Annotated in this window: 115 protein-coding genes and 1 pseudogene (2 of these 116 running past the window's edge); 47 read left to right on the top strand and 69 right to left on the bottom strand. The window is 63.3% G+C overall.

What is annotated here, in order from left to right; all coding sequences use genetic code 11:
- The 6 genes from tsaD to CIT31_RS20445 all read left to right on the top strand — a co-directional run.
- Positions 1 to 952: the 3' portion of a tRNA (adenosine(37)-N6)-threonylcarbamoyltransferase complex transferase subunit TsaD gene (gene tsaD / locus CIT31_RS20470; protein WP_206073395.1), read on the top strand. The gene continues 134 nt to the left of window position 1, outside the view; 952 of the gene's 1,086 nt are visible here — the last part of the coding sequence; the start codon falls outside the window, past its left edge; the stop codon is at positions 950 to 952.
- Entirely contained in the window at positions 949 to 1,959 is a 1,011-nt protein-coding gene (locus tag CIT31_RS20465; RefSeq protein WP_095520100.1) for an NAD(P)H-dependent glycerol-3-phosphate dehydrogenase, read from the top strand. Before tsaD ends, CIT31_RS20465 begins: the two co-directional genes overlap by 4 nt.
- Before the next feature lie 24 nt (positions 1,960 to 1,983).
- Positions 1,984 to 2,280 carry a YciI-like protein gene (locus tag CIT31_RS20460; RefSeq protein ID WP_065007224.1) on the top strand — a complete coding sequence of 99 codons (297 nt, stop codon included), beginning with the start codon at positions 1,984 to 1,986 and terminating at the stop codon, positions 2,278 to 2,280.
- A gap of 27 nt (positions 2,281 to 2,307) precedes the next feature.
- Entirely contained in the window at positions 2,308 to 2,733 is a 426-nt protein-coding gene (locus CIT31_RS20455; protein WP_095520099.1) for an EVE domain-containing protein, read from the top strand.
- Between the two features lie 53 nt (positions 2,734 to 2,786).
- Positions 2,787 to 3,386: a class I SAM-dependent methyltransferase gene (locus tag CIT31_RS20450; RefSeq protein ID WP_206073394.1), complete on the top strand. Its 600-nt coding sequence runs from the start codon at positions 2,787 to 2,789 to the stop codon at positions 3,384 to 3,386.
- Positions 3,387 to 3,495: 109 nt separating this feature from the next.
- The gene (locus CIT31_RS20445) at positions 3,496 to 3,918 is read left to right on the top strand and encodes a DUF1761 domain-containing protein (protein ID WP_095520098.1); all 423 of its coding nucleotides are present in this window, start codon (positions 3,496 to 3,498) and stop codon (positions 3,916 to 3,918) included.
- Positions 3,919 to 3,970: 52 nt separating this feature from the next.
- Here CIT31_RS20445 and gcvA read toward each other — a convergent pair whose 3' ends face one another.
- A complete protein-coding gene (gene gcvA, locus CIT31_RS20440) occupies positions 3,971 to 4,912 on the bottom strand; it encodes a transcriptional regulator GcvA (RefSeq protein ID WP_029349297.1) in 942 nt (313 codons plus the stop codon).
- 165 nt (positions 4,913 to 5,077) lie between these two features.
- Here gcvA and CIT31_RS20435 point away from each other — a divergent pair, with 165 nt between their 5' ends.
- Positions 5,078 to 5,314 (top strand): hypothetical protein, encoded by a 237-nt coding sequence (locus tag CIT31_RS20435; protein WP_029349299.1) that lies wholly within the window; start codon positions 5,078 to 5,080, stop codon positions 5,312 to 5,314.
- A 113-nt stretch (positions 5,315 to 5,427) separates the two neighbouring features.
- Here CIT31_RS20435 and CIT31_RS20430 read toward each other — a convergent pair whose 3' ends face one another.
- Positions 5,428 to 6,024: a L,D-transpeptidase family protein gene (locus CIT31_RS20430; protein ID WP_095520097.1), complete on the bottom strand. Its 597-nt coding sequence runs from the start codon at positions 6,022 to 6,024 to the stop codon at positions 5,428 to 5,430.
- A gap of 84 nt (positions 6,025 to 6,108) precedes the next feature.
- On the opposite strand from CIT31_RS20430, the gene CIT31_RS20425 reads away from it, so the two are divergent.
- Both CIT31_RS20425 and CIT31_RS20420 read left to right on the top strand, forming a co-directional pair.
- On the top strand, positions 6,109 to 6,792 hold the full coding sequence (locus CIT31_RS20425) for a response regulator transcription factor (RefSeq protein ID WP_029349304.1): 684 nt from the start codon (positions 6,109 to 6,111) through the stop codon (positions 6,790 to 6,792).
- Positions 6,793 to 7,026: 234 nt separating this feature from the next.
- The gene (locus CIT31_RS20420) at positions 7,027 to 7,482 is read left to right on the top strand and encodes a cyclic nucleotide-binding domain-containing protein (RefSeq protein ID WP_095520096.1); all 456 of its coding nucleotides are present in this window, start codon (positions 7,027 to 7,029) and stop codon (positions 7,480 to 7,482) included.
- A gap of 209 nt (positions 7,483 to 7,691) precedes the next feature.
- On the opposite strand, the gene CIT31_RS20415 is transcribed toward CIT31_RS20420, so the two are convergent.
- The 6 genes from CIT31_RS20415 to tesB form a co-directional block, all read right to left on the bottom strand.
- Positions 7,692 to 8,498, bottom strand: coding sequence for an exodeoxyribonuclease III (locus CIT31_RS20415; RefSeq protein WP_065007232.1), 807 nt, complete (start codon positions 8,496 to 8,498; stop codon positions 7,692 to 7,694).
- A 381-nt stretch (positions 8,499 to 8,879) separates the two neighbouring features.
- Positions 8,880 to 9,563, bottom strand: a complete 684-nt coding sequence (locus tag CIT31_RS20410) for an outer-membrane lipoprotein carrier protein LolA (protein ID WP_095520095.1) — start codon at positions 9,561 to 9,563, stop codon at positions 8,880 to 8,882.
- Between the two features lie 167 nt (positions 9,564 to 9,730).
- A complete protein-coding gene (locus CIT31_RS20405) occupies positions 9,731 to 12,385 on the bottom strand; it encodes an FtsK/SpoIIIE family DNA translocase (RefSeq protein WP_095520094.1) in 2,655 nt (884 codons plus the stop codon).
- A 274-nt stretch (positions 12,386 to 12,659) separates the two neighbouring features.
- Entirely contained in the window at positions 12,660 to 14,087 is a 1,428-nt protein-coding gene (locus CIT31_RS20400) for an ammonium transporter (protein ID WP_065007235.1), read from the bottom strand.
- Between the two features lie 31 nt (positions 14,088 to 14,118).
- Positions 14,119 to 14,457 carry a P-II family nitrogen regulator gene (locus CIT31_RS20395; RefSeq protein WP_023800571.1) on the bottom strand — a complete coding sequence of 113 codons (339 nt, stop codon included), beginning with the start codon at positions 14,455 to 14,457 and terminating at the stop codon, positions 14,119 to 14,121.
- A 219-nt stretch (positions 14,458 to 14,676) separates the two neighbouring features.
- The gene (gene tesB / locus CIT31_RS20390) at positions 14,677 to 15,552 is read right to left on the bottom strand and encodes an acyl-CoA thioesterase II (protein WP_029349314.1); all 876 of its coding nucleotides are present in this window, start codon (positions 15,550 to 15,552) and stop codon (positions 14,677 to 14,679) included.
- A gap of 95 nt (positions 15,553 to 15,647) precedes the next feature.
- Between tesB and CIT31_RS20385 the strand changes: the two genes are divergently transcribed.
- Entirely contained in the window at positions 15,648 to 16,910 is a 1,263-nt protein-coding gene (locus CIT31_RS20385) for a ubiquinone biosynthesis hydroxylase (RefSeq protein WP_095520185.1), read from the top strand.
- Between the two features lie 43 nt (positions 16,911 to 16,953).
- Here the strand turns inward: CIT31_RS20385 and CIT31_RS20380 are convergent, their stop codons facing one another.
- From CIT31_RS20380 to CIT31_RS35265, 3 genes are read right to left on the bottom strand one after another with little or no spacing between them, the layout of a single operon-like run.
- Complete coding sequence (locus CIT31_RS20380) at positions 16,954 to 17,571, bottom strand: hypothetical protein (RefSeq protein ID WP_245316406.1); 618 nt, start codon at positions 17,569 to 17,571, stop codon at positions 16,954 to 16,956.
- A 13-nt stretch (positions 17,572 to 17,584) separates the two neighbouring features.
- A complete protein-coding gene (locus CIT31_RS20375) occupies positions 17,585 to 17,941 on the bottom strand; it encodes a YciI family protein (RefSeq protein ID WP_095520092.1) in 357 nt (118 codons plus the stop codon).
- A 3-nt stretch (positions 17,942 to 17,944) separates the two neighbouring features.
- Entirely contained in the window at positions 17,945 to 18,349 is a 405-nt protein-coding gene (locus CIT31_RS35265; RefSeq protein ID WP_245316405.1) for a hypothetical protein, read from the bottom strand.
- Here CIT31_RS35265 and CIT31_RS20365 point away from each other — a divergent pair.
- Positions 18,348 to 18,773 carry an OsmC family protein gene (locus tag CIT31_RS20365; protein WP_065007239.1) on the top strand — a complete coding sequence of 142 codons (426 nt, stop codon included), beginning with the start codon at positions 18,348 to 18,350 and terminating at the stop codon, positions 18,771 to 18,773. The two genes, CIT31_RS35265 and CIT31_RS20365, sit on opposite strands and share 2 nt — an antisense overlap.
- Before the next feature lie 45 nt (positions 18,774 to 18,818).
- On the opposite strand, the gene CIT31_RS20360 is transcribed toward CIT31_RS20365, so the two are convergent.
- The 6 genes from CIT31_RS20360 to CIT31_RS20335 all read right to left on the bottom strand — a co-directional run bounded on the left by CIT31_RS20360 (position 18,819) and on the right by CIT31_RS20335 (position 23,793).
- Complete coding sequence (locus tag CIT31_RS20360) at positions 18,819 to 19,460, bottom strand: YceH family protein (RefSeq protein WP_095520091.1); 642 nt, start codon at positions 19,458 to 19,460, stop codon at positions 18,819 to 18,821.
- 49 nt (positions 19,461 to 19,509) lie between these two features.
- Positions 19,510 to 20,289 (bottom strand): succinate dehydrogenase iron-sulfur subunit, encoded by a 780-nt coding sequence (locus CIT31_RS20355; RefSeq protein WP_095520090.1) that lies wholly within the window; start codon positions 20,287 to 20,289, stop codon positions 19,510 to 19,512.
- A gap of 64 nt (positions 20,290 to 20,353) precedes the next feature.
- On the bottom strand, positions 20,354 to 22,192 hold the full coding sequence (gene sdhA / locus CIT31_RS20350; RefSeq protein WP_095520089.1) for a succinate dehydrogenase flavoprotein subunit: 1,839 nt from the start codon (positions 22,190 to 22,192) through the stop codon (positions 20,354 to 20,356).
- A 5-nt stretch (positions 22,193 to 22,197) separates the two neighbouring features.
- Positions 22,198 to 22,572: a succinate dehydrogenase, hydrophobic membrane anchor protein gene (sdhD, locus tag CIT31_RS20345; RefSeq protein WP_425350627.1), complete on the bottom strand. Its 375-nt coding sequence runs from the start codon at positions 22,570 to 22,572 to the stop codon at positions 22,198 to 22,200.
- 23 nt (positions 22,573 to 22,595) lie between these two features.
- Positions 22,596 to 23,015 carry a succinate dehydrogenase, cytochrome b556 subunit gene (gene sdhC, locus CIT31_RS20340; protein ID WP_065007244.1) on the bottom strand — a complete coding sequence of 140 codons (420 nt, stop codon included), beginning with the start codon at positions 23,013 to 23,015 and terminating at the stop codon, positions 22,596 to 22,598.
- A gap of 466 nt (positions 23,016 to 23,481) precedes the next feature.
- Positions 23,482 to 23,793, bottom strand: a complete 312-nt coding sequence (locus tag CIT31_RS20335) for a hypothetical protein (protein ID WP_342586942.1) — start codon at positions 23,791 to 23,793, stop codon at positions 23,482 to 23,484.
- 259 nt (positions 23,794 to 24,052) lie between these two features.
- Between CIT31_RS20335 and CIT31_RS20330 the strand changes: the two genes are divergently transcribed.
- A complete protein-coding gene (locus CIT31_RS20330) occupies positions 24,053 to 24,403 on the top strand; it encodes a hypothetical protein (RefSeq protein WP_095520183.1) in 351 nt (116 codons plus the stop codon).
- Here CIT31_RS20330 and CIT31_RS20325 read toward each other — a convergent pair.
- Entirely contained in the window at positions 24,387 to 25,610 is a 1,224-nt protein-coding gene (locus tag CIT31_RS20325; protein WP_095520087.1) for a GGDEF domain-containing protein, read from the bottom strand. The two genes, CIT31_RS20330 and CIT31_RS20325, sit on opposite strands and share 17 nt — an antisense overlap.
- Before the next feature lie 52 nt (positions 25,611 to 25,662).
- Complete coding sequence (locus tag CIT31_RS20320) at positions 25,663 to 26,883, bottom strand: GGDEF domain-containing protein (RefSeq protein WP_095520086.1); 1,221 nt, start codon at positions 26,881 to 26,883, stop codon at positions 25,663 to 25,665.
- Between the two features lie 164 nt (positions 26,884 to 27,047).
- Here CIT31_RS20320 and CIT31_RS20315 point away from each other — a divergent pair, with 164 nt between their 5' ends.
- Positions 27,048 to 27,359, top strand: coding sequence for a hypothetical protein (locus CIT31_RS20315; RefSeq protein WP_029349343.1), 312 nt, complete (start codon positions 27,048 to 27,050; stop codon positions 27,357 to 27,359).
- A 68-nt stretch (positions 27,360 to 27,427) separates the two neighbouring features.
- Here the strand turns inward: CIT31_RS20315 and leuC are convergent, their stop codons facing one another.
- From leuC to rplS, 5 genes are all read right to left on the bottom strand, one after another.
- The gene (gene leuC / locus CIT31_RS20310; protein ID WP_029349344.1) at positions 27,428 to 28,837 is read right to left on the bottom strand and encodes a 3-isopropylmalate dehydratase large subunit; all 1,410 of its coding nucleotides are present in this window, start codon (positions 28,835 to 28,837) and stop codon (positions 27,428 to 27,430) included.
- Between the two features lie 295 nt (positions 28,838 to 29,132).
- Positions 29,133 to 29,768 carry a class I SAM-dependent DNA methyltransferase gene (locus tag CIT31_RS20300; protein WP_095520085.1) on the bottom strand — a complete coding sequence of 212 codons (636 nt, stop codon included), beginning with the start codon at positions 29,766 to 29,768 and terminating at the stop codon, positions 29,133 to 29,135.
- Positions 29,769 to 29,812: 44 nt separating this feature from the next.
- Positions 29,813 to 30,628, bottom strand: coding sequence for an amino acid ABC transporter permease (locus tag CIT31_RS20295; RefSeq protein ID WP_065007251.1), 816 nt, complete (start codon positions 30,626 to 30,628; stop codon positions 29,813 to 29,815).
- A 269-nt stretch (positions 30,629 to 30,897) separates the two neighbouring features.
- Entirely contained in the window at positions 30,898 to 31,695 is a 798-nt protein-coding gene (locus tag CIT31_RS20285; protein ID WP_095520084.1) for a transporter substrate-binding domain-containing protein, read from the bottom strand.
- 263 nt (positions 31,696 to 31,958) lie between these two features.
- Positions 31,959 to 32,498, bottom strand: coding sequence for a 50S ribosomal protein L19 (gene rplS, locus CIT31_RS20280; protein ID WP_095520083.1), 540 nt, complete (start codon positions 32,496 to 32,498; stop codon positions 31,959 to 31,961).
- Between the two features lie 318 nt (positions 32,499 to 32,816).
- On the opposite strand from rplS, the gene CIT31_RS20270 reads away from it, so the two are divergent.
- Complete coding sequence (locus tag CIT31_RS20270) at positions 32,817 to 33,569, top strand: sulfite exporter TauE/SafE family protein (RefSeq protein WP_095520081.1); 753 nt, start codon at positions 32,817 to 32,819, stop codon at positions 33,567 to 33,569.
- Here the strand turns inward: CIT31_RS20270 and trmD are convergent.
- Positions 33,551 to 34,249, bottom strand: coding sequence for a tRNA (guanosine(37)-N1)-methyltransferase TrmD (trmD, locus tag CIT31_RS20265; protein ID WP_095520080.1), 699 nt, complete (start codon positions 34,247 to 34,249; stop codon positions 33,551 to 33,553). The genes CIT31_RS20270 and trmD overlap by 19 nt on opposite strands.
- Complete coding sequence (gene rimM / locus CIT31_RS20260; protein WP_095520079.1) at positions 34,246 to 34,845, bottom strand: ribosome maturation factor RimM; 600 nt, start codon at positions 34,843 to 34,845, stop codon at positions 34,246 to 34,248. The genes trmD and rimM overlap by 4 nt, the downstream gene beginning before the upstream one ends.
- 128 nt (positions 34,846 to 34,973) lie before the next feature.
- Between rimM and CIT31_RS20255 the strand changes: the two genes are divergently transcribed.
- Positions 34,974 to 35,912, top strand: coding sequence for a tyrosine recombinase XerC (locus CIT31_RS20255; RefSeq protein ID WP_095520078.1), 939 nt, complete (start codon positions 34,974 to 34,976; stop codon positions 35,910 to 35,912).
- A 115-nt stretch (positions 35,913 to 36,027) separates the two neighbouring features.
- Positions 36,028 to 37,095: a TraB/GumN family protein gene (locus CIT31_RS20250; protein ID WP_095520181.1), complete on the top strand. Its 1,068-nt coding sequence runs from the start codon at positions 36,028 to 36,030 to the stop codon at positions 37,093 to 37,095.
- Between the two features lie 688 nt (positions 37,096 to 37,783).
- On the opposite strand, the gene lpdA is transcribed toward CIT31_RS20250, so the two are convergent.
- From lpdA to mdh, 9 genes are all read right to left on the bottom strand, one after another.
- Complete coding sequence (lpdA, locus tag CIT31_RS20240) at positions 37,784 to 39,190, bottom strand: dihydrolipoyl dehydrogenase (protein WP_095520179.1); 1,407 nt, start codon at positions 39,188 to 39,190, stop codon at positions 37,784 to 37,786.
- Between the two features lie 24 nt (positions 39,191 to 39,214).
- Positions 39,215 to 39,970: an SDR family oxidoreductase gene (locus CIT31_RS20235; protein ID WP_029349369.1), complete on the bottom strand. Its 756-nt coding sequence runs from the start codon at positions 39,968 to 39,970 to the stop codon at positions 39,215 to 39,217.
- Positions 39,967 to 40,479, bottom strand: coding sequence for a hypothetical protein (locus CIT31_RS20230; protein ID WP_245316403.1), 513 nt, complete (start codon positions 40,477 to 40,479; stop codon positions 39,967 to 39,969). The genes CIT31_RS20235 and CIT31_RS20230 overlap by 4 nt, the downstream gene beginning before the upstream one ends.
- A gap of 41 nt (positions 40,480 to 40,520) precedes the next feature.
- Positions 40,521 to 41,822, bottom strand: a complete 1,302-nt coding sequence (gene odhB / locus CIT31_RS20225) for a 2-oxoglutarate dehydrogenase complex dihydrolipoyllysine-residue succinyltransferase (protein WP_029349373.1) — start codon at positions 41,820 to 41,822, stop codon at positions 40,521 to 40,523.
- 50 nt (positions 41,823 to 41,872) lie between these two features.
- The gene (locus CIT31_RS20220) at positions 41,873 to 44,860 is read right to left on the bottom strand and encodes a 2-oxoglutarate dehydrogenase E1 component (RefSeq protein ID WP_095520077.1); all 2,988 of its coding nucleotides are present in this window, start codon (positions 44,858 to 44,860) and stop codon (positions 41,873 to 41,875) included.
- 148 nt (positions 44,861 to 45,008) lie between these two features.
- Entirely contained in the window at positions 45,009 to 45,911 is a 903-nt protein-coding gene (gene sucD / locus CIT31_RS20215) for a succinate--CoA ligase subunit alpha (RefSeq protein ID WP_095520076.1), read from the bottom strand.
- Positions 45,912 to 45,960: 49 nt separating this feature from the next.
- Entirely contained in the window at positions 45,961 to 46,335 is a 375-nt protein-coding gene (locus tag CIT31_RS20210) for a cupin domain-containing protein (RefSeq protein ID WP_095520075.1), read from the bottom strand.
- A gap of 4 nt (positions 46,336 to 46,339) precedes the next feature.
- Positions 46,340 to 47,533 carry an ADP-forming succinate--CoA ligase subunit beta gene (sucC, locus tag CIT31_RS20205; protein ID WP_095520074.1) on the bottom strand — a complete coding sequence of 398 codons (1,194 nt, stop codon included), beginning with the start codon at positions 47,531 to 47,533 and terminating at the stop codon, positions 46,340 to 46,342.
- A 31-nt stretch (positions 47,534 to 47,564) separates the two neighbouring features.
- Entirely contained in the window at positions 47,565 to 48,533 is a 969-nt protein-coding gene (mdh, locus tag CIT31_RS20200; protein WP_095520073.1) for a malate dehydrogenase, read from the bottom strand.
- Positions 48,534 to 48,772: 239 nt separating this feature from the next.
- Between mdh and CIT31_RS20195 the strand changes: the two genes are divergently transcribed.
- Positions 48,773 to 49,180: a GNAT family N-acetyltransferase gene (locus CIT31_RS20195; protein ID WP_245316402.1), complete on the top strand. Its 408-nt coding sequence runs from the start codon at positions 48,773 to 48,775 to the stop codon at positions 49,178 to 49,180.
- A gap of 120 nt (positions 49,181 to 49,300) precedes the next feature.
- Here the strand turns inward: CIT31_RS20195 and zapE are convergent, their stop codons facing one another.
- Complete coding sequence (gene zapE, locus CIT31_RS20190; RefSeq protein ID WP_095520072.1) at positions 49,301 to 50,503, bottom strand: cell division protein ZapE; 1,203 nt, start codon at positions 50,501 to 50,503, stop codon at positions 49,301 to 49,303.
- 143 nt (positions 50,504 to 50,646) lie between these two features.
- On the bottom strand, positions 50,647 to 51,186 hold the full coding sequence (locus CIT31_RS20185; RefSeq protein WP_095520071.1) for an AprI/Inh family metalloprotease inhibitor: 540 nt from the start codon (positions 51,184 to 51,186) through the stop codon (positions 50,647 to 50,649).
- Positions 51,187 to 51,476: 290 nt separating this feature from the next.
- Between CIT31_RS20185 and CIT31_RS20180 the strand changes: the two genes are divergently transcribed.
- From CIT31_RS20180 to CIT31_RS20150, 7 genes are all read left to right on the top strand, one after another.
- The gene (locus CIT31_RS20180; protein WP_095520177.1) at positions 51,477 to 52,487 is read left to right on the top strand and encodes an MBL fold metallo-hydrolase; all 1,011 of its coding nucleotides are present in this window, start codon (positions 51,477 to 51,479) and stop codon (positions 52,485 to 52,487) included.
- A 100-nt stretch (positions 52,488 to 52,587) separates the two neighbouring features.
- Positions 52,588 to 52,749 carry a DUF1328 family protein gene (locus tag CIT31_RS20175; RefSeq protein WP_040987840.1) on the top strand — a complete coding sequence of 54 codons (162 nt, stop codon included), beginning with the start codon at positions 52,588 to 52,590 and terminating at the stop codon, positions 52,747 to 52,749.
- 174 nt (positions 52,750 to 52,923) lie between these two features.
- Positions 52,924 to 53,808 carry a diaminopimelate epimerase gene (gene dapF / locus CIT31_RS20170; protein ID WP_095520070.1) on the top strand — a complete coding sequence of 295 codons (885 nt, stop codon included), beginning with the start codon at positions 52,924 to 52,926 and terminating at the stop codon, positions 53,806 to 53,808.
- A complete protein-coding gene (mtaB, locus tag CIT31_RS20165; protein WP_095520176.1) occupies positions 53,808 to 55,145 on the top strand; it encodes a tRNA (N(6)-L-threonylcarbamoyladenosine(37)-C(2))-methylthiotransferase MtaB in 1,338 nt (445 codons plus the stop codon). Before dapF ends, mtaB begins: the two co-directional genes overlap by 1 nt.
- Before the next feature lie 11 nt (positions 55,146 to 55,156).
- Positions 55,157 to 57,109: a signal recognition particle-docking protein FtsY gene (gene ftsY / locus CIT31_RS20160; RefSeq protein ID WP_210199811.1), complete on the top strand. Its 1,953-nt coding sequence runs from the start codon at positions 55,157 to 55,159 to the stop codon at positions 57,107 to 57,109.
- 62 nt (positions 57,110 to 57,171) lie between these two features.
- Positions 57,172 to 57,846 carry a septation protein A gene (locus CIT31_RS20155; protein WP_095520069.1) on the top strand — a complete coding sequence of 225 codons (675 nt, stop codon included), beginning with the start codon at positions 57,172 to 57,174 and terminating at the stop codon, positions 57,844 to 57,846.
- 16 nt (positions 57,847 to 57,862) lie between these two features.
- The gene (locus CIT31_RS20150; protein ID WP_095520068.1) at positions 57,863 to 58,483 is read left to right on the top strand and encodes a pyridoxamine 5'-phosphate oxidase family protein; all 621 of its coding nucleotides are present in this window, start codon (positions 57,863 to 57,865) and stop codon (positions 58,481 to 58,483) included.
- Between the two features lie 69 nt (positions 58,484 to 58,552).
- Here the strand turns inward: CIT31_RS20150 and CIT31_RS20145 are convergent, their stop codons facing one another.
- A complete protein-coding gene (locus tag CIT31_RS20145; protein ID WP_095520067.1) occupies positions 58,553 to 59,470 on the bottom strand; it encodes an SMP-30/gluconolactonase/LRE family protein in 918 nt (305 codons plus the stop codon).
- 295 nt (positions 59,471 to 59,765) lie between these two features.
- Between CIT31_RS20145 and CIT31_RS20140 the strand changes: the two genes are divergently transcribed.
- Positions 59,766 to 59,933: a hypothetical protein gene (locus CIT31_RS20140; RefSeq protein ID WP_084646772.1), complete on the top strand. Its 168-nt coding sequence runs from the start codon at positions 59,766 to 59,768 to the stop codon at positions 59,931 to 59,933.
- Positions 59,934 to 60,025: 92 nt separating this feature from the next.
- Here CIT31_RS20140 and CIT31_RS20135 read toward each other — a convergent pair whose 3' ends face one another.
- The 6 genes from CIT31_RS20135 to ccmA form a co-directional block, all read right to left on the bottom strand.
- On the bottom strand, positions 60,026 to 61,072 hold the full coding sequence (locus CIT31_RS20135) for a DUF2332 domain-containing protein (RefSeq protein ID WP_095520066.1): 1,047 nt from the start codon (positions 61,070 to 61,072) through the stop codon (positions 60,026 to 60,028).
- Between the two features lie 15 nt (positions 61,073 to 61,087).
- Positions 61,088 to 61,666 carry a DsbE family thiol:disulfide interchange protein gene (locus CIT31_RS20130; protein ID WP_095520065.1) on the bottom strand — a complete coding sequence of 193 codons (579 nt, stop codon included), beginning with the start codon at positions 61,664 to 61,666 and terminating at the stop codon, positions 61,088 to 61,090.
- Positions 61,663 to 61,830, bottom strand: coding sequence for a heme exporter protein CcmD (gene ccmD, locus CIT31_RS20125; protein ID WP_029349414.1), 168 nt, complete (start codon positions 61,828 to 61,830; stop codon positions 61,663 to 61,665). The genes CIT31_RS20130 and ccmD overlap by 4 nt, the downstream gene beginning before the upstream one ends.
- Before the next feature lie 107 nt (positions 61,831 to 61,937).
- Positions 61,938 to 62,252: an Imm50 family immunity protein gene (locus tag CIT31_RS36105; protein ID WP_095520064.1), complete on the bottom strand. Its 315-nt coding sequence runs from the start codon at positions 62,250 to 62,252 to the stop codon at positions 61,938 to 61,940.
- A 62-nt stretch (positions 62,253 to 62,314) separates the two neighbouring features.
- Positions 62,315 to 62,980 (bottom strand): heme exporter protein CcmB, encoded by a 666-nt coding sequence (ccmB, locus tag CIT31_RS20115; RefSeq protein WP_095520063.1) that lies wholly within the window; start codon positions 62,978 to 62,980, stop codon positions 62,315 to 62,317.
- 52 nt (positions 62,981 to 63,032) lie between these two features.
- Positions 63,033 to 63,641: a heme ABC exporter ATP-binding protein CcmA gene (gene ccmA, locus CIT31_RS20110; RefSeq protein WP_095520062.1), complete on the bottom strand. Its 609-nt coding sequence runs from the start codon at positions 63,639 to 63,641 to the stop codon at positions 63,033 to 63,035.
- A 285-nt stretch (positions 63,642 to 63,926) separates the two neighbouring features.
- On the opposite strand from ccmA, the gene acnA reads away from it, so the two are divergent.
- Positions 63,927 to 66,617, top strand: a complete 2,691-nt coding sequence (gene acnA / locus CIT31_RS20105; protein WP_029349423.1) for an aconitate hydratase AcnA — start codon at positions 63,927 to 63,929, stop codon at positions 66,615 to 66,617.
- Positions 66,618 to 66,744: 127 nt separating this feature from the next.
- Here acnA and CIT31_RS20100 read toward each other — a convergent pair whose 3' ends face one another.
- A complete protein-coding gene (locus CIT31_RS20100; protein WP_095520061.1) occupies positions 66,745 to 67,410 on the bottom strand; it encodes a ceramidase domain-containing protein in 666 nt (221 codons plus the stop codon).
- A gap of 178 nt (positions 67,411 to 67,588) precedes the next feature.
- Between CIT31_RS20100 and CIT31_RS20095 the strand changes: the two genes are divergently transcribed.
- Positions 67,589 to 68,398 (top strand): DUF1223 domain-containing protein, encoded by an 810-nt coding sequence (locus tag CIT31_RS20095; protein WP_095520060.1) that lies wholly within the window; start codon positions 67,589 to 67,591, stop codon positions 68,396 to 68,398.
- A gap of 494 nt (positions 68,399 to 68,892) precedes the next feature.
- Positions 68,893 to 69,276 (top strand): DUF2794 domain-containing protein, encoded by a 384-nt coding sequence (locus CIT31_RS20090; RefSeq protein ID WP_095520059.1) that lies wholly within the window; start codon positions 68,893 to 68,895, stop codon positions 69,274 to 69,276.
- Here the strand turns inward: CIT31_RS20090 and CIT31_RS20085 are convergent, their stop codons facing one another.
- From CIT31_RS20085 to CIT31_RS20070, 4 genes are all read right to left on the bottom strand, one after another.
- Positions 69,277 to 69,849, bottom strand: a complete 573-nt coding sequence (locus tag CIT31_RS20085; RefSeq protein WP_095520058.1) for a GNAT family N-acetyltransferase — start codon at positions 69,847 to 69,849, stop codon at positions 69,277 to 69,279.
- A 153-nt stretch (positions 69,850 to 70,002) separates the two neighbouring features.
- Entirely contained in the window at positions 70,003 to 70,782 is a 780-nt protein-coding gene (locus CIT31_RS20080; RefSeq protein ID WP_095520057.1) for a Bax inhibitor-1/YccA family protein, read from the bottom strand.
- 240 nt (positions 70,783 to 71,022) lie between these two features.
- Positions 71,023 to 73,572 carry an ABC transporter permease gene (locus tag CIT31_RS20075; protein ID WP_095520056.1) on the bottom strand — a complete coding sequence of 850 codons (2,550 nt, stop codon included), beginning with the start codon at positions 73,570 to 73,572 and terminating at the stop codon, positions 71,023 to 71,025.
- Positions 73,572 to 74,282, bottom strand: coding sequence for an ABC transporter ATP-binding protein (locus CIT31_RS20070; protein ID WP_095520055.1), 711 nt, complete (start codon positions 74,280 to 74,282; stop codon positions 73,572 to 73,574). The genes CIT31_RS20075 and CIT31_RS20070 overlap by 1 nt, the downstream gene beginning before the upstream one ends.
- 85 nt (positions 74,283 to 74,367) lie before the next feature.
- On the opposite strand from CIT31_RS20070, the gene CIT31_RS20065 reads away from it, so the two are divergent.
- Positions 74,368 to 75,012 (top strand): arylesterase, encoded by a 645-nt coding sequence (locus tag CIT31_RS20065; protein WP_095520054.1) that lies wholly within the window; start codon positions 74,368 to 74,370, stop codon positions 75,010 to 75,012.
- Positions 75,013 to 75,142: 130 nt separating this feature from the next.
- On the top strand, positions 75,143 to 75,739 hold the full coding sequence (gene thpR, locus CIT31_RS20060) for an RNA 2',3'-cyclic phosphodiesterase (RefSeq protein ID WP_095520053.1): 597 nt from the start codon (positions 75,143 to 75,145) through the stop codon (positions 75,737 to 75,739).
- Here thpR and CIT31_RS20055 read toward each other — a convergent pair.
- Entirely contained in the window at positions 75,643 to 76,161 is a 519-nt protein-coding gene (locus CIT31_RS20055; RefSeq protein ID WP_095520052.1) for a low molecular weight protein-tyrosine-phosphatase, read from the bottom strand. The genes thpR and CIT31_RS20055 overlap by 97 nt on opposite strands.
- A 52-nt stretch (positions 76,162 to 76,213) precedes the next feature.
- Between CIT31_RS20055 and CIT31_RS20050 the strand changes: the two are divergent.
- The 5 genes and pseudogenes from CIT31_RS20050 (at position 76,214) to CIT31_RS20030 (ending at position 79,675) form a co-directional block, all read left to right on the top strand.
- A pseudogene (locus CIT31_RS20050) lies at positions 76,214 to 76,510 on the top strand (4a-hydroxytetrahydrobiopterin dehydratase).
- Positions 76,511 to 76,662: 152 nt separating this feature from the next.
- On the top strand, positions 76,663 to 77,025 hold the full coding sequence (locus tag CIT31_RS20045; RefSeq protein WP_095520051.1) for a YkvA family protein: 363 nt from the start codon (positions 76,663 to 76,665) through the stop codon (positions 77,023 to 77,025).
- 235 nt (positions 77,026 to 77,260) lie between these two features.
- Positions 77,261 to 77,764 (top strand): invasion associated locus B family protein, encoded by a 504-nt coding sequence (locus CIT31_RS20040; protein ID WP_095520174.1) that lies wholly within the window; start codon positions 77,261 to 77,263, stop codon positions 77,762 to 77,764.
- A 199-nt stretch (positions 77,765 to 77,963) separates the two neighbouring features.
- Positions 77,964 to 79,199: a dual-specificity RNA methyltransferase RlmN gene (gene rlmN, locus CIT31_RS20035; RefSeq protein ID WP_095520050.1), complete on the top strand. Its 1,236-nt coding sequence runs from the start codon at positions 77,964 to 77,966 to the stop codon at positions 79,197 to 79,199.
- Positions 79,196 to 79,675, top strand: a complete 480-nt coding sequence (locus CIT31_RS20030) for a hypothetical protein (protein ID WP_095520049.1) — start codon at positions 79,196 to 79,198, stop codon at positions 79,673 to 79,675. The genes rlmN and CIT31_RS20030 overlap by 4 nt, the downstream gene beginning before the upstream one ends.
- On the opposite strand, the gene CIT31_RS20025 is transcribed toward CIT31_RS20030, so the two are convergent.
- Positions 79,647 to 80,288, bottom strand: coding sequence for a LysE family translocator (locus CIT31_RS20025; RefSeq protein ID WP_029349456.1), 642 nt, complete (start codon positions 80,286 to 80,288; stop codon positions 79,647 to 79,649). The genes CIT31_RS20030 and CIT31_RS20025 overlap by 29 nt on opposite strands.
- A 178-nt stretch (positions 80,289 to 80,466) precedes the next feature.
- On the opposite strand from CIT31_RS20025, the gene CIT31_RS20020 reads away from it, so the two are divergent.
- The 3 genes from CIT31_RS20020 to leuB all read left to right on the top strand — a co-directional run bounded on the left by CIT31_RS20020 (position 80,467) and on the right by leuB (position 83,846).
- Entirely contained in the window at positions 80,467 to 81,690 is a 1,224-nt protein-coding gene (locus CIT31_RS20020) for an argininosuccinate synthase (RefSeq protein WP_095520048.1), read from the top strand.
- Between the two features lie 400 nt (positions 81,691 to 82,090).
- Positions 82,091 to 82,474, top strand: a complete 384-nt coding sequence (locus CIT31_RS20015; RefSeq protein ID WP_065007293.1) for a RidA family protein — start codon at positions 82,091 to 82,093, stop codon at positions 82,472 to 82,474.
- A gap of 268 nt (positions 82,475 to 82,742) precedes the next feature.
- Entirely contained in the window at positions 82,743 to 83,846 is a 1,104-nt protein-coding gene (gene leuB / locus CIT31_RS20010; protein ID WP_095520047.1) for a 3-isopropylmalate dehydrogenase, read from the top strand.
- Between the two features lie 421 nt (positions 83,847 to 84,267).
- Here the strand turns inward: leuB and CIT31_RS20000 are convergent, their stop codons facing one another.
- Both CIT31_RS20000 and CIT31_RS19995 read right to left on the bottom strand, forming a co-directional pair.
- Complete coding sequence (locus CIT31_RS20000; protein WP_095520046.1) at positions 84,268 to 84,966, bottom strand: DUF805 domain-containing protein; 699 nt, start codon at positions 84,964 to 84,966, stop codon at positions 84,268 to 84,270.
- Between the two features lie 274 nt (positions 84,967 to 85,240).
- Entirely contained in the window at positions 85,241 to 87,082 is a 1,842-nt protein-coding gene (locus CIT31_RS19995; RefSeq protein ID WP_095520045.1) for a DEAD/DEAH box helicase, read from the bottom strand.
- Positions 87,083 to 87,519: 437 nt separating this feature from the next.
- Between CIT31_RS19995 and CIT31_RS19990 the strand changes: the two genes are divergently transcribed.
- A complete protein-coding gene (locus tag CIT31_RS19990) occupies positions 87,520 to 88,554 on the top strand; it encodes an aspartate-semialdehyde dehydrogenase (RefSeq protein WP_029349467.1) in 1,035 nt (344 codons plus the stop codon).
- Between the two features lie 309 nt (positions 88,555 to 88,863).
- Here CIT31_RS19990 and CIT31_RS19985 read toward each other — a convergent pair whose 3' ends face one another.
- Entirely contained in the window at positions 88,864 to 89,271 is a 408-nt protein-coding gene (locus CIT31_RS19985) for an ACT domain-containing protein (protein WP_095520173.1), read from the bottom strand.
- Positions 89,272 to 89,401: 130 nt separating this feature from the next.
- Here CIT31_RS19985 and CIT31_RS19980 point away from each other — a divergent pair, with 130 nt between their 5' ends.
- The 3 genes from CIT31_RS19980 (at position 89,402) to CIT31_RS19970 (ending at position 91,293) form a co-directional block, all read left to right on the top strand.
- Entirely contained in the window at positions 89,402 to 90,334 is a 933-nt protein-coding gene (locus CIT31_RS19980; protein ID WP_245316400.1) for a bestrophin family protein, read from the top strand.
- A 130-nt stretch (positions 90,335 to 90,464) separates the two neighbouring features.
- Positions 90,465 to 90,875 carry a DoxX family protein gene (locus tag CIT31_RS19975; protein WP_095520044.1) on the top strand — a complete coding sequence of 137 codons (411 nt, stop codon included), beginning with the start codon at positions 90,465 to 90,467 and terminating at the stop codon, positions 90,873 to 90,875.
- A 154-nt stretch (positions 90,876 to 91,029) separates the two neighbouring features.
- Positions 91,030 to 91,293, top strand: a complete 264-nt coding sequence (locus CIT31_RS19970; RefSeq protein WP_095520043.1) for a YMGG-like glycine zipper-containing protein — start codon at positions 91,030 to 91,032, stop codon at positions 91,291 to 91,293.
- Positions 91,294 to 91,372: 79 nt separating this feature from the next.
- Here CIT31_RS19970 and rpsP read toward each other — a convergent pair whose 3' ends face one another.
- The 7 genes from rpsP to CIT31_RS19935 form a co-directional block, all read right to left on the bottom strand.
- Positions 91,373 to 91,774: a 30S ribosomal protein S16 gene (gene rpsP / locus CIT31_RS19965; protein WP_095520042.1), complete on the bottom strand. Its 402-nt coding sequence runs from the start codon at positions 91,772 to 91,774 to the stop codon at positions 91,373 to 91,375.
- Positions 91,775 to 91,863: 89 nt separating this feature from the next.
- Entirely contained in the window at positions 91,864 to 92,190 is a 327-nt protein-coding gene (locus tag CIT31_RS19960) for a chorismate mutase (RefSeq protein ID WP_095520041.1), read from the bottom strand.
- 7 nt (positions 92,191 to 92,197) lie between these two features.
- Positions 92,198 to 93,817: a signal recognition particle protein gene (ffh, locus tag CIT31_RS19955; RefSeq protein ID WP_095520040.1), complete on the bottom strand. Its 1,620-nt coding sequence runs from the start codon at positions 93,815 to 93,817 to the stop codon at positions 92,198 to 92,200.
- Between the two features lie 308 nt (positions 93,818 to 94,125).
- On the bottom strand, positions 94,126 to 95,091 hold the full coding sequence (locus CIT31_RS19950; RefSeq protein WP_095520039.1) for a CPBP family intramembrane glutamic endopeptidase: 966 nt from the start codon (positions 95,089 to 95,091) through the stop codon (positions 94,126 to 94,128).
- A 202-nt stretch (positions 95,092 to 95,293) separates the two neighbouring features.
- Positions 95,294 to 95,893, bottom strand: a complete 600-nt coding sequence (locus CIT31_RS19945) for a DUF1236 domain-containing protein (protein WP_095520038.1) — start codon at positions 95,891 to 95,893, stop codon at positions 95,294 to 95,296.
- Between the two features lie 63 nt (positions 95,894 to 95,956).
- On the bottom strand, positions 95,957 to 97,048 hold the full coding sequence (locus tag CIT31_RS19940) for a zinc-binding metallopeptidase family protein (protein ID WP_095520037.1): 1,092 nt from the start codon (positions 97,046 to 97,048) through the stop codon (positions 95,957 to 95,959).
- Positions 97,049 to 97,148: 100 nt separating this feature from the next.
- Complete coding sequence (locus tag CIT31_RS19935) at positions 97,149 to 98,396, bottom strand: flavin monoamine oxidase family protein (protein WP_095520036.1); 1,248 nt, start codon at positions 98,394 to 98,396, stop codon at positions 97,149 to 97,151.
- A gap of 266 nt (positions 98,397 to 98,662) precedes the next feature.
- Between CIT31_RS19935 and CIT31_RS19930 the strand changes: the two genes are divergently transcribed.
- Positions 98,663 to 99,457 (top strand): lytic murein transglycosylase, encoded by a 795-nt coding sequence (locus CIT31_RS19930; RefSeq protein ID WP_095520035.1) that lies wholly within the window; start codon positions 98,663 to 98,665, stop codon positions 99,455 to 99,457.
- Positions 99,458 to 99,574: 117 nt separating this feature from the next.
- On the opposite strand, the gene CIT31_RS19925 is transcribed toward CIT31_RS19930, so the two are convergent.
- Positions 99,575 to 100,501 (bottom strand): hypothetical protein, encoded by a 927-nt coding sequence (locus CIT31_RS19925; RefSeq protein ID WP_095520034.1) that lies wholly within the window; start codon positions 100,499 to 100,501, stop codon positions 99,575 to 99,577.
- A 61-nt stretch (positions 100,502 to 100,562) separates the two neighbouring features.
- Entirely contained in the window at positions 100,563 to 101,168 is a 606-nt protein-coding gene (gene leuD, locus CIT31_RS19920) for a 3-isopropylmalate dehydratase small subunit (RefSeq protein ID WP_065007311.1), read from the bottom strand.
- A 154-nt stretch (positions 101,169 to 101,322) separates the two neighbouring features.
- On the opposite strand from leuD, the gene CIT31_RS19915 reads away from it, so the two are divergent.
- Complete coding sequence (locus tag CIT31_RS19915; RefSeq protein WP_095520172.1) at positions 101,323 to 101,748, top strand: GNAT family N-acetyltransferase; 426 nt, start codon at positions 101,323 to 101,325, stop codon at positions 101,746 to 101,748.
- Positions 101,749 to 101,906: 158 nt separating this feature from the next.
- A complete protein-coding gene (locus tag CIT31_RS19910; protein ID WP_342586941.1) occupies positions 101,907 to 102,695 on the top strand; it encodes a DUF72 domain-containing protein in 789 nt (262 codons plus the stop codon).
- On the opposite strand, the gene CIT31_RS19905 is transcribed toward CIT31_RS19910, so the two are convergent.
- The 4 genes from CIT31_RS19905 to CIT31_RS19890 all read right to left on the bottom strand — a co-directional run bounded on the left by CIT31_RS19905 (position 102,614) and on the right by CIT31_RS19890 (position 107,652).
- Positions 102,614 to 103,780: an NAD(P)/FAD-dependent oxidoreductase gene (locus tag CIT31_RS19905; protein ID WP_095520032.1), complete on the bottom strand. Its 1,167-nt coding sequence runs from the start codon at positions 103,778 to 103,780 to the stop codon at positions 102,614 to 102,616. The two genes, CIT31_RS19910 and CIT31_RS19905, sit on opposite strands and share 82 nt — an antisense overlap.
- A gap of 63 nt (positions 103,781 to 103,843) precedes the next feature.
- Positions 103,844 to 105,346: an ATP-binding protein gene (locus CIT31_RS19900; protein ID WP_165778515.1), complete on the bottom strand. Its 1,503-nt coding sequence runs from the start codon at positions 105,344 to 105,346 to the stop codon at positions 103,844 to 103,846.
- 59 nt (positions 105,347 to 105,405) lie between these two features.
- Entirely contained in the window at positions 105,406 to 106,101 is a 696-nt protein-coding gene (locus CIT31_RS19895; protein ID WP_095520031.1) for a response regulator transcription factor, read from the bottom strand.
- Between the two features lie 3 nt (positions 106,102 to 106,104).
- A complete protein-coding gene (locus CIT31_RS19890; protein WP_095520030.1) occupies positions 106,105 to 107,652 on the bottom strand; it encodes a DUF4153 domain-containing protein in 1,548 nt (515 codons plus the stop codon).
- 298 nt (positions 107,653 to 107,950) lie between these two features.
- Between CIT31_RS19890 and CIT31_RS19880 the strand changes: the two genes are divergently transcribed.
- Positions 107,951 to 108,844: an HpcH/HpaI aldolase/citrate lyase family protein gene (locus tag CIT31_RS19880; protein ID WP_095520028.1), complete on the top strand. Its 894-nt coding sequence runs from the start codon at positions 107,951 to 107,953 to the stop codon at positions 108,842 to 108,844.
- Positions 108,845 to 108,870: 26 nt separating this feature from the next.
- Positions 108,871 to 109,077, top strand: coding sequence for a DUF1737 domain-containing protein (locus CIT31_RS19875; RefSeq protein ID WP_095520027.1), 207 nt, complete (start codon positions 108,871 to 108,873; stop codon positions 109,075 to 109,077).
- Positions 109,078 to 109,151: 74 nt separating this feature from the next.
- Here the strand turns inward: CIT31_RS19875 and CIT31_RS33890 are convergent, their stop codons facing one another.
- A complete protein-coding gene (locus CIT31_RS33890) occupies positions 109,152 to 109,514 on the bottom strand; it encodes a hypothetical protein (RefSeq protein ID WP_133116192.1) in 363 nt (120 codons plus the stop codon).
- 7 nt (positions 109,515 to 109,521) lie between these two features.
- Positions 109,522 to 109,770, bottom strand: the 3' portion of a protein-coding gene (locus CIT31_RS19870; RefSeq protein WP_095520170.1) for a metallopeptidase family protein. 174 nt of this gene lie beyond the right edge of the window; the window shows 249 of its 423 coding nt (coding positions 175-423); its start codon lies off the right edge, out of view — the gene reads right to left on this strand; it ends in the stop codon at positions 109,522 to 109,524.

Raw genomic sequence — 109,770 nt, 5'->3', positions numbered from 1 at the left:
CGTCGTGCCGGAAATCGCCGCGCGTGCCCATGTCGAGGCGCTGGACGGCATCATCGAGGCAGCGCTCGCCGATTCGAGCGTCGATCTCGCCGACATCGACGCGATCGCTGCGACCGCCGGGCCCGGCCTGGTCGGCGGGCTGATCGTCGGGCTGATGACGGCCAAGGCGATCGCCGCCGCGGCGAACAAGCCGCTGATCGCCATCAACCATCTCGAAGGCCACGCGCTGACCGCGCGGCTGACCGACGGGCTCGATTTTCCCTACCTGTTGCTGCTGGTGTCCGGCGGCCACACGCAGATCGTCGCGGTGCGTGACGTTGGCGACTATCAGCGCTGGGCGACAACCATCGACGATGCGCTCGGCGAAGCCTTCGACAAGACCGCCAAGATGCTCGGCCTGCCCTACCCTGGCGGGCCGAATGTCGAGAAGGCGGCGGCGACCGGCGACGTCGCACGCTTCGCCTTCCCGCGGCCGATGAAGGGATCTGCGCAGCCCGATTTCTCCTTTTCCGGGCTGAAGACCGCCGTGCGTCAGGCAGCAACGGCCATTGCCCCGCTGAGCGACCAGGACGTCGCCGACATCTGCGCCTCGTTCCAGGCGGCGGTGGCGGATGCGCTGGACGATCGTGTTTCGAGGGCGCTGAACCGATTCCGTCAGGAGTTTCCAGGCGAGATGGAGCCTGCGCTCGTCGTCGCCGGCGGCGTCGCTGCCAACCGGACGATCAAGGCGACACTCGAAGCCCTATGCGAGAAAGCCGGCTTTGCTTTCGTCGCACCGCCGCTCAAACTCTGCACCGACAATGCGGCGATGATCGCCTGGGCCGGCATCGAACGGCTGCGCGTCGGCATCGCGGGTGAGAACGCCGCCGATTTCGTGCCGCGCTCGCGCTGGCCGCTGGACAGTATCTCTGCCCCGATGGTCGGCTCGGGCCGGCGCGGAGCCAAGGCATGACCGGTAGCGGGCACAAGGCGCCAAGCGGTTGGCGCATTGCCGTGCTCGGCGGCGGTGCCTGGGGCACGGCGCTGGCGCTGGCCATGCTGCGAGCCGGTCATTTCGTCCGCCTCTATGCGCGCGACCCGGAGACCGTCGCCGCGATCGACCGTGGCGAAAATCCGCGCTATCTGCCGGGCATCGCGCTCCAGGCCGGCATCGTGGCAACGAGCGACATCGAGGCCGCGCTCGACGGCGCCGACTGCGTTCTGGCGGTGGCGCCGGCGCAGTCGCTTCGCGCCATGCTGGCCACCGCGAAAACCCATATGCCGAAAGGCGTCCCGCTGGTTCTCTGCGCCAAGGGCATCGAGCGCGACACCGGCGCGCTGCTGTCGGCCATCGCTAGAGAGATCCTGCCTGAAAATCCGGTCGCCGCCCTGTCCGGCCCAAGCTTCGCCACCGACGTCGCCAGGGGCCTACCGACGGCCGTGGTGGTCGCCGCCCGCGACGAGGATCTGGCGGCCGACCTGGCCGCCCGCTTCTCGGCGCAAAACCTGCGCTGCTATTCGAGCGACGATCTCATCGGGGTCGAGATCGGCGGCGCGCTGAAGAACGTCTTCGCCATTGCCGCCGGTGCCGTCACCGGCGCCGCGCTCGGCGCCAGCGCCCAGGCCGCCATGGTGACCCGCGGCTTCGTCGAATTGCGCCGCATCGGTGCTGCCTTCGGCGCCAGGCCGGAAACGCTGATGGGACTTTCCGGCCTCGGCGATCTTTTGCTCACCTGCTCGTCCGCCCAGTCGCGCAATTTCGCCTACGGGCTGGCGCTGGGACAAGGCAAGCCACTTGCCGGCCTGCCATTGGCCGAAGGCGTGCCGACGGCGGCGATCGCCGCCCGCATTGCCGCCGAGCGCAAGATCGATGCGCCGATCATCACCGCCGTTGCCGCCATACTGGACGGCACGATCACCATCCGCCAGGCTGTCGCGGCGCTGATGACAAGGCCGCTGAAGACTGAAACCGACGTGTAATTTCGAACAATCCGGAGATGGAAGATGCTGTTTGCGTTGATTTGCAAGGACAAGCCTGGAAGCCTGCAGGTGCGGCTCGATACCCGGCCCGAGCATGTTGCCTTCCTGGAAGGATTGAACGGCGAGAAGAAGCTGGCCTTCGCCGGTCCGTTCCTCGAGGCCGACGGCAAGCCGAACGGCAGCCTCGTCGTGGTCGAGGCGCCCGATCTGGCCGCGGCACAAGCGCTGTCGGCGGCAGACCCCTATGCCAAGGCCGGGCTGTTCGAAAGCGTCGAAATCCGGCAATGGAATTGGACCTTCAACAAGCCGGCGGCTGCCTGATCGCCAGCTGCCAGGAGGAGCAAAAAAATGAACTACTGGCTGTTCAAATCTGAACCCTCGGTCTTCTCCTTCGAGGACCTCAAGGCGAAGGGCAAAGCCGGCACGCAATGGGACGGCGTGCGCAATTATGCGGCGCGCAACAATATGAAGGCGATGCAGATCGGCGACCTCGGCTTCTTCTACCACTCCAATGACGGGCTCGATGTGGTCGGCATCGCCGAGATCTGCGCGCTGGCTCATCAGGACACGACTACCGACGATCCGCGCTGGGAATGCGTCGATATCCGCGCCGTAAAGGATATGCCGAAGCCGGTGACGCTTGAACAGGTCAAGGCCAATCCCAAGCTTGCCGAGATGGCACTGGTCCGGCTCGGACGGCTTTCCGTGCAGCCGGTGACGCCGGCCGAATGGAAAGAGGTCTGCCGCATGGGCGGCCTGACGCCGGCTCCGTGACGGCGCTGACGCCGAACAGCGCGAAAAGCTTCATCCTCGACAACACAGCGCTGATGGCGCCGCCGCATGTGCCGGAGATCCTGTTGCATCTGGCCGACGAAGCGCATGATCTGTGGCAGCGGACCGAGGACGAACTGGCCGAAATCGGCCTGCCGCCGCCTTTTTGGGCCTTCGCCTGGGCCGGCGGCCAAGGCCTTGCCCGCTACATCCTCGACAATCCGTCCGATGTGCAGGGCAAGCGCGTGCTCGACTTTGCCTCCGGTTCCGGCCTTGTCGCCATTGCCGCGGCGAAGGCCGGCGCGGCAGAGGTGATCGCCGCCGACATCGACCCGTTCTGCGCGACCGCGATCCGCCTCAACGCCGAGGCCAATGATGTCGGGATAAAGTTCCTCGGCTCGGACTGCATCGGAGCCGATGCGGGCTGGGATGTGGTTCTGGCCGGCGACGTCTTCTACGACAAATCCTTCGCCGACCGGCTGATGCCATGGTTCGCGACGCTGAAGGCGCGCGGCGCCGACATTATCGTCGGCGATCCCGGCCGTTCCTATATGCCGCAAGCAGGACTGGAGCCGCTTGCCGTCTATGAAGTGGCGGTAACCCGGGCGCTGGAAGACGCCCTGGTCAAGCGCACGACCGTCTGGCGGTTTGCTTGACGGCATCGCCGAACGGGCGTTCCATCACGCAACGATTTTGAGAGTACGCATATCGTTGTCCCAAAACCGCTGGGCACTTTTGGGCGACATGCTTCCGGGGAGGGAAATCATGGATTTTTCAGCAGTGAACTGGCTGGCGGTGATCGTCGCTGCCGTGGTGGCGTGGTTGTTCGGGGCTGCCTGGTACATGGGTCTGAGCAAGCCGTGGCTCAAGGCCGCCAGGCTTGATCCGGCGACCATGAGTAAATCGCCGCTGCCCTTCGTCATCAGCTTCATTGCGGAACTTGTCATGGCGCTCGTAATGTCCCTGATTATCGGAGCGATGACCGGTGGCGAACCGAGCCTCGTTGCCGGGCTCGTCTTCGGCTTCGTTCTCTGGTTCGGATTCGTCGCCACGACGTTATCCGTCAATCATCGCTACGAAGGGTTCGGCTGGGACCTGACCATCATAGACTGCGGTCACTGGCTCGGCGTGCTGCTTATCATCGGCGCGGTGATCGGCTGGTTCGGCGCAGGGGAAGTCGCGGGCTGATCCTGCCGCCACGAAATAGGTCGACGACCGCCGGCTGATCACGCAGAGCGACCTAAAGCTCATCCAAGCGTTGGTCCGGCTGCGGGTTGTGAACTTCGTTCAGGAGCCAATCCCTGAACGCCTCGATCCTCGCGTCGTTGGCCGATCCGATGGGGTAGACCAGATGATAGGCGAAGTCGGGCGGAACCCTGATGCCAAGTTCGAATGGCCGGATCAGCCGGCCCTCGGAAAGATCGTTTGCCACCATGGCAAAATCGGCGAGCGCGACGGCATTGCCGTCGAGCGCGGCCTGAACGGCGTCGGTCGAGGTGCCGAACACGATCGTCCGGCTGTCGTCGAAATCGTCGACGCCGGCCGCCGCCATCCACATGCGCCAATTCGGCCACGTCACGCCTTGTCGCGCCCACTCGATATGAGCGAGCGTGTGATGGAAGAGATCGCGTGGCTCGCGCAGCGGCGGGCCGGAGGCCAGCAGGCTGGGGCTGCACACAGGGATGATGATGTTGTCGAACAGCCGGTGGGTGCAGAGGCCCGGATATTTCCCCGCGCCGAATCGGATGCCGACATCGACGTCGTCCAGGTCGAAATCGCGCAATTCAGAGGCAATGTCGAAGCGGAGCTCGATGCCCGGCCGCTGCTTGCGAAAGTCATCGACGCGCCGCATTAGCCATTTTGTCGCGAACTGCGCGTCGAGGGTCACTTTCAGCAGCGCCGTTCCGCGCGCCATCTTGTGCGCCCGTGAGACGGCCCGGCCAAGCAGATCGAGCGCGTCGGTCGACGCCTCGAACAGCACCGCGCCCGCCTCCGTCAGCCGGATCGTGCGGCTGGTGCGCGTGAATAGCACGATGCCGAGCTGATCCTCGATTTCCTTGATCTGGTGGCTGACCGCAGCCGGCGTCAGGCCGAGCTCATCTGCGGCGCGGGTGAAATTGAGGTGCCGGGCCGCCGCCTCCAGCGTCCTCAGTGCACGGGTTCCCGGCAGCAGGCGAGCCATCACAGTAGGACGAGGAGAGGCCGGTCGATCATTTTCAAATCATCAAATAAAACTTGAAGATGCTGAGAAAACTACTCGTTTCTCATTTTATTTTCAATCCGGCATGATCGGACCATCGAAATAACATAAAACCGTATTTGACATCCGAATGAAGTGGATTGTGCCATGTCCCACATAGTTATGACTCCTGCAATCGCCCGGTCGGCCTGGCTGCGTGCGACGCTTGACTGGTTTCGCCATGCGAAAGTTGCGGTCAATCTCCCGCATCAGAACGTCGACGATCTTGCGGACCGCCAATTGCGCGATATCGGCGCCGAACGCAAGGATGTCGCGCGCGTGATGGACCGGGAACTCGGCCGGTTGGGTCTGCTCGACATCGGCTGGCAGAGGCCGCGGACGTAGGGCAGTAGGGCAGTAGGGCAGCTAAAAGGTAAGCGGCGCGCCCGCGCGATCCTACTGACCCTTTCCTATTCCCCTATTCCCCTATTCCCCTATTCCCCTATTCCCCTATTCCCCTACCTCACCACCTTCATCACCGTGCGATCCGACAGCAGCGGCAGCAGCCGTGCCATCGTGCGCGCCGTCACCGCGACGCAGCCTTGCGTCGGCGTGAAGCCGGGGCGCGCCAGATGAAAGAAGATGGCGCTGCCGCGCCCGCGGCGACGCGGCGAAATGTTCCAGTCGAGCACCAGGCAGGCATCATAGAGCCGGTCGGTGCGCAGCATCCGCTCGTGGCTGGCGCCATAGGGAATCCTGACCGGACGGTTGTAGTTGCGGTCATCAGGCACTTCGCACCAGCCGAGATCCGGACCGATCGGCGCCATCGCCAGCCGGGTTTTGCGGCTTCCGGAAAAATGATCGTTACGAAAGTATCCCGACAGGATCCGCATCGAACCAAGCGGCGTGGCGCCGTCGCCTTCGCGCTTGCCGGCCGATATGCCGCCGCGTCCCAGCGCACATGAAAACACCAGCTTGCCAGCCTGCAGAAGCCCCTGGCTGGCGTGGCCAGGCCTGGCGCGCACGGTGAGAACACGAAGCCCTTTTCGCAAAAATGCGCTCGCCTCATTGCACGCGCGTTTTTTCTTGTATGATCGTGCCACGGAACAAATCATTGTGATCGGCTGTTGTGTCGGTCAGCTTCCGCATAAACAGGCAGCGGTCAACTGAATTTTCTTTTCAAAACAACGGATTGATCCATGACTTCACGCACCATTCTGATCGTCGATGACGATGACGACCTGCGCGGCACGCTTGTCGAGCAATTGTCTCTCTATGAGGAATTCGACGTCCTGCAGGAATCAACCGCCGCCAAAGGTGTCGCCACGGCCCGCGGCGGCCTCATCGATCTGCTCATCATGGATGTCGGCCTCCCCGATATGGATGGCCGCGAGGCAGTGAAGATACTGCGCAAGGGCGGCTATAAGTCGCCCATCATCATGCTGACGGGACACGACACCGATTCCGACACGATTCTCGGCCTCGAAGCCGGCGCCAACGACTATGTGACCAAACCGTTCCGCTTCGCGGTTCTCCTGGCCCGCATCCGTGCCCAGCTTCGCCAGCATGAGCAGAGCGAAGACGCCACCTTTTCGGTCGGCCCCTACACTTTCAAGCCCAGCCAGAAGCTTCTGATCGACCAGCGCGGCGCCAAGGTGCGGCTGACCGAAAAGGAAGCCTCGATCATCAAGTATCTCTACCGCGCCGACCAGAAGGTGGTGACGCGCGACGTGCTGCTCGAGGAAGTCTGGGGCTACAATTCCGGCGTTACCACGCACACGCTGGAAACCCACGTCTATCGGCTGCGCCAGAAGATCGAGCGCGATCCTTCTAACGCAGAAATTCTTGTGACAGAAAGCGGCGGCTACAAGCTGGTTCCTTAAACATTTAATCATTCAATCAGCGGTCGGGGCAGGGGCCGCTTTCGGGTACGATCCTGAGACTGGAGGTGGTTCTGGATCGAACTCGCTGACGCATCGGACCAAAAATCGGAATATTTTTTTTTCGAAAGCACGGTGCGTCGATTTCAAAGCGTTTAGCGCGTCCTTTGCGCGTTCAAAGGGATGCTCGGCGCTGGTAAGGGAGGGATTGGACTGGCCGTTCGGGGACCTAGCTAGATGGCGTTGGATGAGGACATCCGCATCCTGTCCGCCGTGAGGCTCTTCGAGGGCTTCACGGAGGAACAGTTGCGTCTGCTCGCCTTTGGCGCGGAAACCACCAAGCTGCAGGCCGACCACAAGCTTTACCGCGAGGACGACGAGGCCGATTGCGCCTATATCGTCGTCAGCGGGCGCATCGTGCTGTATCGCGAGCAGGATGGCGCCCGCGTCCCGATAGGCACGGCCGGTCCCGGTACGATGCTGAGCGAACTGGCGCTGATCGCCGACACCAACCGGCTGACCAGCGCATCCGCCCAAATCGATTCGGAAGTGCTGCGGCTCAGCCGCAAGATGTTCCACCGCATCCTGGAGGAATATCCGGATATCGCGGTCCATCTGCACCAGCGCATCTCCGAGGATTTTCTGGCAATGATCCGCCGCATCGAGGAGCTGGCGCCGCGTTTCGAGAACTGAACCCGGATTTCAACTCGCTGTCGCAACCAATGACCCGTGAAAGCCATCGAATCAGGGCGGCAAGGCTGAGGTGTATCGAGATTCAGATCAGGCCGAGCCGAGACTGGTGGGATCCGAGAACCGGAGCGGAGCGTACTTTTGGGTACGTGAGCACCGGAAGCGCAGGAAACCACCATTCGCAGGCCGGCCTGATCTGAATATCGATACACCTAATCCAGGTCGAACCGCGCTATGACCGGCACATGATCCGACGGCCGTTCCCAGCCGCGCGCCGGCCGCAGGATCTCGTAGCCGGCAAAGCTCGGCACCAGGTTTGGCGACGACCAGACATGGTCGAGCCGCCGGCCGCGATCCGACGCTTCCCAATCCTGCGCGCGATAGCTCCACCAGGTGTAGAGCTTCTGCTCATAAGGCACGTTGAGCCGCATCAGGTCGACCCAGTCGCCGGCGAGCCGCATCGCCTCGAAATTTTCCGTCTCGACCGGCGTATGGCTGACCACCTTCAGGAGCTGCTTGTGCGACCAGACATCGTGCTCGAGCGGCGCGATGTTGAGGTCGCCGACCAGGATCGAACCGGACACTTCGTCGTGCTCGGCGCGGATGGCGTTCATTTCGGCGACGAAATCGAGCTTGTGCTTGAACTTGCGGTTGATGATCGGATCGGGCTCGTCGCCGCCGGCCGGGACGTAGAAATTGTGCAGCAGGATCGCCTTTCCGCCGGCCCGCACGGTGACCGACAGATGCCGGCAGTCCTCGATCTCGCAGAAGCGGCGCTTTTCGACAATCGCGATCGGCCGGCGCGCCACCGTCGCCACGCCGTGATAGCCCTTCTGGCCGTGGAAGGCGATATGCTCGTAGCCGAGCTTGCGAAAGGCCTTCTCGGGAAACAGTTCGTCGGGAACTTTGGTTTCCTGCAGGCAGAGCACGTCCGGTGCCTGTTCGACAAGCAGGCGTTCGACGATCGGCATGCGCAAGCGGACGGAATTGATGTTCCAGGTGGCGATGGAAAAGGGCATACGGAGAGTCCGGACGGCACGGGACCGCAGGAACCTAGTTAGCTCCGACGGGCTGGTGCTTTTTTGGCAAGGCAGTTCCGGAAACTACTGCCAGCCATACGCTGCAAAAACAAGCCGGGCGCAATCATTGACCCTCGCGCCGCCCCTCATTCCCCTGCCGGGCATTTCTCCCCGGAGAAAGACGCTGGCTCCAGCCGCGGCGCCTTTCTTTCAACCATGGTGGATGGCGAAATCGTCGATTACAGCGTCCTTCTCCCCGTTTACGGGGAGAAGATGGCGGTAGCCAGATGAGGGGCAGCGCTGACGTCCAGAAAGGCTTCCCACGACGAAACGCAGGAAACTACCGTTCGCAGGCCGGCATTATCTGAACATCACCATGCCTCAGCGCGACTTGGTGTTCAGCTCGCGGTTCGCCGTATAGTCGATGGCAAAGGTGTCGGGGGCGAAGCTCACGCCTTCCCTGACGTTGAAGATCATCACCGTCGTGTCCTTGCCTTGCGCATCGGTGATCGTCCATTGGCGCAATTCGTAGGTTTTCGGATCGAACATCATAGTGATCTTCGAACTGCCGAACACCGATTTGTCGGCGAGTTGAATGGTGGTGACGTCGTTTTCTTCCTTGACGCTTTTGACGCGGCCGCCGGAGAGGTCGATCTTGGTGTCGAGCAGCAGCTTGAGCGGCGTTTTCGACAGTGGGTAGAGATCGGAGGTTTTCAGCCGCTTGTTGAGGATGACCACCGACTTGCCGTCGGAAATCACCCTGAAATTCGACGTCCCGTCATAGTTGAACCGAATCTTGCCCGGCCGTTCCAGAAAGAACTTGCCGCCGGTCTGCTCGCCCTTGGGTCCGAACTGCACGAATTCGCCGGTCATCGATTTGACCGAGGAAAAATGGTCGGCGATCTTCTGCGCGGTGGGTGGCACCGCCGCTTGCGCCGACGCCAGCAACTGGACCCCGGGCACGACGTTGATGGCCGCAGCACCTGCCAGGACCAGGCCGAGGCCAATCAGCTGGCGGCGGGTCGGGGCAAAATCGCTGGTCGTAGCGAAAGAGGAGTTTTTCATGCCGGTCACTCTCGTCTGGTTTATCTGTTGTCGCAGTGTTTGGCCCCCCAGTTGGGCTTAAGTTTGGCGGCCTAACAGCGCTTGGTCGTTGCAAACGCGCCAGAAGGGTCATAGTTGCCGCCGTCGACCTTGCAGCCGGGCAAATCCCATGGTTCTTGCCGGTCGGATCAGAACTTGTCGTCCTCCGTCGGCACCAGAATCTCGCGTTTTCCGGCATGGTTGGCCGGGCCGACAATACCTTCCTTCTCCATCTTCTCGATGATCGAGGCGGCGCGGTTGTAGCCGATGCCGAGCCGGCGCTGGATGTAGCTGGTCGAGGCCTTGCCGTCGCGCAGCACCACCGCAACCGCCTGGTCGTAGGGATCGTCCGAATCCTCGAAATTGCCGCCGCCACCACCCGAGCCACCCTTGCCCGACGGCTCGTCGTCATCCTCATCGTCATCCTCGGTAATCGCATCGAGATATTCCGGCACGCCCTGCAGCTTCAGATGCGCGACGATCTTCTCGACCTCGTCATCGGAAACGAAGGGGCCGTGTACGCGCTGGATGCGGCCGCCGCCGGCCATGTAGAGCATGTCGCCCATTCCAAGCAGCTGTTCGGCGCCCTGCTCGCCCAGGATGGTGCGGCTGTCGATCTTCGACGTCACCTGGAAGGAGATGCGGGTCGGGAAGTTGGCCTTGATCGTGCCGGTGATGACGTCGACCGACGGCCGCTGCGTCGCCATGATGACGTGGATGCCGGCGGCGCGCGCCATCTGCGCAAGGCGCTGCACCGCGCCTTCGATGTCCTTGCCAGCGACCATCATCAAATCGGCCATCTCGTCGATGATGACGACGATGTAGGGCATCGGCTCGAGATCGAGGTTTTCGGTCTCGTAGATCGCTTCGCCGGTCTGGCGGTCGAAGCCGGTCTGCACGGTGCGCGAGATTTTCTCGCCTTTCTTCTCCGCCTGCTGCACCCGCGCGTTGAAACCGTCGATGTTGCGGACGCCGACCTTTGACATTTTGCGGTAGCGGTCCTCCATCTCGCGCACGGTCCATTTCAGCGCCACCACCGCCTTCTTCGGATCGGTGACAACAGGCGTCAAAAGATGCGGGATGCCGTCATAGACAGAGAGCTCCAGCATTTTCGGGTCGATCATGATTAGCCGGCAGTCCTGCGGCGTCAGCCGGTAGAGCAGTGACAGGATCATAGTGTTGATGGCGACCGACTTGCCCGAACCGGTGGTGCCGGCGACCAGCACGTGCGGCATCTTGGCGATGTCGACGATGACCGCCTCGCCATTGATGGTCTTGCCGAGCGCCAGCGCCAGCTTGGCCTTGGTGGTCTCGAAATCGCGGCTGGCCATGATTTCCCTGAGATAGACGGTCTCGCGCTTGGCGTTCGGCAGCTCAATGCCGATGGCGTTGCGGCCCGGCACCACGGCGACGCGGCAGGCGATCGCGCTCATCGAGCGGGCGATGTCGTCGGACAGGCCGATGACCCGCGACGATTTGATGCCGGGCGCCGGCTCCAGCTCATAAAGCGTGACGACGGGGCCCGGGCGGACATGGATGATCTCGCCCTTGACGCCGAAATCCTCCAGCACGCCCTCGAGCAGGCGGGCATTCTGCTCCAGCGCGTCCTTGGACAGGCTGGCATCGCGCACGACGTTCTTCGGCTCGGACAGGAAATGCAGTGACGGCATTTCGAATTGTTCGGAGCCGATCAGCGAGGTCTGGGCTTCGCGCTGGACACGGGCGCCCGGAACGGGCCGGGGCGCCGGCGCCGCGACGCGGGTGGCCGCGTCGGAGCGGAACGGCTGCACCTTCGCATTGGGCGCAGTGCTGCGCTGGCCCACGGGCTCCGGCGCAAAATCCATGTCGTCGTCATCGTCAAAAACATCGGCGTCGTCGGGATCGAGCGAGGCGCTGCGGTCGTTGACCATGGCGGCGAAGAATTCCGGCTCGACGCGGGCCCGGCCATCGGCACTCATCCGCGATTCGGCAAATTCGGCCGATTCGACCCGCTCGGCAGCGCGCCGCCAGGCGCTGGCGCGCGGTTCCATCTCTGGTTCGAAGTCATCGTGCTCCCGGCGGCGCGCGGCACGGCGGCGGAGATACGCGCGCAACGACAGCCACCAGTGCGTGATCGCGCCAAGCGCCAGAATGCCCTCGTCGCCCTCGTCCTCATCATTGTCGAAAAGCAGTTCGTCCTGGTCCCGGGGATCGGGCGCAGCCGGTTGCTCCAGGACCGCGAAACCGTTCTGGCGTGCAATCAGCGCCGAGCCGTAGGCAAACAGCCATAGTGCCGGCGCGGCGAGAAGCACGGCGAGCACGCTGGCGATGAGACCGGTCGGGTAGCCGCCGACTACCAAGCCGGGAATCTTGAGCACCATGTCGCCGAACACGCCGCCGAGACCGGTCGGCAGCGGCCAGGTCTTGGGGGGCACCACGCAGCCGGCGATGGCCGCGGCAAGCACCGCGTAGCCAAACCAGGCGAGCCCGCGCTTCGGCAGCCTGTCGACGCCGCGCGCCGAAAACAGCAGAAATCCCCAGACCACCGCCGGCACCAGCGCCGCGACGGCAGCAAGGCCGAAGAACTGCATGGCAAGGTCGGAGAAGACAGCGCCCACATAGCCCATGGCGTTGCTGACGATATTATCGGTGGCGTGGGAGAAGCTTGGGTCGGCGACGTTCCAGGTGGCGAGGCTGGCGATACCGAAGGCGACCAGCGCAAACAGGCCGGCACCGACCAGCCGGCCGACCTGACGCCGCGCGAACGCCCGGATGCCGTACCCCGTATCGGCCAGCGCGAGCGGTGCTGAAGCCCCTGAACGCATGCTCTTCCCCGTCTGTCGTTGCCTGGCCGATAGCGTGCGCGCAGCTCGGCAGATTCGGGCACCAGACTATCGGCGGGAAGGTTAAGGCAGCATTAACTATAAGGGGTTGGGGGAAGTATCTTGCGGCGAGTATCTGGCCTGGCCGTCTGCGCGCAAAAAAGAGGCCCGGAACGGGTCCGGGCCTCAATGCGTGAGCCCTTGTAGGAGCGTCACGACGGGATGGGAGGATGCAGGGCGGCCGAGGCCGCCCAGACAAGACTTACGGGTGCAAGGCTTACGGGTGATAGGCCGCTTCGCCATGCGCGGTGAGGTCGAGCCCTTCACGCTCTGCATCGGCTGTCGGACGCAAGCCTACGATCATATCGACGATCTTGTAGAGGATGGCGCTGCCGATGCCCGACCACAGGACGGTTACCAGGACACCCTTGAACTGCGACCACAGCTGGGTCGCCGTGCCGGCATAGCCGGCGGCGAAGTCGGCTGTCGAATAATCGACGATGCCAGCGCCGCCGAGGGCGGGGTTGACCAGGATGCCGGTGCCGAGCGCGCCGATGATGCCGCCGACGCAGTGGATGCCGAAGACATCGAGGCTGTCGTCGTAGCCGAACTTGTTCTTCACGACCGAGACGAAGAAGTAGCAGACGCAGGTGGCGACGATGCCGAGCACGATGGCGCCCATCGGTCCGGCAAAGCCTGCAGCGGGTGTGACGGCGACAAGGCCGGTAACCGCGCCCGAAACCGCGCCAAGCATCGACGCTTTGCCGCGCAGCAGCGTTTCGAGCACGATCCAGGTCACTGCCGCCGCCGCCGTGGCGACGAAGGTGTTGACCATGGCCAGCACCGCGTAGGCGTTGGCTTCGAGGTTCGAACCGGCGTTGAAGCCGAACCAGCCGACCCACAGTAGCGAAGCGCCGACCATGGTCAGCGTCATCGAGTGCGGCGCCATGATGTCCTTGTTGTAGCCGATGCGCTTGCCGATCATCAGCGCGCCGACAAGGCCGGCGATGCCCGCATTGATGTGAACGACCGTGCCGCCGGCGAAGTCGATGGCGCCGAAGCCGAAGATGAGCCCCGACGGGTCGCTATAAGCGCTCGGGCCGCCCCAGAACCAGACCATATGCGCGATCGGAAAGTAGACGAATGTGACCCACAGGATGGTGAAAAGGATCACGGCCGAAAACTTGACGCGTTCGGCGAAGGCGCCGACGATCAGGGCGGGCGTGATGCAGGCGAAGCTCATCTGGAAGATGACGAACACCAGTTCAGGAATGGCGACGCCCTTGGTGAAGGTTTCCGACACCGTCGTCACGTCGACACCGGCAAGAAACATCTTGGAAAGGCCGCCGACGAAGGCATTGCCGGGGGTGAAGGCAAGGCTGTAGCCGTAGAAAACCCAGACGATCATGACCACGCTGGTGATGGTGAAGACCTGCATCAGCACCGACAGCATATTTTTGGCGCGAACCAGACCGCCGTAGAAAAGGGCAAGCCCGGGAATGGTCATCAACAGCACCAGGATGGTGGAAATCATCATCCAGGTCGTGTCGCCCTTGTCGACGGTGAAGGCCGGCGCCGCTGGCGCTGCCGGTGCGGCCGGAGCCGCTTCCTGCGCGAATGCGGCGACCGTGCCCAGTGCTGCGATAGCGAGCGAGCCCAGCAGCGCGGTGCGCGCCGCCGACTTCAAGGTAGAAGGAATATTCATTGAACTCTCCATTGGAATACGTGTCCGCAGCTCAAAGCGCGTCGGTGTCTGTTTCGCCGGTGCGAATGCGCACCGCCTGGTCGATGCCGAAAACGAAGATCTTGCCGTCGCCGATCTGACCGGTCTTGGCCGCCGCGGTGATGGCTTCGACGGCCTTGTCGACCATGTCCAGGCCGACCGCGACTTCGATCTTGATCTTCGGCAGGAAGCTGACCGCGTATTCCGCCCCGCGATAGATTTCCGTGTGTCCCTTCTGACGCCCGTAGCCTTTGACTTCGGTGACGGTCAGGCCCTGGATGCCGACTGCGGTGAGCGCTTCGCGCACCTCGTCGAGCTTGAACGGCTTGATGATTGCCATCACGATTTTCATAAGGTTTCACCCTTTGCTGTTGCGGTCCCCCGCGTTTGTACGACGTCGCCGATCCCCATGAGAGCCGGAGAGTGCCCGCTAGGATTCAAGCTCCGTGCCAGTTGCCGAAGCAGGGTGTTAACCTGTTGTTAAATAAGGGATTGGGGAAGGTTTGTCGGCTGACTGTGCATAGTCGCGACAACGCAGTTGATTAAAAAATAGGCAATTTTGCAAAAATGCCTATTCGGCGGGCGGCCGCTTCAGCCTGATCAGGCCCTCCTGGGCAACCGAGGCGATCAACGTGCCGTCGCGGGCAAACAGCGACCCACGAGTGAACCCCCGCGACCCTTGCGTCGACGGGCTGTCCTGCGTGTAGAGCATCCAGTCGTCGAGCGGATGGCTGCGGTGGAACCACATGGCGTGGTCGAGGCTCGCCGCCTGGATGTCGCTATCGAAAATGGCGCGGCCATGCGCAAAGGTCGAGGTATCGAGCAGCGTCATGTCGGAGAGATAGGCAAGCACTGCAGCCTGTGTGGCGCGATCGGCCGGAACCGGGCCGGTCGTGCGGATCCAGATGTTCTGCTTCGGCTCCAGCTTTTCCCGGCTGGTGTAATGCTCAAGCATCACCGGTTTCATCTCGATCGGCCGGTCACGCTCCCAGTAGCGCCTGATGCCGTCGGGCACGGCCTCGCCGAACTTGCCAATCAGTTCGCGCTGCGACAGCAATGTGTCGGGCGCCGGCACGTCCTGCGGCATCGGCACCTGATGCTCGAGCCCGGCCTCATCCTGCTGGAACGAGGCTTCCAGCGAAAAGATCGCCTGGCCGTGCTGGACAGCCACGACACGGCGCGTGGTGAAGGAGCCGCCGTCGCGGATGCGGTCGACCTGGTAGATGATCGGCACCTTGGTGTCGCCGGGCCGCATGAAATAGCCGTGCAGCGAATGTACGTGGCGTTCGGGCTCCACCGTTCGCTGGGCGGCGACCAGCGCCTGGGCGATGGTCTGGCCGCCGAATACGCGCTGCCAGTCAAGTTTGGGGCTGCGACCACGGTACAGGTTGTGTTCCAGCTGCTCGAGGTCGAGAATGCCGAGAAGCTCGTCCATGGCCGCCGTCATGTTTCGCGCCCTCGCCGCAAAGTGTTATGGCGGTTTCCGACAGGAATGGCGGGCAGTCAAGGCCGGAAGGGAATTTGGCCGGAAAGGAATTTGCCATGGTGGATCGCAAGGAGGATGCAAAAAACCGAACCGCGCTCGACATTCTGGTCGCCGGCGCCGGCTATGTCGGGCTTGCCGCCGCCGTATCGCTGAAACAGGCGCGACCGAGCCTGGAGGTCGCTGTCGTCGACGCCGCGCCCGCCGGCGTCTGGCAAAAGGACGGCCGCGCCTCGGCCATCGCCGCTGCCGCTTGCCGCATGCTCGACCAGCTCGGCGTCTGGGCCGAAATCGCGCCCGAAGCGCAGGCGATCACCGAAATGATCGTCACCGATTCGCGCGCTTCCGATCCGGTGCGCCCGGTGTTTCTCACCTTCGATGGCGAGGTCGCGCCCGGCGAAGCCTTTGCGCATATGGTCGCCAACCGGGATTTGAACGGCGCCTTGCGCCGGCGCGCTGAAAAACTAGGCATCGACATCATCGAAGGCGTCGCCGTCAGTGCCTTCGACGTGAACGGCGCCGGCATCACCGTGCATCTTGTCGACGGCGCAACGCTGAAGGCGCGGCTGCTGGTCGCCGCCGACGGCGTGAACTCGAAGCTGCGCGACATGGCCGGCATCAGGACGGTGAAATGGCAGTACGGCCAGTCCGGCATCGTCTGCACCGTGGCGCATGAACGGCCGCACAATGGCCGCGCCGAAGAGCATTTTCTGCCAGCCGGCCCCTTTGCCACGCTGCCGCTCAAGCCGGACAAGGACGGGACCAACCGCTCGTCGATCGTCTGGGTCGAGCGGTCGGAAGATGCCGAAAAACTGGTCGACGGCGACGACCTCGTCTTCGAGCACGAGCTCGAACAGCGGTTTGGCCTGAAGCTCGGCGAAATCCGCGTCGCCGACAAGCCGCGCGCCTGGCCGCTCGGCCTGACGCTTGCCCGCGCCTTCGTCGCGCCGCGCATTGCGCTCGCCGGCGACGCCGCCCACGGCATCCACCCGATCGCCGGCCAGGGCCTCAATCTCGGCTTCAAGGATGTGGCAGCACTGGCTGAAGTGGTGGTCGAGGCCGACCGGCTCGGCCAGGATATCGGTGCGCTCGACGTGCTCGAACGCTATCAGCAGTGGCGGCGCTTCGACACGCTGCAGATGGGCATCACCACCGATGTCCTGAACCGGCTGTTTTCCAACGACATCAGCCCGTTGCGCGCCGTCCGCGACATCGGCCTAGGCCTGGTCGAACGCATGCCGCGGCTGAAGGATTTCTTCATCCGCCAGGCGTCCGGTCTGTCCGGCGACACGCCGAAGCTGCTCAAGGGTGAGGCGATCTGAGCCCGGAAGGGCAGCAAACCAATATTGAGCCAGGCAATTTCGTTCAATTGACCTCGAAGCCCAGCTTCTGCCGCAGCCGCAGTATCCGCTGGTCGGATATCTTCAGGGGTTGCTCGCCAGCCTGCGCCGCGCGGTTCACCATCTGCAGCAAATCGTTTCGCTCAGTCACATCCAGACGTTCGCGCAGGAACGGCGCCAGCTTGTCGATGACAACAGTGGCATCGTCGATCTGTGACGCCGCCCATTCGGCGTAGACCACGGCCTCATCGGTCTTCTTGTCGTCCGCAATCTCTGAGAGCATCGACCGAATCGCGGCTTCGCGCTGCGGCAGGACAGGGCCGTTCTCGGAAACGATGGCGGTGATCAGCGTCGCGGCCGCCACGACCGGATCGTCGATCGCCGTCAGCGGTGAGAGCGCCGCCTGCTTGCGCAGTCTCTTGCGGCGAATGTTCCCTTGCACACGGCCGACGACGTCCGCGACCTCGCGCGCCGCATCGTTCATGGCCTTCATCCGATACCACCAGAACGCCGCCGCTCCCAACAGCCCAATTGCAGCAATCAGTATATGCATGCCCGTGATCCCCAAACCGCAGCGACGATAGGAGAAGTGCTGCCTCGCTTCAACACGCAAAAGTTGCGCCCGCAGAAGAAACTGACGCAAAACAGAATAATCTCTAGGACCCCGGCACATTGTAGATCGCCCTGACCTCGATCGTGCCGATTTCGGCCAGAGGGATGCCGCCGGCAATCTCCATCGCCTCGTCGATATCCCCGGCCTCGATCATGACGAAGCCGAGCAATTGCTCCTTGGTCTCGGCGAAAGGGCCGTCGGTGACCAGCCGCCTGCCCTTGCGCCGGCGCACGCATTTCGCGGTATTCACCGATTGCAGCGCCTGCGCGATGATCAGCCGGCCGCTATGCTCCACCGATTTGTCATAAGCCAGCGAGTCGGCGTCGAGCTTGGCCAACCTCTCCGGGCTCATTGCATAAAGGTCCTTTTCCTCACCGTAGACCAGGCAAACATATTTCATCTCTCATCTTCCTTGTTGGGACGAACCGTTGGCAACCGAGGTCCCAGCCGGGCTTTTGACCGCCGCATGATCGACAAGGGAAACCGCAATCCCGATGATGGCGACCGCCGCAAGCAGTCGACCGAAACCGGAAGGTGACCGATGCAACCAGTCGGCTTCTTGTTCAGCCGCCTTTCGGCCGGTGTCTCTCCAGTGGGCAGAAAACAAATCATTCATGTGATCCTCCATCCGGCCACGAAACCCGTGGCCGCCCGCAGGACGGCCGAGGCAGATGGAAGTCGACATTTTTGCACGCGGATTTTTTGCGTCGCCATTGGCGCGAAAGCACGGGTGGCCTTCGTGCCCGCACGCGCTATAGTCGATCAGACGCCGATCACGGCTCAGCCACCGCATCAAGGAGGAATTCATGGACCGCACCGCAAACGCCGTCTGGAAAGGCAATCTGAAAGAGGGCAAGGGCACGCTCGACACGCAGAGCGGGACTCTGAAAGGCACGCCTTACTCGTTCAAGATGCGCTTCGAGGACGAGAGCGGCAAATCCGGCACCAATCCGGAGGAACTGATCGCAGCGGCGCATGCCGGTTGCTTTGCCATGCAGCTTTCGCATGTCCTGGCCGAGAACGGCACCCCCGCCACCGAACTCGACGCCAAGGCCGTGGTGACGCTGATTCCGGGCACCGGCATCACCGGCAGCGCGCTCACGCTGGTCGGCAAAGTGCCAGGCATCGATGCCGCGAAATTCCAGGAGCTGGCTGAACAGGCCAAGGCCGGGTGTCCGGTCTCGAAGGCGCTCGGCGCGATAAAAGTGTCACTCGACGCCAAGCTCGGCTGAGCGGCCGAACCTCGCGAACCGGCAGCGCAATGGACCGGCGGGGCGCTACTGTCCCTCGCCGGTCAGCGCGTTGATGCGTGCGCGCAGCTGTCCGACCTCTTCCTCGAGAGCTTGCACGCGTGCTTCGAGATCCGAGGCCGGCGAAGGTGATTGCAGGGGCGTTCCAGCCACCACCGGCGTCTGCACCGGCCCGCTCAAGAGATGCACATAGCGGTCCTCACGCTGGCCGGGTCCACGATCGATCTGCTGCACGAGCGGCGGCTTGCGGCCGATCAACAGGTCGAGATTGCTGCGAAGCTCGTCGATGGAGGGCAAACGCGCCATACGCTCGCCCCGCGCCAGCAATCCATAGGCGGTCTGCGGACCGCGCAGCAACAGCAGCCCAAGCAGCGCAATCTGCGCTGAGGTCAGCGAAAAGCGCTGCGCGACGACATGCTCGTAGCGCTCGACGCGCGAAGCAAAGACCTGCCTGACCAAGCCCTTGTGCTCAAGCTGGCCAAGCGCTCGTCTTACCTCGACAAGCTCGACCGACATCACCGGCTCGCGCGCCGTCTTCTGGTTGGCGGCGGCAAGTGCCGCATTGAGCGTCAGCGGGTAGATATCGGGCGTCAGTTCCTTCTTTTCGATCAGGCAACCGAGCACGCGCGCTTCGACGGGAGAAAGGATGGGCAGTTCGGTGTCGGTCATAGGTCGGCTATCCTTTTTAGGCTGGATCGCGACATGCGCCGCCGAAGCTCTACACCCTTCTCTCCACCATCATCTTCTTGATCTCGGCGATCGCCTTGGCCGGATTGAGCCCCTTGGGGCAGGTCTGGGCGCAGTTCATGATGGTGTGGCAGCGATAGAGCCGGAACGGGTCTTCGAGGTTGTCGAGCCGTTCGCCCGTGGCCTCGTCCCGGGAATCGATCAGCCAGCGATAGGCCTGAAGCAGCGTCGCCGGCCCAAGATAGCGGTCGCCGTTCCACCAATAGCTCGGGCAAGAGGTCGAGCAGCAGGCGCATAATATGCATTCATAAAGCCCGTCGAGCTTTTCGCGGTCCTCATGGCTCTGCAGCCATTCGTTGGCCGGCTCGGGCGACACCGTCTTCAGCCATGGCTCGATCGAGGCGTGCTGGGCGTAGAAATTGGTGAGATCGGGCACCAGATCCTTGACCACCGGCATATGCGGCAGCGGATAGACCTTGATCGCGCCGGAAATGTCATCGCAGCCCTTGGTGCAGGCGAGCGTGTTCGAGCCGTCGATATTCATGGCGCAGGAGCCGCAGATGCCCTCGCGGCAGGAGCGGCGCAGCGTCAGCGTCGGGTCGATCTTGTTCTTGATGTAGAGCAGCGCATCAAGCACCATCGGCCCGCAATCGTCCATGTCAACGAAATAGGTATCCATGCGCGGGTTCTCGTCATCGTCCGGCGACCAGCGGTAGATGCGGTACTCGCGCAGATTGGTCGCGCCCTCCGGTTTCGGCCAGGTTTTCCCGGCCTTGATCTTCGAGTTTTTCGGAAGCGTGAGTTCGACCATTACCTCAGGTCCTTTCGGATGACGAGCTTCAGCCCGGACCAAGTCCCGTTCACGGCGGCCATCGTCAATACACTCTCGCCTTGGGAGCGATCTTGGCCAGGTTGATGCCGCCGTCTGCTTCGCTAAGCAGCGGCTCGGTGTGCACCGGCCGGTAGCTGAGCGACACCTCGCCGTCTTCGCTGAGCCGGGCCAGCGTATGCTTGCGCCAGGCCAGATCATCACGAGCCGAAAAATCTTCCCGCGCATGCGCGCCGCGGCTCTCCTTGCGCGCCTCGGCGCCGTAGACGGTGGTGATGGCGTTGGCCATCAGATTTTCCAGCTCAAGCGTCTCGACCAGGTCGGAGTTCCAGATCATCGAGCGGTCGAACACTTTTACGTCCTTGAGCTCGGCCCAGATCTGCGAAATGCGCTTGCAGCCGCTTTCCAGCGATTCCTGCGTGCGGAACACCGCCGCATCGTCCTGCATCGCCTTCTGCATCTTTTCACGCAAAACAGCCGTCGGCGTCGAGCCGTTGGCGTGACGCAGCCGGTCGAAGCGGTCCATAATCTTCTCGACCGCGGCTTCGTTGGGCGACGGGATCGCGGCGTTGCGGTCGATCACCTGGCCTGCCCGGATCGCCGCAGCGCGGCCGAACACCACCAGATCGATCAGCGAGTTGGAGCCCAGCCGGTTGGCGCCATGCACCGAGGCGCAGCCAGCCTCGCCGACCGCCATCAGCCCTGGCGACACCTGGTCCGGGTTCAAGGCGGTGGGGTTGAGCACCTCGCCCCAGTAATTGGTCGGCACGCCGCCCATATTGTAGTGGACCGTCGGCAGCACCGGGATCGGCTCCTTGGTCAGGTCGACGCCGGCAAAGATTTTTGCCGATTCCGAAATCCCCGGAAGTCTCTCGTGCAAAACGGCCGGATCGAGGTGGTCGAGGTGGAGAAAAATATGGTCCTTGTTCTTGCCGACCCCGCGTCCCTCGCGAATCTCCAGCGTCATGCAGCGCGAGACCACGTCGCGCGAGGCAAGGTCCTTGGCCGACGGCGCGTAGCGCTCCATGAAGCGCTCGCCTTCGGAGTTGACGAGATAGCCGCCCTCGCCGCGCGCGCCCTCGGTGATCAGGCAGCCGGCGCCGTAGATGCCGGTCGGGTGGAACTGCACGAACTCCATGTCCTGCAGCGGCAGCCCGGCCCGCGCTGCCATGCCGCCGCCGTCGCCGGTGCAGGTGTGCGCCGAGGTCGCCGAGAAATAGGCGCGGCCATAACCGCCTGTCGCCAGCACCACCATTTTTGCCGAGAAGCGGTGGATGCTGCCGTCGTCGAGGTTCCAGGCGACGACGCCGGTGCAGGTGCCGTCCGGCTCCATGATCAGGTCGAGCGCGAAATACTCGATGAAGAACTGGGCGTTGTTCTTCAGCGACTGGCCGTAGAGCGTATGCAGGATGGCGTGGCCGGTGCGGTCGGCCGCCGCACAGGTGCGCTGCACCGGCGGGCCGTCGCCGAAATTCATCATGTGGCCGCCGAACGGCCGCTGGTAGATCTTGCCTTCTTCAGTGCGCGAGAACGGCACGCCGTAATGCTCAAGCTCGTAGACGGCGGCAGGTGCTTCGCGCACCAGATATTCCATGGCGTCGACATCGCCGAGCCAGTCCGACCCCTTGACGGTGTCGTACATGTGCCACTGCCAGGAATCGGGGCCCATATTGGACAGCGAGGCGGCGATGCCGCCTTGAGCGGCGACCGTATGCGACCGCGTCGGGAAAACCTTGGTGATGCAGGCGGTGCGCAGTCCCTGTTCGGCCATGCCGAGCGTGGCGCGCAGGCCGGCGCCGCCGGCGCCGACGACCACCACGTCGAACTTGTGGTCGACGTAGCTATAGGCGGACGCCGTGTTGGCGTTTTTCGCGTCCTTGGCCAAAATTTTCAGCCTCCAAATGCCAGTTTGAGCAGGGCGAAGATCGAGGCGACGCCGACCACCACGGGAAAGAATGTGTTGAGTGCGAGCAGCGCCAGCCTCATGCCCTCGCCATGTACATAGTCCTCGATGATCGCCTGCATGCCGAGGCGCATATGGTAGAGCCCGGACAAGAGCACCAGGGCCAGGATCAGCGCCACGAACGGGTTGGCAAGTGCGGCGCGCACTTCCGCGTAGCCGGCGCCGTTCAACGCGATCAGGAAGCCCACGAAGAACAGGATCAGCGGGATGTTGGCGATCGCCGTCAGGCGCTGGCGCCAGAAATGCTCCGTGCCCTCGCGGGCGGAGCCGAGGCCGCGGACCTTCGCCAGCGGCGTGCGCATGTCGGTGTTGCGGTGGCTCACGATCAGGCTCCCCGTGCCATGTAGCCGGCGATCCAGATCAGCAGCGTCAGCACGATCGAGCCGGCCAGCGTCGCCCAGGCGATCCTGGAGGCCGTGTCCTTTTCAAGACCGGCCCCGGTATCCCAGATCAGATGGCGCACGCCGCCCAGCATGTGGTGCATCAGCGCCCAGGTATAGAAGAACAGCACCAGCCGTCCCAGCCACGAGCCGAAGGCCCAGTTGACGGCATCGAAGGTGGATTGCGAGCTCGCCGCCGCCATCAGCCACAGCGCGACCAGTAGCGTGCCGAAATAAAGCGCCCCACCGGTGATGCGATGGATGATCGACATCGTCATCGTGATCGGCGGTCGATAGACGGTCAGATGCGGCGAAAGCGGCCGTTCACGTCTGGCAAATTCGCGGGTGGCTGGTGATTTGCTCATGGCTCCCCCAGTTCGGCGTCTCTGGAGCCCCAGGGGAAATGCGGCGTTACCGCTTCCGGTTGCGACTTCGGACAGCCGGTTTCTAATGCGCTTTTTGCACCGCGTCAAAGCCGGAAAATCGTTTCGAAAACGTAATTTAGTCTGACAAATGGGCGGTGTTTCGCTTCAATCGATTAGGGCGCGAGCCAAAGCCGGCGCAATGTTCGCTGCAGTGCGGCATATCTGCCCGATGTGTTGAGATTCACGTCAGGCCGCGCCGAAAATGGTGGATGCCGAGAACCGGAGCGGAGCGTACATTTCGGTACGTGAGCCCGCGCATGATTCCCGAAATCGAATTCGTTTCGGAAAGGTTATGCGCAAAATTAAAGTTCTACAGCGTCCTTTGCGCGCCTAAGAGGCAGCGCTGTAGGGAAGCGCAGGGATCCACCATTGCAGGCCGGCATCACCTGGTTATCGACACACCCGGTCAGCGGGTGCAGGTCAGCGGCGTCTTCCCGCCCTTCATCACCAGCGCGTCGCGCCCGTCGATCACGATTGCGTCATGCGCCGCGCCGAAGCGGCTGCTTTGATTGGCGGGCGAGGCCGGCAGGTCCTCGCTGGCGCCGTCCGGGCCAAGCACGCGCACCGAAGTGCCGAGGTTTTCGATGGTGATCCTTGTGCCATCAGCGCAAGTGTAAGTGGCGGTGCGCGGCTGTGGTGAATCGGTCGCGGTGGCCGGCGCATTGGTCTGCGAGACGCAGGCAACGGTGATCAGCAATGGAACATGGACAAGCGTCACCCGAAACGTCCGGCTTAACGCCATATGCTGCTGCCTCTCTACGCGTCAATCCAGCCGCGATGCGTGGCCAAGATCACCCGCGCCGGCCGCGATGGTGCGGGCAAGCATGGCCGAAAGATGGCCGCAGGCTTCCAAGGCGCCGGATATTAACCATGTTTGCCGAGATCTGGCTGCCAGCAGGCCTGGCCTCTTAACAAAGGTTAATAAAAGGTTAATTTATGATTCGAGGAAGACTCGCCTCTGACAAATGGGGGACGCCATGCATTCGAATTCAGGCAGATCGCGCCTTACGGCGATCATCCTGGTGGCGGTGGCCATCGGCCTCGCAGCACCGGCACTCGCCGGGACGCGCGACCGGGTCTACGCCGATTCTTTTGGCAATCTCGTCATCGAAAGCGCCGCCGGCTACAAGCGCATCCTCGTTGGCGAGGGCAGCCTAGCCAAGGAACTGTCGGACTACACCGGCGCCGGCCAGCCCAAAATCTATGAAAACGACGCGGATGACGTCAGCAGCCGCGACTGCTACAGGCCGCCGGTTTTCGTGAAGGGCCGCAGTTATATGTATGGGCTTTCCGACGGCGAGATGCCGGAACTCAGCCCCTGCCGCTGATCTTCGGCCCGGCGTTGGCAACAGCCGTCTGCCGGGCGGCGATTGATCCTATCGAGATGCGCACGCAATCGCGTCCGCTGCCCTTCGCCTGATAGAGCGCTTCGTCGGCGCCCCGCAGCAGGTCGGAAAACCCTTCGGCCGGGTGAAGTTCGGCAACGCCGAAGCTGGCGGTGCAACGATGGTCCGCCGGCAGACAGTCGATCGGCAAGGCCCCGAAAGCGCTGCGCGTCCCTTCGGCGAAGAGCCGCGCGGCGGCGAGGTTGGTCCCCGGCAGGATGATGGCGAATTCCTCACCACCAATGCGACCGGCGACGTGATGATCGGCGGCCGCATCACGCAGGAAGCCGGCAAAGGCTTCGATGACCCGGTCGCCGGACGCGTGGCCGAAACTGTCGTTGATGCTCTTGAAATGATCGAGGTCGGCGATGACCAGGGCGACCGGAATACCCTTGCGCACGGCGTCACGCATCGCCAGCTCGGCATGACGTTCGAAGCCGCCGCGGTTGAGCAACCTCGATAGCGTGTCCGTCTCCGACTTCGACGTCGCCTCGGCGAGCACGTCGCGGACCAGGATGACCAGAATGAGAAGCGCGATTGTCAGGCCGAACACCGTGCCGAGCGATTGCGACACCAGAGCGTAGTTGCTCTGCAGATAGGCCTGCGGATTGACACCCCAGCCGCCCATTGCATGGGCGATGAACGGCTTGCTCACGAATTGCAGGGCGCTGGCCGTCAGAACGGCCATCAACGCATGGTCGAGCCAGTCGCGTCTTTGCCTGGACGACCAGACGATGCCGACGCCGACGAACTGCATGGCCGCATAGGGAAGCTGGTAGGCCATCATGCGGGCAAGCGACTGGCGCGGCAGGTCCTGTACGAAATACACGGCCACGGTGGCGACAAAAAGGAAGACGAGCATCGGCGCCCAGCGCGGCGCCACGCCGTATTTATGGGCAAGCCCGCCATTGAAGGCGATGGTGGCGCCCAGGAAAACGGCGAAACCCGCGACAACTGCCGGTCGCGCATTGTCGAAGATCGGAATGCTGAACTCGATGGCGAAATAGGCCATCCCGAGCAGATAACCGAAGACCAGCCAGCGCGCCGGCGCGCGCGCCACATCGTTGAACGAGATGGTCATGAAGGCAGCCGCCAACAGGCCAGCGACGAGCAAGTTGATTGCAAGGATGAACTCTGCGCCGCCGCCCATGTGGTTTTTCGCACTCCCTGCGCCAGCAAATCATGAACGGGCGAAAAAGACGTTAACGTCGGCTTGGAGCGGGATGTTCAGCGGCTTTGAGCGGTTCCACAACGAGCACCGTTTCCGACCGTTCATGGGATAGCTGCACGCTGTCGCGGCCGTTCCTCTTGGCTTTGTAAAGCGCCTCGTCGGCGCAGCGCATCAGCGGCTCCAGCCCTTCCTCGCCGGTGCGGGCCGCCACGCCGAAGCTCGCCGTCACTCTTGTACCGTGCGGAAGCCCGTCGATGCTGCCCGCCGAATAGAGCGTGCGAATGGCTTCGGCAAACAGCCTTGCCGCGCCAAGGTCGCTCAGCGGCAAAAGCACGGCGAACTCCTCGCCACCGATGCGGCCGGCGACGCCGCTGGTGCCGGCAGCCGATAGAAGCTTGGCGGCGAAGTCGGCGATCACGCGATCGCCCGCGGCATGCCCGTGCAGATCGTTGAGCGCCTTGAAATGATCGAGGTCGGCGAGCACCAGCGCGACCGGCAGTTTGGCGGTGGCGCAGTGCTGCAGGAGCAGCGTGGCGCGCTCCTCGAAACCGCGGCGGTTGAGCAGGCCCGACAGCGGGTCGGTGTACGCCTCGGCCTTCAGCGCTTTCATCACGTCGAGTGCAGCCGCGCAAAACAGGCAAAGCGCGATGAGCAAAGACAGCAGCGCATGCGACAGCAGCGCCGTTGTCCAGTAGGACGAGGCATAGAACCCGTCATAGCTTTGGTAAGGTCCATGCGCGATGACGATTACGAGGGTGCGCACGAAGAAGTTCAACCCGGAAAGCAGCGACAGCACGAACAGGATCATTTCCGTCGGGCCCTTGTCGCGCACCACGCGCAGTTCGGCGGCGACAACCAGACTGAGGCCGCCGAAAGCGAAATTCATCACCAGGATTCGCCAGGTGAGATCCGGCTGGAAGAACATGAACCAGCAAAAAGCGGCCAGGCCGCCGCTCGCCAGGACGCCGATCGCGACAAAGGGCACGCGCCGTTCATAACGCGTCACGATCGCGCCAGCGAGACCACAGGCGGCGATGGTGAAGCAGAGGTTGGAGAGTAGCTTGGTCGGCGCCATGCCGATGGGCAGCGTGAAATACTGCAACAGGAAACCGGCCGCCGAAAGCCAGTAGCTGGCGGCGAGCACGGCCAGATAGGGACGGTGACGCTGATAGAACCACAGCACGAGAAACACCGTGCCGAGCGCAAGCGCGATCGTCGGGTTGAGCAACCCTATCAGCAGACCGGTGTCCAAGGGACCGTGACCCCCCACGCTTCCGTCAGGCAAGACCTTAGAGCGGAAGCCCGAACAAGCGGTTAAGCAAAGTCGACTATGCGCAAGGTCGCCGATGAAGCTGCTGTACGGAACTTGAAACCGCGGCCGGCGTTTTCCGGCAGCAGCCAAGAGGAGACGCTTTCATGGCCGATACGATCATGCTGACCGACCACGACGCAATTCGTTCATGGGCCGCGGCGCGCGCTGGGTTTCCGGCAATCGTCGACGTGTCGCCCGAAGCAGGGACCCAAGCCCTGCTGAGGCTGGTCTTCGGCCAACACGCCTATCAGGACCAGGATCAGGCCGAACGCCCGACCAACGCGGGCGGCTACGAACTGGTTGAATGGGACGAGTGGTTCAAGCTGTTCGACGAACGCCAACTGGCGCTGGTGGTCGCCGCAGAGCAACCCGGCCGGCGTGAGCAATTCCATGAACTCGTCAGGCGCCCGGCGTGAAAAGAGCCCGAACCGTATCGCGGTTCGGGCTCTGGTATGCACTCATATGCGGACAGTGGCAGCCTGAGTTATTTCCACTCGCGGATGTCGACGAAATGGCCGGCGATCGCCGCTGCCGCCGCCATGGCCGGCGACACCAGATGGGTGCGGCCCTTGAAGCCCTGACGGCCCTCGAAATTGCGGTTCGAGGTCGAGGCGCAGCGCTCATGCGGCTTCAGCCGATCGTCATTCATGGCAAGGCACATCGAGCAGCCCGGCTCACGCCAGTCGAAGCCGGCGGCGACAAAGATCTTGTCGAGACCCTCGGCCTCCGCCTGCTCCTTGACCAGACCGGAGCCCGGCACGATCATCGCATTGACCCGCGGATTGACCGTCTTGCCCTCGATCACCTTGGCGGCGGCGCGCAGATCCTCGATGCGGCCGTTGGTGCAGGAGCCGATGAAGACGCGGTCGAGCGCGATATCGGTGATCCTGGTGCCCGGCGTCAGGCCCATATAGTCGAGCGCGCGCTGCTTGGAGGTGCGCTTGTTCTCATCAGTGATATCGTCGGGGTTCGGCACGATGCCCTGGACCGAGACGACATCCTCGGGGGAGGAGCCCCAGGACACGATCGGCGGCAATTTCGCCGCGTCGAGCACGACCACCTTGTCGAAATGCGCGCCTTCGTCGGACTGCAGCGTCTTCCAGTAGGCGAGCGCGGCATCCCACGCCTCGCCCTTCGGCGCGCGCGGCTTGTCCTTGACATAGGCAAACGTCGTCTCGTCAGGCGCGATCAGACCGGCCCGGGCGCCGCCCTCGATCGACATATTGCAGATGGTCATGCGGCCTTCCATGGACAGCGCGCGGATCGCCTCGCCGGCATATTCGATGACATAGCCGGTGCCGCCGGCAGTGCCGATCTCGCCGATGATCGCCAATATGATGTCCTTGGCGGTGACGCCCTCCGGCAATACGCCGTCGACGCGCACCAGCATGTTCTTGGCCTTGCGCTGGATCAGCGTCTGCGTGGCCAGCACATGCTCGACTTCCGAGGTGCCGATGCCGTGCGCCAATGCGCCGAAAGCGCCATGCGTCGAGGTGTGGCTGTCGCCGCAGACGATGGTCATGCCGGGCAGCGTGAAGCCCTGCTCAGGACCGATGATATGGACGATGCCCTGGCGGATATCCTTCTCGGAATAATATTCGACGCCAAAGTCCTTGGCGTTCTTGGCCAGCGCCTCGACCTGGATGCGGCTTTCCTCATTCTTGATGCCGAACTTGCGCTCCGGCGAAGTCGACACATTGTGATCGACCACGGCCAGCGTCTTTTCCGGATGCCGGACCTTTCTGCCGGTCATGCGCAGGCCTTCGAAGGCTTGCGGGCTGGTCACTTCATGGACGAGATGACGGTCGATGTAGAGCAGGCAGGTGCCGTCGTCCTGGCGATCGACGACATGGTCGTCGAATATCTTGTCGTAGAGGGTGCGAGGTGCGCTCATGTGCGTAAATCCGTCGATATGAAAATGGGAAAGGACAAGCGCCGGCTAGCCGGCGAACACGGCCTAGCGAAGTCGGCTGGTCAGAGCGCCGGAAACGCGCGCCGAGAATCGCGACGGCAGGCGTTTTCTGTCCTGCAGCACGAAACCCTTGTAGGCCGGATCGCCAAAAAGCTGTTCCATGGCGTGGCTCATACCAATGTTTTGGGTTTTCGGCAATCGCGGCTGCCATCGCAGAACCTGGGTTCCTCGCCCCTGCTGCGCGGGGGCGAGGAACGCAAGTCCTGCAAACCGGTGCTCAAACTACCTCGAACACGAAGGTCTTCACCAGCGCCTCGGGCTCGGCAATCGCATAGCAGCGGAACCACGGGCTTTCCTCGATCGGCCGCCATTTTTCGTTGTGCTCCAGTTCGGCAAAGACATCACGAAAACCGCCGCTCTCGAACACCTGGTCGCGAACGGTGAAGATGGCGTGGCCACCCTTTTTCGTGATGCGCACCAGTTCATACAGGCCGGACGCCGGCGCGTGGCTGATGGTGAACACGCCGGTCGAGAAGAAGGCGCGGAAATAGCCGTCCGGCCAAGGCAGCGGACCGCCAAGCGTCGCCTGCTTCAGCTCGCTGTAGGCCTGGCGGCTGCCGGCGATTTTCAGCATGTCCTCCGACAGGTCGAGCCCGGCGATGTCCCGATAGCCGAGCGCCTTGAGCGACGGTCCCGACAGACCGGTGCCGCAGCCGGCGTCGAGCAGCGGCCCCTCGCCTGATGGCACATGGCGCGCCACCCAGGCGGCGATCAGGAACGGCAGGAGATAGCCGAGCGAGGCGGTTTCGCTGTCATAGGTCGCAGCCCATGCGGCATAGGCCTCCGCCAGCGCTTTCGGCGTATCTGCCGTATAGACGGAATCCAGTGCCGCGTTGGCTTTGTCGATGTTCATGGATCAATTCCTCTGCAAACCGACAGGTCAATCGCGCCCGCCGGCTATTGCTCATGCTGGCGGCGCAGCCGCTTCTCCAAACCCCGCAAGGCCAGCGACAGGCCGACCGTCAGGATAAGATAGATATAGGCGACGATCGAATAGGTTTCGAAGAAGCGGAACGAGCCGGCGGCGTAGATCTTGCCCATCTGGGTGATGTCGGCGACGCCGAGCACCGAGACCAGCGAGGAATCCTTGACCATGGCGACGAAATCATTGCCGAGCGGCGGCAGGATGGTGCGGATCGCCTGCGGAAAGACGATCAGACGGAAACGCTGCGTGCGGGTCAGCCCCAGCGCCTTCGCGGCCTCGATCTGGCCCTTCTCGACTGCCTGGATGCCGGCGCGGAAGACCTCCGAGATGAACGCGGAGTAGCCGATGGTCAGCGCCATGATGGCGCGCCACAGCAACGACACGTCGCGCACCAGCAGTTCTCCGAAGAGACCCGCATTTTGCAATGGCGCGGTCACTGCGTTCCACGCCGCTACGAAGGCTGGCGCCCCGGCGAAGGCGATCCAGAACAACAGCACCAGCATCGGTACGCCGCGGATGATCTCGACATAGAAGCGAGCGATCTGGCGCAGCCAGCGCGATCCCGACAGCCCCATCAACGCAATGCCGAGCCCGATTGCCGAGGCCAGCGCGAAGGCGACCATCGTGACGAAGACGGTGATGCCGATGCCCTTGGCGACGGTCGCGAAAACCTGGGCGTAGAGGTCGCTTGCGGCGATGAAGATAGCGGCTGCCACGGCGAGCGCCGCAGCCACGGCAAGCCACCACGGGAAGTCGGTTTTGGACGTGGACGATGCGGGCGTTGCCATTTAACCGATACCGGCAAAGCATGCTTTGCCGAAGCTAAGCGCCAAGCCACCCCCCTCTGGCCTGCCGGCCATCTCCCCCTCAAGGGGGGAGATCGGCAGCTTTGACCTTGCCGCCCATTCTGCAAGATTGGAAATTGGCGAAAGCCGGTGCGACATCCAATCTCCCCCCTTGAGGGGGAGATGTCCGGCAGGACAGAGGGGGGTGTACGAGCGCAGAGTCAGCGCGAGTTCCGGCGCACTACCGTCACGCAACGCGCGCGACAAAAGTTTTACTGTCCCATCTTGTAATCAAGAAACCATTTCTTGTTGAGCGCGTCGAGCGTGCCGTCGGCCTTCAGTGCGGCGATCGCTGCATTGACCGGCTTCACCAGATCCGAGCCCTTGGGGAAGATGAAGCCGAAATCCTCGGTGCCGAGCGGTCCGCCGATCAGCTTCAGCCCGCCGTTGGACGCCTCGACATAGCCCTTGCCGGCAGTGCCATCGGTCAGCACGACATCGACGTCGCCGGTCTTCAGCGCCTGCACCGTCGCGCCGAATGTTTCGAAAAGTTTGATGCGCGGGTTCTGCTCATTGCCGTCGAGCACGCTGTAGACGGCGGTGTAGAACGGCGTCGTGCCGGCCTGTGCGCCGATCAGCCCATCCTTGAAGGCGCCGAACGTCTTGGCGTCGGTGAAGCGCTTCTCATCGCCACGCACCAGCATAAACTGTTCCGAGCGCATGTAGGGGTCGGAGAAATCGACCTTCTGCTTGCGGTCGTCCTTGATGGTGATGCCGGTCATCCCGATGTTGTACTGATTGTCGGAAACCGCCTGGATCATCGCATCCCAAGAGGTATTCTGGTATTCGACCTCGAAATTCAGCCGCTTGGCAATCTCGTTCATTGCGTCATATTCCCAGCCGATCTGCTTGCCGGTCTTGGCATCGATGAACTGCAGCGGCGGATAGGCGTTTTCCGTCACAACCACCACCTTCTTGCCGCCGAGATCGGGCAGCGCCTGCGCCAGGGCGGCGACGGGCGCAAGAATCAAAGCCAACAGGCCGGCTAACAGCAGTTTCGATTTGGTCATGGTTCACCCCGAGAATTTGAACGGCCTCGACATTGTCGAGGCTTGCAGGAAATCCGGCGCCGACTTTAGCTTCCCGCAGGCACCTTGCAAGCCGGTCCGATGCGCCGTTCGACCCGAAAATGGATTCCGATGCTTTCAACGCCGGGATTACTAAACGATCCGTTTCGATTGCGCACTGATGCGGCCCGGCAAGATCGAATCCATCCCGCGAAACAAAAAGGCGGCCGAAGCCGCCTTCCCGAAACATCGGTTTTGAAGACGCCTTATTCGGCGACGGCCGCTTCCGCAGCCTTGGCGGCCTCGTCGGCGGCCTTCTTCTCGGCGGCGTCCTGCGCCGCCTTCTCGGCCGCCAGTGCTCGGGCGGCGGCCACCTTCTCGGCCTCGATGCGGGCCTTCTCGGCGTTCAGCGCATCGCGCTCATCATCGTTCAGCTTGCGGGCGCGGACGCCGGTGTTTTCGGAAATGCGGGCCGACTTGCCGCGGCGATCGCGCAGGTAATAGAGCTTGGCGCGGCGCACCTTGCCGCGGCGCACGATCTCGACGCCTTCGACCATCGGCGAAAAGACCGGGAACACGCGCTCCACGCCTTCGCCGTAGGAAATCTTGCGAACGGTGAAATTCTCCTGGAAGCCGGCGCCGGCGCGGGCGATGACAACGCCCTCATAAGCCTGGACGCGGGTGCGGGTGCCCTCGGTCACGCGGACCTGGACACGCACGGTATCGCCGGGCTGGAATTCGGGAAGTTTGCGCTTGGCTTCGATCTTGGCGGCCTGTTCGGCCTCGAGCTGACGGAGGATATCCATCTCTACAAATCCACTTCTTGTTCTTCCGACAGTCAGAGCGTCCGGCACTCGCCTTGCAGTTCCATCGACCGCTCGGCTATGCCCTTTGTCGCGAGACATCGGGCAGGGGCGACTACACCGTCATTGTTGACGGGTCCGGCAGATTGTTCTTCCGGTTCGGCGCGCACATACAGCTATTTCGACGCTTTGTCACGCCTTCGCCGTGTCTTTTTTGGTCGTCGGCCGACATTGCAATCTTTCAGCGCAAGGGGTTGCGTCGAAGTCCCAAGCTTTCTAAGCCGGGTAAAACGTGACTTTCCTCCGGCGGCAACACCCTCCATGCCAGTTCTCGATGCGGCCCTGCTCTTTTTCGCGGGCTTTCTCTCAGGTGCCGTCAACGCCATAGCCGGCGGCGGGACGTTTATAACCTTCGGCGCCATGTCGCTGGTCGGCTTGCCGCCGGTCGTCGCCAACGCCACCTCGTCGCTGACACAGTTTCCCGGCTACATCACCTCGACGCTCGCTTACTGGTCCGACATCAAGCATTTCTGGCGCACAGCGTTGCTGCTCGGCGTCATATCGGCCTTCGGCGCGCTGGCCGGCGCGCTCATCCTTCTGGCGCTCGACAATCCGTCGTTTCGCGTCCTGGTGCCCTGGCTGCTGCTGGCGGCAACCGCGCTGTTCGCCGCCGGGCCGTGGCTGAAGCCGGCGCCCAAGCCTGGGCATGAGGCCGCGGTGGGTTCGCTGGTCGGTTCCCTGGCGCAATTCGCCACCGCAGTCTATGGCGGATTCTTCGGCGCCGGCATGGGCGTCATGATGCTGGCGACGCTCGGCCTCACCCAGCCCGGCGACTATCACCGACTGAACGCGCTGAAGAACATGCTGGCAGTGGTCATCGCGGCGATAGCCATCCTGGTCTTCGTCTCCGGCGGCGTGATCGCCTGGCCGCAGGCGATCATCATGGTACCCGGCGGCGCGCTGGGCGGCTATGCCGGCGTCTGGATCGCCAGGCGCGTGCCGCAAATTGCCGTGCGCGGCTTCGTCGTCGGGGTCGGGGTGTTCCTGGCCTTTTACTATTTCACCAAGGGCTGAGCGGCCAACAGGTCCGGCCGCCTTTCCCTGGTCAGCCTTTCCGACTCGCGGCGCCGCCATGCGGCGATGTTCTTGTGATTGCCCGAGGTGAGGACTTCGGGGATTTGCCGGCCCTCGAATTCCTGCGGCCGCGTGTAGTGCGGATGTTCGAGCACGCCGTTTTCAAAGCTCTCTTCATCGCCCGACACCGCATTGCCCATCACGCCGGGCAACAGCCGCACGACAGCGTCGAGCAGCACAAGGGCCGCCGGCTCGCCGCCGGAGAGGATGAAGTCGCCGACCGAGACCTCTTCCAGCACACGCGCGTCAATCACCCGCTGGTCAACGCCTTCGAAGCGTCCGCAGACGATGACGACACCCGGCCCGGCGGCCAGTTCACGCACGCGGGCCTGCGTCAGCGGCTTGCCACGCGGGCTCATCAGCAGGCGCGGGCGCGGATCGCCCTCTGGCGAGGCGTGGTCGATGGCGCTGGCCAGCACATCGGCGCGCATCACCATGCCGGCGCCGCCGCCGGCCGGCGTATCGTCGACGGTGCGATGGCGGTCGCTGGCGAAATCGCGGATCTGGATTGCTTCCAGCGACCATGTGCCTGATACCAGCGCCCGGCCGGCCAGCGACAGGCCGAGCGCGCCGGGAAACATCTCGGGATAAAGCGTCAGCACCGAGGCGGAAAAACTCACCGATTTCCCCCGGCGTCCTTGGGCCCGCGCGGCCTGCCCTTCGGGTCGAAACCGGCGCGGCCGGGTTCATCGCCGTCTTCGTCATCGATCAAGCCCGCCGCCGCCGGATCGATGCGAACGAAGCCGTCTTTGATCGACACGTCAGGAACGGCGGCCTGGGTGAACGGGATCAGCACGCCTTTGCGCCCCCCCAACGTCACGTCGAGAATGTCGCCGCCGCCGAAATTATGCACGGCGACGACCTTGCCGATGTCAGCACCGGTATCGTCCCGGACCGCCAGCCCGACGAGATCGGCATGATAGAATGCGTCCTCTTCGCCATCGTCAGGCAGCATCGAGCGGTCGACGAACAATTCCGTGCCGGCAAGCGCCTCGGCGGCGTTGCGGTCGCTGATGCCCTTGAAGCGCACCACGACGACCGTATTAGCCGGCCTGATGTCGACGATCTGGAAGGCGCGGCCGTCCCTGGCATAGAGCGGCCCGTAGTCGGCCAGCGCCAGCGGATCGCCGGTGAAGGTCTTCACGCGCAATTCGCCATTGATGCCGTGGGCGGCGCCGATCACGGCCATCTGGACGGGGTTTTGCGGTTTGGTCATCGGAAAAATCCTTTGCCTTGCTCTAGCTCCACCCTCTTGTCATTTCAATGACGCGGCTCTTCACGGCTTCCTAACCCGGCTGCCGGAAGATGGCCCAGAATGGAAGAACGGCATATCGGAAGAGCGCAATGCAGGAATTCCTCATCCCGGCCAAACCAGACCTTCAGGCGGCCCGCGAAAGCTGGCTGAAGATGCTGGCGCGCGAGCGCCGGATGTCGCCGGAAACCGTGGAGGCCTATGAGCGCGATACGCGCCAATTCCTGCACTTCCTGACCGGCCATTGCGGCGGTTCGCCCGGCATTTCGGATATCGCCGATCTGCGCCCGGTCGATCTGCGCGGCTTTCTCGCCGCCCGCCGCGCCGGAGGCGCCGGCGCCCGCACGCTCGGACGCGGGCTGGCCGGCATCCGCTCGCTGCTGCGCTTTCTGGAGCGGCGCGGCCTCGTCAATGCGGCGGGTGCTGCGGCACTGCGCGCGCCACGGCAGCCGAAGTCGCTGCCCAAGCCGCTGACGGCAAGCGATGCGAAACATGTCGTTTCGGTGGAGGGCCAGCTGGCGGAGGAACCGTGGATCGCTGCCCGCAACGGCGCCGTGTTGACGCTGCTCTACGGCTCGGGCCTGCGCATTTCCGAGGCGCTCAGCCTGTCCGGCGCCGATCTGTCGTCGCCTGATGAAACGGTGCTGCGCGTCACCGGCAAGGGCGGCAAGACGCGGCTGGTGCCGGTGCTGCCGGTGGCGCTGCGGGCGATCGCCGAATACCGCCGGCTTTGCCCCTATCATCTCGACCCGAAGGGCCTGCTGTTTCGCGGCGCCCGCGGCGGCCCGCTCAACCCGGCCATCGTCCAGCGCGACATGGCCAGGCTGCGCTCGGCGCTCAATCTGCCCGACACCGCCACGCCGCACGCCTTGCGCCATTCCTTCGCCACGCATCTGCTTGGACGCGGCGGCGACCTGCGCACCATCCAGGAACTTTTGGGCCACGCCAGCTTGTCGACGACACAGATCTACACCGGCGTCGACACCGCGAGGCTGCTCGAAATCTATGAAGCGGCTCATCCGCGGGCGTAACCGACGCATGATTTCGCAAAGTTGCCGCCAAGATATGAGCCGTGGAGCCATGTCCAAGACAATTTTGCTGCGCCGGTTAACCGTTTCGCCGTTCTTTGTCTCTAAAAAACGGACCATGAAACGCGTCATTGCCATCGCCGACCGCACGGCCCTTGCCTCGTTGAGGCTGCTCGTGGCGCTCAACGTCCTGTTTTTTCTCTCTTTCCTCATCATCGCGCTGCTCGCCGCCGGCACGGCGCGCGCCGAAACCCCGGCCTGCGCCGGCGTCGACATGCTGTCGGCCTTGCGGAAGGACGACCCGGTCACCTACCGCAAGATCGAGACCGAAGCGGCCGCGACACCGAACGGCAAGGGCCTGTTGTGGAAACTGGAAAAGGCGGGCGAAAGACCGTCCTTCCTGTTCGGCACCATGCATATGTCCGACCCGCGCGTGACCACTCTGCCGCCCGCCGCGCAAAAGGCCTTTGACGCCGCCGACACTATCGTCATCGAGACCACGGAGGTGCTCGATCAGCAGAAGATGATGGCGGCGTTCCTGAAAGAGCCGGAACTGATGATGTTCACCGACAGCACCACGCTGTCCTCGCTGCTGTCGCCGGACGATGCGGCGGCGGTGAACAAGGCGCTCGACTCGCGCGGCATCCCGCCGGCGAGTGTCGCCAAGATGAAACCGTGGATGCTGTCGACCATGGTCGCGCTCCCGGCCTGTGAACTGGCCCGCCAGGCCGGCGGCACGCCGGTGCTCGACGTCAAGCTTGCGCAGGACGCCAAAGCCTCAGGCAAAGCCGTCGATGGGTTGGAGACCATCGCCGACCAGCTTCGCGCCATGGCCTCGCTGCCGCTCGCTTTTCACATGAAGGGCCTCGTCGATACACTGAAGCTCGGCAATAGGGTGAACGACGTCAACGAAACCATGATCGTGCTTTACCAGCGCGGCGACATCGGCATGCTCTGGCCGCTGTTTCGTGCCGTCCTTCCCGGCGACGAAGACGATTCGGCGGGCTATGCCGCCTTCGAGGAAACCATGATCACCAGCCGCAACAAGGTGATGATCGACCATGCCGGGCCGATCCTCGCCAAGGGCAACGCCTTCATGGCGGTCGGCGCCCTGCACCTTCCGGGCGCGGAAGGCCTGGTCGAGGATTTCCGCAAGGCCGGCTACACCGTCACTGCCGTCGATTGAGTTGCACGGTTGAGTTGCGAATCCGGCAAGACGTGATTCGGAGCGATGCCTTTCCCGAATCACGGAAAGCTTGTCTCAGTACAGGAAGGTCGAAAGGTTTATTTTGGCTCGATTGCTGCGAATTTTGCGAGTAAAGTGCGTGCGGACAAACGATTCCCGGCGAAGATTGCCCTGTTTTCGGCGGTTTCGATCCCTAGCGTGAAACCTGTTCGGCGATTGCGCGTTGATGTGTGTTGATTGATACCTTTCATCCCACGGAGGACACTTTTATGGCGAATCCAAACGACCCGTACACCACTCCGACACCCCCTCCCAGGTCGGGTGGCGGCAGCACCGGCTGGCTGATTGCCCTGGTTGTCGTTATTCTGGCTATTGTCGCTTACTATGTTTTTGGAAGAAGCGACGAAGCGCCAGCGCCTACTGAACCGCCGGCCGCCACGACGCCGGCCCCGGCGCCCGCTGAACCGACGCCTGCTCCGGCAGAGCCTGCGCCAGCTCCGGCACCTGCAGAGCCAGCTCCAGCGCCTGCTCCGGCACCTGCTCCCGCGCCTGCAGAGCCAGCGCCTGCTCCGGCGCCCGCACCAGCCCCGCAGTGATCGGCTGCTGACTCCAGATACGAACGGCCCGCTGAAAAGCGGGCCGTTTTGCCTTGAGCCGTTAGTTGGCTGCCGGAGTAGCTTGGGAAGGCCTACATGTGGATCGGCTTGAAGAAGGTCGCCAGTGCCGCTTCCTTCACCGCTTCCGACATCGTCGGATGGGCGTGGCAGGTGCGGGCAAGATCTTCCGACGAGCCGCCGAACTCCATCAGCACTGCCGCCTCGTGGATCATCTCGCCGGCGCCGAAGCCGACGATGTGGACGCCGAGCACGCGGTCGCTCTGCTTGTCCGCCAGGATCTTGACGAAGCCGTCGGTATGCAGCATGGCGCGCGCCCGGCCATTGGCGCTGAACGGAAACTTGCCGGCCTTGTAGTCGATGCCGGCCGCCTTCAGCTCTTCCTCTGTTTTGCCAACCGAGGCGATTTCCGGACTGGTGTAGACGACGTTCGGGATCACATCATAGTTCACATGGCCGGCCTGCCCGGCAATGATCTCGGCCACCGCCACCCCCTCGTCCTCGGCCTTGTGCGCGAGCATCGGCCCGGCGATGACGTCGCCGATGGCGTAGATGCCGGGTACATTGGTCTTGAGATGGCCGTCCGTCTTGACCCGGCCACGCTCGTCGACCTCGACACCGGCTTCCTTCAGCCCGAGACTGTCCGAATAAGGCCGGCGTCCGGTCGCGATTAGCACCGCATCGGCCTCGATGATCTCGGCCGCACCGCCCTTGATCGGCTCGAACGTCACGGTAACACCCTTCTTGGCCTTGGCGACACCGGTGACCTTGGCGCCGAGCTTGAACTCGACGCCTTGCTTGGACAGCATGCGCTGGAACTGTTTGGCAACCTCGCCGTCCATGCCGCCCAGAATGGTGTCGAGGAACTCGACGACCGTCACCTTGGCGCCGAGCCGCGCCCATACCGAGCCGAGCTCCAGCCCAATGACGCCGCCGCCAACCACCACCAGATGGCCCGGCACCTTGGCCAGCGACAACGCGCCGGTCGAGGACATGATGACCTTCTCGTCGATGTCGACCTTGACGCCCGGAATGCCGGCGACGTCGGAGCCGGTGGCGATGACGATGTTCTTGGTCTCGATCTCCTCGACCTTGCCGTCCTCGCCGGTCACCGATACCTTGCCGGCGGACAAGACCTTGCCGGTGCCGCGAAAGCTGTCGATCTTGTTCTTCTTGAACAGGAAGGCAACGCCGTTGACGTTGGACGACACGGTCGCATCCTTGTGCGCCATCATCTTCCCTAGATTGAGCTTTGGCGCACCGATCTCGACGCCGAGCGCATCGAAGGAATGACCGGCCTCGGCAAAGATTTCGGAAGCATGCAGCAGCGCTTTGGACGGGATGCAGCCGATATTGAGGCAGGTGCCGCCGAAGGTCGGGTTCTTCTCGAGCACCGCCGTCTTCAGGCCGAGCTGTGCCGCCTTGATGGCGCAGACATAACCGCCCGGTCCCGATCCGATGATAACGACGTCATAAGCCATGATACTGTCCTTCTGGTCTGGCACTCAGCGGCCGCCGCTCACATTCAGGATTGCGCCCGTCGTATAGGACGCGTCGTCCGACAAAAGATAAAGAACCGCATGCGCGACTTCATCTGACGTGCCCGCCCGTTTCATCGGCAGCATGTCCTTCATCCGCTCGACGCGGTCGGGCTGGCCGCCCGAGGCATGGATCTCGGTGCCGATGATGCCGGGACGCACCGCATTGACGCGCACGCCCTCGGTTGCCACCTCGCGGGCCAACCCAAGGGTGAAGGTGTCGATCGCGCCCTTGGACGCCGCGTAGTCGACATATTCGCCCGGCGAGCCATGCGCTGAGGCGGCGGACGAAATGTTGACGATCGCGCCGCCCCTGCCGCCATGGCTGCTCGACATGCGCTTCACGGCCTCGCGGGCGCACAGCATCGGGCCGATGACGTTGATGCGCATCATGCGCTCCAGCCGCGCAACGCTCATCTCGTCGACGCGTGCCTTGACGTCGACCACGCCGGCATTGTTGACAAGGGCGTCGAGCCGGCCGTAGGCGCGGTCCACTGCCTCGAACATGGCCACGACATCGGCCTCAACGCCGACATCGCCCTTGACCGCCAAAGCCTCGCCGCCTGCCGCCGCTATTTCAGCGACCAGTGCGTCGGCGGCGCTTTGGTTCGTCGCGTAGTTGACCGCCACGCGGTAGCCGGCCTTGGCTGCCAGCCGGCAGATGGCGGCGCCGATGCCGCGGCCGCCGCCGGTGACCAGCAGGACTTTTTTCGTCGCGCTCATTCCTGGCAGCCTTTCAGCGAAAAAACGTCCCACGGCACTTTCGAAAAGCCATTGGCGCCATAGGCGGACGACATCTGCAGCGACGGCCCGAGGTCGGGAAAGATCAGGGTCTTCGGCGCGTCCACGCCTTCGGCCGGCAGCAGAGCGATGTTGCCCTTCTCGTCAGCACTGTAGACGACCCCCTCCCACACCGTGCAGGCGGCGAGCTCGTCGCCGGTGACGTCGCCTGTCGGGCATTTGTACATCAGCGAACCATGCGGCCGCGCCACGCCTTCCGTCCACATGACGATACCGTCGAGTACGACGCTGTTGTCGAGCACCATCTTGAAGGTGTTGGTGACGACAGCCGATCCCCCGGTCGGCCTGAAATCGATCTCGGCCGCGCTTTCGGCATCGCCATAGACGGCGAGCTCGAGCGGACAGGCGGCAAAGGCTGCCGATCCCGTCTGCGTAACACCGGCCGTGCACAACGTGAAAAACAATCCGGAGCGCAAACGAGAGGAGCTCATTCGGTGGCGCAGATCCATTCTCCCGCTCACCTCGACCTACCTTAGAGGTCGAGCACCAGCCGCTCCGGATCCTCCAGGCTTTCCTTGACCCGGACCAGGAAGGTCACCGCTTCCTTGCCGTCGACGATGCGGTGATCGTAGGAGAGCGCCAGATACATCATCGGCCGGATCACGATCTGGCCGCCGACCACCACCGGCCGCTCCTGGATCTTGTGCATGCCCAGAATGCCCGACTGCGGCGCGTTGAGGATCGGCGTCGACATCAGCGAGCCGTAGACGCCGCCGTTAGAAATCGTAAACGTGCCTCCTTGCATATCCGCCACGGAAAGCTTGCCGTCACGCGCGGCGACGCCCAGCCTGCCGATATCCTTCTCGATCTCGGCGATCGACATCTGGTCGGCGTCGCGCACGACCGGCACGACGAGGCCCTTTTCGGTGCCGACGGCGACGCCGATATGGGCGTAGTTCTTGAAGATGATGTCGGTGCCGTCGATTTCGGCATTGACGGAAGGGATCTCCTTCAGCGCATGGGTGACGGCCTTGGTGAAGAAGCCCATGAAGCCCAGCTTCACGCCGTGCTTCTTCTCGAACACATCCTTGTATTTGGTCCTGAGCGCCATCACCGCGCTCATGTCCACCTCGTTGAAAGTGGTCAGCATGGCTGCGGTCGACTGCGCTTCCTTGAGGCGGCGCGCGATGGTCTGCCGCAGCTTGGTCATGCGCACGCGCTCTTCGCGCGACGCGTCGTCGGCCGAGGACGGCGCACGGGCAGCAACCGGTGCAGGGGCCTTCGGCGTCTCGGCCGGTTGCGACGGCGCGCCCCTGGCGATCGCGTCGAGCACGTCGCCCTTCAGCACTTGGCCGCGCTTGCCGGAGCCCGAGACCTGGTCGACCGCAAGATTGCTCTCGGCCAGCAGCTTCGCCGCCGCCGGCGCCGGCGGCATCGCGCGCGCCTCGATCGGCCCGGCATCGCCGGCGATCTTGGCGGTCTCGGCCGCGGCTTGCTCGACTGTGGATGCGGCGGTCGGAGCCGAGGCCTGCGATACCGCGTCCTGCTTCGTTTCAGGAGTTGACGCCTTCGCGGGTGCTGCCGCTTTTGCCCCGTCGCCCGCCGAAATCATGCCGAGCAAAGCGCCGACCTCGACCGTCTCGCCTTCCTTGACGGCGATTTCGCTGAGCGTTCCTGCGGCCGCGGCCGGCACTTCCACCGTTACCTTGTCGGTTTCGAGCTCGACCAGCGGCTCGTCGGTGGCGATCGCGTCGCCCACCTTCTTGAACCATTTGCCGATGGTCGCCTCGGTGACGGATTCGCCAAGAGTGGGGACGCGGATTTCGGTAGCCATTGTGCCTGTCCGTTTTTCTGTCGGTTCTGTTCTATTCGCCGAGCTCTGTTCTATTCACCGAGCGCGTCTTCGAGCAAGGCGGCAAGCTGGGCGAGATGCTTCGACATCAATCCGGTGGCCGGCGACGCGGCGGCCGGCCGGCCGGTATAGCGCACCCGCTGATGCTTGGCGTCGATATGCGCCAGCACCCATTCCAGATACGGATCGATGAAGGACCAGGCGCCCATATTCTTGGGCTCCTCCTGGCACCACACCATCTCGGCGTTGCGGAAGCGTGACAGCTCGGTGATCAGCGCCTTGGCCGGGAAGGGATAGAGCTGTTCGACGCGCAGCAGATAGATGTCGTTGATGCCGCGCTTCTCGCGCTCCTCGTAGAGGTCGTAATAGACCTTGCCCGTGCAGAGCACGACGCGGCGGATCTTCGAATCCTTGGTGAGCTTGATCGCCTGGCCGGGGAGCTGCTGGGCATCGTCCCACAACAGCCGGTGGAACGCGCTTTCGCCCGACATCTCCGGCAGCGTCGACACCGCCCGCTTGTGACGCAGCAGCGACTTCGGCGTCATCAGGATCAGCGGCTTGCGGAAATCCCGCTTCAACTGCCGGCGCAGGATGTGGAAGTAGTTGGCCGGCGTCGTGCAGTAGGCCACCTGCATGTTGTCTTCGGCGCAAAGCTGCAGGAAGCGCTCGAGCCTGGCCGACGAATGTTCCGGCCCCTGGCCTTCATAGCCATGCGGCAACAGGCAGACGAGGCCCGACATTCTTAGCCACTTGCGCTCGCCCGACGAGATGAACTGGTCGAACACTACCTGGGCGCCGTTGGCGAAATCGCCGAACTGGGCTTCCCAGAGCGTCAGCGCCTTCGGCTCGGCCAGGCTGTAGCCGTATTCGAAGCCGAGCACGGCCTCTTCAGACAGCATCGAGTTGATGACCTCGAAGCCGGCTTGCGCCGCCGACAGATTGTTGAGCGGAATGTAGCGTGTCTCGTCGCGCTGATCGTAGAGCACGGAGTGGCGTTGCGAGAACGTGCCGCGCTCCGAATCCTGTCCGGACAGCCGGACCGGATTGCCGTCGAGCAGGATGGCGCCGAAGGCCAGCGCCTCGGCTGTAGACCAGTCGATGCCTTCGCCCGACTCGATCGCCTGGCGGCGATTCTCGAGAAACCGCAGGATCGTCTTGTGGGCCTCGAAATCCTTCGGCACCTCGGTCAGCTTCTTGCCGATTTCCTTCAGCGTCTTGACCGGCACGGCGGTCTTGCCGCGCCGCTGTTCGTCCTGGTTGTCGGCCGTGCGCAGGCCCGACCAGGCGCCATCCAGCCAGTCGGCCTTGTTTGGCTTGTAATGCTGGCCGACTTCGAATTCCTGCTCGAGATGTGCCCGCCAGTCGGCCTTCATCTTGTCGAATTCGGCTTGGGTGAGGTGGCCTTCGGTGATCAGCCGGTCGGCATAGATCTGCACCGTCGTCTTGTGGCTGCGGATGTTGCTGTACATGATCGGCTGGGTGAAAGCCGGCTCGTCGCCCTCATTGTGGCCGAAGCGGCGGTAGCAGAACATGTCGACCACGACAGGCTTGTGGAACTTCATGCGGAATTCGATCGCCACCTTGGTGGCATGGACCACGGCTTCCGGATCGTCGCCGTTGACGTGGAAGATCGGCGCCTCGATCATCTTGGCCACATCCGATGGGTAGGGCGACGAGCGCGAGAAGCGCGGATTGGTGGTGAAGCCGATCTGGTTGTTGATGATGAAATGCAGCGTGCCGGCGACGCGGTGGCCGCGCAGGCCCGACAAGCCGAGGATTTCGGCAATCACGCCCTGGCCGGCAAAGGCGGCGTCGCCGTGCAGGAGCAGCGGCAGCACCTTGGCGCGCTCTTCCAGCGGCACGATCTCCTCGCGGCTGCGGCCGAACAGGGAGTCCTGCTTGGCCCGCGCCTTGCCCATCACCACCGGATCGACGATTTCCAGATGCGAGGGATTGGCGGTCAGCGACAGGTGCACCTTGTTGCCGTCGAACTCGCGGTCCGACGAAGCACCGAGATGGTACTTCACGTCGCCCGAGCCCTCGACCTCGTCGGGTGCGGCCGAGCCGCCCTTGAACTCGTGGAAGATGGCGCGGTGCGGCTTGGCCATCACCTGGGAGAGCACGTTCAGCCGGCCGCGATGCGCCATGCCGAGCACGATCTCCTTCATGCCGAGCTGGCCGCCGCGCTTGACGATCTGCTCCAGCGCCGGGATCAGCGCTTCTGCGCCGTCAAGGCCGAAGCGCTTGGTGCCCTTGTACTTGACGTCGATGAACTGCTCGAAGCCTTCGGCCTCGACCAGCTTCTGCAGGATCGCCCTCTTGCCGGCAGCGGTGAAGGAGATCTCCTTGTCGGTGCCCTCGATGCGCGCCTGGATCCAGGCCTTCTCCTCGGGATCGGAAATATGCATGAACTCGACGCCGAGCGTCGAGCAATAGGTGCGGGTCAGGATATCGAGCATCTGCCGGATGGTGCCGAATTCGAGGCCGAGCACATTGTCGAGGAAGATCGGGCGATCGTAATCGGCGGCGGTGAAGCCGTAATTTTCCGGCGACAGCTCGTTATAGTCCTCGAGCGGCTTGGCGATGCCGAGCGGATCGAGATTGGCGTGCAAATGGCCACGCATGCGGTAGGCACGGATCATCATGATGGCGCGCACGGAATCGCGCGTCGCCTGATGTACGTCGGCGTCGGAAAGGGAGACGCCGTTCATCACCGCCTTGTGCTGGACCTTCTTCTCGATGTGCTTCTCGACGATGCCCCAATTGCCGTCGAGCGCCGACACCAATTCGCCATTGGCCTGCAGCGGCCATGAGGGCTTGGCCCAAGAGGCGCCCTTGGCATTCTTGCGGACATCGCCGGCGTCGTCCTTCAGCGCCGCGAAGAAATCCTGCCATTCGGGGTCGACCGAAGCGGGATCGTCCTCAAAGGCGGCGTAGAGCGCGTCGATATAGTCGGCATTGCCGCCATAGAGGAAAGAGGTAAGCGAAAATTGGTCGTTGGCCTGATCTTGTCTTGCCATGTCATTGTCGAAGCCTTGGCTCCGTCTCCTTTTCCGAAGGGGAGTAAGGGAATAGGGCAGTAGGGCAGCAGGGAAGTGGCAATTGTCGCCACTCGTCCCGTTCTTTCTATTCCCCTACTCCCTTACTGCCCTTACTGCCCTTACTGCCTTAACCTTTGATCGCCTCGACCAACGTCGTGCCGAGCCGGGCCGGCGACGGCGATACCTTGATCCCGGCCGATTCCATCGCCGCGATCTTGTCCTCGGCGCCGCCCTTGCCGCCTGAAATCACCGCGCCGGCATGACCCATGGTGCGGCCGGCCGGCGCCGTGCGCCCGGCGATGAAACCGGCCATCGGCTTCTTGCGGCCACGCTTGGCTTCGTCCTTGAGGAACTGCGCGGCGTCTTCCTCGGCCGAGCCGCCGATCTCGCCGATCATGATGATCGACTGGGTCTCGTCGTCGGCGAGAAACATCTCCAGCACGTCGATGAACTCCGTGCCTTTGACGGGATCGCCACCGATGCCGACGGCGGTGGTCTGGCCGAGGCCGACATTGGTGGTCTGGAACACTGCCTCATAGGTAAGCGTTCCCGAGCGGGAAACAACGCCGACCGAGCCCTTGCGGAAGATGTTGCCGGGCATGATGCCGATCTTGCATTCGTTGGGGGTCAGGACGCCGGGGCAGTTGGGACCGATGAGCCGCGATGTCGAGCGGTCGAGCCTTGCCTTGACCTTGATCATGTCGATCACCGGGATGCCCTCGGTGATGCAGACGATCAGCGGGATCTCGGCTTCGATCGCTTCCAGGATCGCCTCTGCGGCGCCCGCCGGCGGCACATAGACAACGGAAGCATTGGCGCCGGTCGTTGCCTTGCCTTCGGCAACCGTGGAAAAGATCGGCAGGCTCTCGCCCTTGGCGCCGGTCCACGTCTCGCCACCCTTCTTGGGGTGGATGCCGCCGACCATTTTTGTCCCGTGATAGGCCAGCGCCTGCTCCGTATGGAACGTGCCGGTCTTGCCGGTCAGGCCCTGCACGAGGACCTTGGTGTTCTTGTCGACGAGAATGGACATGGTGGTCCTTTTTACAAACCGTTGATGGAGGAAGGCTGCGCGGTCATCGTCAGGTCAGAGCTTTGAGATCGGCGACGGTGAGGTCGCTCTTGGCATTGCCGGTGTTGAGCGTCGTCGCCGGCTCGAACATCAGCACCACCGGCTCCTCGCTCAGCGAGCGCGGCCGATGCTCAACCGCCCGCGGCACGACGATGAACTCGCCGCTGCCAAGCTCCACCGTGCCGTCGCGGAAATCGATAGCGATGCGGCCGCGCAGCACCAGAAACGCTTCGTCCTCATTGTCATGCGCATGCCAGTCGAAGACATCGCCAAACTTGGCGATCTTGACCTGGGCGTCATTGACGTCGCCGGCGATATGCGGATTGAAGACCTTTTTGATCTTCTGATCCGCCGCCTCGACGAGATTTATCTTGTGCGGAGGCACCAGATCAGCCCTTCACCGCCGCCACGATTTTCTTGGCAGCGTCGTCGAGGTCGTCGGCCGAGACGACGTTGAGCCCGCTGTCGTTGATGATCTTCTTGCCGAGCTCGGCATTGGTGCCTTCGAGCCGCACCACCAGCGGCACTTGCAGGCCGACTTCCTTCACTGCTGCGATCACGCCCTCGGCGATGATGTCGCACTTCATGATGCCGCCGAAGATGTTGATCAGGATGCCTTTGACCGCCGGATCCTTGGTGATGATCTTGAACGCCGCCGTCACCTTCTCCTTCGACGCACCGCCGCCGACATCGAGGAAGTTGGCGGGTTCGGCGCCATAGAGCTTGATGATGTCCATCGTCGCCATGGCGAGGCCGGCGCCATTGACCATGCACCCGATATTGCCGTCGAGCGCGACATAGGCGAGGTCGTGTTTCGACGCCTCGATCTCCTTCTCGTCCTCTTCGGTGATGTCGCGCAACTCCATCACGTCGGGATGGCGAAACAACGCGTTGTTGTCGAACGACACCTTGGCGTCGAGCACGCGCAGCCGGCCGTTCTTCATGACGATCAGCGGGTTGACCTCGAGCAGGCTCATGTCCTTCTCGAGAAAGGCTTTGTAGAGGATCGGGAATAGCGTCTCGCCGTCCTTGGCGGCCTCGCCGTCGAGCTTCAGCGCGCCGTTGAGTTCTTGCAAATCGTCCGCCGTCACACCCTTTTCCGGGTCGATGGTGACGGTGATGATCTTTTCCGGCGTGTCATGGGCGACCGCCTCGATGTCCATGCCGCCCTCGGTCGAGACGACGAACGCGATGCGGCCGACGGAGCGGTCGACCAGCAGCGACAGGTAGAGCTCGCGGTCGATGTCGGCGCCGTCCTCGATGTAGAGGCGGTTGACCTGCTTGCCCGCCGGGCCGGTCTGCTTGGTGACCAGCGTGTGGCCGAGCATCTCGTTGGCGTTGGCAACGACGTCGGCCACCGACTTCGCCAGCCTGACACCACCCTTGGCGTCGGGACCGAGCTCCCTAAACTTGCCCTTGCCGCGGCCGCCGGCATGAATCTGGCTCTTCACCACATAGAGGGGGCCGGGCAGCGCCTTGGCGGCGGCTTCCGCTTCGCTTGCCTCGAACACCGGCACGCCTTCGGCCACCGGTGCTCCAAAGCCCTTCAGCAGCGCCTTACCCTGATATTCATGGATGTTCATGCGCGTTGTCTCCAGGTCACTTGGCGGCGGGTCACTTGGCGGCGAGATGCGGAGCGATCTTGACGCAGGCCTCGCACAGGCCCTGCACCGCCGCCACCGAACTGTCGAACATCTTCTGCTCGGGCTTGCTGAGCTCGATCTCGATGATGCGCTCTACGCCGCCGGCACCGATCACCACCGGCACGCCGACATAGGTGTTCTTGACACCATACTGGCCGGAGAGATGCGCAGCACAGGGCAGCACGCGCTTCTTGTCCTTGAGATAGGCCTCGGCCATCGAGATCGCCGAGGCGGCCGGCGCATAGAAGGCCGAACCGGTCTTGAGCAGGCCGACGATCTCGGCGCCGCCGTCGCGGGTGCGCTGCACGATCTGGTCGAGCTTTTCCTTCGAGGTCCAGCCCATCTTGACGAGGTCGGGCAGCGGGATGCCGGCGACCGTCGAATAGCGGATCATCGGCACCATGGAATCGCCATGGCCGCCGAGCACGAAGGCGGTGACATCCTCGACCGAGACCTTGAATTCCTCGGCCAGGAAATAGCGGAAGCGCGAACTGTCCAGCACGCCGGCCATGCCGACGACATGGCTCTTCGGCAGTCCGGAAAACTTCTGCAGCGCCCAGACCATGGCGTCGAGCGGGTTGGTAATGCAGATGACAAAGGCTTTCGGCGCGTATTTCTTGAGACCCGCGCCAACCTGCTCCATGACCTTCAGGTTGATGCCGAGAAGGTCGTCGCGGCTCATGCCGGGCTTACGCGGCACGCCGGCGGTGACGATGCAGACGTCGGCTCCCTCGATGCCGGCGTAATCGTTGACGCCGGTCAGCCTGGAATCGAACCCATCGACCGGCGACGACTGCGCGATATCCAGCCCCTTGCCTTGCGGGATGCCCTCGGCGATATCGAACAGCACAACGTCGCCGAGATCCTTGAGGCCGATCATGTGGGCGAGCGTGCCGCCGATCATGCCCGAGCCGATAAGCGCTATCTTGTTGCGTGCCATGTCAGGAGGTTTTCCCTTTAGACTGTGACGGCGCCCAAATTCTTCACGAATTTGATGACGGCGTCGAGGAAGGAGGCCGGAATGCTGCGGGGAAGCCGCAAAGATTTCGCCGCACCCAATAGCCCCGGCGCACAAAATATTCAAACGATTATTTCGGAGTGAGTTATTTCAATCGGTTAGATCGATTGGGATTTACGTAAACGTTAAAGTTTATAAGCCGACTTGGGAGATTTTACACAATGCATGTGGAAATCGTAAGGCTCAACCAAGGCGATGACGCCCTTGTGATGCGGGTGGCCGAGGATGTGTTCGATGAACCGGTCAGGCCGGATCGGCTGGCAGCGTATGTCCGCGAACCCGACCATTTTATGGTCGTCGCCGTGGCCGAAGGCATAGTCGTCGGTCAATGCGCCGCCGTCATCCACCGCCACCCGGACAAGGGGAGCGAACTCTACATCGACGAAGTCGGCGTATCGCCGGCCTTCCTGCGCCAGGGCATCGCGACGAAGATGCTCGACCCCATGTTGAGCTCGGCCGCGAGCTTGGCTGCGAGGAGGCCGGGGTCGCCACTGAGCCGGACAATATTGCGGCCCGCGCGGTGTATGAGCCGCGGAAGGAGCCACATGGGGCGGCGGAGGAGTTCGTGATGTATGTGTTTGACTTGTAGGGCATCACAGCGGGACCGAACCTTTTGGCGATGGCGGGACAGCACCCCCTCTGTTCCGGCAGGACAGAGAGGGGTGTGACGGGACGCTACGAAACAAGGTTTAGGCCTGCGCCTGCCTCGCCTCCACAGGCACCACCTTCCCCCTCTGCCTCCCCGCCCAGTCTTCCAGCCATTCATGGCTCTGCATCTCGATCAGGCGTGACGCGGTGCGCTCGAACTCGAAGACCTCGTTGCCGCGCCTGGCCGTGTACAGCTGCGGTGGCGGTGCAGCGGCGCTCACCACCAGCCGCACATGATGATCGTAGAGCGTATCGATCAGCAGGATGAAGCGCTTGGCCTCGTTGCGCATGCCTTCGCCGAGCGCCGGCACATGATCGATGAAGATGGTCGAGAAGCGGCTGGCAATCGCCAGGAAATCGCGGGCACCGAGCGGTTTTTCACAGAGATCGGCAAAGGAAAACCGCGCCGCTTCGCCGGCGGCTCGCGGCACCACGACCTGCCGGCCCTTTACCGTCAATGCCGCCTCGGCAGTCCGCCGGCCACGCGTCATCACTTCCCAGGCCTCGTCGAGGACAGCATCGGCGGCGGCATCGGCAGGGGTGACATACACCGGCAGGCGGCTGAGCTTGTCCAGCCGATAGTCCTTGTCGGCATCCAGCGCCAGCACCTGCGCATGCCGCTCCAGGATGCCGATGAAGGGCAGGAAAAGCTGGCGATTCAAGCCGTCGTGGTAGAGATCCTGCGGCGCGACATTGGACGTGGCGACCAGCACGACGCCGTTGGCAAACAGCGCCGAGAACAGCCGGGACAGGATCATCGCATCGGCGATGTCGGTGACGGAAAACTCATCGAAGCACAGCACCCAGGCCTCCTCGGCCAGCGCGCGGGCCACCGGCGCGATCGGGTCGTCTTCCCTGACGGCGCCCTCTTTACGCGCCTGCCGGTGCTTCTGGATGCGATCCTGCACATCGGCCATGAAGTCGTTGAAATGGACACGACGCTTGCGCCTGACCGGCACCAGCTCGAAGAACATGTCCATCAGCATGGTCTTGCCGCGGCCGACGCCGCCATGGATGTAGAGGCCCTTGACGGCCTCGCGCGTTTCACGCTTGCGGGCGAACAGCCAGCCCAGCGCGCTCGATTTGTGCGCCAGCCGCTTTGCCGAGATCTCATCGATCAACCGGTCGAGTGCCGCGACGATCCGCTCCTGCGCCGGATCGCGGTCGATCAGGCCGGTATCGACCAGATGGTCGTAGCGCTGCCGGACGGTCGCATGGGTCTGAAGGCCGTCACGCAGATGCATCGGTCACGTCGTTCTAGAGCAATTCCAGGAAAGTGTGTCTCGGTTTTCCGTCCGGAATTGCGTAAAAACAAAAGACAGCAATTCCAGGAAAAGTGTGTAGCGGTTTTCCGTTCGGAATTGCGTAAAACAAAATAAGCGGCGGGTCAGCCTCTTGTAAGCGAGATCGGCAGGCCGTTGGAAGTCTGGCCGTCGAATTTCTCTCCGCCCGAGGAATAGAGCCGTGCCAGCGTGCCGCCGTTCTCGTCGTAAAGCGTCAACTGCTTGCCGGCGACGTTCCAGGACTTAATGCCGTTGATCGGCGCCGGACAATGCAGCGGCCCGGCCCGGTAGCCGGCGCCGAACTTGGTCTGCGGCGTCGCCACCTGGCAGCTCTGGCCGGACACGCTGGCCTTCCACACGCCGGCGACGCTGGAGGCGGTAAGATCCGGCGCTCCGGCCGGAGCCGTCCCGTCCGGCGGCAGCGAGGCAACCTGAGGGCCTTGCGGCGCCGTCGGAAATTTCGACGGGTCGGCAGTGCCGGGCGCCGCCGGCGGCGGCAGCTGATTTGCGGTCACCGTGCCGGAGGGCGCGGCCTCAAGCGGCGACGGCTGCTGGTCCATCGACGAGAACCGTGACGTTGAACAGCCGCTCGCAACGAGCGCGGCAAGCGATACGGCCAGCAGACCGGTTTTAGAAAAATTCATTTCAAACCTCCGTCGGATCCGGCTGGGGCTGCCGTCCGCACAATATCCCCTTCACCAAGATGGAGAAGGTGGCGAAATTTCAACCCGATATGGTTAAAATACCATTTGCGGCAGCATCTGTTGCAACTTTACCACAAAATGCAGTCGTCAAAGCCTTCTCTTCGGGCCTGACTCGAGGCTGCGCAGCGGTTGCCTGTACAGGCGTGACCTGGCGTCCGGCCGCCAAATGATTGCGCCAGCCCGCTTCGGTCCTATCTCTGGTGAAACGGAACCCTGCCGGAGGCGAAACCTTGGCTGCGAGAAAAAGAGCCGCCAATCGCTACTATAGCGGCCCGCCCAGCGATCATTTCGACGGCACCTTGTTCTTCAATCCCAACGGCAAGCCGCCTGCCCGCTTTTCCGATCTTTTGAAGTGGCAGCTGGGCGGCGAGCGCTCGAAATGGCCGGCGGCGAATCCGAGTCCGTTTCATCAAGCGACACCGGCCAACCGGATCGACGGCTCCGGGCTGAGGCTGACCATGGTCGGCCATTCCACGCTGCTCATCCAGACAGCCGGCCTGAACATCCTCACCGACCCGGTCTGGTCGCAACGCGTCTCGCCGCTGTCCTTTGCCGGGCCGAAACGGGTCAATCTGCCGGGCATCGCCTTTTCCAACCTGCCGCCGATCGACCTCGTTTTGGTCAGCCACAACCACTACGACCATCTCGACCTCGCCACGCTGAAGCGGCTGAAGACAAAGCACGACCCGCTGGTGCTGACGCCGCTCGGCAATGACGCCATCATCGACGATGGCGTTCCCGGCATGCGGCTTTCCGTGCATGACTGGGGCGAGAGGGTCGAGATCGGCAAGGACGTCGCCGTCTATGTCGAGCCGGTGCACCACTGGTCGGCGCGCGGCACCCGCGACCGGCGCATGGCGCTGTGGGCGGGATTTGTGGTCGAGACGCTGGGCGGAAAGGTCTATTTCGCCGGCGACACCGGCTTCCACGACGGCATCAACTACCGGCTGATGGCCGAAACGCACGGCGGCTTCCGCCTGGCCATCCTGCCGATCGGCGCCTACGAGCCGCGTTGGTTCATGGCGCCACACCACCAAAACCCGGAGGAGGCGGTGCAAGGCATGCTTTTGTGCAACGCCGCCCATGCTGCCGGCTGCCATTGGGGCACGTTCCGGCTGACCAACGAGCCGATCGACGAGCCGGCCAGAAAGCTTAGCGAAGCCCTCGACGATCAAGGTATCCCGCAAGAACGCTTTCGCGCCTTGCGTCCCGGCGAAGTCTGGGACGTGCCGGCGCTCTAGGCAGGCGGCCGGCTTCGCGGCCATCGGACCCCCTGCGGAACCTGGGCGACGCAAACGCGTTGGTCAGCATCTACAACCGTCGGCTGCAAGGGGTCTCCCCATGATCAAATGGATCATCATTCTTCTGATTATCGCGGCCGCGGCCAGCCTGCTCGGCATGCCGGCATTGGCCGGAGCGGCCGCCACCGGCGCCCGTATCCTCATCGGCATCGTGCTGATCATCTTCCTGCTGATCGTGCTCGGCGTTTTCGCAGTGACGTAGCGCATCGGCCCGAATTCGGAATGATTTTCGGAAAGCACGTTGCGCGGGTTCAACGTGTCAGAGCTTACTTTGGGCGTCCAAATGGACGCACGTCGCTCTGACGCGTGCGCACACTGGTAATTTCGGCCGGTATCCGCCATATAGGCGCCAAACCGGCATGAGACCTTTCGATCCATGGCAAGCACTGCCCCCTTCGCCAAGATGAACGGCATTGGCAACGAGATCATCGTCGCCGACATGCGCGGTCGCGCCGATCGGGTGACGCCGGCTGCCGCGCTTGCGCTCAATGCCGATGCCGCGACGAAATTCGATCAGATCATGTCGATCCACGACGCCAGGACGCCGGGCACCGCCTTTTTCATCGACATCCTGAATTCCGACGGAACCGGCGCGCAGGCCTGCGGCAACGGCATGCGCTGCGTGGTGCAGGCACTTGCCGCCGAGACCGGCCAGAAGACGTTCGCCTTCGAGACCGTCGCCGGCATCCTCAACGCCGAAGAACATGCCGACGGGCTGATCTCGGTCGACATGGGCAAGCCGCGTTTTGGCTGGCAGGATATTCCGCTCGCCGAGGAATTTCGCGATACCCGCATGATCGAGCTGCAGATCGGCCCGATCGACGCGCCTGTGCTGCACTCGCCCTCGGTCGTGTCGATGGGCAATCCGCACGCTATCTTCTGGGTCGACCGCGACGTCTGGTCCTACGAACTCGACCGCTTCGGCCCGCTGCTCGAAAACCACCCGATCTTCCCCGAACGCGCCAACATCACCATCGCGCGGGTGACCTCGCCCGAGACGATGGTCATCCGCACCTGGGAGCGCGGCGCCGGCCTGACCAGGGCCTGCGGTACGGCGGCTTGTGCCGCCGTCGTCGCTGCCGCGCGCACCAGGCGGACCGGACGCAGCGTCTCTCTGGTGACACCCGGCGGCGGTTCGCTGCACGTCGAGTGGCGCGGCGACGACCACGTCATTCTCACCGGCGCCGCCGAATGGGAATTTTCCGGCAGCTTCGACCCGTCGACCGGCGTGTGGGCCCGCGACACCGAAAGCGCCGCCTGATGGCTCCTCTTGCCAAGAAGGGTCCCGCTCTTTCCAGGGACGCCACACTTCCCAAAGGTGTAGACGTCGTCACCTTCGGCTGCCGGCTGAACACCTACGAATCCGAGGTGATGCGGCGGGAGGCGGAGAGCGCCGGCCTTGGCGCGCTGGAAGGCGGCGCAATCATCTTCAACACCTGCGCCGTCACCGGCGAGGCGGTGCGCCAGGCAAAACAGTCGATCCGCAAGGCCCGGCGCGAGAACCCGGCCGCCCGCATCATCGTCACCGGCTGCGCGGCGCAGACCGAGCCGCAGAATTTCGTTGCCATGGACGAGGTCGATCTCGTCCTTGGCAATGAAGAGAAGCTGAAGGCGCATTCCTATCGCGCGCTGCCGGATTTCGGCGTCAACGATACCGAGAAGGCTCGCGTCAACGATATTTTTTCGGTACGCGAGACGGCCGGCCACATGGTCGACGCCATCGAGGGCCGGGCGCGGGCCTTCGTCCAGGTGCAGAACGGCTGCGACCACCGCTGCACCTTCTGCATCATCCCCTATGGCCGCGGCAATTCGCGCTCTGTGCCGATGGGCGCCGTGGTCGAGCAGGTCGAGCGGCTGAGCGGCAATGGTTATGCCGAGATCGTGCTGACCGGCGTCGACATGACCAGTTTCGGCGCCGACCTGCCTGGCAGCCCGAAACTCGGCAAACTGGTCAAGACGATCCTGAAGCAGGTGCCTGGCGTGAAACGCCTGCGCCTCTCGTCGATTGATTCGATCGAGGCCGACGACGACTTGCTCGACGCCATCGCCACCGAGCCCCGGCTGATGCCGCATCTGCATCTGTCGCTGCAGGCGGGTGACGACATGATCCTGAAGCGGATGAAGCGCCGGCACAACCGGGATCAATCGATCCGTTTTTGCGAGGATTTGCGCAAATTGCGTCCCGGCATCGTCTTCGGTGCCGACATCATTGCCGGGTTCCCGACCGAGACGGACGCTATGTTCGAAAAATCGCTGGAGATCGTCGAGGAATGCGGGCTGACGCATCTCCACGTCTTCCCGTTCTCGCCGCGCGAAGGCACCCCCGCCGCGCGCATGCCGCAGCTTCGCCGCGAACTGGTCAAGCAGCGTGCGGCACGGCTGCGCGCCGCCGGTGACGCCGCTTATCGCCGCCACCTCGCTGCACTCGCCGGAACACGCCAGTCGATCCTGGTCGAGCGTGACAGGCTCGGCCGCACCGAAGGCTTTACGCTTGCCACGATCTCCGAGGGCGCGCCGGGCGAAATCGTTGAGGCTGATATCGCCGGCCATGATGGCGCGCGCCTGATCGCGGCGCCGCTTGCCGCCCGCGCCGCCTGAGACGCAGGAACATGGCTGGTTTTCTCAAGAAGATATTTTCGTTCGGCAAGAAGGAAGTGGTCGAGGAGCGGATCGACGAGTCAGCACCCCTGCCGCCGATCAAATGGGACGCGCTGGAGGCGCTGAAGCCGGCCGCCGAACAGACTGTTCCGGAATTTTTGATACGCGAAGAGCCTCGGCCCGAAGCAGAAGCTGTGCCTCCGCCGCCAGTTGAGCCGGAAGCACCGCCCGCGCCGCAGCCGGCGCCTGTTGAAGAGGCCGAGCCCGAACCTGCGCCGACCATTCGGCCCGAGCCGGACATCCAGCCGGAACCTGCGCCGGTCGAGGAGCCGGAGGCGCCCGCCGAACAGGCGGCGCCAAAGGAGATTCCGGTCGCTCCCGTCATTCGCCAGCCAGCTCGGGAGGCAGAGCCGGAGGAAATTCCTGAGCCAGAGCCGACGCAGGAGATCGTTCAGTCTGAGCGTCCGTCATCCGAACGTGGCGCTGCCACTCATCCGCCTGCCGGCACCTTCTCCCGGTATAGGGACGGGGAGAAGGGTGCTGATCGTCACGCCGAGCCTCCTTTTGAAAGCGGCAAAGAAGAAGCTCCTACGCTGACGCCCCCCTCTCCCCGTCCTTTACGGGGAGAGGGTGAGGGTGAGGGGCAGCGCGGACCTGCGCAAGATGCACCGCCGGCCGAGCCCCCCTCAACTGCGCCCGAGCCTGAAGCGCCGCAAGCCGAAATCCCGCCCCCCATTCGCCAGCCGGCGCCGGTCGAGGCGAAGCCGGTCCGCGCCGAGATCGCGCCCGAGCCTGAAGCCGTGCCAGCGCCCCACCCTCCCCTCGATGGGGAGGGTCGCCGCGAAGCGGCGGGGTGGAGTGACCGCCCCGGCGCCAGTCACCCCCACCCCCGAGCTTCGCTCGGGACCTCCCCCATCGAGGGGGAGGTAAAGCGCGAGGCCGTTCCGCAGCCGCCGCCGGAGCCAAAGCCCGCCCCCGGCAAGGTCACCGTAACCAAGAAGGTCGAGCAGAAAGCCGGGCCGCAGAAGGCGCCGGAACAGGCACCGAAACGCTCTTGGTTCCAGCGCATGAAGGAGGGGCTTGCCCGCTCTTCCCGGGAACTGTCCGGCAACATCGCCGGCGTCTTCACCAAGCGCAAGCTCGATGAGGACACGCTCCAGGATCTGGAGGACGTGCTGATCCGCGCCGATCTCGGTATGGAAACGGCCCTGCGCATCACCGATTCACTGGCCGCCAGCCGCTACGGCAAGGACGTCTCCGAGGCGGAAGTCCGCGCCATCATGGCGACCGAAGTGGAGAAGGTGCTGACCCATGTCGCTTTGCCGCTGGAGCTCGACCTCAGCCACAAGCCGCATGTCATCCTTGTCGTCGGCGTCAACGGCACCGGCAAGACCACGACCATCGGCAAGCTGGCGGCAAAGCTCACCGATGGCGGCCTATCGGTGATGCTCGCAGCCGGCGACACGTTCCGCGCGGCGGCGATCGAGCAGTTGAAGATCTGGGGCGAGCGCACCAAGTCGCCGGTCATCGCCTCGAAGCTTGGCGCCGATGCGGCAGGTCTTGCCTACGACGCCTTCGAACAGGCCAAGCAAGCCGGCTCCGACGTGCTGATCATCGACACCGCCGGGCGGCTGCAGAACAAGACCGAGCTGATGGCGGAACTGGAAAAGATCGTCCGGGTGCTGGGCAAGCTCGATCCGGAGGCGCCGCACACCGTGCTGCAGACGGTCGACGCCACAACCGGCCAGAACGCGCTCAACCAGGTCGAGATCTTCCGCAATGTCGCCGGTGTCAACGGCCTGGTGATGACCAAGCTGGACGGCACGGCACGCGGCGGTATTCTGGTGGCGATCGCGGCAAAGCACAAATTGCCGGTCTATTTCATCGGCGTCGGCGAACAGGTCGACGACCTCGAACCATTCTCCGCAAGCGAGTTCGCCAGGGCGATCGCTGGAGTGGCGTAACAAGCATGATCCCAAAAAGTCGCAGACTTTTTGGACAGGAAAATGCGCAAGAAGGAAAGCCTATGAACCCGCGCATCCTCGAACGCGACCCGTCCGACCCGCAGAAACAGAAGAAGGAAGGCGTCAATCCGCTGCTCAAGATGGTGCTGGAGCTCGGCCCGTTGATGGTGTTCTTCTTCGCCAACGCGCGCGGCGCATGGCTGACGCAGAAATTTCCGGCGCTGGCCGAATTCGGTGGGCCGATCTTCGTCGCCACCGGCCTGTTCATGGCCGCGACCGCGATCGCGCTGATCGCTTCCTGGCTGCTCACCCGCACCTTGCCGATCATGCCGATGGTATCGGGCGTCGTCGTCTTCGTCTTCGGCGCGCTGACGCTCTATCTGCAGGACGACATCTTCATCAAGATGAAGCCGACCATCGTCAACATGCTGTTCGGCGGCGTGCTGCTCGGCGGGCTGTTCTTCGGCAAGTCGCTGCTCGGCTACGTCTTCGATTCGGCTTTCAGCCTCGATGCCGAGGGCTGGAAGAAACTCACCTTCCGCTGGGGCCTGTTTTTCCTGTTTCTGGCCCTTGTCAACGAAGTGGTCTGGCGGAATTTTTCCACCGACGCCTGGGTTACCTTCAAGGTCTGGGGGATCATGCCGATCACGCTTCTTTTCACCTTCAGCCAGATGCCGCTGATCATGCGCCATTCGCTTGAAGGTAAGACCGGAAACGAAGAGAAGGCCGGCAAGTAACGGTTAAGGAGAGGGCATGGAATTCGTCACCACGCGCGAGGTGCTGAGAACGATCTACAAGACGCCTCGGCCGACCGACGGCTCGATCCGCAAGGAATTGAAGGCGCTGGATGGCCACAGCCGTTCCTTCATCGGCAAAAGCCCGTTCGTGCTGATCGGCTCCTCCGACGGCGCCGGCAATGCCGATGTGACGCCGAAGGGCGACAGACCGGGCTTCGCCGCCGTGCTTGACGAGAAGACCATCGCCATCCCCGACCGGCCCGGCAACAACCGGCTCGACACGCTGGAAAACATTCTTCTCAACCCCCCGGTCGGGCTGCTCTTTCTCATACCAGGCATGAATGAGACTCTGCGCGTCAACGGAGATGCCCGCATCACTGTCGATGCGGCTTTGCGCGAGCGGCTCGCCGTCGACGGCAAGGAACCGCAAAGCGTCGTCCTGGTGACGGTCAAGGCCGCCTACATGCATTGCGCCAAGGCTTTCATGCGCTCCGATTTGTGGAAGCCAGAAACCTGGTACGACCGCGCGACGTTGCCGACGCTCGGCCAGATCCTGCGCGACCAGCTGGCGCTCGCCGATTCGGCCGAGGCGACCGATCGCTGGCTGGACGAAGAATACAAACACACCATGTGGTAAATCTGCTCGGGCGCGATCCGCCCGAGAAGACATAGCAATGTGCTCGCTTGCATATTGCTTGGCGGCCGCTCAGTAGGTCTTTGCGCCGTTGACCATCAGCCGGACCATGTAGAGCGAGGTCGTGCCGGCGATGTAGAGGCAGTTCAGCTTGTTGCCGCCGAACACGCAATTGGCGACGACTTCCGGCACCTTGATCCTGCCGATCAGCGTTCCGTCCGGATCGTAGCAATGGATGCCGTCGGCGGCACTCGTCCAGATCCGCCCTTGATCGTCGAGCCTGAAGCCATCGAACAGGCCGGCCGTGCAGTCGGCGAAGACATTTCCGCCGGATACCTTCCTGCCGCCCTCGTCGACATTGAACACCCGCATATGCGCCGGATTCTGGGCGCCATGCGTGCGACCGGTGTCGACGACATAGAGCTTGCTCTCGTCGAGCGAGAAGGCAAGCCCGTTGGGCCTGACCATATCGGTGATCACCGCTTCGATCTCACCGGTGCCGGGGTCGGCCCGGTAGACATGACAGGCGCCGATCTCGCTCTCGGCCTTGTCGCCCTCATAATCGGTATCGATGCCGTAGGTCGGGTCGGTGAACCAGATCGAACCATCGGACTTGACCACCGCGTCGTTGGGCGAGTTCAGCCGCTTGCCGCGCCATTTGTCGGCGATGGTGGTGATCGAGCCGTCATGCTCGGTGCGGCTGACGCGGCGGCCCGAATGCTCGCAAGTGACCAGCCGGCCCTGCCGGTCGACGGTGTTGCCATTGGAATTGCCGGACGGCTGGCGGAACACGGTGACGCTGCCATCGGTCTCGTCGTAGCGCAGCATGCGGTTGTTAGGGATATCGGACCACACCAGATAACGGCCGGCCGCAAACCAGGCCGGCCCTTCCGCCCACCGGCATCCGGTGAACAGCTTGTCCACCTGCGCGTTGCTGTTGAACAGTCGCGCAAAACGCGGATCGAGAATCTCGTAGTCTTCGGCGGCCATGGTTTTCTCCCGGTCATGCAAATCGCTAGTGCCGGGGCGATCAAGCCAGCCGGAGATCGATATGGCAAGATCGTTGATATCGGATCTTGAGACATTGGGGCAAAACGCGGCAAGGCCGCCCTTGCTCAACGACGGGCCTAACGACGGCGCTCATGTGCCGTTAACCGGCTATGCGTCCAGCGCAATGGTGCATTGCAACATCTTCTTTTTGCAAGGCACTATAACTATGTCATGCTCCATATCGATCAGGGAGGAACAACCTGCCGCAACAATGCGGCATAAAAGGAACCTCGCTATGATTCTCGACAACCTCATGAGCCGCGCTCGCACCAGCATCGCCAAGCGCCGGCAATACAACCGCCTCATCGCCGAAATAGACTCCTTTTCCAGCCGCGATCTGGCCGACATGCGCGCCGACCGCAGCGAAATGCTCTACCAGGTCCACAAGCAGATCTACGGCTGAGGCGAACGCATGATCCCGAACCGAAGGTCAGCGCAGCAAAAAGTTGCAGACTTCGGACGAGATCATGCGCAACCAGAACGGTTTGATTGGGCTTAGCCAATCCATTCGATCCAGCGGCCGTGGTAATCGCAATTGGCCAGGCGGCGTGTCTCGCCGCCGGGCCATAGAGTGAGGCTGAGTACCGCCCACTGCTTTGTGGGATCGCACGGCTCCATCCTCAGCCTTGCGATAGGCGCAACGGCCGTGGCATCTCTGCCCGCCTGCTCCAGCGTGGCGGTGATGGCATCCTTGGTCGCCCGCGGCAGGTATTGCCACATGATCGAATGATAGAGCACGAAGGCGCCGCCCTGCTGCTGCCGTGCGGCCAGTGCCTTCTCGACAAAATCCGCCGCGTCCGCTTTGACAAGCAGCGGTTGAACCTTTTCGGCAAGTGACAGCGCGGCGTCGAGCCGGGCCAGCCGTGCCGTCTGATCGGCCCAGACGTAAGACCGAAGCCGTAAACGCGCCGCTGCGTCGGCGATGTCGAACGGCGCGATGTCGCAGCCGGCGCGATGGCGGACGTTGATCGCTCCTCCAAGTGGAACAGCGTGGCCGCGCACCTCCGGTGCCAACGGGACGGGGGAGGCCGGGTCTCCCCAATCGGCATCGCCGTAGCGGTAGTGAAAGCTGTCGAACAGGAGATTGAGCCCGGCGCTGGCACCGATCTCGCACAAGTCCAGCGGCAGGCCGGTTTCCCGCGCGATCGTCAGAAATCCAGGCAGCAGCATCGCCGACCGGGCGATTTCATTGGTCTGCGGCGCGCCGGCGAGGCCGGCGACGATCTGCTCGTCGGATCGCGCAATTGCCTCCGGCAGCACCGCCGCGATCTCGGATACACTTGTCTGGTTGGGCGGATAGATCACTGCCAGCCGCTCACTGGCACCCGTCAGGACCAACGCATGCAGCGCGCCGCACACGCGCAATGCGAGGCCGTCGGCGCGCGCGTCGCCCGGCCAGCCGAGCACCGCCCGCCCGGTCCTGGTGTTTGCGTCGAGAACCTTGGCCAGCGCACGGCATAAATTCGCGGTGAAAGGCGAGCCAAGTCCATCGCAGGCTTTCGCCTGAGCCAGAAAATGGTCGCGGATGTCTCGTTCGTCCATCGCGTTTCCGGTGTCTCAGCCCGGAGCGGCCAGCGCCTTCTCGATCTCGGGCAAAAGCAGCGTCTGTGCCGAGCCTGGCGTCAGCGGGCCGACATGCTTGTAGGCGATCTTGCCGTCCTTGCCGACGACGAAGGTTTCCGGCACGCCGTAGACGCCCCAGTCGATTGCCGCGCGCCCCGCCGCGTCGACGCCGATCGCCTGGAACGGGTTGCCGAGATTGCCGAGGAACCGGCGGGCGTTTTCCGGCTGGTCTTTGTAGTTGAGCGCGGCGATGACGAAGCGCTTGTCCTGCGACAGCGCCAGCAGCACCGGATGCTCGTCGCGGCACGGCCCGCACCACGACGCGAAGACGTTGACCAGCGTAACCTTGCCGGCGAACTGCCTGGAGTCGAGCCCGGGCAAATTCATGCCCTCCAGCGCCGGCAGGTTGGTCGGCGGCGCGGGCAGGCCGATCAGCGCCGATGGCACTTCCGAAGTGTCGCGGCCGGACAGCAGCTGCGTCAGGAACAGTCCCGCCAGCCCGAGGAAAATCAGCAGCGGCAAAAGCACGATCAGGCGCCGCGCGCGCGCCGGCGTTTCCGCTTGCATGCTCATGATTTCCCCGCCTTGTCGGAGCGCCGCCGCACGCCGGACGCTTCCAACTCGGCGAGGTCCCTCTTGCGCGCACGCTGGTCGAACAGGATCCAGCCGATCAGCCCGGCCAGAACCACGGCCGTGATGGCATAGGCAGCGGTCACATAAAGGGCGTGTACGCTCATTTCTCGATCCAAGGCTTCTTGCAGCGATGTTCATAGCCGCACTGGCTATTCGTCGCAATGAACGGCGTCTGCGGCGGATTTGCGGTCTCTCGGAATCGGAAGTTCATCTATAGCGACTGGAGCAGACCGGATATTTTGATGATACGCATGAACTGGCATGTCATGGACAGCCTGACAGCTCCTTCGCAGGTGAGCAGAATTTTGCCCGCGTGGTCCCACATTCTGACTGCGCTCCCGTCATGACTCTGGAATTTCCGAACGCTGCTCGACTCGACACCTTCGAACGCGAGTTCAAAATACACCGCGTTGAACGGTCCCCATTTGACGGGAGGCCGGTAGGGGAGACGGGTCGATATAAAATGCAGGTGCAGGCTAGGCCCGTCGCGACTGATTTCGGCCTTGGTGACCTCGACAGAAGACAGGTCCGGCTAGTTGCCGTAGATGGTCTGGAGAAAGATCGGATTTTCTATGCGTAGCAGCCACATCAGTCCGCCCCATGACGCAGCGCCAACGCTGCCGCAACCGGCCCCAGCACGGCAAGAAACAAGGTCAGCGCGGCGAGGATGAGGAAAGGCTGCAGAAACGGATCGGGGTTCGCCACCGCGCCATAGCTTGCCGACACGCCAAAGATCAGCACGGGAATGGTCAGCGGCAGCACCAGCACCGAGATCAGCAGCCCGCCGCGCGGCAGCGCCACCGCCACCGCCGCACCGGCAGCGCCGATGAAGGTGATCGCCGGCGTGCCGACCAGAAGGGTCAGCGCCGTGGCGCCGATGCCGATCGGCTCCATATTCATGAACAGGCCGAGCAAGGGTGCCGCGATGACCAGCGGCAGCACGCTTCCCGCCCAATGCGCCAGGCATTTCGTCAGCACGGTCAGCGCCAGCATCTGCCGGTCGTTGCCGAGCACCAGCAGATCGAGCGAGCCGTCTTCCCGGTCGGCCTGGAACAATCGGTCGAGACCGAGCAGGCAAGCGAGCAAGGCGCCGATCCACAGGATCGCCGGGCCGATGCGGGCGAGCAGATTGAGATCCGGTCCGACACCGAAGGGGATCGTCGCGATCACCGCGAGAAAGAAGATCACGCCGGTCAGCGCCCCGCCGCCGGCCCGGATACTCAGGCGGATATCGCGCAGGAAGAGGGCTAGCATGGTGTGAGACGCCCTTGCCCAGGACAGAGGGGGGCGCGAAGGAATGCCGACATTACCCAGTTTCCCCCATCACCAGCGCTTGTGCCCCCTCGAGCCCCAGTGGCAGATGCGTTGCCGCAATGATGATCCCGCCTTCTCCGCGATGCTGCGTCATCAATCGGGCGAATCGCTCTTCCGAAGCCTTGTCCAGCCCGGCCGTCGGTTCATCGAGCAGCCACAGCGGTCGCCGGCTGACCAGCAATTTTGCGATCGCCGCGCGGCGGCGTTGCCCGGTGGAGAGATAGCCGAACGGCAGATGGCCGATACCATCAAGCCCGACCATTTCCAGCGCCGCTTCAGCGCTCAAAAAATCCGCGCCCGAAAAACCGCGCCAGAAGCGCAGATTTTCAGTCACGCTCAGCGCCGTTTTCATCGCGTTCTGGTGACCGAGATAGTGGCAGGCCGAGGCCACCGAGGGGAAATCCTCGCCGCCACCTTCGATAAGCAAACGGCCTGCCGCCACCGGCAGCAGCCCGGCGACCACCCTGAGCAGTGTCGATTTCCCCGCGCCGTTCGGCCCGGTGACGATCAGCGCCTGGCCTTTCTCAAGGGCAAAGTTAATGCCGGAAAAAACCGCCTCGCCGCCGCGTTCGCCGCCCAGATTTTCGGCGATCAGCCGCATTCCTTGCCCGTCCCGAGAACACCGCGTCACGGCAGCTGCCGCATCGCACAAAATAGCCTTTCGACTGTCTAGAACTATTCCGGGAAATTCTCTATATCCGGGTCATCCGTGCCAGCGGTCGGCACGGGAAGCGAATTAGCGCCGAACCAGCGCACGCGCCGCCTTGAACGGCTCGGGTTGGCTGGGAACGGACAGCGGAAATGGCCGTACCCGCACCTTTGCGCGTGATTGCATGCCATCGGCGTCCGTTCCCTTTCAGGCTGAACAGACAAGGACGGATCGCACGTGTCAAAATCCCTCGATAGTTTCAATTGCCGCCGCACGCTGACCGCAGGCGGAACCGATTATGTTTATTACGACCTTGTCGAGGCCGAGAAGAACGGCCTCACCGGCATCGCCCAGTTGCCCTATTCGATGAAGGTGCTGCTGGAGAACCTGCTGCGTAACGAGGACGGCCGTTCCGTCACCAAGGAGAGCATCCAGGCGGTCGCCGGCTGGCTGACCGACAGGGGAACCGCCGGCGTCGAGATTGCCTATCGGCCGGCCCGTGTGCTGATGCAGGATTTCACCGGCGTTCCGGCCGTGGTCGACCTGGCCGCCATGCGCGATGCCATGGCCTCGCTCGGCGGCGACCCGCAAAAGATCAATCCGCTGGTGCCGGTCGACCTGGTCATCGACCACTCGGTCATCGTCGATGAGTTCGGCACGCCGCTGGCTTTCGCCCGCAATGTCGAGCTCGAGTACGAGCGCAACGAAGAACGCTACAAATTCCTGAAATGGGGCCAGCAGGCCTTCCGCAATTTCCGCGTCGTGCCGCCCGGCACCGGCATCTGCCATCAGGTCAATCTCGAATATCTCGGCCAGGTCGTGTGGACCAACACTGAAGGCGGCGAAACCACCGCCTATCCCGACACCTGCGTCGGCACCGATTCGCACACCACCATGATCAACGGCCTTGGCGTGCTCGGCTGGGGCGTCGGCGGCATCGAGGCAGAGGCCGCCATGCTCGGCCAGCCCGTCTCCATGCTGTTGCCCGAAGTTATCGGCTTCCGCCTCACCGGCAGACTGAGGGAAGGCGTCACCGCCACCGACCTCGTGCTCACCGTCACCCAGATGCTGCGCAAGAAGGGCGTCGTCGGCAAATTCGTCGAGTTCTTCGGTCCGGGTCTGTCCAACATGACGCTGGCCGACCGCGCTACTATCGGCAACATGGCGCCCGAATATGGCGCCACCTGCGGCTTCTTCCCGGTTGATGGCGAAACCATCCGCTACCTCACCATGTCCGGCCGCGAGGAAAACCGCATCGCGCTGGTCGAGGCATACGCCAAGGCGCAAGGCATGTGGCGCGATACCGGCTCGGCCGACCCGGTCTTCACCGACCTGCTCGAGCTCGATCTCGGCAGTGTCGTGCCGTCGATGGCCGGCCCCAAGCGTCCGGAAGGCCGCGTAGCACTTGAAGGCATTCCGGACGGCTTTGCCAAGGCGATGGAGACCGAATACAAGAAAGCCGCCGAAATCGACAAGCGCTATGCCGTCGAAGGCACCAACTATGATCTCGGCCATGGCGATGTCGTGATCGCCGCCATCACCTCCTGCACCAACACCTCGAACCCGAGCGTGCTGATCGGCGCCGGGCTTTTGGCGCGCAACGCAAACCGGCTCGGGCTCAAGCAGAAGCCATGGGTCAAGACATCGCTGGCGCCGGGCAGCCAGGTCGTCGCCGAATATCTGGAGAAATCCGGCCTGCAGAAGGAACTCGACCAAATCGGCTTCAACCTGGTCGGCTTCGGCTGCACCACCTGCATCGGCAATTCCGGCCCGTTGCCGGCGCCGATCTCCAAGACCATCAACGATAAAGGTTTGATTGCTGCCGCGGTGCTTTCCGGCAACCGCAATTTCGAAGGCCGCGTCTCGCCCGACGTGCAGGCGAACTACCTCGCTTCGCCGCCGCTGGTCGTCGCCCACGCGCTGGCCGGGACCGTGACCAAGGATCTGACCACCGAACCGCTCGGCGAGGACCGTGACGGCAATCCAGTCTACCTCCGGGACATCTGGCCGAGCTCGGTCGAGATCCAGGAGTTCATCGAGAAGAACGTGACGCGCGAACTGTTCGCCCGCAAATATGCCGACGTCTTCAAGGGCGACGAATACTGGCAGAACGTCAAGGCGCCGGAAGGCCAGACCTACGCCTGGGACGACCATTCGACCTATGTGCAGAACCCGCCTTATTTTGCCGGGATGACATCAGGCTTCGGGACAATCGGCGACATCAAGGGCGCCCGGGTGCTCGGCCTGTTCGGCGACAAGATCACCACCGACCATATCTCGCCGGCCGGCTCGATCAAGGCGGCCTCGCCGGCCGGCAAATACTTAACCGACCATGGCGTCGGCGTTGCCGACTTCAATCAATACGGCACACGGCGCGGCAATCACGAGGTGATGATGCGCGGCACCTTCGCCAACATCCGCATCCGCAACCACATGCTGGGCGAGAACGGCCGCGAGGGCGGCTACACCATCCACTATCCGTCGAAGGAAGAGAAATCGATCTACGACGCCGCAATGGAGTACAAGAAGGAAGGCGTGCCGCTGGTCATCTTCGCCGGTGTCGAATACGGCAACGGCTCGTCGCGCGACTGGGCGGCCAAGGGCACCAACCTCCTGGGTGTTCGCGCCGTCATCGCTCAGTCGTTCGAGCGCATCCACCGCTCGAACCTGGTCGGCATGGGCGTCATCCCCTTCGTCTTCGAGGAGGGCACCTCATGGGCGTCGCTCAATCTCAAGGGCGACGAACTGGTCGAGATCGACGGACTGAGCGCCATCAAGCCGCGCCAGAAGATGGTCGCGAAGATCACCTATGGCGACGGCAGGGTGAAGAACATTCCGATCATCTGCCGTATCGATACACTGGACGAGCTCGACTACTTCAAGAACGGCGGCATCCTGCAATATGTGCTGCGCGATCTGGCGGCATAGGAAATTAGGAGTAAGGGAGTAGGGAAGACACCTATTCCCCTATTCCCCTATTCCCCTATTCCCCTATTCCCCTATTCCCCTATTCCCCTATTCCCCTATTCCCCTATTCCCCTATTCCCCTATTCCCCTATACCTTTGGCGCCCCGAAGCGCGCCGCCGCCGCCAGCAGCACACCGAGCATCAGCCCGTTGAGGATGTGCCACAGGAAATGCGTCCCGAGCGGGAAGCTGCCGCAGACCAGCGGATCGATCATCCTGAAGATGACCGACACGACGAAGATCGCCGAGCCTGCCAGATTGTACCAGCCGGCGCGGTTGCCGCCCGCCGCCACTAAGACACCGAAGAAGGCCAGCGCCAGGAAGGGCGGCAGATAGCCGGTCGTGCCGTTCGATGCCTGGCGCAGCCAGTCCGGCACGGCCCAGGTCAATAACCCGGTGACGGCATAGAAGGCGACGAAGATGGCGATCGCTTTGCCCCACTTCATGCCGAGGAAACGGCGCAGGTTGAACAGCGTGTAGGCCAGCGTGAACCCGGCGATCGGCAGCACGTCGGCCCAGACCGTGCCATGGTTGGCAAAGGTGTGGAACAGCGCCGAGCCGACGCCGATCGCCACCACCCACCAGGCCAGCACTTCGGCGAAGATGCCGGTGCCACGCCGGCGCACCTCTCGGACACCCCACAGCCCGGCGACAAGAAAAGCCAGATTGGTCAGTGCGTTGACCGGCTCGGCCCAGAGCTCCGGCCCGACCCGCTCGCAGTACAGGTCGACTGGCGTCAGGAGAGTTTGCCACATGCTGATTGTTGCCCGAATCTATGTCTACCCAGAAGTGTAGCCCGTCCTATTGCGCCCTTGCAGTTGGTTACAACGGTAAAATTTCACCGCAACGTGACTTCCCGTTGACTGCCGCTTCTGCCACATATTTCGCCAATCAGAATAAAGCCGGCCATCACCGGCGGGAGTCGAAACGGCTATGACATCTCGAAGACCATTGCGGCTTGCGGCATTGGCGCTGGCCCTCTCGGTGTTTGCCGGCGCTGGACTTGCCGGCAATGCGATCGCCGGCGAGGCTGACAAACCCCAGGCTGACAAAGCCTCGACTGACCAACCCTTGGGCGTGGTCGAGCTCTTCACCAGCCAGGGCTGCAATTCCTGCCTGCCCGCCGATGAATTCTTCGCCGAGCTTGCCGCCAAGGAGAACATCGTCGCGCTCGCCTATCATGTCGACTACTGGGATTATCTCGGTTGGAAGGACACGCTGAGCCGCAAGGAGAACACCGAGCGGCAATATGAGTATATGCGCGCCTTCGGCAGCCGCTCGGTCTATACGCCGCAGGCCGTCATCAATGGCCGCAGCCATGTCAGCGGCGCCAACCGCAAGGAAGTCGACGGCGCGCTCGCCCGCATGGAAAGATCGGGCGAAGGCATGCGGGTCAGCGTCAAGGTCAGCCGGACCAATGACCGCGTCACAATCGACGCCGGCGATGCCGGGACCGGCCCCAGCGATGCCCATGTCGTCATCGTTTATTTCGACCCGCCGCAGACGATCAAGATCGGCAAAGGCGAAAACACTGGCCGCAGCATGACTTATTGGAACGCCGTCTCCGGCATCCAGACCGCCGGTATGTGGCACGGCAAGGCGCAGCGCTACGAATTGCCGATGAGCGTGATTTCCAAGAAAGGGGGCTGCGCCGTGCTGCTGCAATCGGTGGGCAAGGACGGCCTGCCGGGTCCCATTCTGGGCGCCGCCTTAATCCACAAGCCCGCGCATTCTCGCCCTTAGCATTTTGCAGCCAAACGTCTTCGTTTGCGTCCGACAAAATGCGTCAAATAATAAAGAGAGCGCGGTTTTGGTTGGACCAAACGCAAGCGCTCTAGCCGTCCACTTCTATCCAGGCATAAAAAACCGGCGTCAGCTTGCTTCTGACGCCGGTCTATTAGGTTTTGGGATCGTCGCACCCGATTTTTCTCAGGGAAAAACCGAGGTTGGTTCGATCCGACGCAGACCCGTGGGCGGGGGGCTTGGGGTTTACGAGCCAGTGCCGGACCGAACCGTCTCAGGCAACACCCGTAAATTCGTCGGACATTGGGGCATGAGCGCGGATAAAAGATGGCAGGATTGTGGCGAAGCATCACCAATTCCAACGGGCGTTTTTATAAACGTGACTGGACACTGCGGAAACGGTTGCGCCGCCGCCTTTGTCCGGCTGGGCTTGCAATTCCACGGCGAAAGCGCCAACTTTGGTTGGTGTAAGATTCATTCGAAGGGATCGAGGCATGACTGATCACGGCAGCGGGACGGAGGATGGGGACGCATCCGCAATACTAATCCCGCTGCATGAGGCAAGACGCGAACGCCTCGAGCCGGTGCGGTTCGACCGGCGTGAATTGGACCAGATCCTGAGGCTTTACGGGCGCATGGTCGCCGCCAATGAATGGCGTGACTACGCCATCGACCATCTCACCGACCGCGCCGTCTTTTCCGTGTTCCGTCGCACCAGCGAGATACCGCTGTTCCAGATCGTCAAGGATCCGAAGCTGGCGCGCCGGCAAGGCGCGTTCGCCGTCATTGCCGCCGGCGGCCGCATCCTCAAGCGCGGCCAGGAACTTGGCCGCGTGCTTGGCGTCTTCGACCGCACGCTGAAGCTGGTCGAGGCCTAACTACTTATTTTGCTGGCGGAATGTCTGTTCCGGCAACGATTTGGGATCGGGCGGAACCAGAGCTCCATCATTGATCGGCAGTTGCATGAACACCGTGTCCAGCCAGCGTCCGTGCTTGTAGCCGGAGCCTTCTAGGCGGCCCGAATGGCGGAAGCCGAGCTTTTCATGCAGCCGCACCGAGGCACTGTCCGGCCGACCGTCGCCGATCACCGCGATGATCTGGCGGAAGCCCGCTGCCTCGGCCGCCTCGATCAGCCCTTGCATGAGCTTGAACCCGATGCCATGGCCCTTGGCCTCCGGCGCGAGATAGACAGAATCCTCGACGACGAAGCGATACGCAGGGCGTGGTCGGAAGGCGCCAGCATAGGCATAGCCGAGCACAATGCCGTCTTTTTCCGCCACCAGATAGGGAAAGCCCCCCGCCATCAAACTCTCGAAGCGCTGGCCCATTTCGGCGCGGCTCGGCGGCTCCAGCTCGTAGCTCGCCGTCCCATGGGTCACCGCGTCGGCATAGATATGGGTGATCCGGTCGAGGTCCGCCGGCGTAGCCGCCCGTATGGTGATGCTGGTCATAATTTATGCACGTCTATCATCTGCCCGCCATTTTCATCAAAGACCGGGGCAAAAGAAAAGGGCGGCCGTGGGGCCGCCCTTATCAAACTCGCTGTTCCAGTCAGACTATGATTCCCCGGTTTTCGGAAGATCATGGTTCAAAACAAAAGCCTGTTATCGGCGGTCGCCCATGAACTGCAGCAGGAACATGAACAGGTTGATAAAGTCGAGATAGAGCGTCAGAGCGCCCATGATCGCCTTGCGGCCGGCAACGTCGGTGGCGTCGCCCTCGAAATACATCTCCTTGATCTTCTGCGTGTCATAGGCGGTGAGGCCCGAAAAGATCAGCACGCCGAGCGCCGAAACGGCGAAGGACAGTGCCGACGACTGCAGGAAGATGTTGATCACCATCGCGATGATCAGGCCGAACACGCCCATCACCAGGAACGAGCCGAACGCGGTCAGATCGCGCTTGGTCGTGTAGCCGTAAAGCGACAGCGCGCCGAAAGCCGCTGCGGTGGCGAAGAAGGTCTGCGAAATGCTGGCCGTCGTGTAGACCAAGAAGATCGACGACAGCGACAGGCCGACCAGGCCGGCATAGACCCAGAACGTCGTCTGCGCGGCAGAAACGCTCATCGACTGGACGCGGAACGACAGGAACAGCACGGCGGCGAGCGGGGCAAAGATCACCAGCCATTTCAGCGGCGAGCCGAAGATCGCGTAGCCGAAGGAGGTCAGCATGTCGCCGTTCGGCAGGGTGGCGACCGCCGAAGCCGGATCGGTGGTGGTGGCCAGCATGATCGTTCCGACCGCGGCGAGGCCGGTGATGAGGAGGCCAAGCCCCATCAGATTGTAGACCTTGACCATATAGGCGCGCAGGCCCTGGTCGATAGCAGCATCGACGCCGGCGCCGGGCACGGCACGCGTCTGATAATTGCGAACGGGTTCAGCCATTGAAATCCTCATATTGCTTCTGCCCCGTCCGGTGTCCGGTCCATTTGGACCGCGGCGCCGCTGGCGGGGCTCCAGCATGCCTGCTGCGAAATATGATGGTTATTGGCGTCAAGAACAAGACCGTAACCGAACGTAATGCTTCGTGAAGACCCGAAAATCTGCATTTATCGGCCTTCCGAAGCCAACATTAACAAGATTTAACCGAATCCTGGTCGCGTTGAGCCTGTATATGCTTGCAGATCAGAGATTGCGCAGCACCGGCGCCGCCTTGTGGCCCAGCACTCGCCAAGTGCCGGCGAGGCCGATCCCGACCGTTACCACCAGCGCAAAGACGATGGTCGCCACCGCCACATCAGGCATGAAATGCGACGGCAGCGTCATGACGCGCGCGACAACGAACCACGCCGCAATCCCGCCTGCCGCCAGAGCGAAGATCGCGGTGGCGAGGCCGATCAGCATGTATTCCAGCGAAAAGGCCGCGATCAGCGTCTTCCTGGTGGCGCCCAGCGTCTTCAGCACCACCGCATCGTGGATGCGGGCGCGGTTGCCGGCGGCCAGCGCGCCGGCCAGCACCAGCACCGAGGCGATCAGCGCCACGCCGGCCGCGGCCCTGATCGCGGTGCCGAGTTGCGCCACCAGCCGGTTGACTATGTCGAGCGCGTCCTTGACCCTGACTGTCGTCACCGCGGGAAAAGCACGGGTGACCGCGTTGAGAAGACGGGCATCGTCGGCCGGCGACGCGCCCTTTTCGGTCAGCGTCGCCAGCCAGCTATGCGGCGCGCCGGCAAATGTGCTGGGCGAGAACACCATGACGAAGTTGATGCCCATCGTCTCCCACTCGACCTGGCGGAAATTGGCGATCTTCGCCGTCACGTTGCGGCCAAGCACGTTGACGGTGATGGTGTCGCCGAGTTTCAGCCCGATCTCTTTGCCTTCCTCGGCCGAAAACGACACCAGCGGCTCGCCGGCATAATTGTCCGGCCACCATGTGCCTTCGGTCAGCGTCGCATTCGCGGGAATGCTGGCCTCGTAGGTCAGCCCGCGATCGCCGCGCAGCACCCAGGCTCCTTCCGCCGGAACTTTGACCTTGTCGACGTCGACGCCGTTCAGCGCCATCACCCGGCCGCGCAGCATCGGCACCTTGACCAGCGTGCCCTGCGGCGCTTGCCTGCTGACCAGCGCAGAGAACGCATCGACATCGCTGCTCTGGATATCGACGAAGAAGAAGTTCGGCGCCCGTTCCGGCAGGCTGCCGGAAATCTGCCCCCTGAGATTGCCGTCGATCAGCGCCAGCGTCACCAGAAGCGTCAATCCCAGTCCCAGCGACAGCACCACTGACGGCGTCAAGGCACCTGGCCGATGGATGTTGCCGACGGCGAGCCTAAGCGCCGTCGAGCCAACGCGCGGGCTTCTTTTGGCGGCCCACTGCACCAGCGCGCCGACGACGCGCAGCACCAGGAAAGCGAAAATGGTGGCGCCGACGAAGATCGAGGCGATATAGCGGTCGCCGGAAAACAGAATGGCTAGCGCCGCCAGGAGCAGCGCGATGCCGAGCGCCGCCGCCGTGTAGAGCGGGCGCGGAAAACCGCGGCCCTCAAAACCCATTTCGCGAAACAACGCCGTCGCCGGCACGTCGCGCGCACGGCCGAGCGGCAGCAACGCGAAAGCCAGCGTCACCAGCAGCCCGAACAGCGCCGCCATGCCGAGCGCGCCGGGATAGAACCCACCTTCCGCCGGCACCGGAATAACCGACTGGAGGACCGCGCTCGCCGCAAACGGCATCAGCGCGCCAAGCACAACGCCGAGCGTGATGCCGAGCGCGGCGATCATCAGGATCTGCACGAGGTAGACGGCAAAGACGAAACCGCCCGAAGCCCCCAGGCTCTTGAAGGTGGCGATGACGCCGCGCTTGCCGTCGAGATAGGCGCGCACCGCATTGGCGACGCCAACGCCGCCGACCACCAGCGCGGTCAGCCCGACCAGCGTCAGGAACTGCGAAAACCGTTCGATGTTGGAAGACAACGCCGGTGCTGCGTTGCTGCGCGTGCGGATCGACCAGCCGGACTCGGGAAAATCCTCCGCCGCCTGATCCCGAATGGCTTTTATGCGAGCCTCTCCGGTGCCGCCGGGGAGGCGGACCTTGTAGGCGTTCTCGACCAGGCTGCCCGGCTGGATCAAACCGGAAGCGGCAAGCCCGTCCGTCGAGATCAACAGCCGCGGCGCAAAGCCGAAGCCGTCGGACACCGCGTCCGGCTCGTTGACGAGACTGGCGCGCAGTTCGAAGATGGCGCTGCCCAGCTTCAGCCGGTCGCCGATCGCAAGGTTCAGCCGCTCGAACAAAAGGTCGGGTGCGGCGGCGCCGAAAACACCGGATTTTTCGCCGAACAATTCCTGCTTCGAAAGCGCCGGCTCGGTCACCAGCGCCCCATAGAGCGGATAGGCTCCATCGACCGCCTTGGCCTCGACCAGCGCCTGGTCGGAACCGTCCTCGAGCCGCGCCATCGAGCGCATGTTGGCACTGTGCGAGACCGTGCCCAGCCCGTTAAGAAAGAAATGCTCGGCTTGCGTCGCGGCGCGCTGATTGAGCTGGAAACGAAGATCGCCGCCAAGCAGCGACTGGCCTTCATTGGCGACACCGGCGGTAATTGCCCGGGCCACCGAGTTGACGCCGCCGATCGCCGCGACACCCAGCGCAATGCAGGCAAGGAAGATTAGGAAGCCGGACAGCCCGCCGCGCATCTCGCGCAGCGAGAAGCGGAAGGCGAGCTTCAGCGTGCGCGACAGCGGCATCAGGCCGGCACCTTACCCGGCTTTAGAGCTGGTTCTGGCGCGTCCTCGATCCGGCCCGACCGCATCGATACCTGCCGGGAGCAGCGTGCGGCGAGCGCCGGATCATGAGTGACCAGCACCAGCGTCATGCCGCGCTCGGCCGCCTTGGCGAACAGAAGATCGGCGACCTGCCGCCCCGTTGTCTGGTCGAGATTGCCGGTCGGCTCGTCGGCGATCAGAATGCGCGGCGAAGGCGCCAGCGCCCGGGCGATCGCCACACGCTGCTGTTCGCCGCCGGACAATTCGCCGGGATAATGAGTGACGCGGTTGCTCAAGCCCACCGCCTCCAGCTCCCGCGCCGCCACCCCGAACGGATCGCTATGGCCGGCTAATTCCAGCGGTACTGCGACATTTTCGAGCGCCGTCATATTGGGGATGAGGTGGAAGGACTGGAAAACGATGCCAATATTTCGCCCCCGAAACGATGCGATCTGATCTTCACTCTTGCCGTTCAGCAATTCGCCCGCAATTCGTACCGTCCCCGAATCGACCCTTTCCAAACCGGCAAGGACCATCAGCAGCGTCGACTTTCCCGAGCCAGAAGGACCGACGATGCCGGTCGCCTCTTCGGCAGCCACGTCGAGGCTGACACCTTTCAGCACATGGACGGAAGACGCTCCTTCGCCGAGCGTCAGCGATACGTTTTTCAGCGCGATGACGGCTTCTGTCAAAATAAAATCGTCCTATATGGGAAGGGGGAAGGCTGGAATTCTGCCTGCCGCCACAAAATGTCCTTCGTCATATGGGGCCTGCCGCATGGCTTTCAAACACACACTTGCCGCAGCCTTGATCCTTTTCCTTGGAATTTGCGGCGCCCTTTCGTCGGCGCGCGCCGAGCCCCTGAAGATCGTCGGCTTCGGCGACAGCCTGATGGCGGGCTTTGGCCTTGGACCGGACGAAGGCTTCACCCAGAAACTTGAGGCAGCACTTCGCGCCAAGGGCCACGATGCGACCGTGACCAATGCCGGTGTCTCCGGCGATACGTCGAGTGGCGGCCTGTCGCGGCTCGACTGGTCGGTGCCGGACGGCACGCAGCTGGTCATCCTCGAACTCGGTGCCAACGACATGCTGCGCGGCGTTTCTCCCGCCATCACGCAAAAGAATCTGGACGCCATGCTGGCGAAGCTGAAGCAGCGCAAGATCGCCGTGCTGCTGGCCGGCATGCGCGCCGCACCCAATCTCGGCGCCGACTACCAGAGCGGCTTTGACGCGATCTTTCCGAAACTGGCGGAAAAATACGGCGTCCCGCTTTATCCGTTCTTCCTCGAGGGCGTCGCCGGCGACGCCACTTTTCAGCTCGAGGACGGCCTGCACCCGAATGCCAAGGGCATCGACCGCATGGTCGAGCGCATACTGCCGGAGGTCGAAAAAGCCATTGCCGTAGTTAAGGGCAACTCTTGAAGGACTGAATTGCGATGAGGGTCCGAATTCTCCTGCGATTTAGGCCAGTGCGATCAACAATCCGCTTGCCCCGCTTGATTTTCGATGATTCGCTAGGACAAGAGTTCGATTCGAGGACAGGAGGCTTACCATGCCGCGTCTTTTCACCGCCCTCGAAATACCGCGTGACGCCGCCCTTTCGCTGTCCCTGCTCCGGGGCGGCCTGCCCGGGGCCCGCTGGATCGACGTCGAGAACTACCATTTGACGCTGCGCTTCATCGGCGATGTCGAGGGCCATGTCGCCGACGAGATCGCCAACGCGCTCGACCGAATCCACCGCCCATCCTTCCCACTGACACTGTCCGGCGTCGGCGCCTTCGGCCAAAAGAAACCCCATGCGGTATGGGCCGGCGTTTCCGCCTCGCCCGATCTTTCGGCACTGCAAGCCGAAATCGAGCGCATCTGCCAGCGCCTCGGCATCCCCGCCGATCCGCGCAAGTTCATGCCGCATGTGACCTTGGCGCGCTTACGCAATTCGAGCCCGCTCGACGTCGCCCAATATCTTTCGGCACGCGGCAATTTTTCGACGCTGCCCTTCCGTGTCGGCCGCTTCGTCCTGATGTCGTCGCGCGATTCGGTCGGCGGCGGACCCTATATCGTCGAGGAGGCCTGGCCGCTGTCGGGCGCCGACAGCCGTGCCTCCAGCCGCGTCGCCAGCGCCTCCGACGCTTCGCGGATCATGCGGTAGACCGAGGCAAACGCCTCCGGCCCCTCGTGATAGGGGTCCGGCACGTCGCTCACCGTTCCCTCCGCGAACTCCAGGAACAGATGGACCCGGTCGCGCATGGCGGCAGGCACCAGCGCTTTCAAATCCCGGAGATTCGATCGGTCCATCGCGAGAATCAGGTCGAAACGCGAGAAGTCGTCCGGCGTCAGCTTGCGCGCCCGCTGTCTGGAAATATCGATGCCGTGCCGCTCTGCGATCGACATCGAGCGCGGGTCGGGTGCCGAGCCGGCTTCCCAGTCGCTGGTTCCGGCCGAATCAAGCAGGATATACCGATCGAGACCTCGCTCCGCCAGGACGGCGCGCAACACGCCCTCCGCCAACGGTGAGCGGCAGATATTGCCGAGACAGACGAAAAGAATGGATTCTATCGGCTTTGCGCTCATCGATCCGGCACTATGCTGAAGACTGCGAATCCAGATAGCACGGGAAACGACCATGACGAGAGAGAAACTGGGCAAGGAGGCGGTCGCCGAGGCGCTGGCCGGGCTCGACGGCTGGTCGCTGGCCAGGGACGGCGGTTCGATCGCGCGCAGCTTCACCTTCAGGAATTTTTCCGAAGCCTTCGCCTTCATGACCCGCGTCGCCCTGGCGGCGGAGAAGATGGACCATCACCCCGACTGGTAGAACGTCTACAAGACCGTGAGCGTGACGCTGAACACCCATGATGCCGGCGGCCTCACGGCGCTAGATTTCGAACTGGCCAGGACGATGGATCGCTATTTCGACGGCTGAGCCAATGCACCAAAGCCTGCCCCGGGGCTCGACCCGAGTTGCGCAGCTAATGACATGCATGAAAGACAGCATCTTGCAGCCCGGTTCTGGTTTCACCACATTCCATTCGCGGTCGCGCGTGGAGCCAGGCGACGGCCGGCAAGGAGAGATTGATGGCGCAAAAATCCGGTTTTGATTTCTTCGGCTTTGGTGGCAAGGCGGGCGATGCGAGCGAAGTGCGCGAGAAATTCTGGCGCACGGCCAAGAGGGCTGCCCGGCAGATCCCGTTCATGGAAGAGCTGGTCGCCGCCTACTACTGCGCCATGGACAAGAACACGCCGCTGCGCGCCAAGGGCATCCTGGTGGCGGCGCTCGGGTATTTCGTGCTGCCGGCTGACGTCATCCCCGACTTCGTCTTCGGATTGGGCTTTACCGACGACATCGCGGTGCTGACCGCCGCGATCACCACCGTCAAAGCCCATATCACACCCGCGCATCGGCTCGCCGCCAAGCAGGCGATTGCCGACAACAGCTGAGCCGGCGATAAGGCAGAAAAGTCAAACTCTTGCCGCTTTCGTGGCATCCAAGTCGCGAAAGGGACATTGCAACTGCCGCTATTGGAGCGACGGGCGCAAGGATGGCGGCGGTTTCCTGGGTGGATCTCCTTTTCCTGAAGGGAAGTTCACCGTTTGGTAACCCAGATTAAATCAAAATGAAGCGACGGGCAGGACGCCGAGCCGGCCTGCTTCCGCACCATATATGGGAAAAGCGATGCGCGGATTGATTGCTACAATTTGGAGCCTGGTCCTGGTGGCCGTGACAGCGCCGGCTCTGGCGCAGTCCGCGACCAAGATCGGCCAGCACAATGCCTGGGGCACTTACAGCTACCAGGCGTCGGGCGGCAAGGTTTGCTACGTGTTGACCGTGCCGACCGACAAGCAGCCGCCGACGCTTGACCATGGCGACATGTTCTTCTTCGTCAGCCAGCGGCCGGGACAACAGGTGTCCTATGAACCGCAATTCATCGCCGGCTACAATTTCCAGGAAAACTCCAAGGCCACCGTCACCATCGACGGCAAGAGCTTTTCGATGTTCACCCGCGGCAAGTCGGCCTGGGTCGAGAATGCCGCCGAGGAGCCGGTGCTCATCGCCGCGATGAAGTCCGGCAGCGACATGAGGGTGCAGGCGAAATCCGGCCGCGGCAACACCACTACCTATGTTTTTTCGCTGAAAGGCATTTCGGCGGCGCTGTCGTCCATCGCCAGGTGCAAATAGCCATAGGCGAAGCAAAGTCTGAGTAAGGGCCGGGCGGCAAGCCCGGCTTTCTGCTCTTTAAAACGCCGTCGGCGGCCACATCGCGGCCGGCCTTGCGCCGCCGCCACCCATGACTCGGCCATCAACCTGTGCTATGCGCCGCGCTTCATTTCCAGCACGATGCTGTAATCGGCCGCAAATCGCTTATATTGGCGCAACAATGACCCTTTCATTCGACCTTACCACTGAGGGCGCCCGTGACGCGTTGCGCGCCCGCGCCACGCCGGCCGAAAAACCGTCGCTGATCGGCCTGACCCGGGCCGAGCTTGGCGCAGCCCTCGTTGCCTCAGGCATCGTGCCGGAGCGCCAGGCCAAAATGCGCGCCCAACAGCTCTGGCACTGGATGTATGTGCGCGGCGTCTCCGACTTTGCCAGCATGTTCAACATCTCCAAGGATTTGCGCGCCGAGCTCGACAAGCATTTCACCGTCGCCAGGCCCGAGATCGTCGAGGAGCAGATTTCCTCCGACGGGACGCGCAAATGGTTGTTTCGCTTTCCGCCGCGCGGCGCCGGCCGGCCGGTAGAAATCGAGACCGTCTACATTCCCGAAGAAGGCCGCGGCACGCTCTGCATCTCCTCGCAGGTCGGCTGCACGCTGACCTGCTCCTTCTGCCACACTGGCACGCAGAAGCTGGTGCGCAACCTGACGTCAGAGGAAATTCTCGCCCAGCTTTTGACCGCCCGCGACCGGCTCGGCGATTTCCCCGACCGCGACACGCCGGACGGCGCCATCGTGCCGGCCGAGGGTCGGAAGGTGTCCAACGTCGTCATGATGGGCATGGGCGAGCCGCTCTACAATTTCGACGCGGTGAAGAAGGCGCTGCTGATCGCGTCCGACGGCGACGGGCTTTCCCTATCGAAAAGACGCATCACGCTGTCGACCTCCGGCGTCGTGCCGGAAATCTCCCGCACCGGCGAGGAGATCGGCGTCATGCTGGCGATCTCGCTGCACGCCACCAACGACGATCTGCGCGACCTTTTGGTGCCGATCAACAAAAAATATCCGTTGAAAGAGCTGATCGCCGCCTGCCGCGCCTATCCCGGCCTGTCGAACGCCCGCCGCATCACTTTCGAATATGTGATGCTGAAGGACGTCAACGATTCGATCGAGGACGCCAAGGGGCTGATCAGGCTGCTCAAGGGCATTCCCGCCAAGATCAATCTGATCCCGTTCAACCCGTGGCCAGGCACCAACTACCAGTGCTCGGATTGGGAGACGATCGAGAAATTCGCGGACTACATCAACAATGCCGGCTATGCTTCGCCGATCCGCACGCCGCGCGGCCGCGACATCCTCGCCGCTTGCGGCCAGCTCAAGTCGGAGTCCGAGCGCATGCGCAAGGTCGACCGGCTGGCGTTGGAAGCGATGATGATCGCGGGGCACGGCGAGGCGTGAACCGCCTTGTCGCCTATCTCATTCGCTTCGCCGTCATCCTGATCGGCTATGTCGTCGCCGCGCTGGCGGCCAGCGCCTTCCTCAACATCATGTTTCTGGCGTCGCTGGGACTGATGACGGACGAGACGCAACCGGCGGCGCAGGCCTCGCTATGGTTTTCCGTTCCCTTCGTCGCGCTGTTCGTCGCCTATTTCGCCTTCATGCCGGCGGCCATCGCCATCCTCGTCTCCGAGATCTTCGGGCGGCGCGACTGGCTGTTCTACGCGCTGGCGGGTGCGGTGGTCGCTGCGGTTTTCCTCGGCTTCGCCTACCAGACCGCCGATGCCAATTTCGAGATCACCGATCCGCGCGTCGTCGCTGCCGTGGTCGGCTGCGGCATGGTCGGCGGCATTTTCTACTGGCTGAGCGCCGGGCGCTGGGCCGGAAGCTGGCGCGAAATCGGAAACCCTATTTCGCCTGGGCGGTCAGGATCTTGAGCGCGAAGGCCGAAAACACCCCGGCGAACAGATAGTCGACGCCGCGCGTCACCCGCGGGCTGGCCTTCATCGCCGTCGAGAATTTCTCTGCCGCAAAGACCATCGGCGCTGTTACCGGGATCGACAAAACGACGAACATCGCGCCGAGGAAGAACAGCTTTCCGGGCGCGTTCGGATCATGGGCGGAGACGAACTGCGGAAGGAAGGTCATGAAGAACAGGATGATCTTCGGGTTGAGTAGATTGACGCCGAGCCCTGCCGCCCAGGCGCGGAACAGAGAAATCTCAGGCCCGCTCTTCTTCTCCGGCGAAAAGGCCGAGCCCCTGGTGATCGCCTGCCAGGCTAAGAAGACGAGATAGCCGGCGCCGAAAATCTTGAGCGCAAGAAAGGCCCCCGGCGAGGCGACGATCAGCGCCGAGACGCCGACCACCACCAGCGTCGTGTGGATCAGCGTACCACACAGCGCGCCGGCCATCGAGGCAAAGCCGGCGGCGCGGCCCTGGCTCAGCGTGCGCGACACGAACAGCGTCATATCAGGCCCCGGCGTGATCGCCAGGATCACGGTGGCGATGGCGAACTGGATCAGCGTCGTGGTGTCGGGAATGAAGGACATGGGCGGGCCTTTGGAGGCGTAAGACGGCGAAGCCTATAGCGCAGGCAGGGTGCCTGCGCCAGCGACTGGCCCGCGCAATAGCTGATCCAGCGTGCCTGTCGCACCCTTCGTCCCTTGCACTAGCCGGAACCGGCGTGATACCTCGCCCGCCGAGAACTCCTGCCGCGGAACCGCCCAAATGTCAAAAGCAAAAGCCGTCAAGAAAGTCGTGCTCGCCTATTCCGGCGGCCTCGACACTTCCATCATCCTGAAATGGCTGCAGACCGAGCTCGGCGCCGAGGTGGTCACCTTCACCGCCGATCTCGGCCAGGGCGGCGAGCTGGAGCCGGCTCGGCGCAAAGCCGAGATGATGGGCATCAAGGACATCCGTATCATGGATGTCCGCGAGGAGTTCGTTTCCGACTTCGTGTTCCCGATGTTCCGCGCCAATGCCGTCTATGAAGGCACCTATTTGCTCGGTACCTCGATCGCGCGGCCGCTGATCTCCAGGCACCTCGTCGAGATCGCCAAAGAAACCGGCGCCGATGCGATCGCCCACGGCGCCACCGGCAAGGGCAACGACCAGGTCCGATTCGAGCTTTCGGCCTATGCGCTCAACCCCGACATCAAGGTCATCGCGCCATGGCGCGATTGGTCGTTCAAGTCGCGCACCGACCTGATCAACTTCGCCGAGCAGCACCAGATCCCGGTGCCGAAGGACAAGAGGGGCGACGCGCCGTTTTCGGTCGACGCCAACCTGCTACATTCGTCCTCCGAAGGCAAAGTGCTGGAAGATCCGTGGAGCGAGCCGCCGGAATTCGTCCATCAGCGCACCATCTCGCCGATGGACGCGCCGGACAAGGTCACCGAGATCGAAATCGAATTCCTGAAGGGCGATCCGATCGCGCTCGATGGCAAGAAGCTGTCACCGGCGACGATGCTGGCGGCGCTCAACGATCTCGGCCGCGACAACGGCATCGGCCGGCTAGACCTTGTCGAGAACCGTTTCGTCGGCATGAAATCGCGCGGCGTCTACGAGACCCCTGGCGGCACCATCCTGATATCAGCCCACCGGGCGATCGAATCGATCACGCTCGACCGGGGTGCTGCCCACCTCAAGGACGAGTTCATGCCGCGCTATGCCGAGCTGATCTACAACGGCTTCTGGTTCGCGCCCGAGCGCCTGATGCTGCAGGCGATGATCGACAAGAGCCAGGAAGATGTCGAAGGCACGGTGCGGCTGAAGCTCTACAAGGGCAACGTCATCGTCACCGGCCGCAAGTCGAAGAAGACGCTCTATTCCGACGCGCTGGTCACCTTCGAGGACGATCGTGGCGCTTATGATCAGAAGGACGCCGAAGGCTTCATCCGCCTCAATGCGCTAAGGCTGCGGACGCTGGCGGCGCGTGGTCGAAAAAGCTAGCCGGTTCCTCTGCACAGAGGGACTTGGCTCTTTGACTGGGCCTGGAAAGAACTGTGGACCGCTGCCGATCGGCTTCCGGCCGCAAGTCTCCAACGCTCGCGATTAGCGTTAGGCCCACCACATCTTCGTCGTTCCACGGCGGAGCAAGGAGCGAAGCGACGCGGCGCAGACCCTGGGATGACGAAGGGAGGGGGTGTTTCGGCTAATCTCGAAAGTTTGCGATTTGCCACTGAAATTGGCCGCCGAAAAACTATCGACGTTCGCTGCCGGTCGGCTTCCAACTGCGTCGGCCCGATGCCTATCACGGTTTTTGCACTGTCGATCCGCACCGTCTGGCCCATGGCAGGACGACACTTCTTCAGCTCAACTCAACATTGCCCCAAGAATGTGCGAGGGAACCATGCGAAAACTGATCTCCACCGGCTCGCCCTTCGAGAAGACCGCCGGCTATTCGCGCGCCGTGGTACAGGGCGACTGGTGTTTCGTTTCCGGAACGACCGGCTATGACTATGCGACCATGTCGATGCCGGAGACGGTTGAGGCGCAGACGCGCAATTGCCTAGCGACGATCGCCAACGCGTTGCAGGACGGCGGTTTCGAAATGGCCGATGTGGTGCGGGCGCATTACTACATCACCGACGCGGCTTTCGTCGACATCGTCTTTCCGATCCTCGGCGAAGCCTTTGGCGACATCAGGCCGGCTGCGACGATGATCGTCTGCCAGCTCAACAAGCCGGAAATGAAGATCGAGATCGAAGTGACGGCGCTCAAGCGCACGGCCTGAGCGTGGCGGCGGTGCAGAAGCTTGCGCGATGTCGGCTGGACAGCGCCCCGCTGTCCGGCAAGATTGATGGAGCACGAGGATCGCCAAGATGCTCCGAACCAGAGCTTGCGCATAGCCCGCTTGGCGTTTAGCAAGACCGCGGCTCACGACAGCGCCGCGCGTCCTTTTGGACGCGCAAAGGACGCTGTAGAATTTTGGTTCTGCGCATGATCCTTTCCGAAATCGATTCCGATTTCGGGGTCATGCGCCACAGTTTAGGACGGTTCTGATGGCTTCGAAAAATCTTCTCCTGCTCGCCGGCGACGGCATCGGCCCCGAGGCGATGGCCGAGGTGAAGAAGCTGATCGTTGCCATGAACGACAAGCTCGGTAGCGGCTTCATCACCGATGAGGGGCTGGTCGGCGGCTGCGCTTATGACGCGCATGGCGCGGCGATTTCCGACGCCGACATGGCCAAGGCGATGGCTGCCGACGCGGTGCTGTTCGGCGCCGTCGGCGGGCCGAAATGGGACGCGGTGCCTTATGAAGTGCGCCCGGAAGCCGGACTGCTGCGGCTGCGCAAGGACATGGAACTGTTCGCCAATCTTAGACCCGCCATCTGCTATCCGGCGCTGGCGGCATCCTCCTCGCTCAAGCAGGATGTGGTCGAGGGTCTCGACATTCTGATCGTTCGCGAGCTCACCGGCGGCGTCTATTTCGGCGAGCCGAAGCAGATCATCGATCTCGGCAACGGCCAGAAGCGCGGCATCGACACACAGGTCTACGACACGTTCGAGATCGAGCGCATTTCGGGCGTCGCCTTCGAGCTCGCGCGGACACGCCGCAACCATGTGACCTCGATGGAAAAGCGCAATGTGATGAAAACAGGCGTATTGTGGAACGAGGTCGTCACGCAGACCCACAAGGCGCGCTATGCCGACGTCAAGCTCGATCACATGTTGGCCGATGCCGGCGGCATGCAGCTGGTGCGCTGGCCCAAGCAGTTCGACGTCATCGTGACCGACAATCTGTTCGGCGACATGCTGTCGGACATCGCCGCCATGCTGACCGGCTCGATCGGCATGCTGCCTTCGGCGTCGCTCGGCGCGCCGGATGCCAGAACGAAAAAGCGCAAGGCGCTCTTTGAGCCGGTGCACGGCTCGGCGCCCGATATCGCCGGCAAGGGCATCGCCAACCCGATCGCCATGATCGCCTCCTTCGCCATGTGCATGCGCTATTCCTTCGGCATGGTCGCCGAGGCCGATCGCCTGGAAAGCGCCATCGCCGCCGTGCTCGACCAGGGCTTGCGCACCAGGGATATCTTGTCCGACGGCATGACCGAAGTCGGCACCACTGAGATGGGCGATGCGATCATCGCCAAGTTCCTGGGCTGAACCCATGGCGGTCGACGTCCGCTGGGCGACGACCGGGATCCGGCGGCACTCGCGCTCATGAGATGGCGGTGCAATGTCGGCTGCCGCCGCTCGACGCCGACCGCGCTCTATCGGCTGCAAAAAATGGCTCGGCGACGAATGCCCGGCCTATCGGCATTTTGCGCTCGCTTTCGTTGAGGGCGATGTCTGCGGGGTGCCTCGGTCGCGATCGCGCATCCCGGCATTGGTCTTGAGCGGCTGCTGTTCCTCAAGGACCTGTTCGGGCGCGAGAATGCCCGCCAACGCGGGTGTCGGTCGGGCGTTGATCGGCTTTCTCGCCCGCCATTGCCTGTAGCGGTACACTGTGCCGCGCATTGCCTTCCCCTGAATCGCGGCCTATTAGTATCTACAGTTGTATGTAGTGGCAATATACACTTTTCGGCTAAATCCCGACGCCTGTCGGCACCGGACCCCATTGGTTTTCACGGGCCTGCGTCGGGATCAGCGCGAAGACCAGGATGATCAGCCAGCCGATGGTCGGGATGAACACCACCAGAAAAAGCCAGCCGGTCAAGCCGATGTCGTGCAGGCGACGCACGTTCAGTCCGATCCATGGCAGCGCTGTCGCCAGCAGGAAGATTCCGCAAAGGCCGACCGTCACCACCGGCAATTCGCTGCCATCGAGATTGCCCATGGTGTCGTCGATGAGAAGGCCGGCGCCGACGACCACGATCAGCGCGACCGTCCAGAACAGGCAAAAGCCCCAATATTCCTTGCGGCGGGCACGGCCGGCGAAATTGAAGTAATTTTCAGTCAGGCCCCGCCAGAAATAACCCCACAATCCGGTAGCCGCGGCGGGACCATTTCCAGCGGAACGGCCGAAATGTTGCGGCGCCCCGGGCGCATTGGCGGTTTGAGCCGGCGCGGCGGTTGCGGCGGCCGGCGGACTGGCGGTTTGGGCGCGGATCGAAAAAACGTCGCGTGCCCGTCCGCCAGCCGGCTGGAACTCGATGGCCGTGCCCCTGGCCATCGACGCTTCTCGACGCAGATCCTCGCGCGCGAACGTGTAGCGGTTGCCATCGGCTCCGGTGATGAAACCGAAGCCCTGGTCCTCGTCATAGTGAAGAACTTCGCCGCGCATGTCCTGCCCACCCCCATTCGCGTCTCGCCAGACTGTTCAAAGTTCCGGCAGATCGCAAGGGGTATGCGCGGAAATGGGGAAGCAATCGCTTCAGACAAAAGATAGCGCCCCACTCGTGTTGGGAGACGACCAACCGTCGAAGTCTGCGCCGCCCAGCGGCTTCTCCCCGTTTACGGGGAAGGTGCCGGCAGGCGGATGAGGGGCAGCGCAGACCTGAATCGAGCGAAAGACAGCCCCTTGCAGGCCATAACAAGCCAACGATGCCGGCACGTCGCTAAGCCGGCCGCTTCTTCGATTTCTTGTTCTTGGCGGGTCCGGTCTTTTCGAAGTTCGCCTTTGCTGACTTCCCCGCCCAGGGCTTTGCCTCGAACGCGGCAGCGCGCTGATCGGCTGACGGTGTGCGCTTCTCGAATTTGGGCGCATTCTGGTCGAACGTCCGCTTGCCGCGGTGAGGCTTCTTGTCGGGTCGCGGTTCCTGATAGCCGGCCCGCGACAGGTCGGGCGTGCCGTCCAGCCGCTTCATCGCGATGTTGTTCTGCAGCTTGCGGTCGGGGCCGATCGCCTGGAGAAACCGGTCAGCCCAATCCGCCGCGATCTGCACGAAGGTTTCCTCAGGCTGCATCTTGATGGCACCGATCTCGCGCTTGCTGATCCCGCCGGTCCGGCACAGCATCGGGATCAGCCAGCGCGGCTCGGCATTCTGCCGGCGTCCTACCGACAGAGAGAACCAGACGCTGTCGCCGAAATCGTCGCGGCGGCTGGGCGCCTCGTCCCGGCGCGCAAACTTGTCGCCCGACGGCGTGAACGGCGCGACGTCAAGAAGATCCTCGGGCGCCGAGCGGCTGGAGCGGCACAAGCGCACGAACGCGGCGGCCACCTGTTCGGGGCCGTGCTGCTCGAGAAGCGCATTGATGAAGCAGCGCTCCTCTTCCTTCACCGGTTCGCTGAAGACCGGGTCGGCGAGGATGCGCTCGTCGTCGCGGCGCAGCACGTCGTCGGCCGAAGGCGGGCTTGCCCATGTCGCCGCAAGGCCGGCACTTTGCAGCAGCCGTTCGGTGCGCCTGCGGGCACTGTTGGGCACGATCAGCGCGCTGACACCTTTGCGTCCCGCCCGTCCCGTCCGCCCGCTTCGGTGCAGCAGCGTCTCCGGATTGGTCGGCAGGTCGGCATGGATCACCAGTTCAAGGTTGGGCAGGTCGATGCCGCGTGCCGCCACGTCGGTGGCGATGCAGACCTTGGCGCGGCCGTCGCGCATCGCCTGCAGCGCGTGGCTGCGCTCGTTCTGACTCAACTCGCCCGAAAGCGCCACGACGGAAAAGTTGCGGTTGTTGAAGCGCGCGGTCAGGTGATTGACGGCGGCGCGCGTGTTGCAGAACACCAGTGCGTTCTTCGCCTCGTAATAGCGCAGCACGTTGATGATGGCGTTTTCCCGATCGGGCTGAGCTACGCTCAGCGCCCGGTATTCGATGTCGAGATGCTGCTTCTCCTCGCCGGAGGCCGAGATGCGCACCGCATCGCGCTGGTAGCCTTTGGCCAGCGCGGCAATGGCGCGCGGCACGGTAGCCGAAAACATCAGCGTGCGGCGCTCGGCAGGGGCGGCGTCGAGGATGAATTCGAGATCCTCACGAAAGCCGAGATCGAGCATCTCGTCGGCCTCGTCGAGCACCACTGCCTTCAGTTCAGACATGTCGAGCGAATTGCGGGTGATGTGGTCGCGCAGCCGGCCGGGCGTGCCGACAACGATATGGGCGCCGCGCTCCAGCACGCGCCGTTCGGTGCGCATGTCCATGCCACCGACGCAGGACGCTATCGCTGCGCCGGTCGGTTCGTAGAGCCATTCGAGCTCGCGCGTCACCTGCAAAGCGAGCTCCCGCGTAGGCGCGATGGCCAGCGCCAGCGGTGCTGCGGCATGGGAAAAGCGCTCCGCGCCGTCGAGAAGAGTCGGCGCCAGAGCCAGCCCGAAGGCAACGGTCTTGCCAGAGCCGGTCTGCGCCGAAACCAGCGCATCGGCCTGCCCGAGCTCGAGAACCGCCTTCTGCACCGGCGTCAGCTCGACATAGCCGCGTTTTTCCAGCGCCTTTGCAAGCGCGGGGACAATAGCTTCGAAATTGGACATATGCTTCTTTCGGAATTCGGATTCTTTTATGCCCCGCAATGGGTCATCCGTCGGCGAGCGCCAGAAGCGCCACGAGCCAAACGATCCAATCGTTCGTACTTCGCGCCGCCGCCATTGTACAGGGCAAGCCGCCTCGCCGCGTCGCGATTGACTCTTTGCGCAAACCGCGTAAAAGCCGGCACCGAACGGGATAGTTTCGATGCGCGGCCTTTTGATGGCGCTTCTTGCATTCGACCTCCCCGGCCGTAATGCGAACCATTGGGCCGGGCGTGTCGGCGCGTCTCCTCGTTCCAGCAAAACTACGGCTAAAACGACCACTAAAACGGTCTGATTCCCTTGGCCTAACCACCCCTCTCCCGGGTCCGGCCCGGGGGTTGAAACCCGCATAGGTCGGCGGGTTTTCTCCAAAAACCGAGCGGAGAGGACAGGAGATTTCGATGAGTTTCAAGGTTGCAATCGTCGGCGCCACGGGCAATGTGGGCCGGGAAATGCTCAACATACTGGAAGAGCGCGGCTTTCCGGTGAGCGAGGTGGTGGCGCTGGCCTCGCGGCGCAGCCAGGGCACGGAAGTGTCGTTCGGCGACCGCACACTGAAGGTCAGGGCGCTCGACCAATTTGATTTTTCCGACACCGACATCTGCATCATGTCGGCCGGCGGCAACGTCTCGAAGGAATGGTCGCCGAAGATCGGCAAGCAGGGCTGCGTCGTCATCGATAATTCGTCGGCCTTCCGCTACGATCAGGACGTGCCGCTGATCGTGCCGGAGGTGAACCCGGACGCGATTTCGCTGTTCACGCGCAAGAACATCATCGCCAATCCGAACTGCTCGACGGCGCAACTGGTCGTGGCGCTAAAGCCACTGCACGACTTGGCCACCATCAAACGCGTCGTCGTCGCCACCTACCAGTCGGTATCCGGCGCCGGCAAGGAAGGCATGGACGAATTGTTCACGCAGACGCGGGCCGTGTTCGTCGCCGACCAGGTCGACGTCAAGAAATTCACCAAGCGCATTGCCTTCAACGTCATCCCGCATATCGACGTCTTCCTCGACGACGGCTTCACCAAGGAAGAGTGGAAGATGGTCGCCGAGACCAAGAAGATGCTCGATCCCAAGATCAAGCTGACGGCGACCTGCGTGCGCGTGCCGGTGTTCATTGGCCATTCGGAAGCCGTCAACATCGAGTTCGAAAAGCCGATCACCGCCGACGAGGCGCGCGAGATCCTGCGCGAAGCGCCGGGCTGCCAGGTTCTCGACAAGCGTGAGGACGGCGGCTACATCACGCCGCTGGACTCGGCCGGCGAAGATGCCACATTCATTTCGCGCATCCGCGAGGATTCGACCGTCGACAACGGCCTGTCGATGTGGATTGTCTCTGACAATCTGCGCAAGGGCGCGGCACTCAACGCGGTGCAGATCGCGGAGCTGCTGATCGAGCGCGGGCTGATCCAGCCGAAGAAAAAGGCGGCATAGTTATCGCTCACGGGCCGTTTCGCCGCTGCCGCGGCGGGCCCTCCGCGGGGGCGCCGGACAACCGGCGGCCCGCAGTCGCGGGCTCGGCCTTCGGCCGTTAGCCCCTTCTCCCCGTTCACGGGAAAAGGTCCCGGCAAGGGGGCCGTATCGCCGCTGCCGCGGCGGGGGCGCCGGACAACCGGCGGCCCGCAGCTGCGGGCTCGGCCTTCGGCCGTTAGCCCCATTCTCCCTGTTCACGGGGAGAAGGTCCAGGCAGGGGACGAGGGGCGGCATGGCGTCTCAAATTCTGCTCAGTTTTGACGCAACGCCTCAATCACGGTTCTCCTCCGCCAGCCTCGTTAGTATCTCCATCGCCTCCTCCGCCCGGTCGGCGGGCACGAACAAATGGTCGTGGTAGAAGGCCGAGACCGGATTGACCCCCATGCCGGCGGCGGCCAGACGCGCGGTGATGGCGGCGAGGAAGCCGACCGCCTCCAGCGACGAATGGATGTTCAGCGTCACCGTCCGGCAGCGGAAGACGGTCGCCAGGCCAGCGGCCTTGGCTTCCTCCTCTAGCGCGATCACCGTCGTGCCCTCGCGCTCGCGAAACAGCATCACCGTCTCGAGGCTGTCCGGCACGGGCGCATCGGGCGGCAGTGTGGCGAAGACATGGATGCCGGGACGCAATTCCGGCGTCATCGTTGCCAGCAGTTTCTTCAGATCGGTCTCGCCGGCCATCGATTGCTCCCGAATGCCTTGCGGATTTTCGATAACGTGCTCGGCCCCAGCCGGCAAGGCGACGCCGCCATGTCGCTGACGGCTGGGCTTATGCGCGTATTGCATCGCACAATGGAACCGATCAGGATCATTGCCGGTCCGTGAAAGGGGTTTCGATGATCGTTCGCCCGCGCCCGGGATTCTTGCATCTGTTCTTCATCATGCGCGCGGCTCGGTGGTGCCGCGCATCCTGCCGCAGATCTTCGGCTTCGGTGTCTATGGCGCGCTGGTGGTGCTGGCGGTCGGGGCGCTGAAGCTCGACTTCGGCAATGCCGGCCCCGCGCCGTTTGCCTTACTCGGTGTGGCGCTGTCGATCTATCTCGGTTTCCGCAACAATGCCGCCTATGACCGCTGGTGGGAAGCGCGCAAGCTATGGGGCCAGCTTGTCTTCGACATTCGCAATCTGGCGCGCGCCAGCACCGGGCTGATCGAGGATCGCATCGAACTGCGCGGGATGTTGATGGAGGCGATCGCCTTCTGCCACTTCCTGCGCGGCCTGCTTCGGCGGGTGGACGCAACATCGGACGCACGCGCGTTCATCGGCGAAGAGGCCGAAAGTGCCGCCAAGCTGGCCAACCCGCCCGACGCCATGGTGCGGCGGATGGGCGAGCGAGCCGCCGCGCTGTACAGGGCCGGCCCGATCGACGTCATGGGGTACCGCATCCTCGACGAGCGCCTGTCGCAAATCGCCGCAGCGCAGGCCGGTTGCGAGCGCATCATGGGAACACCGCTTCCGTTTGCCTACACGCTGCTCCTGCAGCGCACCGCCTATATCTTCTGCCTGCTGCTGCCGTTTGGGCTCGCCTCGACTGCCGGCTGGGCGACGCCGCTGTTCACGGCGCTGATCGCCTACACTTTCTTCGGCCTCGACGCGCTCTCGGAGGAACTCGAGGACCCGTTCGGCACCGAGGCCAACAACCTCGCCCTCGACGGCCTGTGCCGCGTTTGTGAAATCTCGGTGTTCGAGGCGCTCGGCCAGGCGCCGCCAAAAATGATCCCCGCCGAAAAATACTATTTCTCCTAGGGTTTGTTCCCAAGCTCCTGGCAGCGCCGTGCGCTCAAAAGGCCGTAGGCGTGTCGGATCGCCGCCTCACGCCGCGTCCTTGGTTCGATCCTGGCGAAGAGGGGCCAGCGCTTGAAACAACCGGAGGACCATGACCATGTCTCAAACTGCATCCGTCACGCCGGGCGCGCTGTGGACCGGCCGCGGGCTCAGCGCCCTCATCGTGCTGTTCATGATCTTCGACGGCGTCATCAAGCTGCCGCCGCTCGATGTCGTCACCCAGACCATGGTGCAGCTCGGCTGGCCGGCCGATCCCAATGTCTCGCGCATGCTCGGCATCATCGGGCTGGTCTCGACCGCGCTCTATGCGGTGCCGCGCACCTCGGTGCTTGGCGCCATCCTGCTCACCGCCTATCTCGGTGGCGCCATCGCGACGCATATACGTATCGGCAGCCTGCTGTTTTCGCACACACTGTTCGGCGTCTATCTCGGCTTCATCTTGTGGGGCGGCCTTTTCCTGCGCAACCCCAAGGTGCGCGCGCTGATCCTGCTCAACCGATAGAGCCGACTTCAAAAGCTGTTCGATGGCGGTCGCGTCGCCGGAGAGGACCACGGTCTGCCGCCACCCTTCTTCTTTTGACTTTGGATCAAATCGCCCGTTTGCGAGTTAGAAGATGTGGCGGCGAGGACGGAAAACCCGGTTGAGAGGAACGACAATGAAGAAACTGGTAATCCTGATGGTACTGGTAACCTCGCTCGCAGCCTGTTCCCGGACAGAACAGGGCGCGGCGGTCGGTGGACTAGGGGGCGCTGCTATCGGCGCTGCAGTGGCCGATGACGAAGTTGAAGGTGCGGTGGTCGGTGGTGCTGTCGGCGCCCTCGCCGGCGCACTGATCGGTCGTGCTACCGAACCCGGCCGGTGCCGCTATCGCGGTCGCGATGGGCGTGTCTACATCGCCCGCTGCCCTGAAGGCTATTGATCGGGCCGCGTCATAAGTCGGACGAAACAGCAAACGGCGGACAAAGGCGCCCGCCGTTTCGTAGGGGATAAAAAGCAGATTATTCGGCGGTCGCGGCTTCCGCCTCGGCAGGCGCGGCTGCAGCGGCGGCAACAGCGGCGGCTGCATCGTCCTGCGCCTTCTTCAGAAGTGCGGCGCGTTCCTGCGCCTTCTTGCCGGGCTCGGCCTTCTTTGGATTGGAGCGGGCCTCACGCTTGGCAACGCCGGCCTCGTCGAGGAAGCGCAGCACGCGGTCGGTCGGCTGGGCGCCGTGCGAGAGCCAATGCTTGACGCGGTCGGCGTCGACCTTGACCCGCTCGCCGTCCTTGGGCAGCAGCGGGTTCCACGAGCCGAGCGACTCTATGAAACGGCCGTCGCGCGGCGAACGGGCGTCGGCGACGACGACGTGGTAATAGGGACGCTTCTTCGAGCCCGCACGGGCCAGTCGGATTTTCAGTGGCATTTTCTTTCTCCTAAAATTCTGGTTTTCGTTGATCGGGGTTATGGCTGTCGTCTTTATGCATGTCGTTGTTGGGCGACATGCACTGGTCCTCAGCCGGTTTTCGCTACGCCGTTGGATGCGGCGATCTGCTCATGATGTCGGATCACTTCGCGGACAACGAAGTTCAGGAATTTCTCCGCGAAATCCGGGTCGAGATGGGCATCCTTCGCCAGTTGGCGAAGGCGGGCGATCTGCTGCTGCTCGCGTGCCGGATCGGCCGGCGGCAGGCCATGCGACGCCTTCAGCTCGCCGACCGCTTTGGTGCAGCGGAAACGCTCCGCCAGCATGTAGATGAGCGCTGCGTCGATGTTGTCGATCGAGGCGCGGTAGTCGACCAGCGCCGCACGTGCGTCGGCCATGTCCTTTTCTTCGTTCATGGCGCTCTCACTTCTTCTTGCCAAGGCCGGGAAGCCCGCCACCGCCCAAGCCAGGAAGCTTCATGCCGCCGGGCAGCCCAGGCAGGCCGCCACCCCCACCGGGAAGGCCACCGGGCAGGCCCTTCATGCCGCCGAGACCGGCTGCCTGTGCCTGCTTCTGCAAGGCTTCGAGCTGCTTGGCGTCCATCTTGGACAGATCCGGCATGCCGCCGCCCATCATGCCGCCCGGGCCACCCATGCCTCCCATACCCCCTGGCATCATGCCGCCGAGGCCCATCTTCTGCGCCAGCCCGCCCATCATGCCGCGCATCAGGCCACCGCCTTTGCCCTTGCCGCCCATCGCCTTCATCATGTCGGCCATGCCGCGGTGCATCTTCAGGAGCTTGTTAATCTCGGCCGCATCGGTGCCGGAGCCGGCGGCGATGCGCTTCTTGCGCGAGTGCTTCAGAATCTCGGGGTTGGCGCGCTCGGCCTTGGTCATCGATGATATGATGGCGAGCTGGCGGCCGAACATCTTGTCGTCGAGACCGGCGGCGGCCATCTGGTCCTTCATCTTGCCCATGCCCGGCATCATCCCCATGATGCCGCCCATGCCGCCCATCTTCGACATCTGCTGAAGCTGGCCGGCAAGATCGTTCAGGTCGAATTTGCCCGACTGCATCTTCTTGGCCATCGCCGCCGCCTGCTCGGCGTCGATGTTTTCGGCAGCCTTTTCGACGAGGCTGATGATGTCGCCCATGCCGAGGATGCGGTCGGCGATGCGCTTGGGATGGAATTCCTCCAGCCCGTCCATTTTCTCGCCGGTGCCGATCAGCTTGATCGGCTTGCCGGTGACGGCGCGCATGGATAGTGCTGCACCACCACGGCCATCACCGTCCATGCGGGTCAGCACCAGCCCGGTGATGCCGACGCGCTCATCGAAGCTTTTCGCCAGATTGACGGCGTCCTGGCCGGTCAGCGAATCGGCGACCAAAAGAATTTCGTGCGGCGACGACACCTTCTTGATGTCGGCCATCTCGACCATCAGCGGCTCGTCGATATGGGTGCGGCCGGCGGTGTCGAGGATGACGAGGTCATGGCCGCCGAGCTTTGCCGCCTGCACGGCGCGGCGGGCGATGTCGACCGGCGTCTGGCCCTCGACGATCGGCAGCGTGGCGACCTTGACCTGTTCGCCGAGCTGACGGAGCTGCTCCTGCGCGGCGGGACGCCGCGTGTCGAGCGAGGCCATCAGAACCTTCTTGTTCTGACGTTCGTTGAGGCGCTTGGCGATCTTGGCCGATGTCGTGGTCTTGCCGGAACCCTGCAGGCCGACCATCATGATGACGACCGGAGCCGGTGCATTGAGGTCGATGGCGACGCCCTCGGCGCCCAGCATCTCGACCAGCTCGTCATGGACGATCTTGACGACCATCTGCCCGGGCTTGATCGACTTCAGCACAGCGGCGCCGACGGCCTTCTCGCGTACCTTGCCGGTGAAGGAACGCACCACTTCCAGCGCAACGTCGGCCTCGAGCAGCGCACGGCGCACCTCGCGCAGCGCCGCGGAGACATCGGCCTCGGACAGGGCACCGCGGCCGGTGAGGCCGTTCAGGATCGAACCAAGGCGCTCTTGCAGCGATTCAAACATTCTTTTTCCTTTTCCCTGGCACCCGGATGATGCCCGAGAAGTAATGCGTTCGCGCCCAGTATCCAAGTAAAGCCCAAAGCCAAAAAGCACCCGGGGGCGCACAGCGCTGCCGGATGTTGGCCTCCAGGATCGATTTACAGCACGACACCTCAAAGAGGCTTCGGCGTCCCGGTCGGCTTGCTCGGAGGGATACTCGTCGCGGAATTCGCGGCGTGTAGACAGGAAATCGGCCGCGGAGTCAAGGCGCGGGCCGAATACGCTGAACCGGGCCGGTTCGGTTTATGGCAGCACCACCGGCGTGATGCGCATCAGCTTGGGCCGCCGGGGTACGAAATATCCGGCTCGACCTTCAGCGGCGAGCGCTGATGCAGCAGCAGCAGAACAGTCAACAGGCTGCAGCCGATGCCGATCGCCGCGATGAGGACGGCATCAAGCGTCGTCCAGCCGGGGCCTTCGAGCGGCTTGGCGTTGAACAGGGCGAAGGAATTGTAGCTCTGCTGATGCGAAATCAGCAGGAAACCGGCGAGATTGTTGCCGAGATGAGCGCCGAAGGCCGCGCCGAGATTGCCGGTGGCATAGACCACAAGCGTCAGGAGCAGCGCAAAAGCGGCGATCGAGGCCAGCACACAGGCGTTGACGGCGGCCGTCGAGCTTGGGCTCCAATGCATCGAAGTGAATAGAAGTCCTGGCAGCAGCGCCCAGATGAAGGGGTTTTGAAACCGGTTGGCCAGGCCCCTGAGAAGATAGCCGCGAAACAGCACCTCTTCGGACGAGGTCTGCAGCAAGGTCAGCGCAGCGATCGGGATCAGGAACAGCAGCCAAGACGACAGACCGATCGCGCCGCGCGCAATCTCGGGCTGCAGGAGATAGAGCAGGATCTCGGAGAGCAGCGATGTGATCAACACCGCGGCCAATCCCCTAAGAAATCCCGAGCGCGAAACGCGGCGGCTGGTGCCGATCAGCGCCATCAGCGGCTCGCGATGGACCCAGCGCATGGCAGCCCACAGGCCGAGCCAGATCCCGGCAAAGGAGGCGAGCGCGGCGAGGATCCCGGCGGGCGAGGCCATGAAATTCTGCACCGCCCCTCCTTCCATCGGGGCGCCAGACGATGCCTGCCAGATAACAAAAACATAGGCGCCGCCGAACAGCACGACGACGGTTGTCGCGACCCAGAACAGGACGACGATCGCCGTTCCGAGCAGGAGCCGCGGCAGGGTCGTCTTGGCGTTGGGGGAGCGCCGGTAGTGCTCGAACGCGACAGGGTCTGATATCACGCGGGTTCCTTGCCTGATGCATCGGGTCGCATGATCTAGAGCATCGGACCTAAAAGTGGAACCGGTTTTGGGAAATCCGATGTTCGAACAGAAGGCTGGAGCGGCGGGCACGCCGCTCCAGCACGAAGCTCAGGTTAACGATAGCGGACAGAGGCGGCCGCCGTCGGCTCGTGCCGGGCGGCCGCCTGATTGCTCGCTGATGTCAGCGCTCGACGTACATGATGCGTCGGGTGCCGGGATCGACCAGTGCCGGCTGACCGTTCACATAGACATAGCGGTAGTCGTAGTCCGGAATCTCGCGCAACTCGACGGTATCGGGCAAGGTCGCGCCGGTAACCACCTCGCCCTCGAGATAGACCGGGTCGACCCGGTTGGTCTCGATGTAGGTGCGGACCTCGGCCGGAGGCCGACTGATCGGCTCGATCGGCTCGCCAGCGACGATCGCTCCGGTATAGGTGTCGGGATAGTCGACGTCAGCCGGGGCTTCGACGATGGTAATGTCTGCGTCGGCCGGGCGCCGGGTCAGGACGACCTCGGTGCCGCCGAAATCGGCCGTCACATAGTCGGAATAAATCCAGCCCTGGCCATTGGCCTCGGCTATGGTGCACCATTTGCTGTTTTGGATGCAGCCATCAAGCGTTGCCGACTGGCCGGCGGCGAGCACGCCGATGACCGGGTATTGCGGGCCGGGGCCGGCTCGAATGTTGAGATCGGCGACAGCCGAGACAGCGGTATCGGCCAAGGCTGTACCCGACATCGCGACAAGCGCTCCGGCGACAGCAGGAAACAGTATGCGGTTCATGGTTTCGCTCCGTTTTGATGGTCCCTCACGACCGAAAACGAAACAGGGCTTCATGCGTTCCGGCTAAAACGCCTCGGCCGGCTCACGTTTTGTTCCGGTTTCTTTCACGTCAGCCAGCAGTTCATGGACGAAGGCCAGCTTCCGTGCGGTCACCTCCGAGATGACAAAGGGATAAAGGTCCGGCAGGCCCATGCAGCGGTTGATCGAGTTGGACGCTTCCGACAGCACCAGCCAGCGGGCCAGGATCTTTTCGAACGGTTCGGGAACGGCGGCAGGTTCCGACGGCGCCGGTTGCAGTTCGCCGCCGGTGTCGCTGCGCGACAGCTCGTTGGCCTCTACCGTTTCCAGTCGGCCGAGCGGGAAATTCAGTGCATGCACCATCTCCAGCGTATCGGTGATGTGCAGGTGGTGTGCCCATGTCTCGGCCCAGTCCTCCCAGGGATGAGACGTGGCATAGGCGGAAATGTGGTCCTGCTGCCAGTCGGGCGCAGCACCTTCGGCATGGTAGGTCTTCAGCGCCTGCTCGTAATCGATGCGCTCGTCGCCGAACAATGCGCGGAAGGCGGCAAGCCGTTGCGGGTCGTCGCGGATCAGGCGGTCCCAGTAATAGTGGCCGAGCTCGTGGCGGAAATGCCCGAGCAACGTACGGTAGTTCTCGCCCATCTCGACGCGCCGTCTTTCGCGCTCGGCCGAGTCCGCCTCGGCGACATTCAGTGTGATCAGGCCGTTGTCATGGCCGGTCAGGATGCGCGCGCCCCCTGGGCCGCCGATCGGATCGGCGAGGAAGTCGAAGGCGAGGCCGGCCTCGTCGCCGGCGTTCCGCTTGGGCACGACCGGCAGTCCGGCGGCGAGCAGCGAATAGATTGCCCGCTTCTTAGCCGCTTCGACGCGGATCCAGCGACGGCGGTTGCCATCGACCGAAAGGTCCGGGATCAGTTGGTTCAGCTCGCAGGCGCGGCAGAAGGCATGGCCGGGTTCCGCCATCCAGTTGCAGGCGCACTCGTCGGCATTGGTGCACTGGAAAACGCCGCCGGCGCCTAACAACACGAAGCGCGCATGCCCGGGATCGTAGAGCACGGGGCTGGCGCAGTTCAGGCACTGGGCGTTCTCGAAATAGAGGCGGTGGCCGCAATGCGGGCAAGCGAAGAGCTTCATCCCAATCTCAAATCATCAGGTCTCAAATCATCAGGTCCGGATATAGTGCGGAGCGGCATATCGCCCAAACGCCTGTCGGCGGCCGGCGTTCCTGCTAATGCTATTTTGCCGCAAGCTGGGCGGCGACCGTTCTCGCCACCGCCTCGCCCGACAGCCTGGCGCCGCCGCAGGTCTGCATCAGCGGACCGGCCAGATGCTCGCCGGCGAAGAAGATTTTTTCCGCCACCGGCTGCATCAGCGTGGCGCGCGCCTGCGAACGGCCGGGGCGGGCCGCCGCATAAGCGCCGCGCACGAACCGCTCGCCGCCCCAATTGGTCATCATGGCGCGCCCGACATGTTTCCGCACGTCGCCGCCGAATACGGCGCACAGCCGGTCGACGACAAAGTCGACTCCTGCCACCTCGCCCGCCGCCGACATCTCCCAGGCGAAATCGCCGCCGACGAAGCCGATCATGAGGTCGAGGTCGAAGGGAAAGCAAAGGAAGTAGATGTCGTGCCTGGCCAGCCGCTCGATCAGCAGGTCGTCGAAGGGCGCCAGCCCGAGCCTTGTGCCCCTGATTTCGACCGGCAGCTTGGTCAGCATGCCCATCGGCAGGTCGAAGAAGGCAGCGAAATGTGTGTCGGGCAGCGCCGGCGAGAATTCGATCTCCTCGAAGGCGAGCACCGCCGGCGAGGCGGTGACGATGGCCGCCTTGGCGCGGATGGTGCCGCGATCGGTGACGCAGGCGACGCCAGGCACGTCCCAGAGGATTTTCCGCACCGGCGTCGACAGCTCGACGGGGACGTCGGCGCCGAAACGGGCGACCAGTGCGCCGAACCCCTCCTTGGTGAAATAGTTCGGATCGAGATCGGCGGCGGCCTGAAAGTCGCGAATCGATATCTCGTCCTCGTCGGCGCCGAAGTCCATCGGCCCGGCAAAGGTGGCCGCGGCGCGCGGCGCATGGCCTTTGGCGAGCAACGCCGAAAGACGGTCGTCGTCGCCAACCTTGACCTCATGCGCCGCCAGAAGCTCGAACAGCCTGATATCGGCCGCCTTCATTGCGGCCTCTTCGTCCTCGTTCGCCTTTCGGTTGCGATAATAGAGATGATCGATATTCATGTCGTGATGGTGAAGCGTCCAGCGGGCGGCTTGCGCCTCCGGAAAATAGGGATTGCGGTCAGCCGCGTGCAGCCAGGCGCAGCCGATATCGAAAGGAATGCCGAAATGCTGATCGCTGGTCCAGGCGCGGCCGCCGATACGATTCATCGCTTCGAACAGCTTGAAGGAAAGGCCGGCCGAACGCAGGGTCTTGGCGGCGGAAAGTCCCGCCGAACCGGCGCCGATGACCACGACGTCAACGTCTTCCATGAATATTTTAGCCCCCGCCATAATAATTACTTGATCGTAAGCAAGTTCTCCGGCATTCGCCAGCGCTGCGGCGAGGATGCGTAAACGAGTTCTTAGCGCGGCGGCTCGAAAATCGGTTCCGATTCTCGGAAAGCACGATGCGCAGATTGTAAAGGTGCTGGAGCGTACTGCGTCCAAGTGGGCGCACGTCACTCCAACAGTGACAAGCGGGCGTTTCGCTGGCAAATTCGTATTCGGGACAAGATCCAGGCAACCAGGAGAGCAACATGGCATTTTTTGCCAAGGGAAAGATTTTCGCGGCGGCGGCATCGATGATGCTTGCGGCGGCAACAGGCGCACAGGCCGCCCAATGCGGCAATACGGGCGCGGGCTTCGAAGCGTGGAAGGCAGAGTTTGCGCAGGAAGCAAAGGCCAGCGGTGTAGGCTCGAAGGGTCTGGCCGCTCTGGCTCGCGCGACCTACGCAACAAAGACGATCGGCGTCGACCGCGCCATCCATAAGGCTTTCGGCGGCTCGGTGGAAAATTTCATGAAGCGCCGTGGCGCGTCCACCATCATTTCCAAGGGCCGTTCGCTGAAGAAGTCGAACGCGGCGCTGTTCGGCAAGATCGAACGGACGTATGGCGTGTCGCCGGGTGTGTTGCTCGCCATCTGGGGTATGGAAACGGGCTTCGGTTCCTACTTGGGCAAGCAGAATACGGTCTCCGCCATTTTAACGCTTGCCTACGATTGCCGCCGCCCGGAGTTCTTCTACCCGCATGCTGTTGCAGCCCTAAAGCTGGTTGATAGCGGCGCTTTGAGTGCCTCGTCGGTCGGTGCCGCGCATGGCGAGATCGGCCACACGCAGTTCCTGCCGGGGAACGTTTTGACATATGGAGTTGGCAACAAAAATCTGCGCGACAAGGCCACTGCGTTGGCTTCCACCGCCAACTTCCTCAGAGGTCATGGTTGGCGGGCTGGCGCGAGCGCGCAGGCGAATATGGGCGCAATTGCTGGCTGGAATTCCGCGAGCGTCTATCAACAGGCCATCGCCCGCATGGCCACGGCGATCGATGCGGATTGATAGAAATCTCTGTTCGACGGAAAGCCCGGCCATGCGCCGGGCTTTTTTGTTGATGCTCCAAGGGTACGACAGCCGCCGCTCGGCCCCGCCTCGGGAACGAAGGCGCGAAGCAAGACGCTAATTCGGCGAGCCGAGCGCCTTGTCCATCGCTTCCCTGACCTCGGCGGGCCACGTGTTCACAGCTGGCCACGCGTCCGGCTCGGGCTTGTCGCCCCGGCGGGCGAAATAGAGCTTGTGGTTGGCCGGATCGACCACCATGAAGCCGTCATTGCCGCCGCAATCGTGCGGCACGCAGCCGCTGGCATAGAAGGCGCCCGAAGCGGCTTTCTCGGTGCCGCCGCCGACCAGCAGGCTGGTCGCCATCTCGGGCATCTCCTTGCCGAGCAGCGTCTCGGCCAGCCTGTAGACGGCCTCGTTGTGGAAAGCGTCGACGACGTTGTCGTATTTCGACGGATCGACGTCTTTCCAGTCAGTGCCGGGCTCCGGCATATAGGTGAGATTGCCGGCAGTCGTCAGCCCGTCCGTCGGCGACCATTGCAGCGCCGGCTTGGAAACGCCCGGCAGCAGGTAGGGCACGAAATAGATCGCGCTGTCGGAGATCGCAGCCGGCGGTGCGCCGCATTCATCCTGCTCGACCGTGATGCTCTGGATGGTGCCGCCTTCTGGCTTCCAGACGATCACCTTGGCCGGGCCGCACTGGTTGCCGCCATCGCCGACATCGACCAGCGCGACGTTGACCCCGCCGACCTTGACGATCTTGTCGAAGGACACCTCGTAATTGCTGGCCAGCTGCTTGCCGTCATAGGCCAGCACCTTCTCGCCATACTCTTCCTGTTGGGAGATGGTCAGCTGCCCACTCTCGAACAAGACCGGTGCTTGGCTGTCATCGTCCGCTAGGGCCGCGTTGCTCGACGCGCCCAGGTCGGCGGCCCCGGACGCATCGTCAGCCGGCACGAGCACCATGTCGGTCTGTGCATGCGCGCCAGCCGCCGGCATCAGAATCCACGCCAGCGCGCAGGCGCCGGCAAGAAGCGAACGTGTCATGACTGTCCCTCCGTTCAGCCGACACGAACCCGGCCTGGCGCGGCCGGGTTCATCGTACCGTTCAGGCCCAGGGTCGCAACTCGGCGTTCTTCTTCTCGAACGAGGCGATGGCGTCGGCCTTCTCCATGGTCAGGCCGATATCGTCGAGCCCGTTGAGCAGGCAGTGCCGCTTGAAGTCGTCGAGGTCGAACTTGACCACGCCGCCGTCCGGTCCGCGGATTTCCTTGGCTTCGAGGTCGACCGACAGCGTTGCGTTGGAACCGCGCGAGGCGTCGTCCATCAGCTTCTCCAGATCCTCGGGGCTGACGGTGATCGGCAGGATGCCGTTTTTGAAGCAGTTGTTGTAGAAAATGTCGGCGAACGAGGTCGAGATGACGCAGCGTATGCCGAAATCGAGCAGCGCCCACGGCGCGTGCTCCCGGCTCGATCCGCAGCCGAAATTGTCGCCGGCGACCAGAATCTGCGCCTTGCGATAGGCCGGCTTGTTGAGCACGAAATCCGGATTTTCCGAACCGTCGTCCTTGTAGCGCATTTCGGCGAACAGTCCGCTGCCGAGCCCGGTGCGCTTGATCGTCTTGAGATAATCCTTGGGGATGATCATGTCGGTATCGACATTGACGATCGGCATCGGCGCGGCAACGCCGGTGAGCTTGGTGAATTTTTCCATGGTCTTTGCCCGTCTTCTTTTCGCTGCGGGGATGTGTTGGCGCCCGGTTTACACAAAGCTGCGGGCAAATAAAAGGCAGCTGTTTTCGGCTGGCCTTGGCCCTTGGAGCACAGACCGCTTCAAAGTTGCCGCCCTATGGTGCACCTTGGGCGGCATGACAACACGTCCCAAAGTCCTCTACGCCAGCGAACCGGCCCTCGACGCAGCCGAGTTCCGCCGCGTGCTGGTGGAATCCGGCCTCGGCGTCACTCGACCTATCGATGACGACGTCCGTCTGAAGGCGATGCTTGCCAATGCAGATCTGGTGTTGACGGCGCGCCTCGATGCGCTTGGCAAGCCGCTGATTGGCCTCGCCCGAGGCATCACCGACTTCTCATGGGTGTGCTATATTTCCGAGCTCGCCGTTTGCAAATCGGCGCAAGGGCTCGGCATCGGCAAGGGTCTGCTCGACGAAGCGCGGCGGCAGCTCGGACCTTCCGTCGCCATCTCACTGATCTCCGTGCCCGACGCCGTCGGCTTCTACGAGCGGATCGGCATGGCGCGCATGGCCGACGCGTTCTGGTTCGGCCGCGAGCGCTGACGGACGCATTTTTCTGCCGGCGGGAGCCAAGCAGCGGCCGAGCACGCGGAATAGTGCTGACAGGTGAGCGCCGGCCGCATGGTCTCGGCCTAGTACCGCTCCCTTGACCTGCGCAGTGCCCTGTCCACATCTCCAGCATGGAAAAGCATCGATGCTTCGTGGGCACGGCCGGTTGGGGCATCCCGTCGCGCTACAAGGATCTTTTCCCGGGATCCGGGGCGCATCTCGAGCGTTACTCCGGCCGTCTTGCCGGCGTCGAAATCAATTCATCCTTTTATAAGCCGCACCGCCGTGAGACCTATGAGCGTTGGACGCATTCGGTCCCGGAAGATTTCCGCTTCTGCGTGAAGGTCCCCAGGGCCGTGACACACGAGCATCGGCTTGCCGACTGCGAAGACCTGATCGGGGCATTCCTCGGGCAGGCCGGAGGCCTAGGCCGGAAGCTAGCTGTGCTGCTAGTGCAGTTGCCACCCAGCCTGTCCTTCGAGCCGCGTGTCACCGAGGAGTTCTTCGGTTTGTTGCGAAAGCAAACCGGCTCGAAAATAGCTTGCGAGCCTCGTCATGCGAGCTGGTTCGAACAGGACGCCGATGCGCTTCTGACCGGCTTCCGTGTAGCGCGTGTGGCAGCCGATCCGGCTCGCGTTCCCGCTGCAGCCACGCCATCCGGCTGGCCGGGCCTCGTCTATTTCCGCCTGCATGGCGCGCCGCGTATTTATTACTCGGACTATGACACTGACAGCCTGATCGCGATCAGGCAGCGGCTGGATGCGGCGAGTGCGGCGGGCGCTGAGGTCTGGTGCATTTTCGACAACACGGTTAAGGGCCATGCGCTCGGCAACGCCCTTGCCATAGACGTGATGGCGCCTCAGATCACGTTCAATTCGCGAAACGCCCGCCCCTCTGCGACACGGCTGTACCCAAACGCCGCGCAATCCACCGTGCGGTAGCCGCCATGCACGATCAGCTCGGCCATCGCCTTGCCAACCGCCGGCGCCTGCTGCAGGCCGTGGCCGGAAAAACCGTTGGCGAAGAGGAAATTCCTGACCTGCGGATGCGGGCCGATCACCGCGTTCTGGTCGAGCGTGTTGTAGTCGTAATGACCGGCCCAGGCGCGCGTCGGCTTGATCGCTTCGAAGGCGGGAATGCGGGTCGCCAGCACTGGCCAGATCACCTCTTCGAACAGCGGCCAGTCGGGCTCGAAATCGCCGGGATCGGCGGGGCCGTCGCCCTCTTGCGGCTCGGCGCCGCCGGTGATGTAGACCGAGCCTTCCGGCCTGACATAAATGCCGCTCGGATCGACCAGCAGCGGCATGTCGGCATATTTCTCGCGCGCCTCGAAGATGAAGACATTGCGCTTGCGCGGTTCCACCGGCAGTACCAGTCCGGCCATTGCAGAAACCTTGCCGGCATTCGGCCCGGCGGCGTTGACGACGATGCCGGCCTCGAGCCGCTCGCCATTATCGAGGTTGACGCTGGTGACGCGGTCGCCCTGCCGCTCGATGCCGGTCACGTCAGCGGTGACGAAATCGATGTTTTTCTCGCGCAGCGCCTTGCGGAACAGCATCAGCATCGCATGCGCGTCGAACCAGCCCTCGCCGCTGCGGCCATAGGCGCCCGCGGTGATGCCTTCGGCCGATAGCCATGGGAAGCGACGCACCAACGCATCCGCATCCTCAAGGACGATGTCGGCGCCTTCGGCGATCTGCGCCTCGTGGTTCGCCTTGAGGATCGGCAGTCCGTTCTCGCCGGCGAGGATGAGATAACCGCCTTCGCGAAAGCCGATATCGGCGTCGGCTCCAAACTCTTCCGTCAGCCGCCGGAATAGTTTCAGCGTGAACTGCGACAGGCGGATGTTGTCGGGAATTGAAAACTGCTGGCGAATGGAAGCACAGGACAGCGTCGTTGCCGCATGGGCGAATTGCGGGTCGCGCTCGACCAGCGCGATCGAACCGGAAAACCCTTCCTCGCGCAGATAATAGGCGATCGAGGAGCCGACGATGGCTCCGCCGATGATGACGACGTCGTAGCGCACTTTTTTGCGTCTCCAGTTCTAGAGCATGATCCCGAAAGCCGGTTTTCGGAATCAGGCTCCAATTCATACAGCCGGCAGGATGATCTCGAAGCGCGTGCCGCGCTCGGAGTCAACCAGGCGGATCGTGCCATCATGCGCTTTCAGGAGGGCCAGCACGATGCCGAGGCCCATGCCGGTGCCGCCTGCATCGCGGCGCGTGGTGAAGAACGGCTCGAATATCCGCCCCCGATTGCTGGGCGAAATGCCGGCGCCGTCGTCGCTCACCAGAATCGTCGCCTTGCCGCCCGCGCTCGCCGCCGTGATCGAAACGAGCGTTGCGCCATGGCGCGCCGAATTGTCGATGAGATTGGCGAGCACGATGGCCGCGTTCTCGGCCGACATGCGCAGGCGGATATCGCCGCCTCCCTCGACACGGACCGCCAGCCTGTCCTCGGCCGGCAGCAGCGCCAGTGCGGCGCCAACCAACGTGCTTTCGCCGCCGGGCGCAAGATTTTCGGCGCGCGCCAGGTCGAGCAGACGGCGCACCAGAAGGTTGAGCCGTTCGGCGTCGGTGACGATGTTGTTCGAAAACCGCCGCCGTTCGCCCTCATCCATGGCGCTGCCCGAATCGCGCAGCAGTTCGGCCGCCCCCTGGATCGCCGTCAGTGGCGATTTGAGCTCGTGCGAGACATGCGTAGCGAAGGTCTGGATGCTGTCCGAGCGCGCATGCAGCTTTTCGGCCATGTCGAGGAAGGCGTCGGAAAGCTCCGCCATCTCGCGCGTGCCGTGATGATCGAGCGGCCTGATCGCGTCGCGATCACCGGCCGCGATGCGCTTTGTCCGTTCCATCAGCGCGTAGATCGGCCGGCTGACGGTGCGCAGGAAGACCAGGCCGATAAGCAGCGTGCCGCCGAGGATGGCGATCGCCGCCAGCCCCACCTTGCCGCGCTCGCCATAGAGGTGCTTGACGATGTTGTTCGGCGTTCGCGACAGATAGACCACGCCGGCGACCTTGCCGTCGACCGCTACCGGCATCGCGACGAAGACGCGGACTCTCGTACCGCGGCTGACCGAATAGAGCGATGGTGGCGGCTCGTCGGAGAGCCTCTGCCGGAGCGCGCTGGCATGCCGGCCGGCCAGCGCTTGGCGAACCTCCTCGACGGCGCTGAGCGACAGGCCGATCTCCTCGCGCCCGGCGATGACGACGCCTTTAGGGTCGAGCAGCCGAAAGCCGGCAAGCGTGGTTTTCTGCGTCTCGGCAAGAATGCCCGACAGCCGCGCGCCGATCGGCGCGACGGCTGGATCCGGGGCGGTCGCGGTGATGGCGGGCGGCCGGGCCGGCAGAACGTAGTCGGAGGCAAGATCGAGGCGCGGCTCGATCGGCCGGTAGCGAGAGTCCGGATCGGTGGCACTGTCCGCAGGCACGGCCGCGCCGAGCTTTTCGATGGCGACGCCGGCGTCGCGGACCTCTTGCGCATAGATGGCGCCAAGGGCCGCACCTTGCGCGATCAGCTCGGCCTCGGTCTGACGGATCAGCTGGTTCTCGTAGAGCCGGAAGAAGAACAGGCCGACCAGCGGCAGCGCCATCACCATGATCAGGATGGCAACAACGATCGTGGCGAGGCGCGGCCGCCATTTATGCGCGGTCACGCGCCGCACCGGCCGAGCCGGAAGCCGACGCCATGCACGGTCTCGATCGCATCCGTGCAGCCGGCCGCCGCCAGCTTGGCGCGGATGTTGCGGATATGGCTGTCGACGGTGCGGTCGGCGAGATGGATATTGGCGGCATAGGCATTGGCCATAACCATGTCGCGGCCGAGCACATGTGCTGGCCGCGCCAGAAACCCTTTCAGGATGGCGAATTCGATCGAGGTCAGCACCAGCGGCCTGCCGTCGAAGCTGGCCGCGTGGCTAGCCGGCAGCAAAGCCAGTCTGCCATGCGAGAATTGCCGGTCGTCGGTCTGTTCAGCCTTTGTCGGGCGGGCGCGCCGCAGGATGACATTGACGCGTGCGACCAGTTCACGCGGGCTGAACGGCTTGGTGACATAGTCGTCGCCACCCATTTCGAGCCCGAGAATGCGGTCGATTTCTTCATCACGCGCGGACAGGAACAGCACCGGCACATCCGATGTATGCCGCAGCCGCCGGCAGACCTCCAGCCCATCCATCTCCGGCATGCCGATGTCGAGCACGACAAGATCGGGCGCGCGGCGCCCGATCGCCTGCAATGCGGCGGCGCCGTCCGATACGGCAACCGTCTTCATCCCCGCCTTTTCGAGCGCAAAGCAGATGATTTCGCGGATATGCGGATCATCGTCGGCGACAAGGATGTTGTGCGGCATGGATCAGCGGCCCGGCGCGAAGGGTTCGGAGCCTTGAGGAACCACGAACGGGATATATGTGTCCAGAGTACGAAGTAGCCGCCAGTCGCGGAAGCTCCAGGCGCGCCAGTTTTCCTGGCCCGCGCGGTAGCGGGCCTGGTCCTGCCCAAGCAGACGGGCGAGTTGGCGGTAAGAGGGAATGCTGGCCGCATTCGTCTCGGCCTGATGCTCGAGGAAGCGATCAAGCGCCGGCCAGGCGCTGGGACCGAGCGAACGCAAATACCAGAAATCGAGCTTGGTGCCGCGGCCGGTCATTTCGAATGAGTGCTCGACATTGTAGTTGGCAATCAGCGCCGCGAAGTTGATGAAGGAGCAGGCATAGAGCGTCACCGAAAGCGTCAGAAGATTGGCGGAAAGCAGCCATTTATTGGATTTTTCGAGTGCGATGCGGGCGATGATCAGAGCAAGGCCCGTCGCCACCAGCCCCATCCAGACGAAGGCGGCGACGCGCCAGTAGGTCAGCGCATAGATGCCGATATAGAGGTCGAGCCGCAGGATCGACGAGATGACCAGCACGATGTTCTGCGCCACCCAGACATAGACCAGCCGGCGGATGAGCGGATCGCTGGAGGTAGCACTTCCCGGCCGCAGCGCCGCCAGGACGAAGCTGGCGGCAAGCAGCGCCGTGACGATCAATGGATAGGCGCCGCGATGCGCATAGGCGGCGTAGGTCAGCCCGTCGGGAAGGGCGATGCCGCCCCACAGATAGGTGGCGTCGAGTGCGGTCTGCACCGCGAACAGGATGTTGAAGACGACCAGCGCGCGAAGGATGGCGGCCTTACCGAAGACGATGTCCTCGATCGCCTTGGCGGGTTTTGTCTGCACCCCGAGGGGGATAGGCAATGCGAGATGTGCAATGCGGCGGAAAAAGCGCGGCAGGCGCGGGCGCAGAAAGACCCAGACGCCGGCAAGCACGGCCAGCCAGAACGCCAGCCGTGGCAGCTGGATGAGGTCGAGCAGTGCGCGGAGATCGATCAGCGACAGCCAGTATTCGATAACCGGATTGGCGGCGCCGAACAGCGCGAGAAACACTGCGCCCAAGGTCAGGGGCATGATCCAGACGCCGATCGCCGCAAGGCGGATACGCCGCTGGCCAAGCCGCCGCGCCGCCTTGCGCCAGCGGAAGAAATCGTGGACGAACCGGAATGGTGCCGCGAGCAGGAAGAGCGCGACCTGGCCGGCAATGCGGGCAAGCTCACGCCGCAGCCGGCCGACCAGCCAAAGCGCGAAGACGACCATCGCCGCCAGCCCGATCGCGACGGACAGCGCACTGACATTTTCAATGAGCGGCAGCAGCCCGACAAGCAGGGCGGCGAGTCCGAGCCACAGGCCGCGGGCGCTGAGCGCCGAGGGATGGATGGCCGCGACTGCGGCGGCAAGCGTAGTGCCGAACAGGAAAAGCGTGATGCCGATGGGCTGCCCGTAGAAGAAGAAATCGGCCAGCGCGGCAAGCAGGACCGCAACGCCGAATCGCGCGCAATAGCTCGGCGCCGCCGTAAGCAACGATGTCATGATCGGATTTTCTCAGCGGCTTTGATCCGGCCGGCATACCGGGGCGGAGATTTGCGGATGAAGGGGAAGATGGTCGCCGAACGGTGCGTTTGGGGTGGATCGACGAGCCACCAACCCTCATTGCGGAGCCGGTAAGGCAGGGACCAACGGGGTTTTTCTCGCATCTGCATACCGCCTATATCGCCGATCGACATGCAGGCGGCGGGGCGGATCCGAGGAGATTTTCCGGACTTTTGTGCAGTTTTTATGCAGGTGAAGACGGCTTGCCTCGACTGACTACAGGCGGCATAGATCGGGCATGATTGAAACCTACCGCCCGCGCCGCTCGGTGCTCTACGTCCCGGCCTCGAACGACAAGGCGCTTGCCAAGACCTCATCGCTGGCCTGCGATGCCGTCATCATCGATCTCGAAGATGCCGTCGCCCCGGCCGACAAGGTTGCCGCGCGGGAAAAACTGGCCGGCATCTTCGCCAAGCGCCCGGTTGCCAACCATAATGGCCGGCGCTGCGAGATGATCGTTCGCATCAACCCGCTCGCCAGCGAATGGGGCGCCGACGACTTGCTGGCTGCGTTACGCAGCGAGCCCGACGCCATCCTGCTGCCCAAAGTCGACACGCCGCGCGACGTCCTCGGGGCCGGCGACGTGCTCGACGACAATTTCGCGCCGGACGAGGTGAAACTATGGGCAATGATCGAAACGCCCAAGGCTCTGCTCAACATCGGACCAATTGCCGAGCTTGGCCGCGATCCGGCCTCGCGGCTGGTCTGTTTCGTTGCCGGAACGAACGATCTGGTCAAGGAGACCGGCGTTCTCGCCACGCCCGACCGGCGCTATCTCACACCGTGGCTGATGCAGATGGTGCTCGCCGCGCGCGCCGGTGGCCTCGACCTGCTCGATGGTGTCTTCAATGAGTTTCGCGATCTGGATGGCTTTGCGCGCGAATGCACGGAAGCGGCCGCCATGGGATTTGACGGCAAGTCGCTGATCCACCCAGCTCAGATCGATGCCGCGAACCGGGCCTTTGCGCCATCTGCCGAAGCGGTGGCCGAGGCGCGCTCGGTGAAGGAGGCCTTCGCGCTTGCCGAAAATGCCGGAAGGCAAGTGATTGCGCTGAATGGAAAAATGGTCGAGCGGCTGCATCTGGCGCAGGCCGAAAAACTGCTGGCGAAGGCAGCCGCCATCGGGGCATGATTGGCAACTCACGACAGGAATGAAAAATGAAACTCTACCGCTTTCTGTCCGGTCCGGACGATTCCAGCTTCTGCCACAAGGTGACGGCGGCGCTGAACAAGGGCTGGCACCTGTTCGGTTCGCCGACCTATGCCTACGACAAGCAGACCAAGAGCATGCGCTGCGGCCAGGCCGTGGTGAAGGATGTCGAGGGCCAGGAATACGGGCCCAACACCAAGCTCAGCGACTGGTAGGATACGACCGTTACAGAAGCTTTTCCCAGGCAGCTCTGATTTCGTTGAACCTTGCGTCTGCAAGGCCGTCGACGTCATCGCAGCTGAAATAAAGGATCGATAGCGCTGCATAAAGGCCCGGATAACCGGAGACGGTATCCATCTTCCATGAGAATTTCGGCAACCGACAGTTGCTGGCGTTTAATGCTGGATATCGCGCATTCCGATATCATCGGTGCTAGTGGATGGTCGAATTTGGACAGCCAGAAATCGACTAACGCCAGGAGAATGGCGGGCTCGACAACAGTGTTTGCGGGTAGACGGCAAAGCTCATCGAGTGCAATAAATGCAGCATTCGGCGAAATGCCGATGGCGGTTTGGATCAATTCGCGGCTCAGTGAAATGTCGTGATACGGCCAATTGCAGTCGATCCGATTGGCAAACTCTGCTTCCGTCATCTGGACACTATTCAGCTGCCTCTTCGATCCGCTCCATATCGTCGTCCGACAGGCCGAAATGGTGGCCGATCTCGTGGATCAGCACATGGGTGACGATATCGCCAAGCGTCTCCTCGTTCTCGGCCCAGTAGTCGAGGATGGCGCGGCGGTAGAGCGTGACGCGGTTCGGCCCCTCGCCGGTCTGCGGATTCCAGCGCTCGGCGATGCCGCGCCCCTCAAACAGGCCGAGCAGGTCGAACGGCGTTTCCAGCGACAG

The sequence above is a fragment of the Mesorhizobium wenxiniae genome (assembly GCF_002284535.1).
In the GTDB taxonomy this organism is placed as follows: domain Bacteria; phylum Pseudomonadota; class Alphaproteobacteria; order Rhizobiales; family Rhizobiaceae; genus Mesorhizobium; species Mesorhizobium wenxiniae.
The sequence above is the reverse complement of the archived record's forward strand: the minus strand, read 5'-3'. Positions and strand labels throughout refer to the sequence as shown.

Excerpts from the sequence above, each read along its gene's own strand:
- CIT31_RS20465 (WP_095520100.1), top strand. The coding sequence starts at position 949 with ATGACCGGTAGCGGGCACAAGGCGCCAAGCGGTTGGCGCATTGCCGTG.
- CIT31_RS20460 (WP_065007224.1), top strand. The coding sequence starts at position 1,984 with ATGCTGTTTGCGTTGATTTGCAAGGACAAGCCTGGAAGCCTGCAGGTG.
- CIT31_RS20455 (WP_095520099.1), top strand. The coding sequence starts at position 2,308 with ATGAACTACTGGCTGTTCAAATCTGAACCCTCGGTCTTCTCCTTCGAG.
- CIT31_RS20450 (WP_206073394.1), top strand. The coding sequence starts at position 2,787 with ATGGCGCCGCCGCATGTGCCGGAGATCCTGTTGCATCTGGCCGACGAA.
- CIT31_RS20445 (WP_095520098.1), top strand. The coding sequence starts at position 3,496 with ATGGATTTTTCAGCAGTGAACTGGCTGGCGGTGATCGTCGCTGCCGTG.
- gcvA (WP_029349297.1), bottom strand. The coding sequence starts at position 4,912 with ATGGCTCGCCTGCTGCCGGGAACCCGTGCACTGAGGACGCTGGAGGCG.
- CIT31_RS20435 (WP_029349299.1), top strand. The coding sequence starts at position 5,078 with ATGTCCCACATAGTTATGACTCCTGCAATCGCCCGGTCGGCCTGGCTG.
- CIT31_RS20430 (WP_095520097.1), bottom strand. The coding sequence starts at position 6,024 with ATGATTTGTTCCGTGGCACGATCATACAAGAAAAAACGCGCGTGCAAT.
- CIT31_RS20425 (WP_029349304.1), top strand. The coding sequence starts at position 6,109 with ATGACTTCACGCACCATTCTGATCGTCGATGACGATGACGACCTGCGC.
- CIT31_RS20420 (WP_095520096.1), top strand. The coding sequence starts at position 7,027 with ATGGCGTTGGATGAGGACATCCGCATCCTGTCCGCCGTGAGGCTCTTC.
- CIT31_RS20415 (WP_065007232.1), bottom strand. The coding sequence starts at position 8,498 with ATGCCCTTTTCCATCGCCACCTGGAACATCAATTCCGTCCGCTTGCGC.
- CIT31_RS20410 (WP_095520095.1), bottom strand. The coding sequence starts at position 9,563 with ATGAAAAACTCCTCTTTCGCTACGACCAGCGATTTTGCCCCGACCCGC.
- CIT31_RS20405 (WP_095520094.1), bottom strand. The coding sequence starts at position 12,385 with ATGCGTTCAGGGGCTTCAGCACCGCTCGCGCTGGCCGATACGGGGTAC.
- CIT31_RS20400 (WP_065007235.1), bottom strand. The coding sequence starts at position 14,087 with ATGAATATTCCTTCTACCTTGAAGTCGGCGGCGCGCACCGCGCTGCTG.
- CIT31_RS20395 (WP_023800571.1), bottom strand. The coding sequence starts at position 14,457 with ATGAAAATCGTGATGGCAATCATCAAGCCGTTCAAGCTCGACGAGGTG.
- tesB (WP_029349314.1), bottom strand. The coding sequence starts at position 15,552 with ATGACGGCGGCCATGGACGAGCTTCTCGGCATTCTCGACCTCGAGCAG.
- CIT31_RS20385 (WP_095520185.1), top strand. The coding sequence starts at position 15,648 with ATGGTGGATCGCAAGGAGGATGCAAAAAACCGAACCGCGCTCGACATT.
- CIT31_RS20375 (WP_095520092.1), bottom strand. The coding sequence starts at position 17,941 with ATGAAATATGTTTGCCTGGTCTACGGTGAGGAAAAGGACCTTTATGCA.
- CIT31_RS20365 (WP_065007239.1), top strand. The coding sequence starts at position 18,348 with ATGGACCGCACCGCAAACGCCGTCTGGAAAGGCAATCTGAAAGAGGGC.
- CIT31_RS35265 (WP_245316405.1), bottom strand. The coding sequence starts at position 18,349 with ATGAATTCCTCCTTGATGCGGTGGCTGAGCCGTGATCGGCGTCTGATC.
- CIT31_RS20360 (WP_095520091.1), bottom strand. The coding sequence starts at position 19,460 with ATGACCGACACCGAACTGCCCATCCTTTCTCCCGTCGAAGCGCGCGTG.
- CIT31_RS20355 (WP_095520090.1), bottom strand. The coding sequence starts at position 20,289 with ATGGTCGAACTCACGCTTCCGAAAAACTCGAAGATCAAGGCCGGGAAA.
- sdhD (WP_425350627.1), bottom strand. The coding sequence starts at position 22,572 with ATGCGCACGCCGCTGGCGAAGGTCCGCGGCCTCGGCTCCGCCCGCGAG.
- sdhC (WP_065007244.1), bottom strand. The coding sequence starts at position 23,015 with ATGAGCAAATCACCAGCCACCCGCGAATTTGCCAGACGTGAACGGCCG.
- CIT31_RS20330 (WP_095520183.1), top strand. The coding sequence starts at position 24,053 with ATGCATTCGAATTCAGGCAGATCGCGCCTTACGGCGATCATCCTGGTG.
- CIT31_RS20325 (WP_095520087.1), bottom strand. The coding sequence starts at position 25,610 with ATGGGCGGCGGCGCAGAGTTCATCCTTGCAATCAACTTGCTCGTCGCT.
- CIT31_RS20315 (WP_029349343.1), top strand. The coding sequence starts at position 27,048 with ATGGCCGATACGATCATGCTGACCGACCACGACGCAATTCGTTCATGG.
- leuC (WP_029349344.1), bottom strand. The coding sequence starts at position 28,837 with ATGAGCGCACCTCGCACCCTCTACGACAAGATATTCGACGACCATGTC.
- CIT31_RS20300 (WP_095520085.1), bottom strand. The coding sequence starts at position 29,768 with ATGAACATCGACAAAGCCAACGCGGCACTGGATTCCGTCTATACGGCA.
- CIT31_RS20295 (WP_065007251.1), bottom strand. The coding sequence starts at position 30,628 with ATGGCAACGCCCGCATCGTCCACGTCCAAAACCGACTTCCCGTGGTGG.
- CIT31_RS20285 (WP_095520084.1), bottom strand. The coding sequence starts at position 31,695 with ATGACCAAATCGAAACTGCTGTTAGCCGGCCTGTTGGCTTTGATTCTT.
- rplS (WP_095520083.1), bottom strand. The coding sequence starts at position 32,498 with ATGGATATCCTCCGTCAGCTCGAGGCCGAACAGGCCGCCAAGATCGAA.
- CIT31_RS20270 (WP_095520081.1), top strand. The coding sequence starts at position 32,817 with ATGCCAGTTCTCGATGCGGCCCTGCTCTTTTTCGCGGGCTTTCTCTCA.
- rimM (WP_095520079.1), bottom strand. The coding sequence starts at position 34,845 with ATGACCAAACCGCAAAACCCCGTCCAGATGGCCGTGATCGGCGCCGCC.
- CIT31_RS20255 (WP_095520078.1), top strand. The coding sequence starts at position 34,974 with ATGCAGGAATTCCTCATCCCGGCCAAACCAGACCTTCAGGCGGCCCGC.
- CIT31_RS20250 (WP_095520181.1), top strand. The coding sequence starts at position 36,028 with ATGAAACGCGTCATTGCCATCGCCGACCGCACGGCCCTTGCCTCGTTG.
- lpdA (WP_095520179.1), bottom strand. The coding sequence starts at position 39,190 with ATGGCTTATGACGTCGTTATCATCGGATCGGGACCGGGCGGTTATGTC.
- CIT31_RS20235 (WP_029349369.1), bottom strand. The coding sequence starts at position 39,970 with ATGAGCGCGACGAAAAAAGTCCTGCTGGTCACCGGCGGCGGCCGCGGC.
- CIT31_RS20230 (WP_245316403.1), bottom strand. The coding sequence starts at position 40,479 with ATGAGCTCCTCTCGTTTGCGCTCCGGATTGTTTTTCACGTTGTGCACG.
- odhB (WP_029349373.1), bottom strand. The coding sequence starts at position 41,822 with ATGGCTACCGAAATCCGCGTCCCCACTCTTGGCGAATCCGTCACCGAG.
- CIT31_RS20220 (WP_095520077.1), bottom strand. The coding sequence starts at position 44,860 with ATGGCAAGACAAGATCAGGCCAACGACCAATTTTCGCTTACCTCTTTC.
- sucD (WP_095520076.1), bottom strand. The coding sequence starts at position 45,911 with ATGTCCATTCTCGTCGACAAGAACACCAAGGTCCTCGTGCAGGGCCTG.
- sucC (WP_095520074.1), bottom strand. The coding sequence starts at position 47,533 with ATGAACATCCATGAATATCAGGGTAAGGCGCTGCTGAAGGGCTTTGGA.
- mdh (WP_095520073.1), bottom strand. The coding sequence starts at position 48,533 with ATGGCACGCAACAAGATAGCGCTTATCGGCTCGGGCATGATCGGCGGC.
- CIT31_RS20195 (WP_245316402.1), top strand. The coding sequence starts at position 48,773 with ATGCATGTGGAAATCGTAAGGCTCAACCAAGGCGATGACGCCCTTGTG.
- zapE (WP_095520072.1), bottom strand. The coding sequence starts at position 50,503 with ATGCATCTGCGTGACGGCCTTCAGACCCATGCGACCGTCCGGCAGCGC.
- CIT31_RS20185 (WP_095520071.1), bottom strand. The coding sequence starts at position 51,186 with ATGAATTTTTCTAAAACCGGTCTGCTGGCCGTATCGCTTGCCGCGCTC.
- CIT31_RS20175 (WP_040987840.1), top strand. The coding sequence starts at position 52,588 with ATGATCAAATGGATCATCATTCTTCTGATTATCGCGGCCGCGGCCAGC.
- dapF (WP_095520070.1), top strand. The coding sequence starts at position 52,924 with ATGGCAAGCACTGCCCCCTTCGCCAAGATGAACGGCATTGGCAACGAG.
- mtaB (WP_095520176.1), top strand. The coding sequence starts at position 53,808 with ATGGCTCCTCTTGCCAAGAAGGGTCCCGCTCTTTCCAGGGACGCCACA.
- ftsY (WP_210199811.1), top strand. The coding sequence starts at position 55,157 with ATGGCTGGTTTTCTCAAGAAGATATTTTCGTTCGGCAAGAAGGAAGTG.
- CIT31_RS20155 (WP_095520069.1), top strand. The coding sequence starts at position 57,172 with ATGAACCCGCGCATCCTCGAACGCGACCCGTCCGACCCGCAGAAACAG.
- CIT31_RS20150 (WP_095520068.1), top strand. The coding sequence starts at position 57,863 with ATGGAATTCGTCACCACGCGCGAGGTGCTGAGAACGATCTACAAGACG.
- CIT31_RS20145 (WP_095520067.1), bottom strand. The coding sequence starts at position 59,470 with ATGGCCGCCGAAGACTACGAGATTCTCGATCCGCGTTTTGCGCGACTG.
- CIT31_RS20140 (WP_084646772.1), top strand. The coding sequence starts at position 59,766 with ATGATTCTCGACAACCTCATGAGCCGCGCTCGCACCAGCATCGCCAAG.
- CIT31_RS20135 (WP_095520066.1), bottom strand. The coding sequence starts at position 61,072 with ATGGACGAACGAGACATCCGCGACCATTTTCTGGCTCAGGCGAAAGCC.
- CIT31_RS20130 (WP_095520065.1), bottom strand. The coding sequence starts at position 61,666 with ATGAGCATGCAAGCGGAAACGCCGGCGCGCGCGCGGCGCCTGATCGTG.
- ccmD (WP_029349414.1), bottom strand. The coding sequence starts at position 61,830 with ATGAGCGTACACGCCCTTTATGTGACCGCTGCCTATGCCATCACGGCC.
- ccmB (WP_095520063.1), bottom strand. The coding sequence starts at position 62,980 with ATGCTAGCCCTCTTCCTGCGCGATATCCGCCTGAGTATCCGGGCCGGC.
- ccmA (WP_095520062.1), bottom strand. The coding sequence starts at position 63,641 with ATGCGGCTGATCGCCGAAAATCTGGGCGGCGAACGCGGCGGCGAGGCG.
- CIT31_RS20100 (WP_095520061.1), bottom strand. The coding sequence starts at position 67,410 with ATGTGGCAAACTCTCCTGACGCCAGTCGACCTGTACTGCGAGCGGGTC.
- CIT31_RS20095 (WP_095520060.1), top strand. The coding sequence starts at position 67,589 with ATGACATCTCGAAGACCATTGCGGCTTGCGGCATTGGCGCTGGCCCTC.
- CIT31_RS20090 (WP_095520059.1), top strand. The coding sequence starts at position 68,893 with ATGACTGATCACGGCAGCGGGACGGAGGATGGGGACGCATCCGCAATA.
- CIT31_RS20085 (WP_095520058.1), bottom strand. The coding sequence starts at position 69,849 with ATGACCAGCATCACCATACGGGCGGCTACGCCGGCGGACCTCGACCGG.
- CIT31_RS20080 (WP_095520057.1), bottom strand. The coding sequence starts at position 70,782 with ATGGCTGAACCCGTTCGCAATTATCAGACGCGTGCCGTGCCCGGCGCC.
- CIT31_RS20075 (WP_095520056.1), bottom strand. The coding sequence starts at position 73,572 with ATGCCGCTGTCGCGCACGCTGAAGCTCGCCTTCCGCTTCTCGCTGCGC.
- CIT31_RS20065 (WP_095520054.1), top strand. The coding sequence starts at position 74,368 with ATGGCTTTCAAACACACACTTGCCGCAGCCTTGATCCTTTTCCTTGGA.
- thpR (WP_095520053.1), top strand. The coding sequence starts at position 75,143 with ATGCCGCGTCTTTTCACCGCCCTCGAAATACCGCGTGACGCCGCCCTT.
- CIT31_RS20055 (WP_095520052.1), bottom strand. The coding sequence starts at position 76,161 with ATGAGCGCAAAGCCGATAGAATCCATTCTTTTCGTCTGTCTCGGCAAT.
- CIT31_RS20045 (WP_095520051.1), top strand. The coding sequence starts at position 76,663 with ATGGCGCAAAAATCCGGTTTTGATTTCTTCGGCTTTGGTGGCAAGGCG.
- CIT31_RS20040 (WP_095520174.1), top strand. The coding sequence starts at position 77,261 with ATGCGCGGATTGATTGCTACAATTTGGAGCCTGGTCCTGGTGGCCGTG.
- rlmN (WP_095520050.1), top strand. The coding sequence starts at position 77,964 with ATGACCCTTTCATTCGACCTTACCACTGAGGGCGCCCGTGACGCGTTG.
- CIT31_RS20025 (WP_029349456.1), bottom strand. The coding sequence starts at position 80,288 with ATGTCCTTCATTCCCGACACCACGACGCTGATCCAGTTCGCCATCGCC.
- CIT31_RS20020 (WP_095520048.1), top strand. The coding sequence starts at position 80,467 with ATGTCAAAAGCAAAAGCCGTCAAGAAAGTCGTGCTCGCCTATTCCGGC.
- CIT31_RS20015 (WP_065007293.1), top strand. The coding sequence starts at position 82,091 with ATGCGAAAACTGATCTCCACCGGCTCGCCCTTCGAGAAGACCGCCGGC.
- leuB (WP_095520047.1), top strand. The coding sequence starts at position 82,743 with ATGGCTTCGAAAAATCTTCTCCTGCTCGCCGGCGACGGCATCGGCCCC.
- CIT31_RS20000 (WP_095520046.1), bottom strand. The coding sequence starts at position 84,966 with ATGCGCGGCGAAGTTCTTCACTATGACGAGGACCAGGGCTTCGGTTTC.
- CIT31_RS19995 (WP_095520045.1), bottom strand. The coding sequence starts at position 87,082 with ATGTCCAATTTCGAAGCTATTGTCCCCGCGCTTGCAAAGGCGCTGGAA.
- CIT31_RS19990 (WP_029349467.1), top strand. The coding sequence starts at position 87,520 with ATGAGTTTCAAGGTTGCAATCGTCGGCGCCACGGGCAATGTGGGCCGG.
- CIT31_RS19985 (WP_095520173.1), bottom strand. The coding sequence starts at position 89,271 with ATGGCCGGCGAGACCGATCTGAAGAAACTGCTGGCAACGATGACGCCG.
- CIT31_RS19975 (WP_095520044.1), top strand. The coding sequence starts at position 90,465 with ATGACCATGTCTCAAACTGCATCCGTCACGCCGGGCGCGCTGTGGACC.
- CIT31_RS19970 (WP_095520043.1), top strand. The coding sequence starts at position 91,030 with ATGAAGAAACTGGTAATCCTGATGGTACTGGTAACCTCGCTCGCAGCC.
- rpsP (WP_095520042.1), bottom strand. The coding sequence starts at position 91,774 with ATGCCACTGAAAATCCGACTGGCCCGTGCGGGCTCGAAGAAGCGTCCC.
- CIT31_RS19960 (WP_095520041.1), bottom strand. The coding sequence starts at position 92,190 with ATGAACGAAGAAAAGGACATGGCCGACGCACGTGCGGCGCTGGTCGAC.
- ffh (WP_095520040.1), bottom strand. The coding sequence starts at position 93,817 with ATGTTTGAATCGCTGCAAGAGCGCCTTGGTTCGATCCTGAACGGCCTC.
- CIT31_RS19945 (WP_095520038.1), bottom strand. The coding sequence starts at position 95,893 with ATGAACCGCATACTGTTTCCTGCTGTCGCCGGAGCGCTTGTCGCGATG.
- CIT31_RS19940 (WP_095520037.1), bottom strand. The coding sequence starts at position 97,048 with ATGAAGCTCTTCGCTTGCCCGCATTGCGGCCACCGCCTCTATTTCGAG.
- CIT31_RS19935 (WP_095520036.1), bottom strand. The coding sequence starts at position 98,396 with ATGGAAGACGTTGACGTCGTGGTCATCGGCGCCGGTTCGGCGGGACTT.
- CIT31_RS19930 (WP_095520035.1), top strand. The coding sequence starts at position 98,663 with ATGGCATTTTTTGCCAAGGGAAAGATTTTCGCGGCGGCGGCATCGATG.
- CIT31_RS19925 (WP_095520034.1), bottom strand. The coding sequence starts at position 100,501 with ATGACACGTTCGCTTCTTGCCGGCGCCTGCGCGCTGGCGTGGATTCTG.
- leuD (WP_065007311.1), bottom strand. The coding sequence starts at position 101,168 with ATGGAAAAATTCACCAAGCTCACCGGCGTTGCCGCGCCGATGCCGATC.
- CIT31_RS19915 (WP_095520172.1), top strand. The coding sequence starts at position 101,323 with ATGACAACACGTCCCAAAGTCCTCTACGCCAGCGAACCGGCCCTCGAC.
- CIT31_RS19900 (WP_165778515.1), bottom strand. The coding sequence starts at position 105,346 with ATGGCGCTGCCGCTGGTCGGCCTGTTCTTCTTCCGGCTCTACGAGAAC.
- CIT31_RS19895 (WP_095520031.1), bottom strand. The coding sequence starts at position 106,101 with ATGCCGCACAACATCCTTGTCGCCGACGATGATCCGCATATCCGCGAA.
- CIT31_RS19890 (WP_095520030.1), bottom strand. The coding sequence starts at position 107,652 with ATGACATCGTTGCTTACGGCGGCGCCGAGCTATTGCGCGCGATTCGGC.
- CIT31_RS19880 (WP_095520028.1), top strand. The coding sequence starts at position 107,951 with ATGATTGAAACCTACCGCCCGCGCCGCTCGGTGCTCTACGTCCCGGCC.
- CIT31_RS19875 (WP_095520027.1), top strand. The coding sequence starts at position 108,871 with ATGAAACTCTACCGCTTTCTGTCCGGTCCGGACGATTCCAGCTTCTGC.
- CIT31_RS33890 (WP_133116192.1), bottom strand. The coding sequence starts at position 109,514 with ATGACGGAAGCAGAGTTTGCCAATCGGATCGACTGCAATTGGCCGTAT.